The organism is Bacillus sp. FJAT-27445, assembly GCF_001510665.1.
GTDB lineage: Bacteria > Bacillota > Bacilli > Bacillales > Cytobacillaceae > Bacillus_D.
Map to the genome: position 1 here is coordinate 392,658 of NZ_LMTI01000005.1, position 115,343 is coordinate 508,000.

Here is a 115,343-nt window from a genome sequence, read left to right on the forward strand (position 1 = left end):
GGAGCTTGAAAAATTGGCGCGGGAATTGGCGGCGGGGAAAGATGATCAGCCCGGATACGATCGGCGTGGCTCTCTCGACCGGATTGACTCCAACGGGAACATTATTAAAGGTGAACAGCGGGTGATTCTTGAAGAGGCCGAACTGGTGGAGAAAGTGCTGGCGGTTTCTAAAGAAGGCGGGGATGTTGTATTGCCTGTTTACACAACGGAAAGCATGTATGCGGCCGAGGATGCAGCAAATTTAGCTGAAGAACTGGTTGCTTCGTATACAACCAAGTTTGACAGCTCGGTTGCCGGCAGAGCGAAAAATATTGAGCTGTCCGCGCAAGCAATCAACAATGTAATTGTCGGGGAAGGGGATATCTTTTCTTTTAACACGATGGTTGGCCCAAGCGACGGGGCGCATGGCTATCAGCCTGCAAAGGAAATCGTAAACAAAAAACTGGTCATGGGAATCGGCGGAGGCATTTGCCAAACATCCTCCACCCTCTTTAACGCAGTCGACCAGCTGGGAGTCGAGTACGTGGAAAAGCATAATCACTCCTTAAGCGTCGGGTATGTCCCGGCGGGGAGGGATGCGACTGTTTCTTACGGAGGCCCTGATTTCCGGTTTAAAAACACAAGCGGCGCCCCGTTCGTTATCAAGGCCATTTTCGGCAAGGGCACTTTGACTGTGGAAGTCAGGACTACAAATAAGTTTAAGAATACTATTAAAAAACGTATCTAGTCCCTTGCTATATCCGCTATCCATTTTGGGAAAGTGGATATTTTTTTGCGTGGAAAAAGCCTGAATATAAATTATCGCTATTATACAACCCTAACTGAAATGTTAAAATGAGGAAAAGGGTGTTTGTGGCTTGTATTCTATTATTAATCAATATACTAGGTGAGGGAGGGTGTCTAATGAGAGTTTTATTGGAATTAATACGAATCATTTTGATATTTGGACTTTTAGGAGGTATTTTCTCTTCCGTTCTAAACTATTTCTACAAATCATTAGGTGTAACCCAATATGAATGGTTTGGTTCCTTGGCTATTTTGTTATTGTTGTTTGTTGCTTATAGGAATAAATGGCAATTTAAAGGTTGGTATAAGGGGAAAGGGAGAGAAATGCTGCCTCGAAAAACCACTCATTTTCTAATATCTTTCTCTGTCTTGTTATTAATTTTCCCACCAATTGTTGTCTACTTTTTACGGTAAATTACGATATGTTAAGGGAAACCTACTAAGTAGATCCCCCTAAATTTTTACGGAAATATAACATTTTCAACAGAGCGCAAATTTTAAGATGCCCTTAGGTTACCTGCACGTATTCACACGATCCAAATCGTATAGATCATTAATGCCGAACTGGTCAAATCTCTCGGTAAGCTCGTCAATGCCATGGTCCATCTTAAATTGCATCTCCTCAAGATAGATAGGGAACACATTGTAAATATTGATTAGTTTGTCTTCCCTTACTTTTAGCCGGAAAAATTCACTATCCACAATCGTTGGCGGAATCAGCAGGGAGGCACAGAGCTTCGTACCATCGATAAATGGCTCAATCGGGTTTCCGTTTTGCAATGTGTGGCCGTAAGCAAGCCATGTCTTATACTCATGAGGGAAGCGGGCCAGGAACTTCATATTCCCGATCGGCCAGTAATTCCGTTCATCCTTGAATCCCTCTTCGGATACATCGAACTCCTCTGGCAAAAAGCAAGCGAGTTCTGCGTATTTCCAGGCTTCCGCGCCATCCGGCACAGTCATCGCTAGGTCGCTCATTCCATGTGTGATCATCGTATGGTAGGGCCGCTCTTTTGTAGGAGCTACATGGTAAACATCCACATGGACGATATTCGAGATTACTTCATGAAACACCATATTGATTTTCCCTATGTGTTTTTCAATATGCTCCTCAAATTTCTCCTTCGCTTCCGCATCAAAATCCCTTACTCCCTCGAACTTTGTTGCCACCGAATCGTACTTGTACACTGGCGCCCCGGATTTCGAAACCTTCTGCTTCTTCTTAAAAAACCACACACTTATTGCCCCCTTAACATTATTTGTATATAGATATTTCTCCGGCGCTTTTCTGAAATCCTGCAAACCTGCAGGGGAGAAAAGGCGTTTATTTTTGTAAAACTACATGATTTAAATAAACTAATAAAATTTTCATATAATTCTTGCTTTTTGAAAATTCTTTTAATATAATTCACTTTAATTCCTGAAAACGTAACTTAAAAACAGATACACTACTCAATATGATATTTCGCTTAAAATAAAATACTGAATTAGGAATTAAAATAGGAAAAAAGTATCGAATGCGAAATGGGGACTGGGTATGAAGTATGAAGTTGATGAACTGGATAGAGGCATAATCAAACATTTGGCAAGAGATGGGCGAATGTCATTTACAGAAATAGCGGCAGCATTACATGTGACCGAAAAGACAGTTCGCCTGCGTTACAAAAACCTGCTTGATAACGGGATTATGGGAGTATTCGGGGTCGTCAACCCTGTTGCCATCGGAGTAAAGGCAGGGGCGATTATCCAATTGAAAGTACTGCCTCAAAGAGTGAAGGAAGCAATAGAAGAACTCAAAAAGTTCCGGGAAATCCGCTACATAACCATGACTTCGGGCCCGTATTCAATTTTGGTACAAATTGCAGTCCCAACCCAGGATGACATTACGGGAACCCTTTTAAAAATTAATGAACTGACTTGCATCACTGAAATGAATTCAATCATTCAGCTCGAAGTGTTCAAGAATTCGTACGAATACTATTAAGGAGGCGGGGGACGTTGATTGAACTGTTAAAAACACTGACAAGCTTATCCGGGCCCTGCGGTTATGAGCATTCAGTATCCTACTTCCTAAAAGAATACCTGCAGGACAGGACAGACGAGGTTCAAATAGATCCAATCGGCAACGTAATTGCCAGGAAAAAAGGTACAGGGCCTGGCCCCACTGTGATTCTGACTGCCCACATTGACGAAATCGGCTTTATCGTCAAAAAAATCGAACAGAACGGATTATTACGGTTCGAGAAGCTTGGCGGGAATGATGACCGGATACTATTGGCCCAGCCTGTAAAGGTGATGGGGGACGAGGGATTGTTATCCGGCATCATCGGGACCATGTCCGCTCACTACGTGAAGTTTGATGATGCATCAACAGTGAGAAGGCACAGCCAGCTATACATAGATATTGGTGCTTCTTCAAAAGAGGAAGCAGAGCAAATGGGCGTGGAAATCGGAACGCCGATTACCTGGGGAACAGAGCTCGTCGTTTTCGGGCCGGAACATTCCCCGAAGGTTCGGGCCAAATCGCTTGACGACCGGGCGGGCTGCGCAGTCCTCCTCCAGGCGCTGGAAGAAGTACAAGATGAGGCGTTTGCCGGGGAGCTCATATTCCTTTTTGCCGTCCAGGAAGAAGTGGGCTTAAGAGGAGCAAAAACAGCTTCGGAACATCTTCGCGCCGATGCAGCGATCGCCGTTGATACAACGGCTGTCAGTGATACTCCGGAAGAAACAATGGACCAGAGCCTCGGACTCGGACGGGGAACCGGAATCAAAGTGATGGATTTCAGCCTCATCGTCCATAAGACGATGAAAGATTCGCTTGTAAAACTGGCAAAAGAGCAGAACATCCCATATCAGCTTGAAGTATTCCCAGGAATCGGCACAGATGGCGGAGCCGTCAACTATGCGAACAAGGGAATTCCTACCGGCGTACTCTCTATCCCATCAAGATACGCCCACTCACCGGTAGAAGTCATTGACCTAAAAGACCTCGAAGCCACAAAGGATTTGCTCAAAGCATTTATCCTAAGCCTAAAAGAAAATCAGAAATTTGAATTTTAATAAGTAAAGAGAGCAGCCAAAGGCCCTCTCACTACATAATAATTTTAAAATATTCGAATTACGGGGGAGAAAAAATGAAAATCTTTATTTCGGCAGACATGGAAGGCATTTCTGGAGTCGCAACAAATCAGCAACTAAAAACACCATCGGAATACCAGCGTTTCCGCAAATTGATGACAGCGGATGTAAATGCCGCAATTGAAGGGGCATTTAACGGTGGAGCGACCGAGGTCGTTGTCGCGGATGGACACGGAAACATGTCGAACATCATCATCGAAGAGCTCGACCCACGAGCCCGCCTCGTTTCCGGAAACAACAGGGTAATGTGCCAGCTGGAGGGGCTTGATGAATCATTCGATGGAATCATGTTTGTCGGTCATCATGGCCGTGAAGGCGGCTCCGATGTAGCCGTAATTAGCCATACGCTGGCCGGGATTTGCGTCGAAGAAATGAAAATAAACGGCAAAGTTGTCGGCGAAACAGAAATGAATTCCTTTGTAGCCGGTTCACTGGGTGTCCCGCCGTTGTTCATCAGCGGTGATGACGCTTATGTGAAGGAAGTGCAGGAAACCCTGCCGGAAGTAGAAGGAGCCGTAACGAAAAGGGCTGTGGACCGATTCGCTGCAGAGCTACTCCATCCTGAAGTGGCACGCAAGGAAATCCGTGAGAAAGCCGAAGTGGCTGTTAAAAAAGCGAAGCAGGCAAATCCTCTTACGCTTGGCGAAGGCCCAGTCACATTCGACTTGAAATTCAAAGGATCTCAGCAGGCCAAAATGACAACGACCCTGCCAACCGTCGAACTGACGGGACCAAAGAGCATCCGGTTTACATGCGATGACATGGTCACTGCCTACAAGCATATGTGGGGCTGCGTCATCATCGCGATGACAGCAACAAATGGCGTACTTGGATCGGTGAATGCTTAAGTAGTTTAATAGAGAAACGCTTTAATTTAAAAAAGCAAATCTTCTTTTTTGGAAGAATCGCCATCAATTGATAGAGAATCGTCCGCAATAACCAATACATGTAGCGAGGTGAATGGAGATGTACATTGTGAAAAGGCTGTTAACGATGCTTTTGACAATTTGGGTCATTATCACGTTAACCTTTGTCATCATGAAATTTATACCTGGAGATCCATTCGCATCGGATGCAGATGTCCTGCCAGAGGAAGTTTTGCAAAACATTCGGGCGAAATACAATCTGGACGAGCCTCTTCCGGTCCAGTACGCTCTTTATTTGAAAAACCTTGCGATGTTGGACCTCGGCCCATCAATTAAATCGCAGACCCGCTCGGTGAACAGCATTATCGCGGACGGTCTCCCTGCTTCGGCAACTCTGGGGATACAGGCGCTTGCCATCGCTTTGTTCTTTGGCCTGCTGCTTGGAATCATCGCGGCGCTCAACCATAATAAGCCAATCGACTTCCTGGCGATGATGATCGCGATCCTCGGAATTTCGGTGCCAAGCTTCATTTTGGCTCCGCTTTTAATCAAATATTTCGCAGTTGAATGGCGGATGCTCCCGGTTGCCTCGTGGGGAAGCTTCCAGCACAGCATCCTGCCATCAATCGCACTCGCGGCTTCTCCAACGGCGGTAATCGCGCGTTTTATGCGTTCGAGCATGATTGACGTCATGAACCAAAATTACATCAAGACAGCCAATGCAAAAGGCCTTTCCACCCCTCGGCTAGTGGTCAAGCATGGAATCAGAAACGCGATCCTGCCGGTCATTACCTTTATTGGCCCGTTGGCTGTAGCCCTGATTACAGGGACATTCGTCATCGAAAAGATTTTCGCGATTCCCGGCCTTGGAAAGTATTTCGTAGACAGCATTTTCAACCGGGATTATCCCGTCATCCTCGGGACGACAATCTTTTTCAGCACCATTCTTGTGGTCATTCTGTTCCTGATCGATATTTCCTACAGGCTGATTGACCCAAGGATCAAACTGACGAGCGGAGGGAAGTAACATGGAGGCAAAAAAACTAGAAAGCTCACTATTTGTTGCTGTCCCCGCCGAAAAACGAATTGTCGACCCGATCCAGCGGCCGTCCCTCAGTGTTTGGAAAGAAACGCTAATGAATATTATGAAAAACAAATTGGCCGTCCTCGGCATGTCCATTCTCGTCGTGATCCTGTTTTTTGCTATTTTTGGCCCGAAAATGGTCCCATACAGCGCTTCCGGCCAGGACTTGACGAATGGGAACATGGCACCGGGCAAGCACTGGTTTGGAACCGATGACCTTGGCCGGGATATGTGGGCGCGCACGTGGTACGGGGCAAGGGTCTCACTGACGATTGGATTCGTAGCAGCCCTAATTGACTTGGTTCTAGGAGTAACGATTGGCGGAATCGCCGGATATATGGCGGGAAGAAGCAAGAAGGGTGACCGGGTAGATAACATCATTATGAGGGTTATTGAAATTCTTTACGGAATACCTTACCTTTTGATCGTTATTTTGTTGATGGTCATTATGGAGCCTGGAGTAATATCCATTATTATCGCTCTAACTGTTACTGGCTGGGTCAGCATGGCGAGGATTACTAGGGGACAAATCCTTCAATTGAAATCACAGGAATATGTGATGGCAGCGGAAAAGCTTGGAACGTCCCATGCGAAAATCATCCTGAGGCACCTTTTGCCAAACGCGCTTGGCATTATCATTGTCAACCTGACATTTACTATCCCGCAGGCCATTTTCGCCGAATCCTTCCTAAGCTTCCTTGGACTTGGTGTACAGGCTCCGTTCGCAAGCTGGGGGACGATGGCAAATGACGCGCTCGGGGTCATTTTGAGCGGGCAATGGTGGAGGCTATTCTTCCCTGGGTTCTTGATTTCCCTGACAATGTTTGCATTTAATGCATTCGGGGACGGACTCCAGGATGCCTTGGACCCAAGAAACCGGAAATAGGAGGGAACAATTGTGAGCCACTTACTCGAAGTAAAAAACCTCGAAGTAAATTTTAAAACATACGGCGGTGAGGTAAAGGCAGTCCGCAATGTTTCCTTCCATGTGAATAAGGGCGAAATCGTCGCCATTGTGGGAGAAAGCGGAAGCGGAAAGAGCGTTACTGTCCAGACGGTAATGGGCCTCATCCCGACACCGCCTGCGATCATAAAAAATGGACAAGTCCTTTATAGAGGAAAGGATCTTCTGAAACTATCCAACCGTGAGATGCAAAAAGTGAAAGGTTCAAAGATTAGTATGATCTTTCAGGACCCGATGACATCACTTAATCCAACAATGAGGATTGGCAAGCAAATTGAAGAAGGGTTGATTGTCCATCAAAAGCTTGGGAATAGAGATGCAAAAAAGCGGGCAATTGATATGATCCGCCTCGTCGGCATTCCTAACCCGGAAGAGCGGTACAACCAATATCCTCACGAATTCAGCGGCGGGATGAGGCAAAGGGCGATGATTGCAATCGCGCTTGCCTGCAACCCTGAACTTCTGATCGCTGATGAGCCGACGACGGCACTCGATGTAACCATTCAGGCACAGGTACTTGATTTAATGAGAGATTTAAAAGAAAAAACCGATACAGCAATCATCCTTATCACCCACGACCTGGGGGTTGTTGCTGAAACCGCCGAGCGGGTTATTGTGATGTATGCAGGAATGATGGTCGAGAGCGGAACCGTCCGTGAACTCTTTGAAAATCCCCGCCATCCATACACATGGGGGCTTATGGAATCCATTCCGGATCATACGAGCACTGAAAAGGAGCGTCTCATTCCGATTGAAGGAACACCGCCGGATCTTTTTTCGCCGCCGGCGGGATGCCCTTTTGCTCCAAGGTGCAAATACGCGATGGAAGTATGCCTTTCTGAAATGCCCCCTGCTTTTGAAACAGAGACAGGGCATTATGCTAAGTGCTGGCTAAACGACCCAAGGGCCCCGAAGGCTGAAGACCTTGTGGCTGCAGGGAGGGAAAAATGATGGCCGAAATTCTCGAAGAAACAGCACGTAAACAGGCTGCTTCATCCGATATACTGCTAAAGGTAGAAAACCTGAAGAAATATTTTACGATCAGAAAGAATCAGTCCGTTAAGTCGGTCGATGATATTTCGATTGAAATCAAACGCGGGGAGACCTTTGGACTGGTCGGTGAATCGGGCAGCGGCAAGTCGACTCTCGGCAAAACCATTGTCGGCCTGCAGGATCCCACTGCCGGCAGAATGTTTTACAACGGTGTGGACCTGAGTACGCTCGGAGGGAAGGAAAAAGCAATTGCCAACCGGGAAATGCAGATTATTTTCCAGGATCCGCATGCTTCCTTGAATCCAAGAATGCGCGTCGGCGACATCATCGCTGAAGGCATTGATGCCCACGGCCTCGCAAAAGGGAAGGAAAGGCAGGAGCGCGTTTACGATTTGCTAGAACGCGTTGGCCTCCGCCCTGAGCATGCGCGAAGGTATCCGCATGAATTCAGCGGCGGACAGCGGCAAAGGATCGGGATTGCAAGGGCGCTTGCCGTCAATCCAAAGTTCATCGTTGCGGACGAACCAATTTCAGCGCTCGATGTTTCCATCCAGGCACAGGTCATCAATCTGATGGAGGACCTGAGGGAACAGGAAGGATTAACTTACTTGTTCATCGCGCATGACCTCGGGATGGTCAAGCACATCAGCGACCGGATTGGAGTGATGTATTTAGGGAAAATGATGGAGCTCGCGAGCAGCAACGATTTATTCGCCGAGCCACTCCATCCTTATACAAATGCATTAATGTCCGCGATTCCTGTCGCGAAACCAGGCGCCGCGAAAAGGGAAAGGATTGTGCTGCAGGGGGATCCCCCGAGCCCGGTCAACCCGCCAAGCGGCTGCCGATTCCGTACGAGATGCCCGCATGCCATGTCCATTTGCGCCGAAGTGATTCCCGATTTCAGGGAAGTTCAGCCGGAGCATTGGGTGGCCTGCCATCTATATAACGAAAGATAAACATCAAAGGAGGAAGGGAAAATGAAAAAATGGGTTTGGATGTTAGCTGCCCTTATGGTACTCAGCTCTGTTTTAACTGGCTGTTACGGCGGCGGAAAACAAAGTTCATCATCGGCTTCCGGGTCGAAGGATAGCACGAAAGGAATTAAGCAGGAACTTGTTTTGAATGCAATTAACGAGCCGCCTGCTCTGGATCCGGCAATGGCTACGGATACAACCTCCGGATGGATTTTGGATCACACATTTGAAGGCTTGTACACAAAAAACAAGGACGGCAAGCCGGTCCTTGGTACAGCGAAAGACGTCAAAGTATCCGATGACGGCAAAACGTATACGTTCACCATCCGTGATGATGCGAAATGGTCGGACGGTTCTCCCGTAACCGCGCATGATTTTGAGTACAGCTGGAAGCGTACAATGAATCCGGAAACAGGGGCTCAATTCGCATTCTATATGTACTACATCAAAGGCGCTGAAGAGTTCAACAAAGGGAAAGGCACAATTGATGATGTCGGTTTAAAAGCAACCGATGACCATACCCTCGTCGTCGAACTTAACAATCCGCTTGGCTACTTCGAGGAACTTTTGACCATGTGGACATTTTACCCGGTCAAAAAGGACCTTGTCGAACAGAACAAGGACTGGGCAGGCGAAGCTGAAGGCTATGTCAGTAATGGCCCTTTCAATATGACTCAATGGAAGCATGACAGCCAGGTTGTCGCTGAAAAGAACGATCACTATTATGGAAGCAAAAACATCAACCTGAAAAAGGTTACCTGGAAAGTCGTGAACGACGCAACAACCTATTACCAAATGTACAAAACAGGGGAGCTTGACCTGATTCAAACTATTCCGACAGACGTTGTAGAACAAGAAAAGAGCAACAAAGAGTTTCAAAATGTTCCTTACTTTGGAACATATATGTACATGTTCAACGTTAGCAAAGAACCGTTCACCAATGCGAAAGTACGCCGTGCATTCGCAATGGCAATCAACCGGGAACCTTTGACGAAGAATGTTACCAAAGCAGGGGAAACCCCGGCATATGCATTCGTTCCATCAGGAGTGGAAACATCCAAAGGCGATTTCCGTGAAGTTGGCGGCGAATACTTTAAAGAAAATAGTGAAGAAGCTAAGAAACTTTTACAAGAGGGGATGGCGGAAGAAGGCTGGAAGACACTGCCTCCAGTTACCGTAATCTACAACACTTCCGAGAACAATAAGAAAGTATCCGAAGCGGTCCAGGAAATGTTGAAGAAAAACCTTGGAATTGACGTCAAGCTGGCCAACCAGGAATGGAAGACCTATCTTGATACAACTCTTCAGGGCAACTTCCAGATGGCTCGCATGGGATGGATTGGCACACTGCTGGATCCGGTTGTCATCCTGGATTATTACCTCGGCGATAGCCCGAACAACCGTTCACGCTGGGTAAACGAGGAATACGACAGACTGATGGCGCAGGCAAAGGCTGAACAAGATCCGGACAAGCATTTTGAACTCCTTCATCAGGCAGAGGATATCTTGATGGAAGAACTGCCATTTGTACCTGTTTACCATTACACCAACACCTATCTGACTTCACCGAACTTCAAGGATATTGTGTATCCTTTCAACCGCCTTCCAAACGTGAAGTGGGCGAAAAAGGTTTCTGAATAAACGGGTGGCCGTTTTGTAAAAAATGCAGGAAAAAGCGCTCTAGTCGCTTTTTCCTGCATGTTGGTTAAGGGAGGGAATATGTTGGCCAGGAAAAGTACCGTTTTTCTTCTATTAATTATGGCATGGTTAATTGCAAAACCAATCCTGTCTTTGTCATGGTTGGAGATCATCAATCGGTCGTTTTTGGCCGGCATCATTTTCCTTTTGGCGAGTGCTATATTTTTGATTTTAAAAACTGGATTCCTTGGCCTGTTTTTGGATGGCTTCCATAAGCTAGGCTCATTCATCACCCCAAAGTCCAGGGCAATGGAACGGGAAGACGAAAGGGCCAGGGAGGACGAAAGCCTCGCTGAATTTAAAGGAAGCCTACTTAGTAAGCTCTCCACCTATACGTCATTAATCGGATTAAGCTCCATAAGCGCATCATTGCTTGGATTGCTAATCTACTATTAAAAACCGGCCCAACCAGGTGCGAACCTGTGGTGGCCGGTTTTTTTGTTAAGGAAACTATGAAATCCTTGATCTAAAGGCAGTTTGTGGCGGCCAAGGGCAAAAATCGGGGTTAGAAGTTGCGCTAAAACCATTTAGGTGACACCAAAGGGCAAGTATTCGGTTTACCAGTAATGTAAAATCCGTTTGAGTGACATCAAAGGGTCAAAACCTGGTTTAGTTGTCACTCAATCCCTGTTCAAGTTTCAAACCGTACACCCCTTTTTTTGGAAAAATAGTAACCGGGCGGGTGTATCGGGTAAACTTTATTGGATATCCCCAACATTTTCAATTTTTTCGCCCACTTTTTCGAAGATATCACCCACATTTCCAATTATATCGCCCACTTTTTCAGTTATATCGAAAGCTGTCACCTTTTAGACACAATTACACTCAAGCTCGGATGCGTGAAAGCAAATCGCCAATATAACGCAAATCCCATTGTGGCCAAACTTTTTAATTCCGGCGAAAAATGGTATAACCAAATATATAGTCGGATTAAAGGAGATAACAGAAATGCTGAAGACGAACATGGAAAAACTTTTGAAGAAAAACGAGCCCTTATTTGCCGAAGAGATAAAGTACGCCGAAAAACATGGCTTGATCGAAGAAGGAACAGTAAGCGAAAGAAACCCTGTCGAGCGATTTAAAGATGCATACATCGAACTGAGTGACAAGGAAACGGAGCAAATGGTTTCAAAAGGCGGACAGGAATTATTGCAGCAGCCTATTTCCTTTTTAAAAAAGAACCTAAACCAGTTCATTTATGTGGAGTCGCAATGGTTTGAGCTGGTCGATGTGGACGCAGTGGTCTTCGAAGTGGATGATGTTTTCCGGAATTACCAGGCCCTACTCGGATTAAAACTCCAGAAGAAATACGGGGAAGCCCTAAACCAGCTTTTACAGGGAAAATTCGAATTTGCAAAGAATGACTACAGCCTTATGTTTGACGGAGGCGAAGGAATCTGGAATTTCAATTTTTCACTTGAATCCTTAAAGGAATTCAATGAAGAACGCTCAATCGACGAGACGTTGAACTTTGTTTACAGATTTTTATTTAGCCTGCTCGAAAGTGTGGAACGCTAATCTTTGGATCTAAGCAATGTATTTCTCAATAGAAATTGCATTGCTTTTTTTATGGAAAAAACGGGTTGACATGGTAAAGATTTTCAATTATTATCAATAGTGATAATAATATCATGAGTATTTATTTTTTTACACTAATGTTATCAATTTTGATAATGAACATCAGAGGAGTGTTATTCAGAATGGAATTTGACCGTACTAAACTAATTCTGCACCCAGTTCGGATGAAGATTCTCCAGTCCTTGGTGAATGGCCGGCATCGAACAGCATTTGAGCTCCTTGACCATATCAAGGATGTGCCCCAGGCAACCTTGTATCGCCATTTGAACAAACTGCTGGAAGCGGGATTTATTGAGGTGGTTCAGGAAAACCAAATCAGGGGCACAGTTGAAAAAGTATATGCCTTAAAACAAACAGCTCAGACACGGTTAGACACTATAAGCAAAGAGCAGCATTTCGAGTTATTTTTCACCTTTTTGGCGCAATTGATGGGAACGTATGAACAATATCTATCGACTGATTACGATTTGCTAAGGGACGGAGTTTCCTACCGCGTGGCCAGAATGCATCTGACCGATAATGAATTCATGGATCTAGCCCAAAATATGGGTCGCCTGATAGGTGAGGCAATGAAGAATGAGCCATCCGATGAACGGAAGCCGCGAAATCTTGCAACGATTGTCATTCCGGAAAAAAAATAAACGAAGAGAGTTAATGGAGGGGATTGGGATGGAAAAAGAAGTTATGTTTGGGGAGAAAAATCGGATTTACGGAACATTGGCAATGCCGGCGGGTGAAGGGGTACACCCTGCCATTCTAATAATTGCCGGGTCTGGGCCGCTTGACCGGGATGGAAATGTTGGAAAAGGCAAACTCACGACAAACCTTTATAAGGACCTGGCCGACTTCTTCACTGGACTTGGGTTTGTTACGCTTCGCTATGATAAGTGGGGAACAGGCGAGCGGGAAGGCAACTGGATGGCTGCAGGAATGTGGGATCTCGTGGAAGATGCCCGTACTGCGGTAGAATTCCTTCAAGCCCACCCGAATGTGGATAATGAAAGGATCATCATAGCCGGTCATAGTGAAGGAACGATCATTGCCACTGCTTTGGGTGAATCCATGCCACTGGGTGGAGTTATCTTCCTTTCAGGCGGAGTCGACAACATGTCTGAAGCACTAGAGAAGCAGAGGGCACTTGGGAATAAAGAATTGTTCGCAAAACCTGTTATTGGGAAGCTCCTTAAGCTGTTGAAAGTAGAAAAAAAAGGTGAAAAGCAGGCAGTCAAGGTGATGGAGAAATTCAAACAGTCCAAGGAAGATATCATTAGAATTCAACTCTTCTTTAAACAGCCGGCAAAATGGTTCAGGGAACATGATGCATTTAATACGCGTGAAGCCTTGAAATCGATGAACTGTCCCGTCATCGCCATAATCGGTGATAAGGACGCTCTGGCGGACAAAGAAGTGCTTTCAGAACTTCCATCCCTCGTCCAGGGGAAAGCCGAGGTAGCCATTATAAAGGACATGGAACACGGCATGCGCATACAGACTGAGGAACTCAGCATTTTAAAAGCAGGCAAGAGGTTCAAAGAAATCTTAAAACGCCCGCTTCATCCAGAGGCATTGGCAAAACTCGAATCATGGCTGGATGAAAATTACCTGGGCATCAACCATAAAGAGGATGTAGGCTGAGCCAATTTTAAGGATAAGGTATGAGATTGAGCATCACTGCGGGAGATTTTATTCTCCCGCTTTTTTTGCGTTGAAGAACATGAAACGAATGAATCAAAGCTACAAGAACCTATTTTTCAAGAAAGACGAAACTATATGTAAATTGGAGTTGACTTAATGTATAGTTTAGTTTACATTAAGTATATAAAACTATACTTCAAGTAAAATAAATTAGACAAGAGGTGAATACATGACGTATCAAGAAAAGAAAAGCATCGTGTCCATGATTAGCACATTCCTCATTTTTACCGCTTATTGCCTGTACATGTACCCAAGGCATCCGGGAGGGGGTCTTGAATCGGCGGAAACCTTTCACTACTGGGGCTCCTTCGTCCTCATCCTGACTTTGTTTTCAATAGTCGCACATATTATGATTAGCATTATTTTTAATATCATCTTTAGAATAACGACCAAAGAAAAGGAACCGAACTTCGAGGACGAACTGGATAAATTTATTGGTTTGAAGGCGTTTCGGAATTCATTTTTCGTGTTTGTCCTCGGTTTTCTTTTCGCAATGGGTTCACTGGTCTTTTTTCAGCCGTCTCAGGCGATGTTCATGATCCTGATTGCTTCAGGATTCCTTGCCGATATCACAAGCACCATGACAAAACTTCATCACTACCGGAAAGGAGTGTAACCGTGGGTAAAAATCTTGTCGGCAATCATATCCGCAAATTACGATTCAACCATGATGAAATGACTCAGCTGCAACTGGCTGACAAGGTGGGTGTTACAAGACAGACGATCGTGGCACTCGAAAAAGGAAACTACTCCCCATCCTTGGAACTCGCTTTCCGCATTGCCCATGCCTTTAACTTGCCGCTGGAAGAAGTGTTTTTTTATGGGGATGAACCAAAGGGGTAAGACTATTTGAATCTGTTGAAAGAAGGGGAGAAAATGAGTTCAAACAAAAATGCGGCAAAAATTGTGGGAGTACTGTTTATCCTCGCAGCGGTTACTGCGGTAATAGGCCTTAAACTTTATGATCCTATACTAATTGGGCCCGATTACCTGACAAAGGGTTCCGAACATGCCAACCAGGTGGTACTTGGTGCGGTAATGGAGTTAATGCTTGTCGTATCCGCAATTGGTACTGCTACGGTGATGTTTCCGATTTTAAGAAAGTATAACGAGACAATCGCGCTCTGGCATGTTTGCTTCAGGTTCCTTGAAGCGATTGTCATTACGGTTGGCGTAATCAGTGTTCTTTCCCTGTTGACCTTAAGCAGGGAATTCGTAGCAGCAGGAGCCTCCGTCGATCCCACTTCATTTCAAGCTTCAGGTACTGTGTTAAAAGCAATACACGATTGGACGTTTATGCTTGGTCCCCTTTTCATGCTCGGCATCAATACGGTGATGTACAGTTATATTTTTTACAAAAACAGGCTCGTTCCAAGGTTTATCTCAACCCTGGGTCTGACCGGGGGAGTATCAGTCTTCATTTGTGCCCTGTTGGTCATGTTTGGCGTCATTGAACAAATTTCTGTTTGGGGCGGTATTTTGGCAGTGCCCGTAGCAGCGAATGAAATGATCCTGGCAGTCTGGCTTTTAGCAAAAGGATTCAATCAACCTGCACTCGCTTCACTTTCAGAGCGGAAAAGCGAACAGTGCCTGTCACTCCCCGAATTTTCTTGATACACAGAATATTTCACGAATATACCGCTACACCGAAAGCCACTTGCTGTTGAGCAGGTGGCTTTTTTAGGGAGAAAACTACAGCGTTCAATATGTATCTAAAGTGAAAAAATCCGCTTTTCCTCGAGAGGAAAGCGGATTTTTATGGTTTCGAATGGATTGTACGACTGGATTCTTTATTCTATGGAAATAGCAGATTCGCTGATGTCTTTAAATTAGGCTCTTACATCAGTAACAACGGCCTAAAAGGAATCATACTTTGTTGAGGAGAGTATACGAATTATCTGATGGATTTATATGCCCAAACTGATTATTAATTCATTCAGCTCTCACGACAGGTGTCGGCTTAACCTGATAAATAAATACAAAGGAGAGGGAAAAATGCATAATTTTCAAAATCCATTGCAAGGCTTGGAAATGGCCCCGTACCAAGCTGGTGAGTTAACTTACCTGAATCCTTATAGTGAGGATGTTCGTTTTGGCCGTTGCGGAGGTTTTGGCCGTTGCGGTGGCTTTGGCCGTTGTGGAGGTTTTGGCCGTTGCGGAGGCTTTGGCCGTTGTGGAGGTTTTGGTGGTTGTTTTGGTGGTGGTTTCGGTTGCGGTAGTTGTTTCGGTTTTAGTTGCGGTGGTTGTTTCGGTTTTAGTTGTTTCGGCGTTGGCTTTTGGATTTAAAAAAATTAGTATTTTACCAAAAAAGTGTCCCTGCGAGCTTATGGCAGGGACGCTGCTTTTTTGGGTATTCATATAGGACAAATAAAACTACATAGAATAATAGTGCAGAGTTGCGATGATTAGAACTAAGGAGGAGCGGAATGACAAAACTTAACTCGTCAACAAGGCTGAAGGTGAAAAAAGATACATTTTATCTGCCTGATCCAGAAGGTGGTGTGTATTTTAGAAATAACGAGAGCTCATTCCGAATGAAAGGCAGTACGATTTATCAGTGGATTGAAACACTGATGCCGATGTTCAACGGGGAGCAAACATTGGGAGAATTAACAGAGGGACTAACGGCCCAGTATCAGACCAGAGTATATGAGATTGGAGAAACGTTGTACAAGAATGGTTTTGTCCGGGATATAAGTCAAGATCGGCCACATGAATTAAATTGTACGGTTCTTGAAAAATATTCTTCGCAAATTGAATTTATCGAGAATTTTGTAGATTCAGGAGCATACCAATTTCAGGAATTCCGTCAGGCAAAAGTTCTGGCAGTCGGAGCTGGTCCCATTCTAGTGTCATTGGTGGGTGCCTTAATTGAATCCGGCCTCCCTAAATTCGATTTTCTGGTAACAGAATCGATGCCTACAAACCGGCTGCGGATTTCTGAGCTAGTGCAGAATGCCCGTGAAGTCGACTCTGAGGTGGGGGTTAAGGAGGTCCCATTTGAAAAAGGGGAACACAACAGTTTTTGGAATCAAGCTGTTAGAGACTATGATTGGGTTCTATATGTCTCGCAGGATGGGAATGTAAATGAGCTAAGAAGCCTTAATGATGTTTGCAAGGAGGAAAGAAAGGTATTCCTGCCTGCCATATGTTTAGAGCAGGTGGGACTATCTGGTCCAATCGTTCATCCAGAGTCAGATGGATGCTGGGAGTCTGCATGGCGCCGCCTTCATCACTCTGCTGTTGGAGTAGATCAGCAACCTAACAACTTCTCTTCAACAGCTGGATCCATTTTGGCAAATGTACTTGTCTTTGAATTTTTCAAGAAGGCTGCAGGCATTGCAAGTTCGACTCAAAGCAATCAAATTTACATGCTAAATCTTGAAACATTGGAAGGTAACTGGTTATCATTCATTGCACACCCGCTGGTTACATCTACAAATATAACTCCAAGTCTGTTAGAGGACCTTGATTTAAAGATTGAACATGAATCCAACAGAAATTCTCCACCTAGTAAACTACTGAATTATTTTAGTCTGCTAACTTCTGAAGAGATAGGAATTTTCCATACATGGGAAGAACGAAATTTGACACAGCTTCCTCTGGCACAGTGTTATGTTCAGGCAGTTAATCCAGTTTCCGAGGGGCCATCAGAACTTCTTCCCGAAGTAATTTGTACTGGTTTTACACATGAGGAAGCAAAACGGCATGCCGGTCTGACTGGTATTGAAATGTATGTTTCACAATTGATCGATAACTCGAGCATTCCAGAGGGTCTTATGGGTATAGGTGCAGGAGAAACAATCGAAGAGGCCGTTTGTCGAGGGCTGCAAAGCTATATGGATGAAGAATTAAAAGAAAGGAAGGGAGACCAACAGGGCACGATTTTGGAGTTGCAGCAAGGACTAATAGAAGATCAGAAATGCAGATTTTATTTAAATGCACTGACCACCTTAAATGGTACATCAATCATCGAGTTGAAAGAGGACATTCTGGGCTTCCCTGTCATACGGGTAAGGTCGAATGGCCAATGGTTCACTAAGGCAGGTTTAAATTTAACGTTTGCATTACGAAATGCATTACAACTAGCACTTTTAGATACTCAAAACCAGTCACATTCAGCAGTTGAAAGGCAGAAAAAAGAGCCAGCCGCTTTTCTGGAAAAAAAGAAATCCAGACTCCACATTCCTTCCTGCGATGAAATGACTCAATTAGAGCTATTACAATCTGCCATTCAGGTCTTAAAAGAAAACAGAAAATGTATATTTGTTTATGATCTTTCGTTCGAACCGTTTTTAAAAGAGGAACTGGCAGGGGTATTTGGTGTACAGGTTCGAGAGGAGGAACCTTAATGGCAGCCCAAATTATAATGGATGGAGAGGGTTTATTAGCGGATTTTGTCTATAACCAATTATCCGGAAGCTTTCCTCTAAAGCGCCAAAGTATAGTAGAGGACATTCCGGCTGACACAGAATTAGCTCTAGTGCTCCACGATTCCTGGCATCCATTGGTTCATCAAAAAGCGGAGGAAAGATTTAGGGAAGCAGGTATCCCATGGCTTCGTGGTTTCGTTTCGTTTGGGGAAGGAATCATTGGTCCATTCGTACGCCCAGATACACCGGGATGTTCCTGCTGTGCTGATATCCGGCTTATAATTGCGGGGCTAGATCAACAAGAGATGGTGGCGTTTCAAAGGAAAATGGCAGCAGGAGAACGTCCGCCGCGAGATGCCTGGGCATCGCATACCGGATTATCTCTAATGGCAGATTTGATAAGTAATGAAGTGCGGAAGATTCTTCAAGATGAATCCAGTACTTTAGGAGAAAAAGTGTTTATCACAAACCTAAAAGCGCTATCAACTTCAAGTCATTTTTTCTTACCAGACCCATCGTGCCCGGTATGCGGTTCATTACCAATTGATACATCAGAATTAGCTCAAATTCGGTTACAATCTAGTCCTAAAATAAACGGTGTTGGTTATCGCAGCCGTTCGATGGATGAATTGAAAACTGTGCTAGTCAGAGATTACCTCGATTCCCGTACCGGGATTATGAATGGAAAAATGCAAGATTTTAGGCTGCCGTTTGCTGATGTTTTAGTGGTCATGCCTTTGTTTGGAGGAAACGAGGGAGTAGCAGGGCGGACTAATTCTTATGAAATAAGTGAGCTGACTGCCATTTTGGAAGGCTTGGAACGATATTGCGGAATCGAGCCTCGAGGAAAAAGGACAGTCGTTCGTGATAGTTATCACCATTTAAAAAATAACGCATTAAATCCCACAAGTGTTGGTGTTCATGAATCCGAACAATATGAAAAGCCTCATTTTCCTTTTAAAAAGTTTAATCCAGATTCCCCAATGGATTGGGTCTGGGGTTACTCAATTTTACAAGAGCGCCCCATTCTGATTCCAGAGTTACTCGCCTATTATAGTTTAAGCTGTGGGAAGGGCTTTGTATATGAAACATCAAACGGATGTGCAATAGGGGGGAGTTTAGAGGAAGCCATTTTTCATGCGATCATGGAGGTAGTTGAGAGAGATTCATTTTTATTAACGTGGTATGCCAAGCTCCCCCTTCCTCGGCTTGATTTTCGTTCTGCAAACGATACGGAATTACAGCTGATGGTGGACCGTATTCATGAAGTGGCCGGCCATGACCTTTATTTTTACAATTCAACGATGGAACATGGAATTCCAAGCGTTTGGGCAGTGGCAAAAAACAGAAGCTCCAAGGGTGTAAACATGATTTGTGCAGCAGGTGCAAACCCTGATCCTTTAAGGGCTGTAAAAAGCGCGATTTTCGAGCTTGCAGGAATGATGTTTAGGGATGATGAAAAGTTGGAGACAAACAGAGAGAAATATGTAAGGATGCTAAAAGATCCGTTCGCAGTCCGGACCATGGAGGACCATGGTATGTTATACGGGTTGAAAGAGGCAGAGGAACGGCTGAATTTTTTATTAGATGATCATGGCCCTTTACGTACGTTTGCTGAGGAATTTAAGAAGCCGCCGGTAAATAGCGATTTAAAGGATGATCTTCAGGATATCCTTCGTAAATTCCGGCGCTTGAATCTTGATGTGATTGTGGTTGACCAAACTACCCCTATCATTAAAAGGAATGGATTGTTCTGTGTAAAAGTAATTATTCCCGGCATGCTGCCAATGACATTCGGGCATCACCTTACCCGCGTGAAAGGTCTTGAAAGGGTACTCACGGTACCCATGCAGCTGGGATTTGAGAAGAAACCATTAACGTATGAACAGCTTAATCCATTTCCCCATCCATTCCCATAGTGGAAGAGCAGGAGGACAAAAGATTTGGAACTAGACACATTTATCCACCAACTGCATTTTGAAACGGAAAAAATCTTTCCGCCAGATTGGAAGGTTGAATGGGAAGACGCGCCACTTCCCTTTAAATTATATCGTGGCTTACCAGAGATTCCTTTAACCGGTGAAGTGCCCTTAACTCTAAGGAAGAGAGAAGATAATCTAAACCCTAGTCTGGAAGAGCTTGGCCATTTCTTATGGTATGTATACGGCCTAACTCAATTCTCTCAATCTCCTTTAATTGATGAATCCAATGGAAAGAATGCGAGTTTTATACATTCGTTACGTAGGTTTGTTCCCTCAGGAGGGGGATTGTATCCTAACGAATTATATGTGTATGTAAAGCTGGATGACGCTCCAACAGGAATCTACCATTACGATGTGGCGCATCATCATCTTATATTGTTGCGGGAAGGAAATTACGATGACTATTTATCCAGAAGTCTTGGGAATAGTTTTCCTATTTCGGATTGTTTTTGCACCGTTTTTGTCTCAACGGTTTTTTGGAAAAATTTTTATAAATACAATAATTTCTCATACAGGCTCCAAGGGTTAGATGCAGGAGTGTTAATTGGGCAATCCTTAGAAGTAGCCAATAAGATAGGGTTCTCAACACGGGTATGTTATCAATTTCTTGACCGGTCTATTAATCATTTGCTTGGATTATCCGAACAGGAGGAAAGTGTATATGCGGTCATCCCATTAAGCACGAAACCATCAGTCCCTTTTGCTGACAACGAAAATAGCAAAGAAGTGGTTTCAGCATCTGAATTGTCCCGGGAAGTTCCAGCGTTGTATCATGTTTCCTATAATCGTTCAAAGAGAGTCATTGATTATCCGATACTGAGAAAGATTAATGAAGAATCGATGTTTGAAACAACGCAGTCCTTTGTAAAATTAAAGAAAAATAATGCTGAGGCTTCCTTAGGTACGGATTCGGTCTTGTTGCCATTTACCGAGTGTTTTTCGTACGATATCGCATCTGTCTGCAGGGAGCGGTATTCTCCTGGTATTGATTTTACGTTAGGAAAAGTGAGCCAAACACATTTATCTACTTTATTAAAAGAAACATTTTCTTTCCCTTATCAAAATGATCTTGACCATACACAGGGACAAATTGAGACTCGTGTTTCTTTATATGGCGGTTTTTATAATGTAGAGGGAATTCCCGATGGTGCCTATTCTTATGACAATGGCACTCATGCACTTCGGAGAATAACCAAGGGGGATAACCGGGAGTTTTTACAATCCGGATTAACCATGCCCAATGTTAATTTGTATCAAGTTCCACTCTGTATGAATGTAGTTGGAGACAAGGATCATCTCAAAGAGTTATTGGGGTATAGAGGATACCGTATTCAACAGATGGAAGCGGGCATTCTCGTGCAACGGCTGCACTTGGTCTCGGGTGCTTTAGGAATGGGGGCGCATGCATTATTGGGGTTTGATGTGAACCATAGTGATGCGCTTTTCAGGACTGATTCGAAAGGGAAAACCAGTTTAATCCAAATTCCCATCGGATCATACCGTCCACGCGCCTGGTTAAGAGGGAGTTTGCATAGCTAAAAAGCGAACAGTGCCTGTCACTCCCCGAAATTTCTTGTTACACAAAATGTTTCACGGATATACCGCAACACCGAAAAGCCACTTGCTAGCGAACAGTGCCTGTCACTCCCCGAATTTTCTTGTTACACGAAATGTTTCACGGATAGACCGCAACATCTAAAAACCACTTGCTGATGATAAGCAGGTGGTTTTTACGTTGCAATGATAACTGAACTTTCGTAAAACGAAATTTTTCTATTCAGAACATTCACATTAAATGGTATAGTTCTTTTAGAAGGAGTGATTGGGTTGGAATTCAACGATGTTATACACGGACATAGATCGATACGGGAATATGAAGACCGGGAAGTAAGCCAGGAGCTGCTCGAGCAAATATTGGATGCGGGCATTCGAGCCTCTTCAAGCGGTAATATGCAATCTTATTCGATTGTCGTCACAAAGGACAAAGAACTGAAGCAAAAGCTATACACAGCACATATGGAGCAATCGATGGTCGTTGATGCGCCTGTACTGTTAACTTTTTGCGCCGATTTTAATAGGATGAGAAAATGGCTTGAGCTCAATGATGCTCCTGTCCATTTCGACAACTTCATGAGCTTCATGATTGGTGCGATTGATGCAACGCTGGCCGCGCAAAATTGTGCTTTGGCAGCGGAGAATGCAGGGCTGGGCATTTGCTATATGGGGTCCACGCTTGCAAATTGCGACCAAATTGGCGAACTGCTGAATCTGCCGCCGAATGTGGTACCGGTTGTGGGTTATTCATTAGGGTATCCCGCAGAAAACCCTGCACCAAGAGACCGATTGCCAAGGCATGGACTTGTTCACTATGAAACGTATCGTGATTATTCAGATGAAGAAATCCTTGAAATCTACAAAGATAGAAATGAAAAAGGCTGGAAACGCTACATGGACATCCCTAGGCTTAAAGAAATGACAGAACGAATGGGATTGAAAAATCTTGCTCAGGTCTATACGATAGCCAAGTATACGAAAGAATCCCACATCGATTTTTCAAAAACCGTGCTGAACTACCTGGAGAAGCAGAACTTTATGGAGAACGAGTAAGGGTTTTATCCCCCAAATGGTGAAAGATCAGCTGGAGCTGGAAAAGCTGAAACACGAAAACTATCTAATCGAAACGGAAAAAATGAGGCTTGAGCTCGAAAAAACGCTGTTGGCAACTCCTAAAGATGAGACAAAACTCATATAATGGACGTGGGTTTTCAGTCTCGATATATTTGCTTTTTTTAGCGCAAAAAAGCTCAGTGATTCTTCAAATCACTGAGCTTGGATTTTCCTTTACTACTGTAGGTGTCAACGTATCTGTTGTTAAGTAGGCTTATACTTCGTCTTGATATATTTCTAATTAGGGATATCCTCTTCGCCGTTTTTAAATTTCACAATAAAGGACAGGATTGATTTATTATGTCTAAAAGGCGTACCGAGATCTCAGACGGCACATTTTCCGATAACCTTGCCGCAGCTACAATGGGAGCCCACTGTAATACCTCATCTTTTGCTAACCCGCTTTTCTCACAATAAAGATGCAAGTACATTTCCGCTAATTCAGTTGAAACCTGGGAATAGAGAAGATATGTACGATATACATCGGCGCGTAAATCCCCTGCACTGGCATCCACCCAATCTATGATTGTCACGTTAGTATCTGTCATGATCAAGTTGAACGGATGATAATCTCCATGACATAGCCTACTTTTAAAGGTAATTTTATTCAATTTTTGTAATAAAGCAGACTTATGCTTGTTGCTTAAATTATTTGTAGAGTTTATCTGACGACTTAACTTTTCTTTCATAGATTCAATCGAATCGGCCTCAACCTCAACCTTATGAATTTGTTGGTGTATTTGAACCATAATGTTCATGTGATATTCTGCTTGTTCCATGTTTTCAGAAAGAATCTCACCTATTGATTGGCCCTTTATGAGCTCCATAATAATAACTTGTTTACCATTTATTTTCGTAACATCGATTATTTTTGGTACAGGAAGTCCACACGAATAAGCATATTTTTGTTTCGCAGATTCATTAAAAGCTTCCGTTTCAGGCAAGTAGTCATTAAATACTTTGTAAATCTTGTCTTTATGGAGATAGATTTTTGCTGTATTTCCTATTGCTATCGGAGCACCTAAATTCATAAGTATCTCTCCTTAATTTTTCTGAACTACAACTGCACTTTTATTATTCGACTTCCTATCTTTGCAATCTTTGTTGAACCTAACTCCTGTTATCAAAAGACCCAGATTCCTTCACACTGCTATATTCAGGCGAGGCCCTTAATTTTTCGAAGAATTGGTTTTTCGCTTCCCTGTAAAGTTCCATATCCTTTCCTTCAAAGTTCTTTTTCAATTCATCATATTCTTGTCTATACTGATCATTCATTAGCAAAACATCTCGAAATTTCCAAAAGAAATCGAATTCTGAATTAATAACTGTTAGTTGTACTCCCAAAGGAGGAGTTACCGTATCGTCTTTGAAAGCTCTAAACGTTTCCGTTTTTGTGCTGCCCTCATTTAGCTCATATAGCTTTGAAAGTTTTTGAACTGCTTGAGTAAATTGGCCCGGTTTAACTCGAACTTGTATATCCAAGTCTCCCTTTGTAATACTGTTGGGAATCGCTGAACTGCCCACATGCTGTATGTCTGCTTCTGGAAGCATCATTCCGATTACCGCTTTGTGAAATGTAAAAGCTTTTTCTGCCGTTTCATTAAAATCATCAATCTTAGTAAAATTGACCCTCTCCATGTCAATCACCCCCGATTTATTATACGGTCCAATTCAACCAGACACATTTCTCCCTGAAAACCCTGCCTTAATTTTAACATAAATACCCAATTGCCCTGCTTTATAAATCTGTCTTTTTTTAAAAGAAGCAGTCTTATAGAAAAAGTATCAAAAGCTAAGAGACACAGTGGGGAATCCACTAGGTGTCTCTTTTGTTTGATAAAAATGATATATCAACTGGCCGGTAAACATGATATTATCAGAATATTATGTACTATATAAAAAAGGGGAGTTTGACATGAGCGTGATTACGCGTAAGGATGTGCCGGTGGAGGAAACTTGGGATTTGACGCCTATTTTTGCTTCTGATGAAGAGTGGGAAAAAGCCTACATTCAGGTTGATCAGGATTTGGATGGGATGCTTGAAGGTAACATTATCATGGATAGTGCAAAAAGCACCCTGGATTTACTTCGAAAATACGACAGCCTAATGGAAAGGTTCAGCAGAGTATCCAGCTACGCTTTTTACAAATACTCCGAAGATGGAACTGACTCCGACAATCAGCACAGGCTCGGGCGTTCGCAGAATCTGGCCAAAAAATCCTACAATCTTAGTACGGTTATCGTGAACCAGTTTCTTCAATCGGCGAAAGATGTACTGCCAACGTACATGGAAGAGGAGAGTGGCCTACAAACCTATCACCGATTCCTGGAGAAAATCGATAACCTTCGGGAGCACTCATTAAAGCCGGATATGGAGGATTTGCTGTCTTCTTTGGGCCAAACATTAAACGCATCCAATTCCATCTACTTAACGGTTACCGCCTCCGATCTCACATTTGAGTCTGTTAAAGATAAGGATGGAAAAGAGGTGCCGGTTTCCCTTTTCATGTATATGACCCAAGTTGAAACGTCACCGGATACAGTGCTGCGAAGAAATGCATATCAGTCACTCTCAGATGGTTTGAAAAAATACCAGCATGGCCTGGCCCAAACGTTAACGAGTCAAATACATAAAAATGTTTCGATTGCAAAACTGCGCCAGTATCCAACGACGATGGATTATTTGCTGCAATATGATTCACCGGCAGACAACAACTTTTATGCAGGGGATGGCATTCCACGCCAATACTTTGAAGATGTACTCGATACGTTTCAGCAGGATCTTGCCCCCCATATGCAAAGATATGCGCGTCTAAGAAAACGTCAGCTTGGCTTGGATAGGCTGCTTTTCTCGGATGTAAAAGCACCGCTGGACCCTGATTTTGATCCGCCCATCAGTTATGAGGAAGCAGGGGAAATCATTGTTGAAGCAGTAGGAGTGCTGGGTTCTGAATATCAGGACCTGATGCGAAAGGTGTTTACGGAGCGATGGGTATACAGGGGCGATAATGTCGGGCGGAGAATGATTGCCTTTGGCGGCGGTGTCCACGGCGTCCATGGCTATTCATTTTACCCATGGGGCGGCAACCTATTTGATGTGATTCTCCTTGGACACGAGCTAGGCCACGCCATCCATCTCACGCTTGCTGCCCAAAATCAAAAATTCATCAACAACGGCCAATCGCTGTTATTCGTCGAGGCACCCTCGACATTGGTTGAACATCTAATTGTCCAATACCTGCGTGAAAATAGGGACGACCCGAGGCTGCACCGCTGGCTGAATATGTACTCGATGATGAGCTACCATCATAATTGCGTCACTCATATTCTGGAGGCTGAATTACTGAGAAGGCTGTACAAGATGGCCGACCAAAAGACTCCCCTGACGACATCCGTGATCAGCAACACGAAAGGGGCTGTTTTATCAGAGTTCTGGGGAGACACAGTCGAAATCGATGAAGGCGCGAAACTAACATGGATGCGCCAGCCGCATTATTACATGGGCCTTTATCCGTTTACTTATTCAATCGGCACATCCGCATCCACTGTAGTTGCGAAACGGATCCAAGCGGAAGGATTATCTGTAGGTGAACAATGGACAGATGTCCTGAAGCGGGGAGGAACGATGAGCGGCTTCGACTTATACAAAATGGCCGGACTCGATATGTCCACAACAGACGTCATCAAACAGGCAATCGCTCATGTGGGGAACATTGTTGATGAGTTGGAAAAAAGTTTTTAATTGCAGGGGGAGCCAAAAGATAAAGGATTAGCAAAAATCTAGAGGTTCCGACTGGTATATCTTTTGATGCGAAGACCCTGAATCTCGCTGTTAAAACCCTGACGCACGGCAAAACAACACTCCACTGAACAAAAACTTTGCCTTTGGCTCCCTATATTGTATAGTAATGGAGAAAATGTGGGATTGGAGTGGAGTAATTGATTTCAAACTCTGAATTACAAAATTTAGATCTGATTGACCTATTAAGTGAGCGTCATAGCTTGGTCCGTAAAATCTCAGAGAATGCCTGGAACAAACAAAGTGATATCTATATTTCAAATTCTGAATGGTATATAATGGCGCGGATTTATAAAAAACAGCCCAACATTTCGTATATTACTAAAAATGTTGAAATTTCCCGACAGGCCATCCATAAATTTATCATAAAGCTGTCTGATAAAGGATTAGTCGAAATCAGCAATGCAGAAAACAACAAGAAAGAAAAATGTATTAAGCTAACAGCTTTAGGAGAAGAGTGCTACGAAAAAAACGAAGCCCTCAAAGCTCGCCTGGAAAGTAAAATCGCAGAAAAAATTGGTGCTGAGCAAGTTGATCTTCTTAAAAACATTTTAAAGTTGGATTGGGATATTCATGAATAAAAGTTAACCTCCTTAATGTCATTTAAGTTGACAGTGAGGAGGTTTTTCTTTATATTTAAATAGTCAACCTTATTGACAATTTATCTGTCTTTATTCTTATAAAGTTGGAAAAGTGAAGGGGATTAGATTTAAATGGCACTGGTAGAAGAACAAGAGCAAGCATATGATGCCAGCCAGATACAGGTTTTGGAAGGGCTTGAAGCTGTTCGTAAGCGGCCGGGCATGTATATTTTTAAAAACGCATACGAAAAAATAAATATGATATAAAATGGCCGGACTCGATATGTCCACAACAGACGTCATTAAACAGGCTATCGCTCAAATAGGGGATATTGTTGATGAGTTGGAAAAGGGTTTTTAAGACAATTTTTTTAAAAAAAGAGAAGTGGCAGCGCCGAAAATGATTCCCTACATTTCCAAATTTAGCTATACGTTGAAACAGTTATTCAAACAATTTTTGAATGCAAAAACGTACTTAGCACACTAACTAGCAGTCCAATTCGCAACTGAATTGGACTGCTTTTTTTGTTGATGCAGCAGGGCTTTTAATCGGATGAATGATGATTAGCACCATAGGGTGGTTTGATTCAATTGCTATATTCCCAACAGATGAATTCCTAAATATGTCTAAAGTGGTATATTAATTTTTTCGCTGTTTCTCGTTTATCTTCGCTACATAAAGGTAAAAAGCACTATAAGCCTAAAGATAACATCTGCCCCGGCAGCCTAAACTGGAAGGAAAGGAGACTTGGGATGAGCGTTCAAAAGAGTACGGATAGTTCAAGCCTGGCAGAAGTAATAGACAGGATTCTCGACAAAGGGATAGTGATCGATGCTTTCGCAAGAGTCTCACTTTTAGGGATTGAAATTTTGACGGTTGAAGCCAGGATTGTGATAGCCAGTGTCGATACATGGCTGCGCTATGCCGAAGCTGTTGGACTTCTTAAGGAAGAAGGCGCTAGGAGAAGTTTTACAAGTGACGATAAAGAGGGAATCCCTCAGTTTAGTTTATAAAGTAATCAGAAAGGGGGTAATTATTTATGCCGGAAATGGAAAATAACCTGCATTTGCAGGAAACGGATCAACAAGAAGAAAAAATGGAAAATGGAAATTTTTCAATTAATCTTGCAATAGTTGGCGGAATTGTGGGCGCAGGGATAGGGTTGCTTTCAACCCAGGAAACTAGTTAAAAAGTCTTTGAAAATTTCGCACAGTCAGAGTTTGTAAAGAATACAAGCCATGAACTGAAGAAAGCCGCTCAAGAAATTATCACTGCCCAGGCCCAAAAAAGCATCAGTCAATTTGCATCCAATTATCTCGAAAACACTGATGCGGCTTCAGCGGCAGCAGATGCAAGGGGCACTTCCAAGTTTGAAGAAATAAAGGAAGAAAATAAAAATCTGAATGACCGCCTTGACCGTATCGAAGAAATGCTCTCAAAACTGGCTGAGTCGAGAAGCGATAACGGTTAACAAAACAAAGGGGGAAATGTGGTGGGAGAACGACTGAAAAAAGCAGCAGGAAAAGTTGCGAAAGAAATCATCGAACATACCCCCAAGCCAATAAAGAAAAAAGTAAAAAAAGAAATTGTTGAAAAAGCCAAAGAAAATGCTGTTGAAAGTTTCCAGGAAAAAGCTGGAAATTTCACAGAAAAATTAGAAGAAAAACGGGAACATTTTGCTGAAAATCTTCACGATAAGGCCGAAGAAGCAAAAGAGAAAACCCAGGATGCCCTCCTTACTGCCAGGGAAAAAGTAGGCAGGGCAAAAGAGGCAGGGAAAGAACTCCAGGAAAACCTGTCATCTTCCCAAAAAAAGAAAGAACGCAAAGTCAAAGGAATCAGCAATATAAAAAGTGCCAGCAGCATTAAGGGGACTAACGATATTAAGGGAGCTGCCAATATCAAGTCATCAAATGACATTAAAACAATGGGCTCCTGATTTAACATCCAGAAAGGAGAATCAAGAATGGCTGTTCAAAAAAGTACAGATAGTTCTAGTCTTGCAGAAGTTATCGATAGGATTCTGGATAAAGGGATTGTTATAGATGCATTTGTTAGGGTATCCGTTGTAGGGATTGAAATACTGACGGTTGAAGCGAGGGTAGTTATTGCAAGTGTGGATACGTGGCTCCGCTATGCAGAAGCGGTAGGGCTGCTTAGAGATGAAGTTGAAGAGAAGGGGCTTCCTTCCCGGGAAAATGAAAGAAGCAACGCCAGGTTTAGTATTTAGGATGATGGGTAGTGTCAGGATATGTACAACACATATCCTGGCGCTTATTTAAAAGGTGGAGGCCGGTAATGGAAATTAAAAAGATTATAGGGAATGTGACAGAATTTTTTAATGAGTTTGTTGCACCCGTCCATAAGATTACTTCAATAGAAGAAGCTGAAAACGGCTGGAAGCTCACTGTTGAAGTAATAGAAGAAAAAGAATACATGAAAAAGTATGCAAAGGATGAAATGATAGGCGTTTATGAAGTCAGCCTGAATCATGAGAAAGAAATTTCTTCCTATAAACGGCAGGAGCTGCGTTTCAGAAGCTCCATTAACCAAGAATAGTAGGGTGTGGTAAAAGAGTGACAGTCTTGAAGCAGAGCAATAAACAGCATAAGTCACCAATTACGATGGACAATAGCACCCAGGATTTATTGCTTCGGTCTCAACGATATTTGGCTGCCGGTTATCCTGTGCATTTCACAGGTCCCTCCGGAGTAGGGAAAACGTCGCTTGCACTTGCTCTTGCTAAAAAGCGGAAGAGGCCGATCATGCTGATTCATGGAAACCATGAATTAAATAATAATGACCTTATTGGTGACTTTACTGGCTATACAAGCAAAAAGGTTGTGGATAACTATATAAGATCCGTTTATAAAAAAGATGAAAGCCTGACGGAAGTATGGAAAGATGGGCGTTTATTAGAGGCTGTTAAAAATGGGTATACCCTCATTTATGACGAATTTACCCGTTCCAAACCCACAACAAACAATATTTTCCTATCATTGCTTGAAGAGGGAATTCTCCCGCTTTTTGGAACAAAAATGACTGAGCCATTTATCCGCGTGCACCCGGAATTCAGAGTGATATTTACCAGTAATCCTTCCGAGTATGCAGGGGTTTATAAAACTCAGGACGCCCTGCTAGATCGGCTCATCACCATTTTCATTGACCACAAGGAAAGTGAGCAGGAAGCCAAAATCGTTTCGGAGAAAACCGGCATAAATCTCGAGGAAGCCAGATTCATTACTTCCCTCATTGGGGAACTGCGTAAAAGCTGTAAAGAAGAAGACGGACCAAGCTTGAGAGCTTCTTTAATGATTGCCAGTCTGGCAGAGAACGAAAAAACGTCTATAAAAGGGAAAGATCCAGATTTTCAACAGCTTTGCATTGATATATTAGGCCATCAAACCAGCAAGTGCTTTAAAGAAGAGGCTCAGCCTAATAAAAAAGCAGAAGAGCTGATTATTACATTATGCGAGAGCATCAAGATAAATGAGGAGTAAAGGGGAGAGTTTAGAATGAAGCAGGGAGAGCAAATGGGTATTTATATCTTTTGTGGAATTCAGACGGATTCAAATGAGACATTTGGTGAAATCGAGTTTGACGGAGAGAAGCGGGAACTTTTTGTTATCCGGTATAAAGATTCCGGAATGGTCGCAGCGGAAGCCCCTATAAAAATTTATCAGCCAAACAAGGATAACCTTATGATGCACCAAAAGGCTGTATCCCTTGTAATGAACCAAAATGATACCGTCATTCCCGTTAGTTTCGGGAATGTCTTCCATACAAAGGGAGATGTTGAAGTACTCCTGGAAAATCTATATCCGCAGTTTCAGGAGCTTTTTCCTGCAATTAAAGGAAAAATCGAACTGGGGTTAAAAGTCATCGGAAAACAGCAGTGGCTTGAATCAAAGATTAAGGAAAACTCAAAAGCAGGCGCTCTGGCGAACTCTGTCCAGGGGAAATCTGAAGCGGCCAGTTACTATGAACGGATCCAACTGGGCGGAATGGCGCAAAATCTTATTAAATCTCTTCAAAAGGAGATTGAGATGGAAGTTTTTCAGCCGTTAACCGAACTGGCAGAAGCCTCTAAAACAAATAATCCTATAAGCGAAAAAATGCTGCTGAATGCGTCATTTTTAATAGACCGGGATAAAGAGCAGATATTCGATGAACAGGTGAATGCTGTTAATGAAAAATGGAAGGATAAGGTCGAGTTTAACTACAGCGGTCCCTGGCCGGCATATAATTTTGTCAATATCAGACTAACGGTTGAAAATGCCTGATGCTGCACAAATTGGTTTCCGCTCCTATCAACCTCGTTATTAAAATTGCTGAAAAGGTGAAAGAGGAGGCGGATAAAGAACTTTACGACCTTCCAACCATTCAGCAAAAACTCATCCAGCTTCAAATGATGTATGAATTGGATGAAATCCCGGAGGAAGCCTATAAATCAAAAGAACAAGAATTGATGGCCAGGTATGAAATAGCAAAACAGAAAGAAATGGAACAATGGCAGGAAATGACAAAAAAGAAGTGAGGAAGGCAGGAGTTATGGGCGAACTGATTTATTTATATGGGTTGGTCCCAACAAAAGAAGTGAAAGAAAGTGCGCTTCCGAATGATAAGGGATTTGACGGCCGCAGGGAAATCTATCCGCTTTCCATTGGAAATATCACAGCGGTAGTCAGCAAGCTTGATTCAGAGGAATATAGCGAAGAAACCATTAGTGACAGGATCAATAACGATATGGAGTGGCTTCAGGAAAAAGCATTCCACCATCATGAAACGGTTTTAAATCTATCAAAAATGTTCACTATTATTCCATTAAAATTTTGCGTGTTATACAAAAGTGAGGCCAGCCTTGGACAGGCCGTACAGTCCAAGGTAGCGAAAATAGAACAAACCTTTTCTTTGCTCGCAGATAATGAAGAATGGAATGTAAAGATTTACTGTAATGACCAGTTGTTAAAACAACGGGTAAGCGAAACCAATCCTGCGATTGAAGAAAAAAGAGCGGAAATCAGCCAGTTATCCAAGGGAAAGCAATTCTTTGAAAAGAAAAAACTTGAAACATTAATCGAAAAAGAACTTGAGGAAGAAAAAAACCGGATTAGTGAAAAAGTCCATCTGCATTTTAAAGAAATCGCCCTTGAAGGAAATGTCAAAAAAACCTGGGGCAAAGATGTAACAGGAAGAAAAGACAATATGGCCTGGAATGGTGTGTACCTTGTTCCCAAATCAAAGGTAGAGCCTTTTTTGGAACAAATCCAGCAAAATGAAAAGGAACTGAAAGAAACAGGATGGCACTTTGAGGTGACAGGTCCCTGGCCAGCCTACCATTTTTCGAGCTTTTCATAAATAAGGATTGATAGATATGTCACTTAGAGAATCAATAGAAAATAAGGAAATCGCCCTGATTGATATTTTGGATGTGATTCTGGATAAAGGAGTGGCCCTCAGAGCGGATTTGGTCATTTCCATTGCAGGGGTTGATCTGGTTTATCTCGATCTCCGGGTCTTGATCGCTTCGGTTGAATCACTAGTTCAGGCACAGCAGAAAGGAAAAACGATATCTTCGGATCAATTCGATATGCAAAGGGAGGAGCTGCTGCATGCAACCGGCCAGCCAAACAAATGGAAAGATTAACCTGGATCCTGATAATGCAGAACATGGATTGGCACAGCTTGTATTGACTGTGATTGAGCTTTTAAGGCAAATTGTCGAAAGGCACGCAATAAGGCGTGTTGAAGGTGGAACCCTTACAGATGAGCAAATCGAAAATTTGGGTGAAGCGCTGATGAACCTGGAAGAAAAAATGGAAGAGTTAAAAGAAATATTCGGCTTGGATGATGAAGACTTAAATATCGATCTAGGTCCTTTAGGAAGCTTACTCTGACAAGCCTAAGGAGGACAAATTTATGGCAGTTGAGCACCATATGCAATCCAGTACGATTGTAGATGTCCTTGAGAAAATACTGGACAAAGGTGTCGTGATAGCGGGCGATATTTCAATCGGGATCGCTGACGTAGAGCTTTTGACCATTAAAATCAGGCTGATTGTGGCCTCCGTTGATAAAGCAAAAGAAATTGGGATGGACTGGTGGGAAAATGACCCTTACCTTTCTTCCAAAGCAAATGATAACAGGACGAAAGCATTGGAAGAAGAGAACAAGCGACTTCAGGAACGGCTGGAAGCACTTGAAGGAAATCTGTCCACAAACCGTTTAAACGCACCCAACTAACTATAACTTAGGAGGTTATAAAAATGGAAAGCACAAACAATGCTGTGAATCAACCTCAAGACACTCAAACTGGAAGCAATACCAAAACTGAAACAATCAAACGCTCCATAGCTGGAGGGATTATCGGAGCCACAATCGGCTATCTTGCAACTCCGGAAAATGGCAAGAAAGTAATGGAAGTTGTAAATGCAGATAGCCTTAAAACCAAGGGCTCTGATTTAGGCGGTACAGTTAAGGAAAAATCAAAGAAAGCCTTATCAAGTGTTAAAACAACCGCAGGCAAGGTTTTTGGCAAAAAAGAATCCTCTCGATCCAATAGCAGTTCAACTGTTCAAGCAAACGACGGTAAAGGCGGAATATCGGAAACTGAGAAATTAAATCAACGTTTGGACAAATTGGAGGAGATGTTAAATAATTTCATTCACTCCAAAGACAGCAAGAATGACCGGAAAAAGGACAGCAGTTCTGAATACAATGCCGGATAAATTTCATAGAAAATGAAAATTAGTCCAATATAAATCTATTTATTGGAGGGTATAAAATGAAAGAAGAAAAAAACAATCAAGACCTAACAACTGAGAATCTAAAAGATGATACCCAAGAAAGTGGCAAAGTGGGAACTGAAGATAAAACGAAAGAAAACAAAACGAATGAAAACCAAACAAATGAGAGCCAGTCAAATGAGCAATCTGCCGAATCAAAAAGATTGATGAGCAGTTCGTTAACCCGGTCATTGGCCGGGGGTGCAATTGGTGCTGCCATTGGATATATCGCTACACCAGAGAACAGCAAGAAAGTTAAGGACAGCATCACTGAAAATGTCTCGGAATTAGGGAGTGCAGCCAAGGATAGTTCCAAGAAAGCACTGGATACCGTAAAGAAATCTGCCTCCAAGTTAATGAATAAAAACGAGGGAAACTCCGAAAATGGTTCTTTGAGTGATCGTCTTGAGAAAATGGAAGAAATGTTCGGAAAATTATTTAAGGGCAAAAACAGTGATTCGCAAGAAGAAGGGACCAATCAAAACAGCTCCGAGTCAGGTAAGTTGGCTGGAGAAAATGGTAATTCATCGAAAGATTCCGGCTTAACCGGTTCAGATAGCCAAAGCGATACCTTTGGGCAGGATGAAAACAGCTTTACTGAGACAAGACTGATCGGACCGGGTAGTAATGAGAGTTCTTCAGTCGATGACGAGAAAGAGCCGGTCGATCGACAGCCTGAAAACAACTCAGAAACAGAAACAGAAAGAAATGAAAGCGACGATTTAAAAGCACAAAATCAAAAGATAAAAGAACGCCTGGATAAAATAGAGAGTTTGTTACTTAATCTTCTAGAGGAAGAGAATATCGGATCGAAAAGCGAACAAGAAACCTCTGATCAAGATTCGGATATAGCCAGCGGTGATGAACAAGACGATTCAGAAGACAGATCAGAAGATTCCTTAACAGCCGCTTCTTCCCAGGGAGATCAGGAAGACGGATCAGCCAGCACTGAGGAAAGCAATTCAACCACAGGGAATCTAGACGAAGAAACAGCTGATTCATCAGAGGACGAGGAAGAAGACGAAGAAACAGAAGATACTCCTGAGGACGAGGAAGAAGACGAAGAAACAGAAGATACCCCTGAGGATGGGGAAAAAGACGAAGAAACAGAAGATACTCCAGAGGACGAGGAAGAAGACGAAGAAACAGAAGATACTCTTGAGAACGAGGAAGAAGACGAAGAAACAGAAGATACTCATGAGGACGAGGAGGAAGACGAAGAGACAGAAGATAATCCGGAGGACGAGGAGGAAGACGAAGAAACAGAAGATAATCCGGAGGACGAGGAGGAAGACGAAGAATCAGAGGATACCTCTGAGGACGAGAAAGAAGAACAACAAGAACCAAAAGAGCAAAATGGAAAATCAAGCAGCAATAGTAAAGGTGCTACAACCAAAAACACAGGCAGCAAAAAGGGCAGGCCGGCAAAAAACTCAAGTAAAAAAAATACTCCCAAAGAAAAATACACTGTGCTTCAAGAGGAAGAGGATACTTATCTATTAAATGGGCTAAAGAGGGATGAGTAAGATGAGTAATCAATCCGAACCGCGGAAAGATAATGTTCTTGAGGTATTTGTACAAGCCGCCAATAAACACAATTACAATCTGGATATTACGTTGAACGTAAAGGGAGCAGTCATTACAGGCACTTTGGTTTCGGCCAAGGAATATTTCGAGTCACTGAGCCAGGCGTTTGAGGATGGTGGAGATATAGCAGAAAAATTGAGTGACATGCTGATAAATGCTGGAGAAGCCGCTGATTCTGATGCCAACAATACAGCTAATTTTATTCATTTAACAAACACAAGAGTTTATTGTGGGGACAGCAAATCTACCCCTTCAAAAGGTGAGTTTCTTTGGAGAGGCAAATTGAGTGAGATAGATGGGTTTTTCCTTGGCAGAGTAGTAGATGGTAATTCTAAGAGCAATTAGATTCAATTCTGCCGGGAGGGTATCAGCCCATTCCCTGTTGGCCGAGCCACTAAACAAAAGGCAGGTAATACTGAACAGGCCAAGGCAGTTTACATTTTTAAGGGGGTTGTCCCAAAGGTCGTTGACCATTAGGGACAACCTTTGTTTTTGTTTCTCCAAATTTGGTTTTGGGTTGTTATCTGTTATTTCCTCCTGAGCGCGACCACGTTGTTTTCAAGGAGGCATAGCTGCCGATGGCAGGTAGCCGTAAAACCAGGAATTAAATCCAATTAACTGTGTGGGGCAGCCCTTTCTAGTGATGCTTGGATCAATCCGAATAATTGAGAAGGGTGCACCTCAATCCATCTTATAGCTGCCGGAATCGATTCAATAAGCCGCTTAATCAAAAAACAATTTCTCCCTAAGGATATCCAGAGCCCGTTCGATTTCCTCCAGGTCTTCATTCGAAGCATGCACGATCCGATCTTCAAATCGTGCTTCAATCATCGCAAAAGCATCGCTCATCATGGCTTCTCCGTCTTTAGAGAGGCGGATGAATTGTTTTCTCCGATCTTCACTATCATGAATCTTTTCAATTAAGTTTTTTTCGCTTAATTTTTTCAGCTCCCGGCTGGTGTTCGGCATGGACATGTTCTGGCAGTCATTGATTTCACTTGGGGTAACCGGTTGGCTGACGGCGATATATTCGAGAATGTTATATTGAACTTGCGAAATCGAATCGGGTTTCGCATTTTTTGTTAGTTCATACGTAACCCGATGAACGGAACTTGTAAAGGATACAACCTTTTGGAAAAGAACCCTTTTGTCCACTGTCCTCACCTCTCATAAAAGATAACAAATTTGTTATCCGAAAACAATTATCAATTGATAATTAAATCCTGAGGTGCTATAATTTAGTTATCTAATGATAATTAAAGGGGTGCTGTCTTTTGAACATGCTAATCATTTTTACTTACCCCAATCATAACAGTTTGAATTATGCCTTTTTGGAAAAAGTCCTTAAAGGCAGCGAGGAAAATGCAAACATCAAGGAAATTCAAGTCCTCGATTTATACGAGGAGGGCTTCAACCCGCTACTCGTTTTCAATGAGCAAAAGCGTAGACGTGATATGCACAAGGATCCTGGAATAGAAAAATACAGGAAGCAGCTGACATGGGCAGACAAAATTGTCTTCATCTATCCGATTTGGTGGGGAAGGCCGCCCGCCATGCTTCTTGGCTACATCGACCAATTATTCGCGTCAAATTTCGCATATAAAGATAATAAGGGCTATTTTCCGGAAGGGTTGCTGAAGGGAAAGTCAGTCGTGTGCGTGTCGACCATGAAGGGGCCGACCCTCTATCCATTCCTCTGGCTCAATAACGCGCATAAGATTCTCATGAAACGGGCCCTGTTCAATTTCGTCGGGATCAAGAAGGTGAAGTTTTTTGAATTCGGGAACATGGAAAACCTTAACGGGAACCAGGCGAAGAAAATGGAGAAGGTCTACAAGTATTTTAAAAAAGTAGCCAACTAATAGAACCATTTGAAATCACGGTTTTATAATGAGGAGATGATTGGGGGAAATTGATTTCCTCCCAATCCTAAATTGAGATGAAGGGCGTATCATTATAAAAAAATGAGGGAGTCAAATTGGCATGCTGTTACCATAGAGTACTTCATAGATAACTACAGGATATATATTACAAGACCCGGTTGATAGTTAGCCGGGTGTATTTTTTGTATCAAACTCATTTTTGCCATGGGGTCCTGGCCCAGTTAAACATGAGAATCTGTGAAAAGGCTGGGATGGATATTAGTTATACTTGGTCAAAGGTCTGGCAGCGCTGTATAGAAACGGCATGGACTTAAAGGTTAAGGATTTCTGGTGCGCACCTCGGCAGTGTGAAGTTAATCCCTAGGAAATCAGGACGTTTCGACTAAGCTGGTGGCCAGGTTGATTGCCTACCCTAATTTATTGTAAATAACAATTATTCCAATATAGTTAAAATATACCAGTGTTTTATTTTATTTGAGACTTTAATTATGAATAGACAAAAAAGAAATGGCTAAAACTTTAATAAGAATAGGTTAACGATGCTTCTCAATGAAGGATCGTTTTTCCTTTATGAATGCCTTTTAATAAGATTTTTCACAAAATTTCAGCTTTTTACTAATCCGGAATTGAAATTGTATAATAATTTGAATCGGGGTAAAAATAGTTTAATTACCAATATATAAGCATTAATTACGTTCAAAAAAGTGTTAACAAATGTGCAAAACCCGTGCTATAATTATTTCGAAATAATAATTGAAATGAAAGCGTTAACCGATGGCCATTGAAATGAACGGTTAACTGCTTGCAAAGATGGGAGTTCAAAATCATGTCAATCATTATAGGAATTTTGGGGATACTTGCACTCATTGGTACTGCCTGGCTTATGTCAAACGACAAGAAAAATATTAATTTCCGTGCAGTAGGGATCATGCTGGCTGTTCAGCTGTTTATAGCCTGGTTCATGCTCAATACTTCTATAGGAAAGAAAGTCCTGCAAGCAATCGTTAATGTCTTTAATAAAGTTCTTTCATTCGGTAACGAAGGGATAGCTTTCGTATTCGGTGACCTCGCAGGGAAAAACTATTTCTTTGTTAACGTATTAATGATGATTGTTTTCGTCTCAGCATTGCTTTCAATTTTGACGTATACAAGAATTTTGCCGCTGGCCATTAAATACATCGGCGGTGCAGTTGCTAAAATAACCGGACTTCCGAAAATTGAGTCGTTTGTAGCGGTAAACTCAATGGTTTTCGGTGATACAACTGCAATCCTGTCTGTAAAATCGCAAATTCACAAACTTTCGCCAAACCGTCTCTTTATCGTTGTCACATCATCTCTGGTTGCTGTATCCTGCTCGATATTAGGCGCTTACATGCAGATGATTCCTGCAGAGTTTGTTCTGGTCGCGTTACCGATTAACATCTTCTCCGGTTTGATTCTTTCTTCAATGGTTAGCCCAGTGCCGAAAGAAGAAGACGATGATATTGATATTAAAGAAATGATTCCCGAAAAATCACTGTTCGAAGCAATCGGGAACGGTACATTAATCGGAGGAAAAACAGCATTAATTGTCGGCGCGATGCTCATCACGTATATTGGCTTGCTGGCGATGGTCAACTTTGTATTAGAAAACTTAGTGGGCATGACATTCCAGGAAATTGTAGGTTATATCTTTGCCCCAGTCGCATTCATTATGGGGATTCCAGCGTCTGAGATTGTCAGGTCAGGCTCCGTAATGGGAACAAAGGTAGCTGCCAATGAATTCGTGGCCATGCTTGATTTTATGAAAATCATTCCTGAAATGAGCCCGAAAACTGTCGGGATTGTCTCAGCATTCCTTGTTTCCTTCGCCAACTTCTCTTCCATCGGAATTGTCCTCGGAACTGTACAAGCTATCAATGGCGAACAGGCAAGCAGATTGGCTAAGGTTGGTTTAAAGGTATTGTTAGTCGCTACCATGGGGTCAGTCCTAACTGGTACGATTGTTGGATTGTTCCTGTAATATGAAAAAGTTCAGCCCTCTTCGGCAAGTTAATGCTGAAGGGGGTTTTTATTGTCCTTAAAAAAATCGGACTGTATGGAGAACGTAGAAGTTCGTTTGAACTATGAAGAAGAAATACCATGGACCTCAATATTATTGTGCTGATGTCATCCGCAGCTTGCCCATTTAGACTTTTTTTGAGTTATAGACAGCGTCATCTGCTCAATATACTGCTCTAGAGTGTTTTTATCTTTTTAGCAATGATGTCTGTTGCTTTTTTCGGATTTAAACGATATAAGAAGTCCATTATTTTGGCATCGTTCCCGGCTAATACCCGGTATTTTTTATTTTCCATCCCTTTAATAATGATGGCGGCTGCTGCATTCGCACTGAGCAACTTATAGGAATGGCTCTGAACTCCGTCTGCATTAATTCCGGAATTTCGGACGAGGTTCGTATCGACTCCACCAGGAAAGACGACCGTTACACCAACATTGGTGTCTCTAAGCTCTAAATGAAGGCCTTCAGTTAACATTTTGACAGCAGCTTTTGAAGCTGTATAAATCGATTGAAGCGGCACGGGAAGAAATCCGCCCATGCTTGATACATTTGTAATGTAGGCTTCTGGCCGTTCTAAAAGGTATGGCAAAAACGATTTGCACATATAAAGCGTCCCATAAAAGTTGACATCTATGACCTTTTGAATTTGTTCATAATTTAAATCATTCACGCTGCGGAAGTGCTGAAGAATTCCCGCATTATTAATGATCCCATCTATGCACCCATGTATGGCGATGATTTCTTCCGGCAATTTTTCCACATCATCTCTGTTTGCTATATTAGCCATGTGTATCGAAATCTTATCCCCATAGACTGTTGCTAACGACTTTGTTTCCTCTAGCCCGGATTTATGGATGATGGCTGCGACTCTAGCTCCTTTTTCTAGAAGTTGGCGAACAAGCTCTCTCCCAATCCCGCCACCAGCACCTGTTACAACAATAACTTTATTGAGTACTTTCATACTATTCCTCCGAATAACTGTCATGAAAAATTCAACCTTTTAAATATTCATATGTTAGTTAAGTGGATGAAATTCTTTTTAGATTTCTGGGTAGGGTGAGTGCCGATAATTTGTATTCCATCATATAAAAAAGACCGCTTCGCGATATACGAAACGGTCTATTTCTATTTCTTATTACTCAATTAAGAAGAAAGCATACCCAATAGAACTACAATCACAGTTAATATTATTGCAATCAGGCTATACAAGAGAACAGCCAAAGAAAAGTTCTTTCTAGGGCTATCTGGTCCAAATCCCCAAACCAATAATAAAATAAAATTCACAATAGGAATCCCGAGTAAAAAAATAGTCCAAAACCACTTTCCCACAGACAAATGCTTATTTACCAATGTATGTTTCTCCTCTTCTATTAAATCTGTTGTGTTAACTTCATATACCTGTTCATTTGCAGGAACTTTTTGTTTGTATTGGCTGTATAGATAAAAGAACCCGGCCACAACAATGAGAAAGGATACATGGTTTGTCCATCCAAACACACCAATGAGTTTTTGAATCATAAGAGTTAATGCTATGGAAGGGCTGCCCATAACCAAGAAAGACTTGATATCCCCGGAGAGGGACTGTAATAAAGAAAAAATTGCTCCAATTACGAAAACCAATATGAAAGAATTACAAATGTCTTTCTTAGTTTTAACGAGTGTTTTTTTCTTATAAAGAATAGCTAGTCCAGAAATGAAAAAAACGAGCCCGAAATAAACCTTCCATCCCCCGCTAGTAAAAGATAATGCGGTACTGAACAAATCGGCTCTGGTAAAAGGATACTCAGGAGCTATTCTGGAAAACAACGCATACAAAATACTTGGCAACCATGATGCCGTTAAAACGATGCCAAGCACGAAAACGGCTAAACCAATTTTTTCAATAGCGTTTAACGATTTAAAAAATTCTTTCAACTTTCACACTTCCTAATATAAAATTCTAACTTTTTAATCATACGAAAGGGCTTAAAAACGGTCAAACTATAAATAATGGAAAAAACTATTGGAGTATATTAATGATCACGCCTTTTTAGCGTTTCATTACTTCTTCCCCTAGTATTCGAATTCCTTTTCAGTCTTCATATCTTCTACTGTAGGGTATAATAAATCTAGTTTTAACTGAAAAGGAGTCATAATGATGGATTTACAATTGCACGGAAAAAATGTACTCATCACTGGCGGCTCGAAGGGTATTGGAAAAGCCATTGCAAGGGCGTTTGTGGCGGAGGGAGCGAATGTTGGAATTTCGGCCAGGGGGATGGAAGCGCTGGAAGAGGCAAGGGAAGAACTTGAAGGAAATGCTGCCATTTTTAAAGCAGATATTACCAATCCAGAGGAACGAGAGAACCTGATCCATTCTTTTGTTGAAAAATACGGAACAATCGATGTCTTAGTCAATAATGCAGGCGGAAGCAATGGCGGGTTAGCGACAGAAACAGACATGGGTTTATACTACGAGGCAATGGAGTTGAATTACTTTTCAACTGTCCATTTAAGTAAATTAGCTGTAGAGCATATGAAAAAGCAACAATCAGGTTCGATCATTAATATTACGTCTATTTTCGGCAGGGAAAGCGGAGGGAAGGTTACCTATAACAATGCAAAATCTGCCTTGATCAGTTTTACCAAGTCACTGGCTGACGAAGTGATTTCAAATAAAATAAGGGTTAATAGCATCGCGCCAGGCAGCATATTGCACGAGACAGGTAATTGGAAAAAACGCCTTGAGGCTGACCCGGAAGGCATAAAAGAATTCGTAAAAAAGGAAATACCAGCCGGCCGCTTCGGCACCCCAGAAGAAATTGCAAATGTTGCAGTATTTCTCGCCTCGGAAAAAGCATCCTGGATTGTAGGTGCCAGCATAAATGTAGACGGCGGACAATCTAGAATGAATTTTTAGGATTATGCAGGAAATAGAAATAAATCTTTTTTCCCAATCACACGTCAATCTATAAACTTATAATCTTCTCAAAAAGAGACCCACTCGTAATCGAAAATCCAGCTAATGAAAAATACGAAGCCATTAAACACAAAACCCCGCTCAAAAGGAGCAGGGTTTTGACATTTTTTATTAGATTTATTATTGAAGGTAAAAGATAACCTGGCCACCCATCATATCTTCGTATCGAAGTTGAGCTTTTTCACCAGTTTTTACAAACGCCAAATTCTAACCTTTATTTTCTCGAGTCATAGTCAGTGTTTCCGACTCAAAATACCGATGCAGTTAGCTAAAGAATAGATTATTTTTACAATCTTTTAACGTTTTAAACACCAAAATCTGGTTGTTCTTTGTTAACATAGTGTTTATGGTGTTTAATTTGTAGAAAGAGGGAGAGTAATGGCAGGAAAAGCATTGGAAGTTCAATCCTTAACGAAAAAAATTAAGAACAAAGTAATTGTCAACGATGTCAGCTTCTCGGTTGAAAAAGGAGAAATCTTTGGGCTGCTTGGTCCAAACGGAGCAGGGAAAACGACTATTATCCGTATGATTGTTAGCCTGATAGGGCGTACGCAAGGAAATGTCATTGTAAATGGTTTTAATTTGGACACTCATTTTAAAGAATCAATGAGTGAAATTGGCGCAATTGTTGAAAATCCGGAATTCTATAAATACCTTAGCGGATATAAAAATCTAAAACACTATGCAAATATGGCGAAGGCCAAAGTTACCGAAGAGCGGATTCAAGAAGTCACAAAGCTTGCCGGCATTGAACACGCCATCCACCAAAAGGTTAAGACTTATTCACTTGGGATGAGGCAAAGATTGGGCGTCGCACAAGCATTGTTACATAATCCATCTTTACTAATCCTTGATGAACCAACGAATGGACTCGATCCCCAGGGAATCCGAGAGTTCCGGGAATATTTGCAGTCCATTGCAAAAGAAGGCATTTCCGTTCTCGTATCCTCTCATTTATTGTCCGAGATGCAGCTGATGTGTGATCGATTTGCCATTATTGAACAGGGGAAATTGATTCATATTTCGTCAATTAATCAACTTCATGATGACGGCAAGGACGTACAAACTGTTCTATTCGTGGTTAATAACCTGGAAGCAGCCATGCAGATATTAAGGGAAAACGATTTAGGAAATGAAATGAAAATAGTAGGGGAAGACCAGTTTTCTATAAACCTAGATAAAGAAGCGACAGCCGAAGCGAATAAGTTATTAGTCACAAATGATATTAGCGTATATGCCATTAACCAAGTCACGGCTTCGCTAGAAGATCGATTCCTCGAATTAACTGCAAAGGGAACAGGAGGTAAAGAATAGTGTCCTTGTTAATTAAGAATGAGATAGGGAAGATTTTTGGAAAGAAATCCAGTTGGATTTATATGATTATTATCTTAATTGCTGTCGTCCTTGGAGGCATCCTTCAGAAAAATTTCACTGAGGAACCTAGTGAGAATTGGCGTGAGGAAACACAAGTCCGCGTGAACCAATTGGAGAAGGATTTAAAAACGGCACCTGAAGAAGAAAAAGAATGGATGATCGCGGATTTACAGCAACAACAAAAGTATCTGGATGAAAATATTAATCCCAATGAAATGAGCAATTGGCATTTTATGAATCAGACTGTGTATGGTGTTACTACGCTTGTTACACTTTTTGCTGTAATCGTCAGCAGTGCCATTGTATCCTCCGAGTTTTCCGATGGGACGATTAAACAGCTGCTAATCAGGCCTCATCAAAGATGGGCAATCCTTTTGTCAAAGTATCTCTCAGCGATCATTTATTCATTAATGCTGGTTGTCGTTCTTATTGTCTCAGGTTATATTGCAGGCTCGCTCATCTTTGGAAACGGTGGTTTCAATGCCGAATTTTTTGAATATTCCCTTGAAGGAGGGCGAAAACTCGCTGAAATTGGACCACAGTTTTTCTTGAAGGTCCTGTATTACCTGCCAAGCCTTTTGATTCTTATTACAATATCCTTCATGCTGTCTACATTGTTTAAAAGCCAGGCTTTGGCGGTTGGAATCGGGATATTTGTTTTGTTCCTGTCTTCAACTCTTGGCGGCTTGATTGTCATGTTGGCAGAAAAATATACCTGGGCGAAGTTCCTGATCTTCCCCCACATGGATTTGACTGTGTACGCACTTCAAGACAAAATACTTGAGGATGTCACACTGCCAATTTCATTGCTAACATTATCAGTCTACTATGTTATTTTCATGTTGCTCACGTTCACCATTTTCCAAAAACGGGATGTTAGTATTTAATCTTTCCTGCAAAGTAACACCTGGTATTCATAAGATAATTGTGCTGAGTGGCAATCTTGAAAGAGGAGCATTCCGTGTGAATGCTCCTCTTTTACTCTAATTTGCTGACAAAGTCGAGATTTACAATAGACCTAGCCGCCAACATCTCTTCGTATCGGAGTTGAGTTTTTTTTACGAGTTTTTACAGAGCCAGGAATGTAACCTTGGTTTCGGATTCCCCAAAAGCATGGTTCCGACGAATAACTCGCAAAAAAGAGAAGCCGTTTCATTTCCAGGTTCAGCTGAAAATTGTTTCTGAATCTTCAATGATTGTCAGGATTACTTTATACGCTTCATTTGATTTCGTACTGTCAGAGTCCTTGTATTCATCATAGGTGATTAAAGCCTTCCACAGAGCCCATCCTCTTGCTCGATTCCATGTTTCTTCATCCATCTTTACTACATTCTTGAAAACTCTTCTGCTCTCAAAATCAAAGAAGGTCCAAGCCATAGCTGCATCACAAGAAGGATCTCCTACTCCCAGTATTCCGAAGTCAATTACGGCACTAAGCTTCCCGTTCTGTACTAAAATATTTCCTGGCGCAATATCTCCGTGAAGCCATACAGGCTTTCGTTCCCATTTGGAATCTAAAGCCAGTTCCCAGAGTCTTATCAAATATATTTCATCAAAAACATCACGATTACTCCTGATTGCATTTCTCGTTTCATTGTCATACACGGATAGATGTGCGCCTCTGTAATAATTATGAACTCCAGCCAACGGGCCGTCACTCGCGTCAATGGATTGCAACTCAAGTAAAAACCCGCCTAAATCGGCTGCAAATTGATTTAAATCTATTACGTTTTCTCTAGTGACCGTCTCTCCATCAAGCCACTTGTAAATTGACCAAGGGAATGGATAGTCCTCATTCGGTGTTCCTTTCGCAACTGGTATCGGAATAGGCAATGAAAGCTTTTTTGCTAAAACCGGCAACCACTTTTGTTCCTTTTCTACTTGCGGTACATACCCCGGGGCACTCGGCAACCGCACACTCATGTCATTCCCCAAGTGGAAAGTACGATTATCATTACCACTCACTTTAACCGATTTAATATCTAAATGAGCCCACTGGGGGAATTGCTCTTCTATTAGTTTAGCTACTAATGCGGAATCAATTTTTATCTTAACTCATTCCTTTCCCGGTATATTTCCAATTTAATTATAAGCTTTTCGGTCAATGATGTGCATGCTCTTAGCAGTGAACTTAGGTATCGAAAAACTACAATTCTCCTTCAATTTTTTCCTGAATATGGTACATTTAACTATATACTCAGCGAACAGGGTTGGTGAGGATGGCCAGCTGCTAAAGGAATAATGAGTCGGTTAGCTAGAAATTACTACCCCGAATAGGGTGCCAAAATGAACATTATTACCAAAGACCAACTTGAACTTTTGTTCCAAACCTTCCATTCTAGGCTGGATTTATCAAATATAATAACTTTCGATGATGAAGACCTAACGAAGGTACTGCATTATTTTTTGATCTTAAAGGAATTTAGCAAAGAAATAGCAGCCGGTTCTCCTTTTACAATCGAACAAGTCCTTTACAGCCAGTATTATTGGTTTGTTTATTTTAAAAATCAATACTTCTCCAAGTATGGATACGATGCCGGCATGGACCAACAGGCTTTCCAGCTAATTGAACAGTTAACATACGAACTTGATGAAGTTAATTGGGACTTCCTTGAACAAATCACCAATGATTTGAAGACCGATTATGAATGTTGAAAGTTTACCAGAAGGATGAAAACCATACGAATAAGGAGGATATCATGGAGCAAGAAGGGTACGTTTCATTATGGGTAGGGGAGTTTAGCTCTTCTGAAAATTTCAGCGAATATCTCTCTATTGAGTATGATGAAGATGGAGAAGCCATTCCTTCCAATTTCGAAAGGGGTTTTTCTATTGAGTATTATGACCTCGATTTCCAGGAGGTTATATTCTATCAACAACCACTTTCAAATCTAAACCAAATTTTAGAAGGGGCATCTTATGATGAAGTCATTATACCGAAATTCAAAGGTATGTTAGCAAACAATGCGCATGAAAAAGTAAACGCCGTTGTATTGCTATATAACTTTCAGTACAATTCCTGTGTAAAAATGGACAAGAGTGGATTGAACACGCTGCACTATATAGGGGCAGTGCAATATAAATAGCGCCAATCAAATTGGATTGGCGCTATCTTTTTTATCAACATAGATTAGTAGAACTCCATATGCCCCTTACTCAGCCGGTAATACGCCAGCCGGTCCTCAAGCGTCCCCGTATGGATCTCAAAACTTATGCCCCTCACTGGAGAATTAACTTGGAGCTTTCAGTGGGGGCAAGCATTGAAGTGCTGCATATTTTAACCGCTACTGGATTAGTAAGGAGGTGGAATACAATGAGATAGTAAAATTATAACGTAAGCCATTGCAACCTCCATACCCCTGTGACCCCAACCAATAATGGTAAAGTTATAACAACTGAATCATTAGCAGCATCTCCTAATTGCCATTGTGACCGGTTCTCCCATATATGACTGCTATTGTCATTTTTCATTTCTCCTTTTTCTTTAAATCAAGTTTTTCCTTATTCCACACAAAAAACGGAATTTCTAATTGGCGGGGTTTCTCCAAACGACCCCTCTTCGCTCATATTCCATGCGATGTTCAACTGCAGCTGCAATCTCAGCTCCCGAAAACCTCTCAATAATCCATAATCCTAGGTCAATTCCTGAAGTAACTCCCCTAGCTGTGATTACACTACCTTCATCAACAATTCGATATCCCAAGTAATCAGCTCCATATCTAGGAAGTTCATCTTTCGCCAGATAATGCATAGCAACTTTCTTGTCTTTTAAAATACCTGAAGCAGCCATTAACATGCCGCCTGTACAAACTCCGCACACAATCGTACCTTCGCCATGCATAGCCGAGATGATCTGTGTTAACTCCCCCTTCTCCGCCTCATGTCTGGCCCCATGTTGGGCTTTATGGTTCCAGCCACCGCCAGGGATGATTAACAAATCTGGTCTGTTGTCTAAACGTAAAAAATCATGGACCCTCACTTGAACGCCAAAGGATGCGACGACTTCTTTTCGAGACCGGCTTGCGACTAATTCAATCTCGAATGGAGCTCCTGCCTCGATGCCCCGCTTTAAAACTTCAAAAGGTGCCAAAGCGACAAGTTCCCCAAATCCTTCAAATAATACAATTTGTATCTTCACCCTTATTCTCTCCTTTTATGTATAAACATACTTACATTCGGCAAATTACAAATAAAACAGGAGGGGAATTCCTCTCCTGTTTAATGTCTATTTGGAAAGCATTTTATCTAAGTATTGCTTAGTAGCCTCGACGTTACCAGCGACCGCTTCTTCTCTAATCTCATCTTTCCTCATTTTTTCCAATGTTTTTTTCAAGATGTCTTGTTCTTCAGATTGTGGTATTACCACAACGCCATTTGCATCACCAACTATAATATCTCCTGGATTTACAGCTGTTCCACCACAAGAAATCGGAACATTGATTTCACCTATTCCAGTTTTTCCGCTAGCAGCTACAGAAGTCCCTTTGGCGAAAACAGGGAAATTTAGTTTCTTAATGTCAACAATATCACGAATCACACCGTCAACAACTATTCCACCAACTCCAAGTGTTTGAGCCATCCCTACAATAAAGTCCCCAGCTATGGCTCGATATTGATCCCCTTTAGCATCAATTACAATAATATCTTCGGGATTTGCTTCACGGATTGCTTTTAGAAGCACTAAGTTATCACCAACAGGAATCTTCACAGTTAAAGCTCTTCCAGCAAGTCTGTATTCTTCTTTTAGAGGCTTAATAGTTGGATGCATATTATTTAAACCATCCACAACATCTGAAATACAGGTAGTGGGTATGTTCATAAATTGCTCAACAATAGGTTCCATAGAAATCTCCTTTTCAAATTGAGTATTTACTAAAATTATACAGTTGCTTGAATTCATTTAGAAATATAATAAAGTTATTGTTTTCTATAAGACAAGGTTATCAATCCGGTGACCAACCATCGGTTTACTGGTTAGCCAGGAATTTTTGTCGTAAAAGATGGCTGAAGCATTGGAGCTTACCAGGAATACGGTATACAACATCAAGCCGGATAATTATGCAGGCGTGGATTTGCTCGGGGAAATTATCAATGGTTTCAAATTTTTTTGTAATTGAACATTGTGGGAACTTTAGTGTTGTATCGATTTTGAATATGAATATACTGGAATCACTTATTATAGAATCAATTACAAACAAAGAAGTCACTGGTTTTATATCTACTCTTGTGGGAAAAGAAGAGAAAATCTATTCCTTATTCGTAAACTGGAGAATTAACTTGTAGCTTTCAGTGGGGGCAAGCATTGAAGTGCTGCATGTGCTTGTGGCTAAATTTTACTCGCTACTGGATTAGTAAGCTGGTGGAAGACAATCAGCAAGTAAAAGATGAAACTATTTTAAATGAGTTGAAAACTGCAAAGTGACAATAGAATTGTTTCATTAAAGGCCATTTAATCAATAGCGTGAGATAGTAGATTCATGCAAGAGGGAGAGGAGAACTAAAAAATGAAACGTTACCTCTTTTTAACCATTTTACTTTTTTTATCAGCTTGCTCTGGTAAAGAAGCATCCTTGACTGTAAATCAAAACGAGAATGATGCTACAGAAATAATAGAAGCAGGTGACAAAGCCTCATCTGAAAGTGAACTAGAAAGTCATAATGAAAGTTTTGAAGAGAATATTGAAGAAAATGTTCGAGAGGGTGCCATGGAAAAGGAAGGTAAGGAGGAAAGTGTTACTCTTGTTCCTTATGAGGGGGGAGTCGAACACATCTTTTTCCATCCCCTTATGGCGTACCCGGAACTGTCTTTTTCAGGTCCACAAGCTCAAGGGTACAATGATTGGTTCATCACCGTCGACGAGTTTAATAGAACTTTGGAAGAATTGCATAAACATGATTTCATCCTTGTTCACTTGGAAGATGTTTATGAAAAGGTTGATGGAAAGATCAAGGAAAAAACACTTAAACTTCCTGAAGGGAAAAAACCAGTAGTCATTTCTATTGATGATGTGAACTACTACAAGTACATGAGAGAAGAAGGAAACATTCATCAACTAATTTTAGATAATGAGGGTCATGTAGCCACCTATTCGATTAATCCGGAAGGGAAAGAAGTGATTTCTTACGAAAATGAAATCATTCCTATCTTAGATACTTTTGTCGAAGAAAATCCTGATTTTTCCTATGAAGGAGCAAAGGGAGTCATTGCTTTGACTGGATACGAAGGGGTTCTTGGGTATCGGACTAACAATCTTGATTCCCCTCATTATGAGAAAGAGAAGGAGAAAGCCATCGCTGTTGTAAATCGCCTCAAAGAAACCGGCTGGACGTTCGGAAATCACTCTTACGCTCATATTGATATCGGGAAGGCGACATTAGAACGCATTAAACGTGACACGAAACGCTGGAAAGAAGAAGTGGAGATTATTACTGGACCAACCCCCTTGTACTTTTATCCGTTTGGTTCCCGTGTAAACCATGGTGGGGAAAAATTTCAATATCTCGCCGAAGAAGGGTATGAGGTGATCGCTGCCGTTGGACCCACAACATATACAGAAGTCATAAATAATGTATATACTCAAGATCGTCGTCGTATCGATGGTATGGCATTTATTGAGCAACCTCATCTATTAACAGATTTACTAGACGCTGATTATGTTTTAGATAGAGAGAGTCGACCTGAAAGGTATTTTAAGAAAGAGAAATAAAATCCGTTATATGGATATTCAAGGTAGAGCGTCTGTATCTGTAAGTAGGTACGTTAATGATTTGTACTTTCGGGACCGATTTCGGTACAAAAATAACATGAGTTTTCGAGATTAACATTTATTGCGCTGGACGATGTTATAGTTTAGCGCTTTTTTATAGTTGGTAATAATCCTAGGAGGTAAATCTATTCTAGCTTACCTTTCTTGTCTGGAATGCTTAAAGTATTCTACATAGCAAGTTGTGTGATCCTCCGAAAAAGAATAGTAAACTATATACTTATCTACTACGATTTTATAAGTTCCTTCCCAACCTGGCTGATTGGCTGGAATACTTGTACCAAGAAGGGAAATCTTCCTTTCGATTATTTTCACTATTTCCTTTTTATATTCCTTGGTTTCGTACAAGGTAAAGTGCTTGCTCCGTATTTGAGAAAATCCTTCCAAGGCCTGTTTCGTCCATTTTATTTTCATGTTATTAATCCCCTTGCTCAATCATCTCCAAAACCTCTTCAGTTGAGTAAACTTTCCCATTCGAAATGTCATCTTTTGCCTGAATTAACTTCTTTTTTAACTCGGGATCATTTTCAAAATCTTCTTTAACTGAAGTCCCTGGTTCTTCAAGTTGGGATAAAAAATACTTTTTTCCATCGACTTCAAAAACTGTTTCTCCTTCACGGACTATTTCTTTTATGATATCCGCCGCATGCCCATATAGCCTTTTCATTTGAACTCCTCCTATTCACTTATTTCCTTTATTATACTTTATTATTTTGAATTATAGACACCGTTACCTACTAGTACTGATATAGTAAATAAAAAGAAGATGAACACTACATTTTGTAGAGATTCATCTTCTTTTTCGTTTGAAGGGGCATTTATCAATAACCCCTTGAACTGTTCATTTTTGTGTGCAACAACTTAAATCTTAATATCAATCTTTGCATTTTTCTTTAACTCTTCAACCTGCTGAGCGAGTTTTTCTTGCTGTTTTTGCTGTTTAAGAGATTGTTCGATTTGCGGTTTTACTTCTTCAAACTTTGGAACTTTTTGTCCAGTACTCTTTCCTTGTTCCGCAAATTGATCATACGTTTGTTGAATTTCTTCATCGGTTATTTTACCAGCCGGCACTTCTTTCTCAAAGTACTGTTTAAGTTTAATATCGTCAGCTATTTGGGTTTCAAGTGTTTTCATATCCATGCCGGATTTTTTAAGAGCGGCTTCGAATTCTTTTTCTGTTTTAAACTGTTTTTTTAGTTCGTCCAGCTGCTTTTTAATATCTGCCTCTGAAACTTTATAGTTTTTTTTATTTACGTCTTGAAGAAGAAGAGTTTGTCCGATTAAGCTGTCAATTGTTTGGTTTTTCACTTGCTCTGCAGCTTCTTTAGAAGTCGGATCTTGTCCCATTTGCTGCATTTGTCCTTGTATAGATGCTAAAGTGCTATTATAGTCGCTACCTAAAATTTCTTTATCATTCACTATGGCAACAGTTTTCTTTTCATCTATTTGCTGTGCCTTTAATTTCTTTTGCATTTCTTCCATTTTCTTTTGCTGTTCTTTCTTATAATCGCTTTGTGCAGTTTTTGCTTTATCATCATTTTTAGCATCTTTACTTTCTTCATTTCCTCCGCATGCCGCTAAAACAACGGCCAAAAGACCGGTAATTAATATAAACATCATTTTTTTCATAACAAATCTCCTTACTTTAGCTAGAAGTATAATTTTCCCCTCAAAAAAATCACCTAGTGGGCATTATAAAGAAAATCTTACGAAAAAGAAACAGTATGCGCTCATTTTTAATATTTATAACACGATTGAAACATTTTGTATGAAAATGGATGCCAGTCAAAAGAAAATTCAAAAACGATTAGCAAAAAGGTTCTTAAACCCCAAAACACTTTTAGAAATTTCCCAACATCCTAATTCCATTTTATGTGAAAATTTGACCGTATTTATATGCATGAGGTGGTATAATAATGGACAATAGGATAGGTCTGTCCAAGGGTGGCCCGGTTACTCCTAGTTGAAAGGGGTGATGCCGGTGACAGTATACGAATCGCTGACGCTAATGATTACATTCGCGGGATTCGTTGTCACAATACTGGCTTTTACACAAAACAAATAATCCACCATAGAGTGGTTGCTCAGGTGGATTAACTGCCCCGATGCCGGCCCCTTGCGAGAACCGCCTATTGGAGACCGGACATGGTACCAGCATGTTCGGTCTTTTCTAGTATATACGTCTAACCAGGAACAATTATACCATATTTTATACAAATTCAAACTTCTATAAAGTGTTCCATGTTACTTATGTAATTATCCTATTTTTTAAAAATAAAACCTTAATGAGCGATAATTCGTCAAACTGTTTTTTCACCAATTAGAATTATTAAACAAAAATAAAAACACAAGGCTGCTTTCATGGCCTTGTGTTTCCTATTTAATAAAACTCCATATGCCCCTTATCATGTTGATAATACTCCAGCCGATCCTCCAGCGTCCCCGTGTGGAATTCAAACTTATGCCCATCCGGATCCACAAAATACACCGACCGCTTATCCCGTTCTTCCCGCTCCCGGTCAGGAAGGATTTCCACACCCAGCCGTTTCAGCCGTTCAACCATTCCGTCAAAATCCGCCTCATCCACTGAAAACGCCACATGTGTATACGACACCCGAATCTCATTCCGCGGAACATCCTTCTCCACATTCAGCGCGAGCCACATCCCCGCCAGGTCGAAATACGCCGTACTCCGCCCCTTCACAAGCAGCTTCGCCCCCAGCGCATCCCGATAGAAAGCCACCGACCGCTCCAAATCGCTCACCGAAAACAAAAAATGATTCAACCCCTTAACAGCCAAACCCCTCAACCCCCAAGCCCTTTTATGTAAAAAGCCAGCTCTTCGGCTGGCGCCCACGCCAATTACTTTGCACCCATCAATTTGGAAAGCTACGCCACCAGTTGGTATCTACGCCCAAAGCCAGCACTCACCAATTAGACGAAAAACGCGTACAGTCCGTTTCCTTTTATAAGAAATGAACAGTTACTTAGGAAAATAGCTGAAGTATATCTAACTCAATTTAATCCAATTAAGGTATTTTTAATTAAAGACATTTTAATTGAAAGTATTTTGGAATAGCGATAAAATAAACTTGTACGTTAGTAAAACAACACAAGGGGGATACATCATGACGAGATTACAAGATAAAGTAGCAGTTGTAACAGGAGGCGCTTCAGGAATTGGTTATGCCATCGTAGAGAAATTTGTTAAGGAAGGCGCAAAAGTCGTTGTCGGAGATATTACAGACAACATTTTTGAGCTGGAAAATACATTTGGTGAAAGTGTAAAAGCTGTAAAAGTAGATGTCTCAAAGGAAGCAGATGTTAAAAATCTAATTGAAACAGCTGTAAATACTTTCGGAAAACTTGATATTTTATGTAACAATGCAGGGATTATTGGGGCCTATGCAAACATAGAGGAATATACGGAAGAACAATGGAATCGAGTGTTAGGCATTAACATAAATGGTCCATTTTTCGGTATTAAACATGCCGTTCCTTATATGAAACAAAACGGTGGTGGATCCATTATCAATACCGTTTCTATTTCATCTCGACATGCCACACCAGGTTCACCAGCCTACGTTACCTCAAAAGGAGCAGTACTAATGCTAACTCGCCAAGCTGGACATGATTACGCCCGTGATAACATTCGGGTAAATGGTATTTCACCAGGCGTAGTGAATACTGGTATTTTAAAAGACGTGGACGATGACATGTTAAAAGTATATTCAGAAGCAATCCCAATGGGTAGAATAGGTGAACCGTCAGAACTTGCGAATGTTGTTTGCTTCTTAGCATCCGATGAAGCATCTTATGTTACTGGCCAGACTTACATTGTTGATGGTGGTAAAGATACCATTTAAGCCTTAAAAAAATTTTTATCTTTACCTATCAGAATATAATAAAAACTCCTTTGCGAATACATTAATTGGCTCTCCCAGTTTTCATGTTGGGAGAGCCATTTCATTTCTTAAGTGGTCAACCAGGAAATAGAAAACAAATCTTTTTTCCAAATCACCCGTTAATCCAAACTAATATATTCTTAATTGAAGAGAATAATATGCAAATCAGTTGCGCTTGCCTAATAAGGTAAGCGCCTTTTTAATTGATGTTCGTTACCTTTCATTAAAAGAGTATACGATTTCTCAAGAATAATGGTTATAGTGTACTCTTTCGACTAAGTCTGGCTGCCAGTTGGGCTTTTTCTTTTGCAAAAATGAACCGATTGTTAAGTTTTAGAATAATTTCCATTTGCTAGTGCAAAAGTCATAGGTATTCAGTATAATTTTCCTATATTGCAAGGAAAAAGAATTGAGGGATGTTTATGACATGGTTCACAAAATGGGCGTTGCGGAATAGGGCTGCGGTTGTTTTTTCCGTGATTGTCTCGATGGTTTTCGGTATTTTCAGCTATACCACCATTCCAATGGAGCTCATGCCGTCAGCCGATCAGCCTTATATTACCATATCGACGGTAGGCAATGGCTTGGATGCGGTCACGATGGATGAACAAGTAACGCAGCCTATTGAAAAAGCACTAACAGGCATCAAAGGGAAACGCAATGTAATCGCTGAAACCGGTAATAACTTCACCCAGATGACCATAACGTTTGAATCAGACACTGATTTAAAAGAAGCGAAGCAACAAATCCAAGAAAACATCTCGATGGTCAACCTGCCAAATGGAGTCATGAAACCATATGTGGTGCTGCTTAATACATCACAAATCCCCATTATTCAACTTGGTCTTACCTTTGATAAAGAAATCGAAAACAAAGAAATAAGTCTCGTAGAAACCGAGATTCTTCCCCTGTTCAAGAACATCAAGGGCGTAGGGAATGTCATGACGTACGGAAAAAAGAACCAGCAGGTCATGATTAAGGTCGATCCGGCAAAACTTGCCGCTGCCCAAATCTCTCTCGAAAAGATGTACACCCTCCTCCAAGGGAAAAATGCGACTGTCGCTATAGGCGAACAAACCTTGGATGACCAGGCGACGAGCATTATTGTAACTGGAAAAATTGACAGCATTGCAGACGTGGAGAATCTTCAATTGAACGCGGCCACGAAATTGAAAGATGTAGCTGAAGTAACAATGGAGAAGGATACGAAGAGTATTACGCATATGAATGGAAAGAATTACATACATCTCATTATCCAGAAAGATTCCACGGGTAATGCAGTCACGGTAGGCAAGCAAGTAGAAGAAGTTGCTAAGAAAATCAATAATGACTATAAAGGAATTCTCAACGCAACAATCTTCATTAATTTAGCAAACACGGTACTGGATTCAATCAACGCCATGACAAGGGAAGTACTGACTGGCGCCTTATTTGCGACCTTGATTATCTGGCTGTTCTTGAAAAGTTTCCGGATGACTCTAATTACCATTATCAGCATCCCGCTTTCGCTGTGCATCACTATGATTTTGCTATCCTTCTTTGGGGTTACGTTGAACATCCTAACTTTAGGCGGTATCGCGGTATCGGTTGGGCGGCTTGTCGATGACAGCATCGTGGTAGTTGAAAACATTTACCGGAGAAAAAGGGAGAAAGTTCTCACCCCTGCCTTTATTATCGACTCAGTAAAAGAAGTTTCAGCTGCGGTTACATCATCGACTCTCACCACGGTAGCAGTGTTCCTGCCAATGATGCTTGCTTCCGGCAGTTTAAGAGATATAATCGCACCGTTTGCAATTACCATTACCTGTTCACTCCTTGCATCCTTGCTCGTATCTCTGACTGTCGTGCCGATGCTCAGCCAGCGAATGATGAGAAAAGTAAAGATAAAAGAGCACAAAAATGGATCGTTTTATCCTAAAGTACTACGCTGGTCACTAAACCATAAATGGCTTCCAATTTTACTATCCGTTGCAGTAATCATCAGTTCCATCGGATTGTTTGCGGCGATGCCAAAAGGCTCCGTCGACCAAAAGGATAGCGCCTATCTTTCCATTTGGCTTCGCTATCAAAATGGAACCGAATTCAAGGAAATCGAAAACGGGATAAAGAGAATGGAAGACCTTCTTTCTGAAAAGAAGGACGTTGGAAACCACCTTGTCCTGGCCGGGACGAATGCCGATGCAGCCCAGTTTGGCGAGCTTCAGGATCCAAACCAGGCGCAGTTCATGGTGTTCCTGAAAGAAGGCACGGATTCTGCTAAATTGGTTCAGCAGCTGAGGAATGAAAAAGATCAATTCCCAGGAGCGGAGTTAACTGCCAATACAGCAGGACTTATGGGTGAGAATAAAACGACCGTATCCGTGGATGTCATCGGAAACAATGAGGATGACATTAAACGGGCGGCGGATGAAGTCAAGAAAACATTTGAAGGCATTGCTGGTGTCAAAAAAGTAGAAACGAATGAAGAAGATCAAAAGCCGACCGTGACAGTAACGGTAAACCCAACCATCGCGAATGCCCAGCAAATTTCCCAATCCATCCGAGGCATGATTGAGCCTGCAGTAATCGGCAGTGTTGAAATCGATGGCCGAAGCACAATGGTACAGCTTGGCGCACTGCAGGAAATAAAAACTTCAAATGATTTAAAGGATCTTCAATTGATGACCCAAGAAGGACCGACTACCTTGGGAACCATTGCAACCATTGAGGAGTCCAACAAACCGGGCACCATTTACTCAAAAGACGGGCATCATTACCTTCAAGTCAATGCTGTTGTCGACCCGAAGAAAATGGTCGATGTCGCCGGGGAAATCAATAAACAATTGGCAGCCTGGAAACAAGACAACAAATTCGGGAATGGAACGAGCGCTGAAATCACAGGTGCAGCCATGCAGTCATCCGATGATTTAGTGGAACTTGGGAAACTTGCTTTATTCTCGATCGGAATAGTGTTTATCATCCTTCTCGTCACATTAAAATCATTCCGAGCGAGCATTGCGATTTTATTATCTTTGCCACTTGCGGCAATTGGATCACTCTTAGGGCTAGTCGTATCAAAATCAAGCATTGATATTTCATCCGGAATCGGCATGCTCATGCTTGTCGGAATCGTCGTCACGAATGCGATTGTGCTTGTTGACCGGATCCGCCATAACGAAGAGACCATGTCCATCAGGGAAGCCATCATGGAAGCAGGAACCGTACGACTGCGGCCAATCTTGATGACTGCGCTTGCCACCGTATTTGCCATGGTTCCGCTCCTATTCGCGCACCAATCCGCGATGAGCATGAATCTTGTTTCAAAGGGGCTAGCTGTCGTCGTTATTTTCGGACTGCTCGTGTCTACTTTCCTGACACTGATCGTAATCCCGACATTCTATGAACTGTTCCATTTCAAAAAAGCAAAAAAACAAAGACAACTTTCCAATCCTGTTTCCGTTGAATTAAACGTCTAAAACAGCAACTTACTATAATATAGAAAATGTGTGAAGCAGCCTATGGACCTAGGCTGCTTCTTTTGTGTTCATTGCACGCCCAGTTAACAACCAGCTGTAGGGGGCAACGCAATAGTGCCACCCTTCGTTATTCTTGTCACTTTAGGTGAGGTTAGCTTTCTTCTGGTGGCCCGTTATAAGGAGCTGCTCTTTTGATATTCCGAGACTGCCAAAGCATGGACAGTTGTCGTCCCAATCGTCAACTATTCAAGCTCTCAGAAAACCCCGCCTCATAAATGGAAATACCAGTAAACAACTACAGGAATTTGGTATAATAAGTAAAGGACTCCTTGTACGGATTAAACATAGTGAGAGGGAAAGGGATAATTAAATGGAACTATTAATTAAGGGAATTGTAACCAATCTGGGATTACCAGGAGTAATTATCTCCATAATTTTTATTGGTATAAAAATGAAACCTGTGACTCTTATTTCTTCAAGTCAAATAGAAATGAAATTATCTACGAAAGATAAAAGATTTTATATTAGAGCAATAAGAATTTTTTCAGAGATTGTCTTTTATACATTATTTATGTTATTTATTTCTCTTCAATTTTATTCAATGAATATTACTTATTACCCGCTTTTAACATATATCCTGATAGGCATAAATACAGTAATATTTTTATGTATGATTGCTTTTGACTTAAAAGGGATAACCTTATTTGATTTAGTTATGAAGTTTAGTGTTAAATGGAAAATTGGTTTTTTTCTTATATTTTTTATTCATTTCCTTAACTATTTCTTCATCAGTTCTTATTACTTTGGTACTCAATTTTTTTCAGATATATATAAAGAAACGATGGCAATTGAAGAAAAAATAGCTGCTATTTTGGTTTTGATTATTTTGTACTTTGTTACAAACGTCATATTTTATTTTTCTATTATAAAATACTCCTATGGATTTTTAGGGTTTAAAAATAATGGGTTTAATAACGTAACTATTTCAATCGAAAATGAGACTTGGTATATATTTCACCCAATAGAAAACGAATTGTTCTTATTAGGAGATAATAGTGTTTTAAATGACTGCACTAAATTTAAATTTATTGAGAAAACAGAATTGTTAAAGAAACAGATAGTACTTAAAAATGAATGAACTAATTTAATGTTATGTTTAAAATATCAGGGCTAAAGCCTTGATATTTTTCTCTATAAAACTCCATACTAATCCATAATACATACAATTCACTAGATTACTAGTATCTGTACTCAAGCATCCGAATATTATTCTTCACACCGGGTGATTTTAGCTCAAAAACAATAAAAAAACTCCTGCCACTGAAAGTAAAAAACATTAGTAGATATTTCAAAACCTCAAACGGTGAAATGTTTTCCACTTTCAGTGGCAGGGACATCCCAAACAGAGAAATGGGGTGGATTTTAATCAAATTGATAATGAATTGAAGAATTTTGTAACTTCGGGTTAAGAGTACTTGATGTGATTCCAATAGTATAAAATTCAGGATATTGCGTCCCCCGAAAAAAACTGTTGATAGATTTTTTTGGTGAATATTTTATTGTAGGATCATTTAATAAATCTCGATATACCCCTTATCCTGTTATAATACCCTAGCCAATCCTCAAACATCTTGGCAGAATCTCCATACCCAGCCGCTTCAGCCGCTCTACCATCCAATCAAACTCCTCCTCGTCCACCAAAAACGTTACATGCATATACGGATCCCGAATCTCATTCCGCGGAACATCCTTCTCCACATACAGAGCTAAGCCACAAACACACTAGGTTGAAATACGATGTGCTCCGCACCTTACCAGTAGCATCGCCCCCAGAGAATTCCTGTAGAAAGCCGGCCCGCTCCAAATCACTCACCGAAAACAAAAAATGATTCAACCTCTTAACAGCCAAACCCCTCCACCCCCTCTTAGGAAAAAAGCCAGCTATGCACCGACTGAAAGCAAATGAAAAGAGTCTGCACGAAAACGCTAGATTTCTTAACAGAATTCACAAAGTTTTCTTGAACTAATACGATTTTTTTGATTAAAAAAGGAAATTAACAACTTTTGTAGAAATCATGATAAAAATAATAAGTTAAAGGGTGTCGGTAAGAGTGTATCAAAAAATTCTTGAAGAAATTGCTCAGGAATATTATCAGCAAAATTTTCCCAATGCTGGCCAGCGGTTTGTTGCTTGGTACTTAAGGAATGTACATTTACGTGATCGATTAGAAACAAAAGATGATATAACAGATGGCACTGATGATAAGCAAATTGATGCGGTAATCATTGATGACGAAAAATCAACGGTATTTATTGTACAAGGAAAATTTTTAGGTGGAAATTCAGTAGATGCTGAACCATTAAGAGAGGTTTTGTCGTCTTGGTTACAACTTAGAAATCTAGTGAGATTACAAGAAGTGGCTAATCAACGCTTAAAAAGAAAGTTATCAGAAGTTGCCTTAGCTTTAGAAGATGGCTACGAGGTCGCATTTGAACTAGTTGTAACTGGTGAATTAACTCAATCAGCTAAAAATGATCTTGCAATATTTCAGGAGCAATTAGCTCAAATTTCCGAAAATGAAGATATTAGTTTTACAATAACTTTAGTTGATAGCGATGAACTAAGAAGAAGGTATGATTTAGCATTAGAAATAGAAAATCCCGTTATAAATCATGTCATGGATATAACGAATACAAATCATATGGAAGTAACAATTGCAGGTACACAAGTAGTTATTGCAACGGTACCACTTAAAGAATGTATTAAAATTCCTGGAATTAAGGACGGTACCCTTTTTCAAAAAAACGTGAGACAGAGCTTAGGTTTAAGCAATCGTGTGAATAAGGGAATAAGGAATACAATATATAGCGATAAACATAGAGATTTTTTCTTTTTTCACAATGGTATTACAGCTATATGTAATAAGCTAGAGGTAGAAGAAGGGAAACTAAAATTAAAAGGATTGAGTGTCGTAAATGGTTGTCAATCTCTAAATACGATCTTAAGTTGTAGTGAACAAGTGAAGAAAATAGAAGACACCTCAGTTTTATTTAGGTTTTATGAAATACCTCAACGAGACAGAGCAGATAGAATTAGTGTTAATACAAATTCTCAAAGCTCAGTAAAACCAAGAGACCTTAGAAGCAATGACAAGAGGGTGCTTAACCTAAAAAAGATGTTCGAACAAATGTATACGAATGGTTATTTTATTACTAAACGTGGAGAGGTAGCACCAGCTGATAAGGATAAGAAATTTATTATAGACCTTTCCGATCTTGGAAAGTATTTAATAGCTTGGCATTCTCAACGTCCAAATATCTCATATAGTGAAACTAAAATCTTTGATAAATATTTTGAACAATTATTTAAACGTGATTATAAACCCGAAAATGCTCAAGCATTAAATGAGTGGATGTCCAGTATATTAAAGGTTTGGAATAACAATAATCCATTGGGTTTAAATGAAACATTATTAGCTATGAAAGCCTATGCTCCATATCATCATCTATATGCAATTTCAATGTGTTTTTCTATTATGAATAGTCAACCCGACCGTGTTCCAAATCCTTCAACAAGTCTCCAAAATGCAAAAGAAAAAAATATGATAGAAGAAATTATTCGAATTAGTGGTGTTAGTTTAAATATGGCTCTAGAAGCTGCTGCTAATGAGCCACAACCACAAAACAGGGTATTTAGCCCACAAAACTGGATTAAAACAAAAGCATGCTTAGCGGGTATAAGTACCGCAATAAGACACTACTTTAATATGCTTCCGATGATGCCGGGGGGTACTGAGATAAAAAATAAGTTAAATGATACTCTAGAATTAGATGCTGAGAATTTTGAATATAGATGGGCAGCTGATTAACAAATTTTACTTACTTGAGTAACGAATTGCACATAATGGCAATAAAAGTTACGGAAAATATTTGATAGGAATGTGGTTTACCGATATTCCAGGAATATGGGGAGAGTATTTGTTAATTGGATGAACCTTATGGGTAGCATCTGAAATGTGATTAAAAGTAAATCATGTTTCAAGGGTGTACGGATTGTAAGGATTTTGTTGAAGTTTAATGTGTGGAACCGCAAGAATTTGTTATTAACTTGCGGTTCTAAGGTTTTTATATGATCGATTTTAAGATAACTTCTCTATTTCAACTTATTTAATAATACTCTTTATGTCCCTTATCCTCCCGGTAATACGCGAGCCAATCATTCAGCGACCCGGTATGGAACTTAAAAACAATGCCTATTCGGATCCACAAAATACAGGAACCGCTCATCCCGCTCTCGGCCTGGAAGGGTCTCCACCCAGCCTCAGTCCTCAACATCTCCTTCAAACTCCGCCTCATCGACCGAAAACGCCACATGCGTATTCGAATCCCGAATATCATTTCGTGGAACATCCTTCTGCACTCTCACATTCCACCCGAGCCACATACCCGCCAGGTCGAAATACGCCGTATCCTCTTTACCAGCATCCTGGCCCGATTACATCCCGACAAAATGCAACCGATCGCTCAAATCACTCACCGAAAAAAGAAAATGATTCAACCTTTTATCACAAAACTTCTTAACCCCCTCTTAAACCAATGATTCATCTGAAAACCAGCAATCAACATCAGCAGACAAAAAGTAGACGAAAAATGTCATATTAATTACGGTAAATGTCGACCGAAAAAACTTTCTAGATAGGATGCTTCGTTCTACAATAAGAACTACTTGCTAATAAATTATACTAATACCAAATAACATACTTGTGAATTTATAGAGAATAACCTATTTACGTAAAGGAGGAGGAATTTTCGTGATTAAAAATAAAAAATTTTCAGGCTCTTGTATCGACATGTTTACTGGAGTTGCTGGTATTTTATTAGGTCTATCAAAAAAAGAATTAAATATTGAGTTCTCATTGAGTAATCAGGAAAGAAGACAACTTGAATGTGATACCCTACAGTATTATAAAAGAGAAATTGTCTTATTAATTCCACCAAGGGGAACCGAACAGACTACTATAATATTAAAAAAAATGAAGGGAAGGCACATAAATAAAAAAAATTTATTAATGAGCCAAACTGTAAATAAAATAATCGAGAATGAGGTTTTTCCAATCTTGTTTCAAGGAAAGGAGTATAAATATATAGATACAAGTATCAAGGGCGATTCAAATTGTTTCGAGGAGACATTGGATGGCCATCTTTCGGTGGATTATATCATTGAAGAAAAAGATACTAGAGATGAATTTAATGGTTTTGATAAAAAACTTGTCCAAGTTCGTGGTTTGAGGAAAAGTGGTTCAGTGACTATATCCATTGAATATCCTAACAAACAGCCATGTGAATTCTATAATTTATCCCATTTATCATGGTTTATATGGGCGTTTTACAACGAAGAAAAGAATATTTTAACAGACTGGGTTGCTATAGAAAATCCGAGTAAAATTCGAGAACTAATAAGATGTAAAAAAATAAAAGCAGAAAAGAAAGTAAATTATAAGACTAAACAAAAATATTATGAAATTACCCTTGAAGAGTTGGAAAGGAATAATTTGATTACTTATAGAAAAAATTGGTTTTTTAATAATAAACCTTCATGTATAGCTTAAATATACAATGTAATTTTAATTATATTAAAATTAGTAAAGGTCTATTAATAAGGGGCAAGTTGAAGTTAAATTGAGTACAGTCATTTTTATATTAGATTTACACAGTATCAAATATATCTATTTTTCTAAGGGGAGAATCTATGGAAAGTCTGTACGGAATTAAAGTAGTATGGGCAAATTGGCAGCGTTTTGATGAAAACTATTGGAAAAAAAGGATTCATTTTAGTAGAGAAGACAGGGGAAAATATACCTTTGTAGTTGATAAATCAAAGTTACTGTTATATATAGGCAGTCCTGAAAAAGTTATTGTTGGGTATTATATTACCGAAGGGGACTGGTTTTATGACGCTACAAATCCAGACCATCCTTATGCTATTCCTGTTAATTTTACTGAAGGCAAGAATCCAATAAATTTAGAGTTATTAAACCAAGACTTCTTTAAGAACTTCCCCGAACAAGGGCGTGGATATTATCCTTTAAAAAAAGAAACTTACAATAACTTGGAAAAAATTCTAATGGGATAACTCCATCAACTTTAATAATTTTGAAGCAAGGCCAATATGGAATATGGCCTTGCTTTTACAGTATGAAACTCAAACTTTTGTTCAACCGGGAATCATAAAATACACCAATGTGGATTTAGTTAATCTCGATCCATCCTTGGAAGTATCTTTTCATTCTGCGACAGCCACATTCCTTCCAGGTCGAAATACTATATACTCCGCCCCTTCACCAGCAGTCTAGCCCCCAGCGCATCTCGATAGAAAGCTACCGATCGCTCCAAATCACTAACCGAAAACAAAAAATGATTCAATCCCTTAATTGCCAAACACATCAACCCCCTCTTATGGAAAAAGCCAGCCGGTTGCCCGGCTGGCGCCATTGTCAGCAGCCATCAATTCCGCAAGCTTCGCCCGCAGCTGGCGGCTCCTTACCGAGCTCGCGTTCAATATACCGCTCCAGCATCTCCTTCGTATTCAGCCCTTGAACCCGCTGGTCCCCGATAAAAAACGTTGGAACTGCGGTAATCCTGGCTTCGTCATACGCATTGCGGAGAGCTTCCTTATGTGCCTGTTCGTATTTCCTCGTTTCAAACGCCTTCCGAAAAGCTGCCCCATCAAGTCCAACTTTTCCTGCTATCTCTGTCAGCACATCAATATCGCCAATATCGCGGCCATCTACAAAGAAAGCAGCCAGCACTGCCTCGGTATACTCGTTTCCTTTCCCATATTCCTTAGCATACAGTGTTCCTTCATGGGCTAGATGTGTATGCGGCTGAGGATTCACATCCGGTAAAACTATCTTTACATTAAAACGCTCAGCCATCGGCCAAACTGAACTTTGCCAGGCATTTTGAATATAATCACCCTTAGGGGACAGCGTCTCATGGGGAAACGGCCGCAACTCAAACGGCATCCATTCCAACTCAACATCCTTGCCCTTAATTGCTTCCTTAAGCGGAGCCTCCGCTATATAGCAGAACGGTCAAACAAAATCTGAATACACACGAATTTTTAACGTCATTTGAATCCCTCCCAAATAGTAAGGTGTTCAATAGTAGTGTAAGCGGAGGGGGAGATGGTATCCAAATTATCTGCTTTAAAGAGGGAAGCTTACTTTGTGGTATGAATTTTATAAAAGGTATTGACCCTAACTTTGTTTCCTGGTATAGTAATTATTGTCCTCACCAAAGAGGAAAACAATAACGATCCGATAGTTCAGCGGGAGAATACTACCTTGACAGGGTAGGGGTCGGGGGTTCGAATCCCTCTCGGATCATACCAAACCTAACATCAGTCGGTGTTAGGTTTTTTTGAGCATATCTGTCTTTTTAATGCATTTAAGCGAACGCATGTTTTGTGATGGATATATACCTTATAAAGGAGGACTACGGCTATGAAGAGAGTATGGGCATACTACCGTGTCTCTACAAAAAGTCAGGTTCTTCATCATGATGTAACTTTATAAAGAAAAGCATGTTCAAATTTTGTTTCAAATAAGCCAGAATGGAACATGTGCCGTGAAATTGAAGACTTGGCAATTTCTGGTTTGGATTGTAGAAGGGGAATACAAAGAATCAGGTGGGGAGCCAAATCTGGAAGGTTCGATGTCCCTCTTGTTTTCATGTTGGACCGCTTAGGTAGAAATCCTACAATACCATCACAGAGAAACAAATAATAGATTTGGACAAAGCCATTGCAAATTACTATTTCCATTGCTCAGCTGACACCAAGGAATTACAAAAGCTTTAAACCTACTAAATGAACTTGAAGACCGATATTTGGAATTACTAGAGCGGAATAAGGCGATCAATAGAGCTAAAAACGCACTCGCTAGTTTTTCGGAATCGGACATTGCAAAAACTCTTCAAGCCATTTTTCGAAAAGTGATATTGACCAGGTCTGGCATTGATTACAAACTAAATAGCTATGTTGAATTTCAAGAAAGTATTTTATTACACAAGTAGGAAATTAAATATGAGGGTAAAAAAGGATAGGTAGAGCATATTTAAAGTGCTTTATCTATCCTTTTAATATTTTCTTCAATTAGGCACAACAGAAGAAGAATTCATCTTTTTAAACTAGTCTTTAGTCCGTTATGGAATTAATGAATAGAATCGTCAAATTTGACATATGACACTGTGTCGCTTATTCTGAAACCATAAGTGACACGGTGTCATAACGAGTTAGGAAATTATTATATGTAGGCAGGAAGTCTGGAGAACTTATGGGTAAATTACAATCACAAGGGTATTTATAGAGTACCCGATTCAAAAAAGAGCACTAGAAGGACCTTAATTTGAAGTAAATGTTGGATGTTGAGTCATATAAAAGGAGAGAAAAATGGTAGCCCAGACACTAGACAATTTAAAGCAAATGAAACCTTTAAAAACAGAACTGATGCGATTCATGATGTCCTATAAATTTGCATTGGATGAGATGAATACGAAAATCAATATATTAAAACAGGAATTTAAATATATCCATGATTATAATCCTATTGAGCACGTGACACATCGTGTAAAGTCACCAGAGAGCATTTTAAAAAAGATTCAAAGAAAGGGATATGACCTTTCATTAGCTTCGATTAAGGAAGGTATTACCGATATTGCGGGGATACGGATTATTTGCTCATTTACTTCTGACATTTACGAAATAAGTAACATGTTGCAAAGGCAAAAAGATATTAAAGTTATTAAATGTAAGGATTATATTAAAAACCCAAAACCAAATGGTTATCAGAGTCTCCATATGATCTTACAAATTCCAATATTTATGTCCGATAGAGAAGACCATGTCTATGTGGAAATTCAAATCCGTACGATTGCAATGGATTTTTGGGCAAGCTTGGAACACAAAATTTATTATAAATATAATAAGGAAATCCCTCAAAAGATAAAGGATGAACTAAAAGAAGCGGCGATTTCTGCAACACAATTGGATAAGAAGATGGAGAAAATTCATAAAGAAGTCAATGAAATTAAGGAACTAGATAATGATGAAGAGAATCTGCAGGAATTATTAATCAACAATGAAAGGTTTCATGTTCCAGATGATTTTTTAATACCAATTAAAAGAGCTTATTATGATTCATAGCAAAGAGGAGAGATATTTTGATACAATTCATGAATGATATGCCAAATTCTGTGAAAAGAGAGATTGAGAAACTAGAGGAAATCCTATCACCTTTTTTAAAAAAAGCTTCTAAATACGCTTTATTTTCATTTCCGTTAATTACATTATCGATCTTTAATCTGTTCATATTATTATTTGTTAATCCAAATCAGCAATACGCAGCAACCCCCATTGTCGTCTTTGCTGTTATCGGTGCAATCGGTATGGCGTTTTCCAAAGAGGCCAAAATACAGCGCATAGAGATCCAGAACATTAGTGCCGACTACATGTTTGAAAGAATTAAAAAAAGTGAGCTAGTGTCAGAACATCTAAAAAAAGAATATAGCTCCCTTATAAAGGACCAGCCTTCACTGGCCATGCAGCATTTCATCGCATTTTTAAAAAAAGAACACCAGCAGCGCAATACATTATTTAATAACACACCATAAATACGATTATATAAATAGGCGGTGATGGAAGTTTGCCGAAAATTACTTTTTTTAATTTGCCCGAGGATAAAAGACAAACATTAATTCAAGCCGTTAGACAGGAGTTTTCAAGGGTACCATTATATCAAGCCTCTATTACGAATATCATTACAGCTGCCAACATCCCGCGAGGCAGCTTTTATCAATACTTCGAGGATAAAGAGGATGCTTTTTTCTTTCTATTAAATGAACATGTAAAAGAAGATAAGAACAATTTTATATCACTATTAAGACAAAATGATGGCGATTTATTTGATACAATGTGTGAATTTTTTCGCTTAATCCTCACTAAGGAGGATACACACCAATTTTTGAAAAACATTTTCTTGAATATGACACATAAAATCGAAAGTGCCTATGCTAGAATCTTTATCGACATTGAAGAAGATGGGAGTTTTAAGGAAGCAGTTAGTTCATTGATCGATCAATCTGCCTTAAACATTTCAAATGAGAGCGAATTACTTTATGTCATGAAAATCATTATAGCAGTAACGCTTCGTAATTTAATTGAGAAATTTGCACGGGATTTACCTTATGATGAAGCGATGAATAATTATTTATTGGAAATCGATTTATTGAAAAGGGGGCTGAAACATTAACCGTACAAAAATCACATCGATACAATCTACATGAACATGATGTAATTAGAAAGGAATTGTTTATGGAAGTTAGCGATTTAACTACACTCATTTTAGCCTTCATCATGGTAACCAATATTTTGTTTGCAGGGATTGTTGTATTTATTGAACGGAGGGATATTGGCTCAACATGGGCTTGGTTGATGGTCCTGCATTTTATTCCGGTCATTGGTTTTATTGCATACCTATTCCTGGGCAGACAATTAAAACAAAAAAATTTTTATCGATTGTCTGCGGAAGAAAGAGGTTATCTTCAATCAGAGGTGGTTGAACAACTTAATGAATTAAAAAAGAGTGAGTGGTATCGTAACGATACACTAAAGAAATACGCCGATTTACTTAAGATGAATTTAAAGTCTTCGAACGCATTAATCACGCTGAAGAATGATTTGGCCATATTTAGTGATGGCCATGATAAATTCCGGTCCTTATTTGAAGACATCCGAAATGCGAAAAAAGAGGTTCATCTCCAATATTATATTATCCAACCAGATTCCCTTGGAAAAAAACTGCGGGATGAACTTACGAAAAAAGCAAAAGAAGGAGTAAAAGTTCGTATTCTCTATGATGAAATTGGTTCCAAAAAGATTTCTCGTTCCTTCTTTAAGGAGCTGATTTCATACGGCGGGGAAGTCGAGGTGTTTTTCCCTTCTATTTTAAAATTGATTAATTTCCGTATTAATAATCGAAATCACCGAAAACTTTGTATCATTGATGGCAGAATCGCGTATATTGGTGGTTTTAATGTAGGAAATGAGTACCTTGGATTAAATAAAAAGTTTGGATATTGGCGTGACACACATTTAAGAATTGTAGGTGATGCGGTAAACGATATTCAAGGAAGATTTATTTTAGATTGGAATTATTCCGCGGAACATAAGCTGGATCTTGGGCGACTTTTCATACAAACAGAAAAACCTGACACGAATGTACCAATGCAAATCATTGCTAGTGGACCGAACTCAGAAACGGAACACATCAAAAACATGTTCATAAAGCTTATCATGTCCGCTAAACGCAGTGTCTACATACAAACACCGTATTTTGTTCCTGATACAAGTTTTATGGATGCTTGTAAAATGGCTTTACTGTCTGGCGTTGATGTAAGAATTATGTTTCCAAATAATCCGGATCACCCCTTTGTTAAATGGGCTTCCGGAGTCCATGCAGGAGAACTAATAAAATATGGAGCAAAAATACTTCTGTATGAAAATGGATTCATGCATGCAAAAACGATTGTAGTTGATCAGGAAGTTGCTTCTGTCGGAACGGCCAATATCGACAGGCGAAGCTTTTATTTAAATTTTGAAGTAAATACCATCGTGTATGATAAAAAAATAGCGGAACAACTTACTCAACTATTCCTTCAGGATAGCCGAAAAAGTAAAGAACTAACACTGGACATCTATCAAAGGCGTTCCATTCGTATTAAAATTAAAGAAGCAGTATCTCGGCTTTTGTCCCCCATCTTGTAATCTAAGCCATTTTCTTCACTTAGATAAAACCCTTTTTTATAATCGCCCAATTTCATGCAAACATGCCGAAACATATTCCAATTCAATAAACTAACCATCAAAAATTACAAATTTTAAGAAGAAAGAAAGACACCAGTAAATTCAGAATGGAATTTGTACTGGTGCCTTTTTCATTATTATTTATCTGAAAGTTCTCTTATGTAACCCATTTATGGTTGGTTACGGGTTCACTGCCGTCAGTTGGTGTGAAATTAACCATATAGACAGTCGTTTGTTGGGCAGAATCGATTGTGGCAGTCCCCCCTTTCATATGGTCAGCTTCTGGGACTACTTCGTCTCCTACTTTATATGGTGTATCTCCTGCATCTTTTATTTCCTCATGTATGACCCATTTATGATCTGTTACTCTTTCCCCGCCAGTAGTCGGTGTATAAGATACTGTGTAGACTGTGGTATCGAATGCACCTGCGATGGTTGCCTCAGCATCTTTCATCCCTTCCATATGTGCATCCGTAATAATTGCTTTGCTTCCGGATTCGAACTTGGGGTTCTCTGCCAAAATCGGAAAGTTTAATAAATTCTAAGTGTGGTAAACATTTTAGTGGAAGTCATTTAGCCGCAAAGTACAGTCAATTGGACAATCATTGACCAGTTATTACGAAAAAGGGAGGATGATTTCAATGAAAGCTAATAAATTTTCCACTAGTATCATTACAGTGGCAATGACCATGGGTTTATCTGTTTATACTGTAAATGCTGAAACGGTTCCAGGCCCGCCTGATAGTAAGGCAGAACGACCGAATTTTGAACAAATGAAAATGAGTCATTCTAAATCAAGAGTTGTTCCTGAAGATTTAAAAGTTGCAGAAAATCCAACCTACCCAGTGAAAAGCAAAGCGCTCATTCTTACTGACCATATGGATGGAATGTACGGAGCGGTAGCAAAAATTGAAGGTGCATATACGACAACGGTTTATTCCGTTACGTATTATCCTACAACTGGGGGAGAGCCTGTCGAGGACCATAAATGGGTAATTCACGAAGAGATTGAGAACGCGGGAGAAGAACCATATAAACCCGGTGATGTAGTTGTATTGGATGCAGACCACCATGAAGGTATGGATGGAGCAACCGCTATTATTGAGTCAGCCGAGGAAACGACCGTATATATGGTTAGTTACAATGATACAGAAACAAAAAAAAGAGTAAAAAACCATAAATGGGTGATAGAAAGTGAACTAGCTCCGTATAAATAATCGGGTTTGGTAATGCTTAATCCCTCGCTTAATAGCTTATTTTAAATTTAACGGGGATTTTTAATTTTTATTTCCACTATTACAACCTGACTTGTTGTATGCAAGAATAAAACTAAAAAGAATGCGGAAAATATGTTGTTTCCGCATTCTTTTTACATTTCAACTTATTCAGGTTTGTTTCCTGCATCAGGATCTGGTGTGATGTAAGTGAGATAAAGTCAGCTAGTTGAAGTGAAATATTCTTGAAATCCACTTATACACTTCAATTAATCAATTTTTAATCGTTAAATATAGTACTTAATTCGTAGATTACCAATCAGACGCAATTAGATGTGACCCATTAGGATTGAATTTAAATTAAAAAATTATATAAAGGCACCATATTTATTCAACAAGAATTGTTCCTTTCATCCCCTTTTCATTATGCCCCGGAATGGAGCAGTAAAAATAGTGGATTCCTGTTTTTGTTGGAGTAATAGTTAGTTCGTCTTGAGAATGCGGGGTCGCATGAAGATGGAGTCTGCCACCATGTGATAAATGCTCCCCATTTTCCTCTACCAGGGGTAGATCTTCAATAATAATGTCATGGTCGACGTTGTCGTGATTAATGAACGTAATGATGTTTGCTTTGTTCTTGGTAAGCTTGATTTGTTTTGGGGAGTAGGTATACTTGGACGGTTTAACTATAATTGTAACCCTATTTGCTTTGGCGGAGGGTTCTCTTCAGGAACAAATGAGCTAGAAGGGAATGAGTTGTTTGATTTCGAAAAAGCCAGGTCAGTATTCAATTTTTTAAAATCATTTTTTGGATCAACTGTTTTAGGTAGGATAAAAAAAAGTAGCAAGGAACTGACTGATAGAGTCAGTGAAATTTTCAATAGTACAATGGCATCATCATTCGGTACCATCTCACCAAGCATTGCTCCCATCATGCCGCCCATCAGACCTGCCATTACACCTTCAATTATTGGAAGCAGGCCGAATGCAATACCTGCCGAAGCACCTGCTGTAATTCCGGCAACAACCGATAGAATAGTAGAGGCAAATAAATTACCTTTTAAAAAGAAACCAAAAAATATACCTGCTGCAATACCTGTATTCATGCCAATCGCCATAGAAAGGGCCATCGCGGCCATATGGGTCAGCCTTTTCCGGTACAAAAAGGACAACGTGATAGATGCTAAAGTGGTGGCGATAAGAGTTCCTAATACAAAATAATTAAAGACTGCCATAATAATCCCTCCTATTCCACACATTTTATGTCAATAAGAGACAGGCCATGCCAAAAAATCATAATTTAAAAATTCAAAAGATTTTGTATTTACAAAATACTTAAGGAGTATTAATATTAGACTAATTACCTCGATATACGGTAGAGGGGTAATGTACATTAAAGGAGGTAAATGTAAATGGCCAAAGGACAAAAAGTATTATTTTTGGGAGTTTACGGAATGGAAGTTGTGGAGTGCGGGGGCGCGCTTGCAAAAAATGTCCTCAGCGGCGGAGAATCTTTTGCATCAATCATGCTTTGCAGGGAGACAAGCCAGCCTCAGGTAAGAAAGGCTGCAGAAGTATTGGGAGTGAAAGATGTGGCGTTTCTTAACTTCGATTCTGGAGCTGTCGACTTTGGTGTTGAATCCAAAAAGAAATTGGTTCAAGTCATCAGGGAAGTGAAGCCCAATATTATCATCACCCAGGACCCAGAACATTCATTCCATGATCTTGACCCGGACCGAAGGCCTGCTATGACCCTCCTATTGGAATCCATAGCCCTTGCCAGCAGGGATTTTGCCCTGGAAGATATGCCTGGCCTCGAGCCGCATCCAATTCCGACCATCTATTACATGACTCCTCATCATCCCAACACAGTTGTTGATATTACAGAAGTGTGGGATCAGAAAGAGCGGGCAATGGACATGTTGGAGAGCCAGATGGAGTTTAGCGGCCAGCATTTTGAAGAAATGCTTGATCCAAAAGCTGTTGAGATTATCTCTCCTGGATTTTCCGAATTATCCACCCATATGGAAAAGGGCCGTGCTATCCATAAAGCATTGGATAAAGCCGTCCACGTTTATCACGGGCTCGCAACTCATGGCCATTTTCCACTTGCAGAAGCCTATAGAAGAGAAGGAAACTTTCATTTGGCTGAACTAATCATCTAACTTTAATAATGAATAGGGGGATAACATGAAAAACATTTTTGTTAGATTCCTGGCCATCGTTGTTGTATTTTCGGCAAGCCTCTTTCCTGTGAGTGCGGCTGAACCTGTAAAATCATTGAAAGTTGGTATCACAAAAGATGAAAACGGGCTTAATCCTTACACGTATGTAACTGGCTATCCGGGATTGGATTTAGTGACCCTACTCTATGACAGTCTGTTCCACCTTGATGCGGAAAATAAGCCCATTCCGTGGCTAGTTGAAAAGCAATCAGTAAGTGACGATGGTTTGACCTATGAATTTACACTCCATAAAGATGTAAAGTGGCATGATGGAGAGCCACTAACTGCCAATGATGTAAAATTTACAATCGAATATTTCGGGAAATATCCAAAATCGAGATTTACGAATCCATTAAAGTCAATTGCCTCGGTCAATGTAAAAGATGACACTAATTTCTCCTTAGTCCTATCAAAAGCGGATCCTAACTTCATGATTCAGCCTTTAGCAGATCTTCCAATTTTGCCGGAACATATTTGGTCCAAAATCGATAAGCCAGATGACGAAACAAACGCTTTAGGAAGCGGCCCATACATCTTAGAAGAACATAAATCAGGCCAATATTACAAAATGAAAGCCAATAAGGACTATTTTAAGGGTACCCCTCCAATTGAGGAAATTATTTTCCCGATCATTGAAGATACAACCGCCATGCTGAATGCCCTGCAGTCTGGTGAAATCAATGCTATCTCTTCAAGCATTTCTCCTGAATTGGTAAATCAGTTTGAATCCAATGCAAAGCTTAAAGTTGCAAGGGGGCCTGGATACAGCACGACTCTGTTCCAAATCAATGCTGAAAAGTACCCGATGACGGAAAAGGCATTCCGGAAGGCTATAGATTTTTCGATTGACAAAAAAAGCTTGGTTGATACGGTGCTTCTCGGATTTGGGGAAGTTGGCAGCCCCGGGTTCATTCATCCTTCGTCCGCATCTAATAATGGTGATTTGAAGCCCGTTTATGACACGGAGAAAGCGAAACAGATTTTGGAGGAAGCAGGTTTCAAAGATACGGATGGGGATGGATTTAGGGAAGACCAGCAAGGGAAGAAAATCGATTTAACAACCCTAGTCTATTCCAATAGCCCAATTCGCATCCGGACTGCAGAGCTGGTATCTGAGGCCCTTAATAAAGTAGGAATTAAAAATACGGTTAAAGCTATGGACGCCACGACTGTCGATTCACTTATGTGGCCTGATTTCGATGTAAGCAAAGGACGCGACTTCGACTTGGGCCTGTGGAGCTGGTCCAACACAATGCAACTATTCCCTGACCGGATGGTTGAATTGTTCCACTCTGATCCAGGGGTCGGTTCGGTAAATATCGGTGGCTACAAAAATCCTGAATTCGACGATATGGCTGAAAAATTAAAAAATACGTATAACGAGGCAGAGCGGAGTGCAATTATCAAAGAAATGCAGTCGTTCATCGCTGAAGATGCTCCGTTTGTCACGCTGTACTACCAAGAAATCGTCAATGCCTATAATCCTAAAGTTTATGACGGTTTTGTGTTCCAGGTAGGTAAGGGAATCATAAACAAGCTGTCCTTTGTAGGCGGCCAAAAACCGGAAGCGGCAACAGGTTCCAGTGGAAATGGCTCTGATGCTAAATCAGCTACGGATGGAACGGATACAGAAAAGAATAATACCGGTTTGTATATTTTCCTTGGAGTGGGTGTGCTTTTAATAATCGGTTTAATACTTTTTAGGAGAAAAAGAAAATCGAACCCTACTGATGATTTTGATTTTTAAACTTGGAATTTCCCGTAAAAGGCTCTTCTTTTACGGGAAACTTTTTATAAGTTCGAGGAAACGGGTGTTTAGCTAAACAGCCACACTAATAGGAGACATTACTTATCATGATGGCACTACCATGCTTTGGAGGAGGAAAAACAGTGGGGAAGTTTATAACAGGGAAAGTCCTTCAATATACAATAGTCATTTTGTTGATGCTTACATTGAATTTTCTTTTGCCAAGGCTGATGCCGGGAAATCCGCTTGTCTATCTGGCCGGGGAAGATGTTGGCTTTATGTCAAGTGCCGAGAAAGAAGCTATCCTTGAAAAACATGGATTAAACGATTCTATTGGGGAGCAATACATTACTTACATTAAAAATATTTTCACAGGTGATTTTGGTTTTTCATACCAACAAAAACGCCCAATCTCCGATCTTCTGATGGAACGGCTGCCATGGACTCTGCTCTTGACAGGACTGGGCTTGGTATTTTCCACCATCATCGGTGTCCTATTCGGGACGATATCCGCGTGGCGCAGGGGAACAAAAACCGATGCCAATCTTTTAACAATGTTTATGTTTTTAAGCGCTATGCCATCCTTCTGGACCGGAATGATTCTGGTTTCGATTTTTGCAGCACAGCTTGGCTGGTTCCCGGTATTCGGGGCGGAAAACGCCTGGTCCAATCTCACTGGGATGGAAAGGCTGGTTGATATCGTAAAACATCTAGTACTTCCCTTGACGACCCTTGTTTTGATTTCCGTCACTAGCACCTACATGACGATGAGGTATTCGATGCTCAATGTTCTTGGAGAGGATTATATAATGATGGCGAAAGCTAAGGGAGTTAAGGAAAAAGTCATTAAATATAAGCATGCGATGCGAAACGCGCTACTCCCGGTTGCAACAGTTTTTATGTTAAGCCTGGGTTTTACACTTGGCGGGGCAACGGTCATTGAAACCGTGTTCGCTTATCCCGGAGTTGGCCGGCTTATGTTCGAATCGGTATTAAGCCGGGATTATCCGCTTATCCAGGCAACATTTCTCATTATTACCTTCAGCGTGGTCATTGCCAATTTATTGGCCGATTTGATTTATCCATTGCTGGATCCGAATGTGGGGAGAAATAATGGGTAATCTTAGATTGAAGCAATATTGGCGTGCCCTAACTTCCAACTCGTTGGGGTTGGTTGGGCTAGCCCTTTTAGCCATGTTTCTTGTCATCGCTATATTTGCTCCGGTCATTTCTCCGTATGATCCCGTTGATCGGGCGGGAGCCCCGTTCGAAAAACCGAGCAGCGATCATTTATTGGGGACAAATGATGTAGGGCAGGACATATTAAGCGAGTTGCTTTACGGAACAAGAGTTTCGTTATTGATTGGGATTATTGCAGCCTTTTTCTCAATCGTTCTTGGCTGTATTATCGGGGTCATCGCAGGCTATTTTGGCGGAAAGACGGATGCTTTATTGATGAGGTTGGTCGATTTGGTACTTGTCATCCCGTTCCTCCCATTAATGATCCTTTTAGCAGCCTTCATAGGGCCGAGCTTTTGGAATATCATTCTCGTCATTAGCCTGACTTCCTGGGCATCCCCTGCAAGGGTCATCCGGTCTCAGGTGCTGACTTTAAAAACAAAGGGATATGTGGAAGCAGCGAGGTCGATTGGAACTGATATAAAGGTTATTCTTACAAGGCATATCCTGCCAGGCGTGATCCCAATTGCCCTTTCCCAATTTGTTATGGCGGCAAGCAATGCGATTTTGATTGAAGCATCATTGAGCTTCCTTGGGTTAGGCGACCCGTTTACAAAAAGCTGGGGAACGGTTTTATACTATGCCCAGGCAAGAGGTGCATTCCTCAATGATTCGTGGATCTGGTGGATTCTTCCTCCTGGCCTCTTGATTACAACATTGGTTATTGGCTTTGCCTTTACAGGCTATTCACTCGAAGAGACGTTGAATCCTCGACTGAGAAAGGGGCGTTAATAATGGCTGCTGTATTGACTGTAAAAAATTTATCCACTTTTTTTAAAACCGAAAAAGGGATTTCCAGGGCCGTAGAGAATGTTTCTTTTTCTGTTGAGGAAGGAGAAATGCTTGGTCTGATTGGTGAGTCTGGCTGTGGAAAGACGACGGTTGCCCAAACGATTTTAAGATTAATAGAGTTTCCTGGGAAGGTTGTCTCTGGCAGTGCTTTATTCCAAGGAACGGATTTATTGAAAGCGACAGAAGCGCAACTAACTTCCATGCGATGGCGCGATATATCCGTAATTCCGCAAAGCGCGATGAACGCGCTTAACCCGGTTTATACGATCGGTGATCAAATCATGGAGGCGATTAAGCTTCATGAGAAAGTGGATAAAAGGGAGGCAATAGACAGAACGAAACGGCTGCTTGAAATTGTAGGAATTGATGGCAGCCGCTGGACGAGTTACCCCCATGAATTCAGTGGCGGGATGAAGCAGCGTGTCGCCATTGCGATGGCGCTAGCATGTAACCCAAAGATGGTTATTTCCGATGAGTCAACAACCGGGCTGGATGTGCTGACCCAGGCGCAGGTTATTGCCCTAATCAAAAACTTGCAGAAAAAAATGAACCTTTCCGTTATTTTGATTTCACATGATCTTCCTATGGTAACGGCCATTTGCGAAAAAATTGCGATTATGTATGCAGGACATATTGTTGAATGGGCTACAACCGAAGATATAGTGAAGGATACAAGGCATCCGTATTCCAAAGCATTGCTCGAGGCAACTCCGGATTTATCGAATCCAGACCGTAAAGTAACGTCAATCCCGGGAAGTGTGCCCAATCTCGTAAACATGAAAAGTTGTTGCCGTTTCCATACCCGTTGTCCATACGCTTTTGAACGCTGCAGGAAGGAAACTCCTGAATTCAAAGAAGTGAAACCTGGCCATTACACAGCATGCTTTCTTGAGGAGGAGAAAAATGGGTAACTCAACTTTGCTGAAAGTAACAAACCTAAAGAAAACATTCGTGAAAAAAACGGGAAACTTTTTTAACAGGAAGCTAACTAATGTCTATGCAGTCAATGATGTCAATTTAGAAATAAATAAAGGCGAAATCATTGGCATCATCGGGGAAAGTGGATGTGGAAAAACCACAATGGCCCGGATGGTTATGAGACTTATGAAGGAAACAAATGGAGAGGTCTGGTTTGACGGAGTCGACCTTTGTAAACTCACTGATGCCGAAATGAAAAAGGTACGAAAAAAAATGCAGTTAATTTTTCAAGACCCATATGATACGTTGAATCCCGGAATGACAATACTGGATATCTTAATGGAACCCCTTAACGCCCATGAAAAACAGCTTTCACCTAAAGAAAAATTGGAAAGGGTAAAAGAGGCACTTGAGTCCATCGAGCTTAGGCCTGCTGAAGATTATATGTACCGTTATCCCCACCAATTAAGCGGAGGACAAAGGCAGCGGATTGCAATTGCAAGAGCGGTTATTCTGAGGCCGTTGTTCATAGCAGCTGATGAGCCGACTTCAATGCTCGACGTTTCCGTTCGGGCGGGCATATTGAATCTTCTCCTTGACCTAAAAGAAAAAATGGGCCTTACGATGATGCTGATCACGCATGACCTATCAACAGCGAGCTATATGTGCGATCGGATTGCGGTCATGTACCAGGGCAGAATTGTCGAGGTCGGAACCACAAAGAAGATTATTCAATCGCCCACCCACCCTTATACAAAAGCTCTCGTTTCAGTGGTTAAGGATCTCAATTACTTTATCCAGAACCGTGATCAGCTAATTTACGATGGTGAAGTCGATGCCACCCAGGATGGCGTAGGCTGCCCTTTTGTAAAAAGGTGCCCGATGCAGGAAAGCGTCTGCCACACGAAAACCCCCAATATTGAAACCCTTGGTGATAGCCATGCAGTGGCATGCCATTGCCATTCGAATAGAATGGAAAAAACATCATGAGAGGGAGAAGCTTATGGAATCTCAAAAAAAGATTAAAATTGCTGTGAACGGCGGGATTGGCTTTGGCGCAAAGCTGACAGCAAAACAGCTCCTTGTCCTGGCCAAATACCTGCAGGAGGATGAGGAACTGGAACTGACAACTTTTCAACAGCTTTATATTGATATTCCCGAGGCTGAGAAAGACCGAATTGTTCAGGAATTTGAAGAAGCGGGGTTAAGCTATTTTCCGGTCGGATCCTATGTGAAAAGCCTAAGAACCTGTAATTTTTGCAAGGGGGCAGAAGAAGAAGGTATGCCTGTTGCAATCGAGCTCAACAAGCGGATTGCCGGTACTCCGGTGCCATTCACGCTAAAACCGGCATATACCGGTTGTCCAGTCGGTTGCGGAGAACCTTTGGTGAATGATATTGGCGTGATGAAGGTGAATCATCATTATAATCTCTACGTAGGCGGAAAATCAAAAGGAGCTGACGCAGAAGCTGGCAGCTTATTTAAAGATAATTTAACTCCGGATGAGCTTTATACAGTAGTGGATGGCATTCTCCAGGTCTACAGCACTATGGGGAAAAAGAGAGAGCCTTTTCATAAGTTCCTTAAGCGGATTGGCGGAAAAGATGAACTATACAGATTGACTCAGGAAAGGATTTCCTAATACAGGAGGAAACGGGGGGAATCTGGCATTGAAAAAAGATAACGGAAAAACAGTAGGTGCGGAGGATTTGGGTTTAGGAGCGTCTTTGATGGTTTCGGAGCAGGGAGTAAATTCTTCAAGTTTGGCAACTGCTGAGCTTGTCCCGGTTTTGAAAACAGATGGTAAGTCTTCAGCTTTGGAATTGTCTTCGGAGTTATTTTTGGAACAGGACGATTGCTGTTCTGATAGCAAACGGAGGAGCAACCATTCTCAAAAGGTAAAGAAAAACCTTGAATCCAGGTTGAATCGAATTGAAGGGCAAATCCGAGGCGTGAAAAAAATGATTGCAAATGACACTTACTGTGATGATGTTATTGCCCAAATTTCTGCGATACAATCGGCAATGAATAGTGTTGCAAGCATTCTTTTGGAAGGCCACTTAAAACACTGTGTGGTAGAGCGCATCCATGAAGGGGATTCAGACGTCATTGATGAAGTATTGGTTACAATTCAAAAATTGATGAAGAAGTAGCAAGAGCTTGGCTAGCGGAGGGATCGCTATGGAGGAATTGGAAGAAAGGAAAACGAGTAAAAAGAAGCTTAGGGTTATCCTTGCTTTAGCGCTTCCCGCAATGATCGAGAATATTTTGCAGACAGTGGTCGGATTTGTCGATACCCTGTTTGTCGCAAAAATAGGCTTAACTGAAATAACTGCTGTAGGCGTAGCAAATGCCATACTTGCTGTTTATATTGCAATCTTTATGGCGATAGGAGTTGGAACATCTTCCCTTATTTCGAGAAGTATCGGAGCAGGTGAAATGGGAAGAGCAAAATCAATTGCCCGGCAAGCAACAATTATTTCTATTGTTGCTGGAATCTTATTTGCAATGATTACCTTGTTATTTAGTGACCCGCTTCTTAGAATGATGGGTGCCACTGAGGAAGTGCTAACAGACGGAAGGCATTACATGCAGATTGTCGGACTTTCTTCTGTCTTTATTGCACTTATGGTTACTTATGGCAGCATCCTCAGAGCCGCTGGTGATACGAAGACGCCAATGAAGGTAGGCTTCTGGATCAATGTTGTCCATATAGCGCTAGATTACGTCCTTATTTTCGGATTGATTGGGCTTCCGGGCTTCGGGGTAGTAGGTGCAGCTTTGGCCACGGTTATTGTCAGGATCCTCGGAACTTTCGCTTTGTATTATTATATAAAAAAATCGTCGGTCTCCTTTATGCTGTCCGGAGGAGGATCGAAAGAAGACACGGCTTCAATTCTATCCTTATCCACACCGGCAGCAATTGAACGATTAATTATGCGCCTTGGCCAGGTACTTTACTTCGGTCTGATTGTAAAAATCGGTTCTGATACGTATGCAGCCCATACGATTGCAGGAAATATTGAAATGTTCTCCTATATGCCCGGCTATGGCCTGGCGGTCGCCGCAACAACCCTGGTTGGTCAGCATATCGGTGCAAAACGGTTCGGAGATGCGTATCAGTACGGCATTCTGACAACAGGTGTTGCTGTAGTGTTCATGTCACTGATTGGAGTATTGTTTTACTTCCTGGCACCGTGGTTCGCTACTTGGTTCACAACGGACCAGAATGCAATTGATATGGTCGTAACTGCTTTGCGTATCGATGCTTTTGCTCAACCGGCATTGGCGGTTGGGCTCGTTTTGGCTGGCGCCTTACAGGGGGCCGGCGACACCAAAAGTCCAATGTACAGCACAGCTATCGGAATGTGGGGCATCCGAGTAATTGGAGTATACCTTCTCGGAATTCAATTCGGCATGGGCATAGCAGGTATCTGGATTTCCATCGTTATCGACTTATACGTAAGGGGAGCCTTTCTTTTTTATAAATTTAGAAAGACAGTAGGAAAATCGTACCTGACCAAATCTTCAATAATTCCTTAAGTAGTGTTTTAAAAATCTAAAAGATAGGAAGAAAAAAGCAATTTTGAGCAATTTACAGAAATAAGGTAGGCATGCATTAGTCAGTTTTTTAGTAAGATGTCCGCTAGTAAAAGAGTCAATCAGACACACCATATTTTTTACAAAAAGAAAAATCCCCTATTAGGAAAGCAATAAAGCCGGCTCTATTGACCAGAAATCTGGCAGAGAGCCGGCTTTCCTATTAGGACTATATGATCAGGAGCCCTTTTGTTAGGGGCTCCTTTTTTTAGGATGACTGCTTAATCAATAAGCCCCATATAATCATAGCATTAGCTCAACTTCACAGTAGAATCTATTATGTAATTAACATTCTCCTAAAAATATTTATAACTAAAAAATGTCAAATAAACATCTCTTTTTACCTAGATAAAAATACCTAATTTATGTATAATAATGCTAAAAATATCAAGATTACTATGAAGAAAAGACTATTTTTAGTGTTTTTGGTTAGTTATCGGGAGAAGGAGAAGGAAATGCGGCATCTGAGAATTTACTTTAAGGGTTTTATTACTATGTTAATTCTGTTCATCATTTGGCTGCCAAATACATCGGCAACTGGTCAGGGTATGATTGACGATAATAAAAATGGCATTGATGATAATTGGGAAAGGGAGTATGGCCTGAGTTCAGGAATAGAATTTGAGGATTTTGATAATGATGGGCTGTACAATCTTGCAGAAGTAAAATTGGGGCTTAATCCGCAAGCGGCAGATAATGATAAAGACAAAGTTATACTTGTGTCGGATGTGATTGACAAAAGCCTGGCTAACAGTGATTTTGATATGACGGATCTATTACAAAAGGCAATTAATCTAGGAGCCGGCAAAACTGTTGTTTTGCCGTTTGATTGTTCATATAAAGTCAGTGGATTAAAGATTCCCGACAACACTATTCTTATTGGGTACGGGTCAAAGATTTACAATGATAATACACACCATACCCTGTTGACTATTGGCAGTGGAGTAAAGCTATATGGTATTGAGCTTCAAGGGGCGGGCAATAAGATGGCAGATAGTAAAGGAATCGGGATAAGGATTAAGGGAGCAGGTGCTGCTGGCTATGCCAAAAATATTGTCGTAGAGGATGTAAAGATTCGCAATATAGGCTTTTATGGTATACTTGCTGAATTTGCTGATAATGTAAAGATTTCAAATACGATTATTCATGATATCGGTTTTGCAGGTATTGGGGGCCTTTCTGTCAGAAATATGCATATTGATAGGAGCCACATAAAGGGAATTTCACCAGGAAGCGTAGGGAATGCCTATGGCGTCTTCTTCTCGCGAAAGGGTGCTGAGAGCAGCTTGGAAGCACATCCGAGAAGTGCGGATAGTTCTGTGACTGACAGTATAATAGAAGACATTCCGTTATGGGAGGCTTTAGATACTCATGGCGGGGAGAATATTACATTTAACTACAATACAATACGAAATACCAAGGTTGGAATCGCATGTGTTAATGCAACAGGAAATGATGGAATGGATTTATATGGCTCCCAGAAATGTACGGCCAAGGGCAACCGAATAGAAGGAATCGGTAAGGGATATGGGATTGTAGTGGCTGGAGCTTCATCTGATAACAGCAGGGACTGCACTATAGAAGGTAATCAATTAACTGATGCCGGACAGCAGGGAAATAGCATCTCGGGTGCTATTCAGGCGTCATTTACTAAAGACTTAGTGATAAAAGATAATACTCTGGTCAATTCATATGCAAATGGCATCCACTTATATACTTACAATCAGCAGTTTTCAGTTTCTGGGAACAAAGTAGAGGATGTCCAGGATAAAGTGTATGTGGCGCCAGCTGCCATCGCCTTTCGTTCGGGTAATAGTTCCGGTACTATTGCAGGAAATAACCTCATAAGAAAAAATGAAAAATTAAATACTTATGTCTCAATGAGAGGAATCAATATTTCCACACCAGCCGGAATGGAACTGTTGATTGGCCAAAATACTAACAACTGTGTTCTTCCCGTAGCAGGAGGAGCAGGTAAACATGTAATATACATATATTAAATTAAAAGCTGCCGACATAGAAAATCCGGATTTTTGTCGCTGATGAAATTATTATTTTTCTTCTATAGCGGCTGAAAAATTATTGGAGGAAGGGAATTAATCAGCAATTTATAGGCAGGTGGAAAAAACGAACGTATAGTAATCACATGACAATATGGAGGTATCTGTATTTATTCAGGGAGATAATAAAGGGGCATCTGTTTTAAAGCACATTTACGTTCAATTAGATATTTCAAAAAATCACATGTTGAGAATGAACCTGACCTAAACCATACCTACATTAATTCAATCATTCGGCACTTGGTGGGGTTAATTCAGATAAAACTGCAAATAAAAACAGACTACAAAATGTAGCCTGTTTTACAGTAAAGAATAGATATTGGAGTTTTTGTTCGAAAATCAAGATATTATTAAAGAAGTCTCTTTCAATGTATTGTAAACTTCTTCTGCTATAGCCTTACCTAGTAAGGGAGGAACTGCATTTCCTATTTGTTTAACAATTTGGGTTCTACTACCATGAAATTTAAAACTATCATCAAAACTTTGAATCCTTGCACCTTCTCTTGGTGTAAGTGCCCTATTCTGAGTAGGGTGTATACATTTGTTTGAAGCAGGGTGAACAAAGTTAACAGTTATAGTGTTTGATGGTTCATCTGCCTCAAGTCTTGAATAAGATGTGCTAAAACCACTAGAAATTAAATGTTTAGGAATGCAATCAATATTTGAACCTGAATAGCTAATAATTTCTAACATTTTAGGTGAATGGTTAGTGGATGAATGTAAATCTAGATTTACAACTTCTAACCTTCTGTTATATTGGTAATCGTTTAAAGGTTCAATTGTATACTCGGTAGCAGTTTCCCCACTTTCAATTGGAGGTAAATCACTAATTGCATCCGAAACAGTTAAAGCAGGTAAGAGAGTGTCCATATTAAATAGATCTGATTCAGCAGATAGGATTTTACTTTTATCCTTGTAACCTATGGTTTTACCTTCGAAATAATGTGTAGGTTTAGGAAAGTTAATAGTTAATCCTTTCTGTGCCCCTATCATTATGAGTCGTTCTCTCTTTTGAGGAACTCCAAAATTAGCTGCATTTACAATTTTCCAATCTACATCGTACCCAATATCTATAAAGCATTGCTCCATTAATTTTATGGTTTTACCTTGTTTATGAGTGGTTAATCCTACCACATTTTCTAAAACAAACACTTTAGGTTGAAAGTAATTAACAAAAAGTGCGTATTGTTCAAATAAACTATTTCTTGGGTCATCATCATTACCACTTCTAAACGGTCTAATTGATGAGAAACCCTGACATGGAGGGCCACCAATTATAATATCTACTTTTTTGTTTTCCTGTGTTAGTAGTTGTTCTACTTCTGATGGTTTGATAGTTCTAATATCTTGATTAATAACAATTGCATTAGGATGATTTAACTTAGCTGTTTTTGATGGAGCTTCCAGAATATCTATTGCACAAACTGTCTCAAATTCTTGGCTGAATTTTGTGAAACCGTATGAAAAACCACCAGTTCCACAAAATAAATCCATTATTCCAATTTTACCATTCATTTATTTATCACCTCTATAACGTAGACTATAGTCTCGTTTCTATGTTGTGTCAAGTATGCTAATTTTAGGGTATGGAAAAAAGAAGTCTTGCACAAATAATAGCAGAGTTAAGAAAAGAACAAGGTTTGTCTTTGGAAGATATCGCCAAAAGAACAGGGTTGCATAGAACTACAGTTGGCTTAATTGAGAGGGGTGAAAGAGAACCAACTGTCGAAACTGCTTCGAAAATAGCGGAAGCAATGGATATGACATTAGCTGAATTACTGTTACTTCAAGATGCACCCGATATTAACAAAGTAATAACAACTCGGAAGGTCAAGGAAGATTGTGTTAGGAATGTTAACTCTCTTCAAGCTGTGGGCTTAACCTCGGAAACTTTATTAAATGCTATTGAACATTGCTATAATACACTAGATATTATTGATGAACAATTGTTAAAGAATGGGGCACAGAAATTATCTGGTTTAGTTGAATTAGCTAATCTTTCTTCTATAGTAGGTAATATCTTAGGTGCAGGGATAGCTAACTATTCCAATAATGTCTATATAAGGAATAAACCACACACATATCCTGATTTAATAAGAGAGAATGGGTTGGGTGAGGGAGTAGAAATAAAAATAGCATTGGAAAAGAATATGCCAAAGGGTCACCTTCCTAAACCAGGGAATTACTTAACCTTTAGATATGTTCTTACTGACTCCGATGGTAATTACAATAAAACTCAAAGAGGTGATACTGTCTCAATTTGGGAAGTTAGATGTGGTTACTTAAAAGAAGAGGATTTCTCTATTAGTAATACTGAGGGAGACTCGGGAAAAACTGCACCAATAAGAACAGGTTCTTTAAAAGAAATGAGCCTAGTATATTTTGAGCCAAACTTAGTTCCATATCAACATACTGATAAAAAATCTTATCCAGGATTTAATTAACATCAACTAACAAGTATAATTATATCAAACAGACTACCTTTAACATAGGGTAGTTTTTTAATTTCTTTCTAATTTATATTTCAGAACTAATGCTACTCCTGTATGCATTATCAACTCATCACCTGTTGAGTGCAGAAACTAGAAAGTTACAGGATATATTAGGAGTCAGCAATTTCGACAAAGAATTGACAACATACTTAACATTTAAAAATTTTCACCCATTTCACAAAAATTGCACATGTTGTTATTTTTGAATAGCCCAGATTTTCTTATAGGATCCGAAATGTTTATTTAACAGCATTTTATTAACTGTATTTATTTGAAATTACCCCTATTTTCTTGTCCCTTCCAATTGAAAGTGTAGGGGAGTTGAATCTCTCTCAAATCATACAAAACCTAACATGATCTTTGTATAGGATGTCAAATTATTGTAAGGTTTTAACACTAAGAAATTTGTTTTTAAAAAATGTCTATATTTTTTATTCTAATAAATATCTTGGCGTATATACCTACTATAAAACATAGGTTCGTATAATCGCATTAAAAAGATATTTAAGCACGAAAAATTACTCCAACAACCATTAAAAGTAAATGCAGTACTGCTGTAAGTATCTGATTTACCTTGTTGTTGAGAGCAAAAACCAGGGTAACACTACTACCTCCAATAATTGCCCCCCAAACCGAGATAATTAAGCGAATTTTTAATATTGCCTCAGAACAACGATATGGCTGCAGCAGGATTGCACAGGAGCTTAATGAGATAGGAACTTCAACAAGAAGCAAGAAACCATGTTTATAATACAATTTCCAAGCTACTCAGGAACCAAATCTATATTGGCCAGCCAGCGTTCAACAAATAAGGACTTCACGGTAAGTAGATAAACATATCTGAGTGGAGGCTCCAGCCCAAAAATGAAAACTTGGCGATAATTAATGACGATCAATTCTATGAGGTTCAGGAACTAATGGATGGCCGCTGTCCTACCGAAGGAAATCTTGATTTGTCAGTAAAAAGGGATTTTCCTTTGGATGGTCTAGTTTCCTGCGGATATTGCGGACGGAAGCTAAACCTGAAATGAACAGGAACCGCCCAAAATCAAAGAATGGAGTAAAAAAGGAAACAAAAATTTATCGCCGTTATGTATGTGATCATGCTAAGAATAAATTGGAATATCACGGACAGAGGGATTTGGGAGCAGATAAACACGAAAATTTAATAATAAACCTATTAACAAAAACTATTGCAGGCTATGGAATTGTTTTTCAAGAAGACTTACTCTTTAAGGACATTAACATGACAGAGAAACAAATCGCGGAGCTGGACAAAACCATTTCGAATTATTATCTTAGTTGCTCCGCTGATAATAAAGAACTGCAAAAGCATTTAATCCGGGTAAATGAACTTGAAGATCGATATATTGAATTACTAGAACGGAATAAGATAATCAATAGGGCTAAAAACGGACTGGTTAATTTTCCTGAATCGGACATTGCAATAATCCTTCAAGCCATTTTTCAAAAAGTAATATTGACTAAAACTGGTATAGACTACAAACCAAACAGCTATGTAGAATTTCAGGAGAGTATCTTATTACAACAGTAGGAAATTATGTATGAGGATGAAAATAGGATAGATAGAGCATTTATAGTGCTTTATCTATCCTTTTATTTTTGGCAACCCTCTATATCTGCTGAGAAGAAGGGATAAAAGGTAGAAAACTCAGCTGCAAATAGAATTGATAATAGAAAGGACAAAGTATTAATGAGAATAAGAATATTTATTTCTATTAACTGTTTACCAATAATGCTTGTTCAGTCTATAATAGACAAATGCGAAATTTCGGTTACCGAAATTTATTAGGTCTTCAGCATGAAAAAACATAAAGAAAGGGGAGACCGACATGAATGAATCTGGCAAAAAGAAGCGACTGCAGCTCGCTTTGCTTTTAGGCTCACTTGGCATTTTGGGACCATTTACAATTGATACGTATTTGCCGGCCTTCCCTACCATAGTACAGGAATTTGATACGACTGCATCACTTGTCCAAACCAGTTTGACTTCCGCTTTATTGGGTCTTGGTTTGGGGCAATTGGTCATTGGGCCATTAAGTGACGTTAAAGGGCGGCGGAAGCCATTGATATTCTTCCTGGGCCTGTACATCCTGGCTTCCCTAGCATGCTCAATTGCACCCAATATCTATCTTCTAATTGCTGCCCGATTTGTCCAAGGGTTTGCGGCGTCCGGCGGGATTGTCATATCAAGAGCTATCGTAAGGGACCTATATAGCGGAAAGGAACTGACAAAGTTTTTTACTTTGATGGTATTGGTAGGGAACCTGGGGCCGATCATTGCACCAATTGCCGGAGGGGCCATCCTTGCTTTTCAGGATTGGCATTGGGTGTTTATTGTACTGGCATGTATTGGGGCCGTAATGACCTTGACCGTTTCATTTAAGTTAAAAGAGACTCTGCCAGCAGAAAAACGGGTCCCGAGTAATTTGCCGCAAGTACTGGGCAATTTCGGAGCATTATTTAAAAACAAACAGTTCATGGGCTATGCATTTACCCAAGGGTTCATCACTTCTGGTATTTTTGCCTATGTTTCTGGTATTCCGTTTGTTTACCAAAACATTTACGGTGTAACCCCTCAGCAGTTTAGCCTCTTATTCGGGGTAAATGGCTTGGCGCTGATTATAGGAAGCCAGTCTGTCGGCCGATTGACTGACATCATTTCGGAACGAACTTTCTTGAAAATAGGCCTGTCGTTAGCGAATGTATCAGGTTTCGGTTTACTGATTGCACTCCTATTGGAAGCCCCGCTGATCGGAGTCGCAATCCCAGTTTTCTTTTTCCTAACTTCCATTAGTATGATAGGGACATCGTCTTTCACATTGGCCATTCAGTCACAAGGGCATATGGCAGGCAGCGCTTCTGCATTATTGGGGGTATTGCCCTTTGTCATGGCCTCCCTGTCAGCCCCGCTTGTAGGAATTGGCGGAGCCTACACAGGAGTTCCGATGGCCGCCCTCATTTTCGGTGCCAGTATTTTGGCTTTCATGTGTTATTTCTTCCTGGTCAGAAAAACTAAAGTCAAGGAGCAGGTTTTAATAGTTAATCGCGACGCGTAGGCTCGGTGGGAGGCACCCTCACCCGGGGATTCTCCCGCAATGCTGTCATAGCATGACCGGCATGAACGTAACCAGAAGTTGAAATTGTACTTCTTATTGTGCTAATTACACGGCGTATAAGTGTTTCATTCTAAAGCGGATGCCTAGATTCGTTAAGAATGGGACCCTTTGTTGTGTTTATAGAAGCTTTGATGATTGATAAGAAAGTAGCTATTACAGGAAAATAAATAATTTTTAATAAAAAGTAGCCATCTTTTATTATGAGGTGTTTTTTTGTTTACTCCAATCCTAGCCACGGTTGACTGTTTGGAGAGGATAGAAGCTTTTGCTTATAATACATAAAACGTAACAAAAAATACAAAATTCAGACACTTGTAGCCCTGCTTTTTCGTTATGATGGGAACAAATGGGGGATGAATTAACAAGCTACAATTTGCCAACACCTGCATCCAAGACATACACAACGAAGCAATTGGAAAAAAGTATGTTTTGAAAAAGGAGAGGGTATTTTTGGTTTATGAAAAAGTGCAGCCTCATTGTATGGTCTGTGCCAAGCCATTCAAAAGGAATGACTTGGTATATACGGACACCATGTTTACACAAATTCAACATGCAGGATGTTTTTGTTACAAACAGGAATTTATTAAAGACAAAGGAACATATGAAGATATTGTTGGAAAATATCCTGAATATCTAGAAAAATTTATCGTTTCAGATCAACCGGTTGCCAATATATTGGTTGTTAATTCTCTTAGAAGAAATCGGTAAATTCGTTCGGATTGGTCAGGATAATCACGGGAGTATACTAATCTTAAGGTGAGCAATTTGGCAAAAATGATTAAATTCATCTATAACCCACATAATGCCTGAATCGACGGGAAGAAGATCAGACAATTGTAAAAATTCATTGAATTCTTGTCGACAAAGCAGTGAAAAGAGCCTCCGAGAAAAGGGAGGCTCTTTTCGTATTGGTGGGAAATTCGATTAAGTTAGCTTATATTGGCTCATCGTTAAATTTAAAGGTTCATATTTCCAAATAGAAGGCAATGATTTCTATTTGGAGGGGTTAACGAAATGATTGGACGGTTTTTAAAAAGGAAAAGGCGAATGAAGATGGATTTCACAGAAATAATAGAGGGTTCAAATTCAATTACTTCGGCTGCACAGATTTGCAATTTTCCTAAACATTAAGGATGCTCATACTGGGGAGGGGGGCCTGGATAAAGCTGTTTTTGAAATGATTGGATTCTCACTGGAACCAATCTGGGTAAATTTACTAATCCAGTATTTCTTTAAATTAGCAATAATTACTATTATACTTGGTTTGAAAGTAAAAGTTTGTAAGGGAGACGGAAAGTAACAATGAGGAAAATACCTATTTTATTATCACTTATCTTGCTGTTAGGGATATTCTTACCAAATTTGAATGCTACTGCAACAGAAGGTAGTATTTGTGACCAATATAAGGGTGTTACAAAAATTTGGTGGGATGGAATTGAATTAAAATCTGGTCAAATTGGGCGGTTAACAATATTAAAAGATACTCCATTATTTAAATTGGATGGAGATAAAAAAATATTCTCCAGGACTTTAAAAAAAGGGGAATTCTATCGAATATACGCCTTTAAACCTGGAATGTTGAGTGTTGGTGGAGGGTATTTCGTAGACCGTGATTCACGAGTCTCCTATCAAACTCCGAGCAAGACCAAACTACAAGCAGTACAGTGTATAAATGGTGGAATTCCAGCTCCTTCCGTCAAGGCTCATTTTATTAATGTAGGGCAAGGTGACAGTATCTTGATTACATTAACTAATGGCAAAAATATATTAGTTGATGGCGGGAAGAGGGAATATGGGGATGAATTAGTTAGTTATCTCAACAAAGTTGGAGTTAAAACAGTAGATTTACTAGTAGCAACTCATCCAGATGCTGACCACATTGGCGGCTTGATAAGTGTACTCAAATCATTTCCTGTTAAGCAGGTACTCGATAGCGGGAAAGAACATACAACGCAAACTTATTTAGAGTATTTGAGTCTTATTGATTCTAGGAATATTCCCTTTTCAGTGGCTAAGGTTGGACAAGTACTAAATCTCGATAGCAACGTAAAAATTACTGTATTAAATAGTGGTGAAGGTCTAGGAGATAATAACGAAGCTTCTGTCGCCTTAAAAACGACATACGGAAACATGGATATATTATTGACCGGAGATGCAGAGGCCAATCAAGAAAAAGTAATGATGGAAAAGTTTAATGTCGAAGCAGAAATTTTTAAAGCAGCACATCATGGCTCAAATACAGGAAACAGCTTGGAGTTCATAAAAAAGGTAAACCCTAAGGCAACTGTGTTAAGTTACGGGAAGGATAATAGTTATGGGCATCCACATAAAGAAGTGGTGGATCGGTTAACCCAGTTAGGTTCAAAGCTTTATTCAACTGCGGATAGTGGTACTATCGTATTTACATTGACCAAAACTGCATACTCCGTTTCAGCAAATCCTTGGTTAAATACTCCTGCACCCGCACCTAAAACAAGTGAAATTAATATTTTGAGTGTCGATAAAGCTGCTGAGGTTGTTAAGATTAAGAATAGTGGTACTACTGATGCGAACTTAACAGGGTGGAAGTTGGTAAGTGTTGAGGGAAATCAAACGTTTACTTTTCCTTCAGGGTATATGTTAAAGGCAGGTTCAACTGTATCAGTCACTTCCGGGCCTAATGCTGTAAGCAACCCACCGACTCAATTAAAATGGACTACCGGGAATATGTGGAACAATACTAGTAGTGACCCGGCACAACTTTATAATGTTGAGGGTGTGATTATAAGTGAAGTCAAATAAATTCACTGTAGACCGTTTTGAGGGTGATAAGATCGTTTTGTTGAAGAGGGACGATGAAAAAATCGAAATGGTACTATCAAAATCCAAGTTGCCTGGTTCGGTAGTTGAAGGTGATATATTACTTATTACTTTTAAAGAGGATGGAACAGTTTCAAACGTGGAACATTTAAAGGATGAGACAGAGAAGGCTAGAAATCGAGCCATAGAATTATTAAACAAGTTGAAGAATAAGTAAGGACAGACCGCCCCTGAACTGTAACCCATTAAGTGGCAGTTAAAAAAATACCTCAAAACTTTTATGTAGCTAACAGATGACTCCGGTATTGTGCAGGGGTCATCTTATTTTGAGTCCATTGATAACGTTCGTTATTTTTATTTTATTCCTCAAAATAATTTCCAAAGATTCCTTTAAGCTTATTGAATCATTGGAGGTTCTTCTTATTTTTATGAATATAAATGAATTTCTGCGAGGACGGGTAAAAAGTTGCTTTCCAACTTGAATGTAAATATCAACGCATTCATTGTTACGGTCGTAATAATAATCTTGTTAAGGTTAAATCTAGGAAAGATATAAATAAAAATTGGATATTTCAATTCAAAATTTTTGCGAATAAAAAAAGAAGTTTTTCAGCCTGATTTTTTACCGCCATCCATTCGGATGGTTTTTTTTATCGAAAAACAAGAACGTATGTTCCGTAATTTATTGAAGGAAGAAGGACGGAGTGATAGTATGGGGATACGTGACCGGGGATGATTAAAGAAGTGGAGAGCCGCTTCATTTTTACCCGACCAGAATTCCATGCTGAGAAAGGTATGGGAAGAGGACAGAAAAGTAGCAAAACCGATACTTGATCAACAACAATGGGACGAGATTGAGCAGACCATCCTTTTGGTTATGGAATTTGCCATTCCGGTCAGGGTAAAAATATGGAACGAAGGATATTTTCTTGAACCCAGTGGAATGATTCATCATATGGATGAGCTAATAAAGATTCTTTTTCTAGAAACAAAAGGTGGGAAAATGATAAATTTTAGTTTTTCATATATTAGAGAAGCTTTTGCTGATAATACATAAAACGTAACAAAAAATACAAAACTCGACCATTTTGCAACCCTGCTTTTTCATTTTGATGGGAACAATGGAAGTTGAGATATATAAGCTGCAATTTGCTAGTACCTGCATCCAAGACATACACAATGAAGCGAAGGAAGAAAAAATTATGTTTATAAAAAGTAGAGGGTATATTTGGTTAATGAAAAAGTGCAGCCTCATTGTATGGTCTGTGCCAAGCCTTTCAAAAGGAATGATTTGGTATACAAGGACATCATATTTACGCAAATTCAACATGCGAAATGTTTTTGTTACAAACCGGAATTTATTAAAGACAATGGAACATATGAAGATATTGTTAGAAAATATCCTGATACCAAGAAAAATTTATCGTGTCAATTCAACCGGTTGCCGATATATTGGTTGTAAATTTGTTCTAATTGAATGTCAGGATAAACATGCGTTTATACTAATCTTAAGGTGAGCAAATTGGTAAAAAAGATTAGATTCATCTATCACCCACATGTTGCAGAAATCGATGAGAAGAAGGTCAGACAGGTGCAAGCTTATAATCAATGATCCTGAAAAAATGGTTTACTCGTTAATTGATGATAATAACTAAACTCTTAAAATCTACTGATATAAAGATTGCAGTACTCCGAAAAGGCCAGCTAGATTTGAAAGATAGCCTAAAAGAGAAGTATAAGGAGATGAGAGTTCAACTTTATATTAGTGGTTATAAGAGGACAGATGGTGTACTTGTTCCCCAGATGAATTTGTTCCATCATATAGACAATTTTTGTCTTGGTATAAATCAAATTACATATTTAATGATCGTTTAATAAACAGCATAGGGAAAGGCCGGAATTCCCAGAGCACCTGCTGGTGGAAGTGCCGGAATCCTCGAGGCTCCTGAAGGCTACGGAGGAAAAATATCAGAAACGACAGAACCTCCAGGCTCCAGTTGTCACCTTCCGTTCCGTCTGGAAGGAGGGGCACGGCAATGTTTGATTCCTTTGTTGAAATGGAAAATACCCCGTTTAGCCGAGTCGTCAGTAAAAGTCTAGATCTAAAATTAACATTGTAATCTTTCCAGATATTGCGTCTAAGTATTCTTATAAGGAAGAGGCTTGAAAAGTTTGTCCCCAGATATTATGACAAAATATTCTAGTTTTTACTATTACTCTCTCGTAACAGATACAAATTGGGTTATAATCTATTATAATGAGAGAATGGTAAAACCATGCAATTGAGAATTGCTAGAGAGCGCTAAAGAGTTACCTCTGAAATGTTGTTGCCTTAGAATCTGAATGAATTCACTAATTTTATTATAAGAAAGGGGTTCTCGCGTGAAGACTAAATCCCTGCCGCCTTATGCACCAACATTGATAGAGTCTACCCGCGCCATCGGCTATACATTGGAAGCAGCAATAGCTGATATCATTGACAACAGCATATCGGCATCAGCTTCATGCACTGATATTTTCTTCTTTCCCATTGGAGACTCCTACATAGCAATTCTTGATGATGGTTTTGGAATGAATGGCGACGAACTTGAAACTGCTATGCGTTACGGTAGCCAAAATCCTAATGAAAAACGAGCAACAACTGACTTGGGACGTTTTGGATTAGGACTTAAAACAGCATCGCTTTCCCAATGCCGAACATTAACAGTAGTTAGCAAGCAAAACAACCACATAGAAGCCCGTTGCTGGGACATTGACCACATAATCGAAGCTCATGATTGGTCATTGTTGATTATTGAGTCTGAGGAGGAGCTTAATGCTATTCCTAAAATTGAGGAATTACGAAAACTGAAATCTGGTACTCTTGTGGTTTGGCAAAATCTCGATAGGCTTAAGGTTGGGGAACTTGACTTTAGTCGTTCCATGGGGAAAAAGATGGATAATGTTCGCTCTCATCTTTCTTTGGTCTTTCACCGGTATATCAGCGGTGAATCGGGGCTCAAGAAAATGCAAATTAGGATGAACAACGTATCTGTTGAACCAGCCGATCCATTTCTAGCAAAACGCAATACACAGGTAATGTCTGATGAGATTATAAATATTGAGGGAACAAAGGTCGTTATTCGTCCCTATATTCTTCCCCATATTTCAAATTTAACCATTGATGAAATTGCTGCGCTAGGAGGTAAGGAAGGGCTGCGTAAAAGTCAAGGTTTCTATATTTATAGAAATAAACGTCTACTGGTTTGGGGTACCTGGTTCCGAATGATGAGGCAAGCAGAGCTTTCAAAGCTGGCTCGTGTTCAGGTTGATATACCAAATGAACTGGACACCCTGTGGACACTTGATATAAAGAAATCTACTGCATTACCGCCAGAAGAAGTACGAAACAACCTAAATTCCGTAATTGAGAGACTTGCTGAGAAAAGTAAGAGAACTTGGGTATATCGTGGGAAGAAGGAAACTCATGACTCAATTGTTCATGTATGGCAAAGGTTTAAAGGGAAACAAGGTGGCTCGTATTATACCATAAACAGAGATCATCCACTAGTTGAAGTGTTCGATAATTCTCCACAACAAGTCAAACAAAATTTAGAAAATCTGCTGAAAGCAATTGAAACAGGACTTCCGCTTAGCTCGCTTTACTTGGACTTGAATTCTGAAAAACCGGTTGAAAATGATACCGAAACCACAATGCAAACTGTTGATGTACTATTGCAAGGTTTGCTTGCGCAAATTCCTACCAGTGCGGGTAAAGCGGAATTACTAGATAGGCTTTCCGTTTCCGAACCGTTCGTTAATTACCCGCAACTTATTGACAGATACAAGATAGGAGAAGCTGCTCATGGCTGGAACTAACTCCGAATTATTGGAAGGAATTATTTCTACAACCATAAATACGAAATACCCGGACGTTCCACCTACCGATTCGGTATTTGATACTGAAGTGAACGCTCTGAGGCAGTCGCTGGCTCTCTTGTATCCAGTAAGTGATGAAGAATTTGCGGAAATCAAACGAAAACTAAAAGCCAATATTGTCGTGCAAATGGACTTGGGTGTTCTCATCAAAGATAAACAACAACATTTACCGTGGCTATCCGCACGGCGGTCGTCGTTAGACTTTTTCTTTTGGAATAGATATAAAAAGTATCTTGAAGAAGTAAAACACTGGAATCCCCGCGTAACAGGTAATCTTGGACGTGTTTCAGATGAAATTGTGGATTATCTTGGAGACCCGAAAAGCGATTCTCCGTTTCAGCGTCGCGGTCTAGTGTTGGGTGATGTTCAATCGGGAAAAACTGCAAACTATACTGCTATTTGCAACAAAGCTGCAGATACAGGCTATCGTGTCATAATTATTCTTGCTGGAATGATGGAAAACCTGCGGCAACAAACCCAAGAACGTCTTGATACCGAGTTTTCGGGAAGAATGAGCCAATACCTGCTTGATCCCAAACAGGAGATTGAAAATGTGCCTGTTGGCGTGGGCAAGTATGGCCAAGAAAAACAAATTGCGACATTCACATCGGTTACAAAAGATTTTGACAAGAATATCCTCCGTGCGTTAAAGCTATCGCTACATAACGTGAACACAACCGTTCTTTTCGTTATCAAGAAAAACAAGAGCATTCTCAACAATCTTATTAAATGGCTGAAGAGCAATAACCTTGATGCAAGGGGAGCAATCAACCTACCAATGTTGTTAATTGACGATGAAGCGGATAATGCTTCCGTTAATACAAAGAAGGAAGACGAAGACCCGACGGCAATAAACGATGCGATTCGCCGCTTGTTGAAGTTGTTCAGGCAAGCATCATACCTTGGAATTACAGCTACACCATATGCAAACATTTTTATCAACCCTGAAACAACCGATGAAATGCGGGATGACGATTTGTTTCCAAGGGATTTTATTTATTCACTTTCTCCACCGACCAACTATATTGGAGCAGAGAGTATATTTGGAGAAGAGGCTCGATTTGGGCACTCTCTTGAGGGACTATATCCGCAAGAGATTGATGCTTTTTTCCCGTTTACTCATCGGAAAGAGCTTGTTGTTAACGAATTGCCGCCAAGTATGAAAGAAGCTATGGCTTATTTCTTGATTGCTAACGGCATTCGTGATATTCGTGGCGATAACAAGAGTCATCGTTCTATGATGATTCATGTCAGTAGGTTCACCGATGTTCAAAATCAAATCAGTGGTTTAGCACACAAGTGGGTTGAAGATATGCGCTCAGACCTTCAAAATTATGCTTGCTTGCCCGAAAACAAAAGCGATGAAATCCCGAATATTGCATTTTTAAAAGCAGTATGGAAGAAACATAAGTTGTCGGAAAAAGCAGGTTCAAAAGGCAGTCCAATGCCCTGGCACAGGTTCTTGTCTGCATATCTTTTCACTGCGGTTTCTCCAATTGTCGTTCGTTCAGTAAACCAAAAAAGCAGTTCAACTGGACTGGATTATTATAGCCATAAGGAAAAGGGACTTCGTGTTATAGCTGTTGGTGGCAATAGCCTTTCAAGAGGACTTACCCTTGAAGGATTATGCGTCAGTTATTTCTATCGCAGATCACTGATGTATGATACGCTTCTTCAAATGGGACGCTGGTTTGGTTATCGTCCTGGATATGAGGATCTTTTTAAGATATGGATTAGTGTGGAAGCTATTGACTGGTATGGATATATAACCGCAGCGGCCGAGGAATTGAAACGTGAAATTGTAAAAATGAAGGATGCCAGTCTTACACCTTTGCAATTTGGACTAAAGGTCCGTCAAGACCCTGCGTCGCTTATTGTGACTGCAAGGAATAAGATGCGGTCGGCAACATTTGTCAAACGTCCAATAACCGTTTCAGGGCAGCTGCTTGAGACTCCTCGGCTACGTGCAGATGCCGCTTCTTTGCAATTGAACAAAGAAGTATTTGAAGACTTTGTTAGGCGTTTACCCGATATTGGGCGGAGAGTTGAAAAAGAAGGTGCTAAGTATTTTTGGGAAGGAGTCAGCAAGGATGAGGTTGAACAACTTCTTCGCGATTTTAGAACCCATGTTTGGCAACTGAACTTTCAAGGTGTAGCTCTCGCGGATTTCATAAGAGACAGTTCTGATGTAGATGATTGGGATGTGTTTATTGCAGAAGGTTCTGGAGATGAATATGATGCTCTGGTCTGCGGCGAAGAAATATTAAGGATAAGACCTGAAAAACGTGCTGTAAAAGCAACGAGTGATCAAATTAGTATCAGTGGTACAAAAGTGCGAGTGGGTGCAGGTGGCGCTGCGAAAATTGGTTTGTCGAAAGCTCAAAGAAAAGAAGCTGAAAAAAGGTTTCGTGAAGAAAATCCAGATGCACCACATATCCCTGACAAGGCGTACTTAAAAACCAACCGTCCACCGATTTTGATTCTTCATGTTGTTGCTGTTGACAAAGTTGGCACCAATAAAAAGGGTATTCTGCGGAGTCAGATTGATGCTGGAGTTCAGGTACCTGATTATCTGTTTGCCTTAGGTATTGGTATCCCGGACAACGGTGATGAGAAAATTGCGTACTACATGGTGAACATGGTTGAGCTTAAGAATTACTATGATGTCGAGGAGGACGAAGACGAATGAAAATAACGCCTGAAATCCTCGAAAAGCAATGGAAGAGCATAAAATATACGGATGGCGGCTTTTTGCAGATTGATACGCAACACCCATTAGAGTGGCATATTGGATATCAGTCTATTAGCCAGCGGACGTTCCTACTTGTCAGTGACACAGAAATCGGCACGATTGAATCCTCAAAATCGATGAAAGTAAGCCGTCGTATGCGCGAAACGGATAATCGCTGGACGCTTTCTTTTGAGTTGCTTCGCAATGAGCAACAGGGTGTATTCGCCATTCTTTGTTGCGATGTAATGGAGCATTCTCGCCTAGCGGCTAATGAGGAAGAGGCCTTGAAACTGGTTATTATGCGCTATAAGCAGTGGAGCAAGTTGCTGGAAACACAGCGGAGCGGTCTTATGGATGAGTATAGGCGCAAAGGGTTACTCGGCGAGCTTCTGTTCTTGGAGCAACGCTTAGCTGCTTATGCAGCATTAGCTACGGTGCAGGGGTGGTCTGGCGCAGATGGCGGTGACCAAGACTTTGTGTATCCAGACGGTTGGTTTGAAATCAAGAGTATAGGAGTATCAGCAGTTAGTGTCACAATATCGTCTATGGATCAGCTTGATTGTGTCGATGATGGTGAATTAGTCATCAAACGAATTGACAAGGTTGCTCCAGACAAGCCAGGTGCAGTTTCACTTAATGATGTGGTTCGCCGAATTAGCACGAATCTCATGAATAGTGTGGAAGCACTCGACTTGTTCCGCGCAAAACTCAATGCGTATGGCTATATAGATTTGCGGGAATATTCGGAACAAAAATATTTCTGCTCAGGAAGACAGCGTTATCGTGTAGATGAATTTTTCCCGAAACTTACTAAGGCAAACGTTCCGACACAAGTGTCATCGCTACATTATGAAATAAACTTGCCTTCTTTAGTGGACTGGCAGAAGGAGTAAACGAATGGATGCGCAAGAATTCAGAAAAGATTTTCTTGAAGACATTAAAGCTGATGCTTTAGCGACCGGTGAAGGTTCTTGCGCTTCTTTCGTCACTACGTTTGCTAGGCACCTGCAGGAAGCTGAATATCTCTTGGACTTCACCTCATCATACTTCGAAGGAACAGGAAAGCAAAACCGAAAGCTTCGTGTCGATGGATACGCGTACGATGAGTTCGACAAGACCATGAGCCTAATTATTGCCGATTATGATGTATCGGACGATGAGCGTACTCTTACCAAAACGCAAGCGGTACAATTGCAGAACAGACTGATTTATTTCATTGAAAATGCACTTAACACCCAACTTCACCAAAATGTGGAAATGAGTCGCTCGTGTGCAGACTTGGTTGACATATTACGCGAAAAACGGAAGGAAATTCGTAAGTACCAACTATTGATTTTCACGACTGCCAACATCAGTGCGACAATTAAAATCCTTGAATCAGCTGATATTGATGGTGTCCCGTCAGAGTGCCAAATTTGGAATATTGAACGTCTATTCCAGCTGTGTGGTTCTGATACAGGACGACATATCATTGAAATAAACTTCAAAGAGCATTCTGAAAACGGTATTCCTTGTTTGGAAGCCAGTGGTGTTTCTACCAATGATTTCACAAGCTATCTCTGCATAATTCCGGGTACTATGCTTGCCGACATCTATGATAAATACGGTAGCTCGTTGTTGGAAGGCAATGTCCGCTCATTCCTTTCCACTAAAGTAGCAGTAAACAAGAAAATACGCACTACCATTTTGCAACAGCCGGAACGGTTCTTTGCATATAATAACGGTATATCAGCGACAGCAATGGATGTGCAGTTTGAGTGTACTGACCAAGGTTTGTTTCTTGTGTCTGCAAAGGATTTCCAAATTATTAACGGTGGACAAACAACAGCTTCACTTTCAAGTGCGAGATATAACTATAAGGACAAAGCTAATCTCAGTGTAATTTTTGTTCAAATGAAGCTGACCGTAATTGAGCGGACGTTCGAAGATGATGATGCGACCACGCTGGTACAGAATATATCTCGTTCTTCAAATAGCCAAAACAAGGTTAGTGATGCAGACTTCTTTTCTACACACCCATTCCATGTTCAAATGGAGCGTTGTTCTCATCGGTTGGGCGCAAGGGGTACTGGTGGTTTGCAATTTGAAACTAAATGGTTCTATGAGAGGGCGCGGGGGCAATATCTCCAAAAACAAATGCGTATGACTCCAAGCGAAAAGAAGAAGTTTTTGTTACAAAACCCAAAAAACCAGCTTATTACCAAAACTGATCTTGCAAAAGTGCGTAACACATGGGATGGATTGCCGTATATCGTCAGTAAGGGCGCACAGACCAATTTTACTGAGTTCGCGCAAAAGATTAGTGATGCTTGGGACAAAGATGAGGGTTTGCTTTTCGGAGATAAATACTTTCAAGAGTCCGTAGCTTTGTGCCTAATATTTAGATACACAGAAACTATGATACCCCGTCAGTCATGGTATCAACAGGGCTACCGAGCCAATATTGTGACGTACACTATAGCGTTTCTTCATAAACTTATAAAAGTGCAGTTCCCAAAGAAAGACTTGGATTTAATAGGAATCTGGACTCGGCAAACCATTCCTGTTGCGGTGCAAAATGTACTTATAGAATTATCTGAATGCGTATATGACAAATTGACAGACCCGAAGCGAATCGTGGAAAACGTCACCCAATGGTGTAAGCGCGAGGGTTGTTGGATCAGTGTCCAGAGTATAGAATTCGAGTTACCCAACGAAATTGAGGATTGTTTGATTAGCCAAGATGAGATGAGGACCGTTGTTAGAGATGCAAAAGTAAATCGGCGCATAGAAATAGATGCTGACATAATGACAAGAGTTGTGGAAATCCGTTCTGACCAATGGCGACAAGCGATGGATTTTGCATTACGCAAACGAATGGTTACACCCGAAGAACATACAGCATTACGAATTGCTTGTCAATTGCCGATGAAACTACCAACGCCATCACAAAGCAAAAAACTTATTGCGTTGCTGGAAAGATTACATGAGGAGGGATTCAAACTATGAGTGAACAGATAAGTTCTAAATACAGCGTAGTTGACTTGTTTGCTGGTGCAGGCGGGCTTAGTTTTGGATTCCTTCAAACGGGGCGTTTCACTGTGAAAGCTGCATTTGAAATGAATTCAAATGCACAGCAAACCTATCTTCGTAATCATAGAATTGAAAAAAGCAATATGTACAACGATGTCGAGGATGCTTTATCAGAAGAAACAAAGAAAAAGCTGGGACAGGTAGATATTGTAATCGGCGGTCCGCCGTGCCAAGGTTTTTCTAATGCCAATCGTCAAAAGAATCACGCTATAAGTCTGAACAACTCTCTCGTGAAAAAGTTTGTAAAGGCTGTTCTTCATTTGAACCCTAAGGCATTTTTGATGGAGAATGTAAGTATGCTTCAATCAGAAGTTCATCGTTTCTATGTAGCTGAGGATGATAGGGAAACCATTGAACAATACAATATTTCTACCACCGATTCGCAAATTCTTCTACTTGAAGAAGAATTTGTATTTGATGATGTAATCGGCATTGTTTCAGATTCAGATTTAATCACTCATTATCTATGGGAAAACGATGATTATCTCACTCTGAATGTAGTTTTCAAAAATTGCGGTAATACGGAAAAGCTTAAGGCCGCCTTAGCAAAGCATCAACGCAAATTAATTAAACTCGCTGAGGCGTTGATAGCTTATGAAGGAAATAACTATATCATTCAACAAGGACGAATTGCTGGAAAGGCTCTATTGAAATATTTTAAAGAAAACACAGTGGATGGACTTTGCGAAGCAATAAAACCTTCTATCTTGCTCCAACGTATGCTTTCAAAAGCAATGGAAATTAAGGACAATAACATAGTAGTTGAAAGGTTTTCTGTTGCAGATGGTTTAGTTGCTCATGTAAAATCAATGTCCGTATTGGATTACATAACATCAATATTGGAAGCAGATTGCAACGGATACACCATTAATAGAGGCGTTTTGTCGGCAGCAACCTTCGGAGTGCCGCAAAAAAGAATGCGCTACGTTATTATGGGAATAAAGAAAGTTATCACAGACAGTATTGAATTGCCCGTAGGAACTATCAAGGACGAGTACTTTAAAACAGTCCGTGATGCTATTTGGGATTTGGAAGAAGTTGAAACAACGATTGACATTGCGGTGGGAAATGCTGGAGTTCCCGTTGGAGAAGCGCCTGATGGGACTTCTGTGTTGGGGTTATCTTTGCGCGATTCAACCACTTTATATAACCATGTATGCACAGCAACGACCGAGCGTGCGCTTGAGAGATTTCAGGCAATTAAGCAAGGGCAAAACTTCCATAGCTTGAAGCCAGAACTTAAAACGACCTACTCGAATTCTGAAAGAACACAGAATACAATTTATCTGCGTCTAAACTATGATGAGCCCTCAGGTACTGTTGTTAATGTAAGGAAGTCAATGTGGATTCACCCAACTCATGATCGTGCTCTTAGCATTCGCGAAGCAGCGCGTTTACAGACTTTCCCTGACAGTTTTGTTTTCTACGGCACAAAGGATTCCCAATATCAGCAAGTAGGAAATGCGGTGCCGCCAATTCTGGCAAAGGCAATTGCAGAGCATTTGTGTTGCTATCTTGATTCAGGAATTATGAAAACTACTCCAGAAGAAAAAAGAGGTGTTGAAGTTGGATTGATATGATTCCTTCAACTTCAACAAATATTGGGGACCTGATGACTATCGGTCAAGGGTTATTTTTGAACGAGGCTCGAATATGCAGTGTGTTTATTGCGGTAAAACAGCTAGTACAAGAGAGCATTGTCCTTCGAGAGCTTTTCTAAGTAAGCCATATCCATCTAAATTACCAACAGTTCCTGCTTGTGAAGGATGCAATAACGGATTTTCTTCTGACGAATTGTATACAAAAGCATTTATCGTGGCGTATAAGCAATATTGCTTGTATAAATCAAACCCGAACCTATCTGAAAGAAGAGAAGTTAAAGATGCGCAACAGAAGTTTGAAGAATGCGTCAATTCTGGTGAAATTCATTTTGATGATAGAATTGCCAGAATTCTAATCAAGCTCGCAATATGTCACATGGCATATGAGCTTACTACTGGTTTCCCTACTGACTCGTGGGAAGGTATATTTGAATCCGTATCCTATACATTTCGACCAAACATGCAAGCTGATGAAGTTGATTTTTGGGATGACTTTATTCCTATGAATGATAAAATTTTACCTATTATAGGTTCTCGAGCATTTAATCAAATCTATGTCCTCGAACCAAGAATGCTTACAGCAGATAGTTCAGAAGAATATACTGCACCTTTTGCTGTAATGAACTGGATTGATGTTCAAGATAATAACTACCGGTATGTTTGCTGGCTTGACAAGAAAAATATACATGTAAAGCTCGTCATTGATGAATTCGTGTATGCTCATGTTGTTTTTGATGGGGCATATGGAACAACAATCTAGAGAAACACTGAACGAGCTAATGAGCTATGCTCCAGAAATAAGCCAATTCCATTAAATGCGATGGTTGAGTAACAGCATTAGGAATTCGCATTTAAGCCCTTCCATATGTGATTCAAGTTCGTACCTACTGTAATTAAGTTGGTATCTGAACGGGGAATAATCGTAAGGCAAATATATATCGGAAGCAATCCAAAGAATCGGGAGACGTACCGCTGGTATTTTTTCTCGGTTCTTTTTTTATTTGTTCATAATCTAATCAACCGTTTGATTAAATTACGGCTTAGAGATAGCTTATGTTAAAAATTCTTATTGGTAAAGCATTTAATTGAACAAATTTGCGACTCACCTCACACCCACACGCATGAGATTAAACAGATATATACCAAACGAAAAGAAACGATTGAACGTGTCTTTGCAAGTGCGAAAGAAAGCATAGTTGGACAAGTACTAAATCTCGATAGCGATGTGAAAATTATTGTATTAAATAGTGGTGAAGGTCTAGGAGATAATAATGAAGCTTCTGTCGCCTTGAAAACAACATACTTGTGGATGACCGTCATTTTTTTGCATATAAAATTGTTATCTACATAAATACACCCGTTCTGTAATGTTCTAACTTTTTACTTAAGCTTATGGCGTTTAATCATTTTTACCAATTTTCTTCAATACGATAATGGTTTTTTAGTGTGAATAGTTCATATTCTTTAATATTGTAACCTGGGTTATATTACCTCTTTGTGACACGTAAAATTTTTTTATCCTATTCAAACCATTTTAGCGCAAGTGATTCCCCTAAATGTAACCTTGTATAAGAAAGAGCAGTAAGTATTATAGAAACCATTTCCAATCCATCGAAACTGTAATTCGTAAGAATCGTGCTAATTCTTCTTTTTCTAAAAAATTTATCTCATCCTATTATTTATCTATTTCTTCTACTTTTGTATGATCTTCGGCAATTGTACGTTTTCCTTAGGGTTATATATTATGAACCCATTTTCACCGCGTGATTAAAAATCAGCCGTCCATATGAATGAATACCACTTAAATAATTGTGCTATATTTTTTTTGATGGCTCAATTATTCGCTTCTGATACAGTTGTTTAGTAATTTTCTTTTAGGAAAGAGCTCCCCATATGTTTAAAAAGTGTTTCATTTCTTTATTACGGGCTCTTACACTACTAATTTTTGCACTTTGAGTATAAGTATGTAGCCACTCTTGAGTAAACGTTTCAATTGACATTTTTGTTTCTTTTAAAAACTCCCATTTTTCCACTTCTGCTTCTACTTTACTTGCAGCCGAAACAGCTTCTTTTTTTGTAGAGAACCCCGACTATGTTATCTGCTTTTGTTTATTTGTTAACGAATATATTCGGAGAGAACCTGTATAACTCCATTAACCACTTCTTCGTTGTCGAATATATAGCCATGGTTAATTTTCACCTCTATTTTTCCTTTCCTTCTTTAAACGGTTGTTATATGCCATTTCACAACTAGACCTTTTTCTGAGAGGCAGGGGAGGACAAAACCTTTGCCTCTCATGAGTAACTTCAAAAATATGTCCGCAATTTTCACATTCACGAACTTTTACTTCGTTTGATAAAGCTCTAGCTATTTGAAAATATGCATAGGCAAAAAGGTTAGAAAACCAAACCCCCGGAACAAATGAACCATCTTGATATGCAACTCGCAAACTTACGTTAAAAGCATCTGTTCTCCTAAGCCTCATTGCCAAATGATTTTTAGCTAAGTTGATTACAGTTTGATCATTATTTAAGTCTTCAATTAGACATAAATCTGTTTTACCAAGAAGTGATTTTACTCCCGACACATCACTCGTTTGTATATTCTTAAACCATTCAAAATCTTGTTTGTAAATCGCGATTTGTTTATTAAGTAAAGATATGGAACTGAAAGGGAAAAATAGACAATCACTTTCAAGATATAAATCAATGCCTGTATCATCCATTATGCCAGAAGGAATGCCAAAATGTTTTGAAAACCCAATAATTGATTTAATATCGAAAACCTCTAATTTTGCCAACTCTGTATATAAAGAATTGGCATCTTTGAGTTTATAAGTCTTTGCTGGATTTGTTATAGCTTCTGGGGTAACTGCCAACACTAAATGTTCATTAAAAAGGCTTTTTAATTTCATTTCATAAGAGGAATCATTTTGAAATCGATTATCTATTTCTAATTCAGTATTTTTTTTCAATATTATTAGCAGTTCACTTAATGGGATTTTCTTGTAATCACTCCACCTTTTCAAGCTAGCTTTTGATGAACGAAACAACAGATCCGAATGGAAATTTTTATTTCCAATAAATTGTCCCTTTAAGTGATTCTTCCAAAAATTAATACTTTGCCGTCTATCTGAAGGAAGGCATTGAGGACCAAACGAATTAAATGGATAATCTTCTAAAACTTTTACGCTTTTTAAAATTTGATAGCTGTCAAAAACAAGTACATCCTGATCACTTTGAACATCATTTAAAAAAATTTTTTTCATGTCGTGGCACCTTTTTCTTTCAAAGTAATTTAATAACTTGAGTCTTGCAAAAAAGCTGTCGTAAAAATTGTCACTTTTTAGCTTGTTTTGTTATGTCCCTAAAAATTAGAATGACATCCTATTTTTCATGGAATTAGAAGGTTACCATACACTACCAAATGCTAAAAAGGAGATGTCTAAGGTCATGGTATCATTCTATTCAGCTATCGTTAAGTTCGGTGTTTCCCTGGGTCTCTACCTTCAAAAGCGAGTTCCATCTCTTGGTTACCATTATGCATGGAATCATCTTGGCGGAAGGCAGAAAGACGTTTACACAGATCAGGGACCTTACAGGAAAGGACCACGACCTGAATTCCATTACCCGTTTCCTGAAGGAATCGCACTGGTGTGCAAACAAGGTTCAAAGAAAAAGGATGGACCAATGATGACAACCATTCGCCGAGCCCGAAAAAGGGCTGGTGACATTAGGCCGATCATCTTTCTCATCCTTGATGACACTGGATGCTGGAAGGATATTTCGACCAGGAAAATGGAAGGCCTTGACTTCCACTTTTCCAACACAGAAGGAAAGAGTGTATGGTCTCATTGCCTTGTCACCACATATATTGTTTCCGAGGGCTATTCGGTAGCGTTGGGACTTCCGTCCATACTTCAAGAAGGAACATTGTGAAAGACAAGGTATCCCTTTCAAGAGTAAGAATAACTTGGTTAGGGAAATGATTGAGTCTTTTCCTGCCATAGGTGAGGAACAGGTACATATTCTGATGGACAGCTGGTACACAAGCAAAAACTGGTTGATACCTGGGGTAATGATCAAATCCCATCATTTCCTTGAAGTAGCGGTATGCCGTCTCGATTTCCTAGCGGATATTATAGTATTCCAGGATGGTCACGACATCCAGGCTGATATCCGTTGAGATGAAGCAAAACGGTGTTTTATCATGTGAAAACTACTTTTCCTAGGACAACAGGACCCTGGCATTTTCGATATCGGAAACCGGTCCTTCATGGGGATAAACCCGAAACTTTCCTTTGTCTTTCATGGTCACGGAATGATAATCGGAGTTTTCGATGTGCAGGCTCGCTAATTCGGACATGGAAACCCTGAGGCCCGCAGGGCAAATCATCCTGTTCAATTTGACAGCTCTGATCACATGAAAACCTTTGGCAAGAGCTACATTCCTTCAAGGCCATCCTACGGTACTGGACCTTCCAGTACCTGACGTTGAATTTTTTTGAAATTCAAAGGGTGGAATGATCAAAGGAATCGTCCATCACTTTCTGAGAGGCAGTCAGAAAAATAAGAACCGGCATGTATGGCCAACTGGTCGTATATGTTTACCAGGAAGGCTGGGCTAACCCCCCATAGGATAAGGTGTTGAAAACCCTTAAATTGATCACATAAAAAACAGCATGATTTTCGATTGCGCTACCCGTATGCCCTTTTTTAGGGTTTCTAACAATAAACGCAGGAGTCAAGTTAATAATAAAATACCTGACAATCTACAATTTTGGATATATTTCAAGTCATTTGTACTGTTATTCAAAAAAATACAACATAAAAAACACTTAATATTTTGTTTTATGTGTTGATTTAATGATAAATTTATAATACAATTTATAACAGAGAAATACAAATACGACGTGAAAGGCAACATATTTAATGATTTTATGTGTTTTTTGGGGAGGAATCGTAATCCGGCTCTTGAAGCAGCAAAGGGGACTACCTCTTATTGGTTATTGCAGAGTGACTAGGTCTCCAAGAAAATACAGTTGGAAATTGGTTGAAAGAAGGAAATGACAGAGGTACGTCAAGAAAAAGTAATGCGGGTTGGCATAAGAGAATTAGCAAGTGCAAGCGTAGCAAATGGTAAGGGAGTGGGGTTAGGACAAAAATAGTTGGGGAATTGGGACGTGAATTTTTGTGCTATTGTTGTAAGTTTGGAAGTGCAAAAACACCAGCCATCAGTAAAGCACTTTTGTAAGCCGATTTAAAAGCTGCAGGATTACATTATTACAGAATACGAGTCGAAAAATTTCAATATGATTTAGAAAAAGTAAATTAAGACATTGAATATGAAAAATGGAAGCAAACCCGAGAGATAAAGAAGGAACATAAACTACAGGGATTCTACGATTGAGGCTCTACATAAATTTCTTTCTGTTAACAAACAAGGAGTACTGAAGCTTTATAATGAGTTATGAGGTTTTTTTGAGGGATTAACATGAATTAGGGGTCAGTAAGCCACTTTTATTAAATGGGGACAAGAATTTGAAATGGAAATTAGCAACCGTAGGGTGTTAGAATTAAGAGTTTCTACAAAATAAAATTTCGATTCAAAGACAAGGCGGATCGAATTATATGGAAAATATTTAGGTCGCTTAAATGCTGAATTATTAAAACAGGATTTATCCGAAATTTCAAGAGTAAAATTGTGTGACATGAGTATGAATACAATTTCAGGTTTAAAGATAGAGGAAAAAGTAGTCATCTTAGAAAAAAAAGAAACGTTAGAGGATACATTAGCGGGTTTTAACTCATATGAGGAATGGAACGCTAAAAAACTATCACAAGTATGTCTGAATATAAGACTGACCGCTTCGCTAAAATGTTACCGGTATTTTCCAAAAAAAGTTGTATAGATGGTAATGTAGGAGTTTTAAGTGTAATATTATTTAATTTAGTAGGCTGTATTTCTCTATTAAAGAGCTAACGCACATAAATATTAATTGATGATATACTGTAAAGTGTACCCAATCTCTAAATTGAGAATTGTTATACTCAGCTGATTGCCAAAAAGCTGTTACTATCCCATTTAAGCTAATTCAGTTGCGGGAACTGATGTTCTATCTTATGCTAACAATATAATCTTGTTTAATACTAAATTTATAAGGAGGTCAATTTACGTGACGAAACGTAAATATACTTCTATTGACCTTTTTTCAGGAGCGGGTGGCTTATCTTTAGGATTTACAGATACAAATCGATTTAAGTCCATACTCGCTGTGGAATTTGATAAATCGGCAGCTGCCACTTATGCACGTAATTTTAATCATGAGCTATTCGATCCTAAAGGTAATTCACATATTAATATAAAGAAAAAAGGAATAGTTGTTAATGGGGATATACGCGATTTAAAAAATATTGAATTTGAATCCGATATTATTATAGGTGGACCACCATGTCAGGGCTTTTCTCCTTTAGGTAAAATCTCTCCTAAAGACGAGCACTTAAAAATGAATCAACTTTGGCAAGAATACATGCGTTTAGTAAGCCAAGTTAAACCATTGGTTTTTGTGATTGAAAATGTGCCAGAACTGTTAAGGTCCAAAGAGTTCTTAGCAATAGAACTAATTGCCAAGCGATTAGGGTATAATTTAACAAGTGGAGAGTTAAAAGCAGTCGAGTTTGGTGTTCCTCAAAAACGTGTTCGTGCTTTTATAATGGGAATATTAGGAGCTGAACCCAAATTACCAGTATCTAAAAATATTAGGACTAGTATTAGAGACGCAATTGGTGACTTACCGTTATATCCCCAAACTACTAAGCTGTCTGATCCACCGGAAGTTGGATCAGACGAGATACAAAACTTGCACTTTGGTAGGAACCCAACAGATGTATCCTTAAAACGTTATAAACTTATACCTCCTGGAGGCAATAGATTTGATTTAATGAGGGAGGCACCGGAATTAACTCCTAGATGTTGGTTAGAAAAACCATCAGGAAGTACGGATGTGTTTGGAAGATTAGAGTGGGATAAACCGTCTTATACAATTAGAACCGAGTTTTTTAAGCCTGAAAAAGGATGTTACTTACATCCCGAGGCCGATAGACCTATTACTCACAGAGAAGCAGCAAGGTTGCAAACTTTTCCAGATAATTTTACTTTTATAGGTTCAAAAACTGAAATTGCTAAGCAAATAGGGAATGCTGTTCCACCATTATTGGCTAGGGAGTTAGCGATTGCTATATCCCACTCTTTAGATAAATTGCCTGTAGCCGAATTAAGAAAAAACAGGAACCCACTTTCATCAGAAACGTTCAACTTATTGCTTTCTGATGTAATTAAAGAAATTTATGAAAATAACCAAAATACTAATCAGTTAGAATTGGAGATGAAAGTCATTCTATAAGGAACAGACCGCACAAGAAATTGTGCGGTTTTTTGCACCTTCAAAATGAGCATACTTGTTTACATCAGTAGTCAACCATTTAATCCCATGCTAAACTTAAGAAAAATAATGGAGGTATTTGTTTACTATGGGATCAAATCCGGTTGATGCTGAGTTAAATAAGGTAGCTGACTATTTAACTGGGATAAAAAACTTAGAAGCAAAAGTTGGTTTAACAATAAGAAAATCAATTGATGAAGTAATATCAGGTAGATATACAGGCAGGTTTTCTATAGACCAGATAGATAAGACGGAAAAAACGTATATAGGAACGAAAGTCCAGCATACTCTTCAGCATAATTTAAACCTTACATATGGAAATAGAATGGATGCTTTAATTGCTGGCATTGAGGTGGATATTAAATTTACAATTGGCAGTAATTGGACGATACCCAGTGAGGCAATGGGCCATCTATGTCTACTTATATCAGCACTAGATAATAAGTCATTATTCCAAGTGGGATTGATAAGGATTACACCCGACGTGTTAAATGGAGGGGAAAATAGAGATAGGAAAAAAACAATCAATAAAATAGGTAGAGAAAACATTATATGGTTAATAAAGGACGGTGAACTTCCTTCAAATGTGTTATTGAGAATTGATCCACAAATTATTGAACGAGTATACATAAAGAAATCCGGGCAGGAAAGAATAAATGAATTATTTAGAAGTTGTTTAGGAATTGTATTTAACAGTGCATCAATTGAATCAGTCGCTAGACAAGTCGACTCCTCTAAACGAGTTCGCGACGCACGAAAGAAATTAAAAGAGGAAGGTATAGTTATTTGTTCAGGATATGACAATGAGTACTTAGTCAAAAAAGGATATAGACCTATAAGAAAAGAAGAGTTTATAGCTATTAAGGCATAAAAAATTTAATTTAGTAAGCGCTTACGTGTATTAGTGGTAGAATTTTATAAAAACGTTATTCAGGAGGGTTTTCAATGAGTTCTTTAAATATCTTAAGGGATGAAAGAGTTGACTGTTACTCAGTACTCACCAATATGAAAATAAATGATTATTTGCAGTTGGTAGAAATTGCATATAGAAATAAAGGCGGAATTGAAGGTCAAAGACAAGCATTAAAAACTAAAACCGCAATAAGGATTAGAGAGAGGATGAGAGAAGATATAATTCGAGGTACAATTCTGCCGCCCATTGTAATTGGAATAGTGTTGGATAGCGAGACTTATGAGAAAATAGCATCTTTGCCGACTGATAGTAGCGAAATCCTTGAAGTAATAAACATCGTTTCGAAAGAAAGTCTTTCAATTATTGATGGTATGCAAAGAACAACAGCGATAGGTGACGCTATAAAAATTAACGAAGATATAGGTGAGAAAGAATTAAGAGTTGAATACTGGTTATCTTGCAATACAAATAGCTTATTGTATCGTATGTTAATTCTAAACTCGGGGCAGGTTCCTTGGAATTTAAGAAGGCAAATTGAAATACTTTACAACTCGTTAATAAATGAAATCAGACGAAAAGTACCTAGTGTTTTATTAATTGATATTGATGAAAATGGAAATAGGTCAACTCCAGGAAGCTACCAAGCAGATAAGATTATAGAACTCTTTCTTGTTTTTGGTGCAAGAAAATACAAGATAGACACAAAAGAAGCATTAGCAGATGAATTTACCAAGTTAGATTTTATTGAAGCGACTGCTGACCGAGAGTTTAGTGATATATTTTTTGAACTGTTACAAAGAATGAGCTTATTTGATGCGTATATTTTTGATTACAAACCTGAGATAGCTCAAGCTATTGATGGGGAAGGTTCTAAAGTTAAATTTAATAAAGGTAAGGACCTATTTGGAAGTCAAACGGCTAGAGTTGGCTTTATAGCTGCTTTTGCTATTGAGATATTTGGATTACCTGGAGACGAAAGAAGTATAGAGGAACAACATAAGAAATGTAGCAAAGTATTGGAACAGATGGATCAATTTTTGGAGAAAGTTAAGGATTATGATGAACAAAGTCTTGAAGAATTTCTTGATTACATGACACTAAATGAAAAAATGAACAAGGTAGTTTCGAAGGTGGGAGACTTTGAAAGAGAATTCTTTACAAACGCATTTAGAACATTAATTAAAGAGGAATTTAGATTTACTAAGCTTACTCCTTGTTGGAGGTCTTAATAAGTGTCTAGATTTAGAAGAAGAGATGAAATGAATAGATTTATTTTTACTCGACTATTGAATTTTGTAAGAGACATTGGAAGGCCAATACCTACAGGGGAAAGATGGGTATCTCTATCTGAACAGGATAAAGAGGATTGTAAAAACATTGAGGTTGAAGAGGTTTTGAATATTGCTCCTGGGGTTGTGTCTTCCTTTTTCAAATTAAATGAAAGAAAATATTTTATCATTACTGGCTATGATGAACTTAATGTAAATTATGATGATTGCCGCCTAAGAGAAATTGAAATTTCAGCCGGAATTTTTTTGAGAATTGTATGTGAATTGGGAATCCCACTTAAAAGGCAAAGGTCAAAATCAGAAATATATAACGGGATACTTTTTCAACAAGAGGAGGGGGGCTATTCCGGGCATGAATACACTGATCTAATTCCTTACTTTCAAAATATACTTCTTTATGAATTTATCCCGGATAGTGTTTTTATAGATTATAGATTAGGGAATATTGTTGGGTATCTTCTGGCAAATAATAAAAATTTACTACCATTACATTTTTCTAATGAGATTCTGGAACAATACACTAATTTATTTGTGCAAAATCTACGCTCTATTAACTATAATATGTTAACTAAAAGTTTAATATCAGTTCATTGGAGAGATGTTTTTATTGAAATTTACAGGTGTATTGAAGCCATATTCCATTCATTTTCCTTTAGAGAACTTCATAAAAGTTTTATGAGTTCGCTTTCCATTGATGACTTTGCAATATTACTAGAAAAAAAGTTGAAAATGAGACCTACTGAAGAAGAATCCCTTATCACAATATTCGATGGTATAGACGCAAATACAATTAGCAAGATTATGTCTATTAAACCCATTAGTTTTAGAGATTCTAGGGAAGCAACTTGGTTCTATAACATCAGAAATAATATAGTCCATAGTCGGCCTATACATGAAGAAGTTAACTTTGAAGAAGATGTTTGGGGAGTTTTAATTTTAGCGAGTCTGCAAATATTAGAGCAAAGCCACAAAGCTTGTAATATAGTTTCAGATTAGGCTACCTGACAAATAAAAAACTTAATTAACGGATTTATACTCATGAATGTCCGGTCAACGAACAAATAAACCGTTAGTCTTTAGATTAACGGCCCATAAAAGTGCTCATAATTTTTTTCATACGTATTTTAATTATAGTAAATTTTTACAAATAAAAAATCCACAAACTTAGCTGGATTGTGTGTTTTTTGTTTGATTTCTAGTTTAATAAAGCCATCGAGCAGGTCTTACAAGGTGATTCTATAATTAGACTCAGAGCTAATGAACGATATTACATGGATTTACCTAATTGCAGAGGATTTATGGGTTATGAATGAGAAATCCGGATCTGGGAGTGGCGCGAGGGGTCGATGAAAGTAGAGGCTTGGCCATTGACTACGCCTACCAAAAGCACCCTTTTAAACTGAAGTGACCTCATAAAGTTAGACACAGGTATTTTATAGACAGCTAACTGAGAATGTTATTGGAATACCGTGTCTAACATATCCTAGGAAATCTCGATTAAAGTTGAAAGAGTAAAAATGATTTTAGGAGACCTTATTCAAGGGGTGCTCTAAGGGGCTGTCCAAAATTCAATATTGCCAATGGGACAGCCCCAATTTATTATAGTTTATCCAAAGCTAATTTGACTCGTCGAGGTGGCTTTTCCTTATTCGCTTCGGACGGTGCCTTTTTCCTGCTACCAATGAGACACAATAACAAAATCACAATCATCGTAGACGCTGAATAACTAAACGTTATCCCGTACCCGACATTTTTTGCAGAGTACCCGAGACCCACTGATCAAATGGCCAAACCAAAATCAATAAAAATAAGAAGCATTAAATTGGCTGTTGCCTTTTTCTCAGGTGGAACAAGAGTCAATGCCCAAGCCTGGATAGTTGGTTGGACGATCCCATAAGAGAATCCAAATAATATTCCTGAAACCCAAACCATCACCATGTCAGAAGAAAAACCCAATAAGGCCAAACCTGCAACACCTGCGATACCTACTATAATCATAAAGCACGAGGGATTAACCTTCATTTGTTTATCAGGAAATACAAAGTCATTGACGGTAAAAACGAACCTTTTATTTATATCGGAAAAGGTAATACAATCAGCTTTTAATGCAACAAGCCAATCACCGTACAAATGGAATTGGAACACGAGCTGCCATACATTCTATATATTGAATTCACGAAAAAAGTATAGTCTTCAACCGACTATACTTTTTTATTAATCAACATTTTAACAGCCGGTATATCCGCTGGTGCCCACATGAGCGAGTTAAGATTTTCTCTTTTCAGCCAAATTAACTTTGAATGCTCTGTAGGTGTTGGTGTCCCGCCAGTAATTCTGCATTTAATGGCAATCA

At 39.9% G+C, this 115,343-nt stretch carries 111 protein-coding genes, 1 tRNA gene and 4 pseudogenes (2 of these 116 cut by a window edge); 93 read left to right on the top strand and 23 right to left on the bottom strand.

The genetic code is table 11. The annotated features are described in order from the left end of the window. Both AR337_RS16630 and AR337_RS16635 read left to right on the top strand, forming a co-directional pair. Positions 1 to 727: the 3' portion of a VanW family protein gene (locus tag AR337_RS16630; protein WP_059173132.1), read on the top strand. Its footprint begins 281 nt before the window's first position; only the last 727 of its 1,008 coding nucleotides appear in the window; the start codon falls outside the window, past its left edge; its stop codon occupies positions 725 to 727. A gap of 176 nt (positions 728 to 903) precedes the next feature. Continuing rightward, positions 904 to 1,200, top strand: coding sequence for a hypothetical protein (locus AR337_RS16635; RefSeq protein WP_059173133.1), 297 nt, complete (start codon positions 904 to 906; stop codon positions 1,198 to 1,200). 99 nt (positions 1,201 to 1,299) lie between these two features. Here the strand turns inward: AR337_RS16635 and AR337_RS16640 are convergent, their stop codons facing one another. Continuing rightward, the gene (locus AR337_RS16640) at positions 1,300 to 2,022 is read right to left on the bottom strand and encodes a suppressor of fused domain protein (protein WP_082687025.1); all 723 of its coding nucleotides are present in this window, start codon (positions 2,020 to 2,022) and stop codon (positions 1,300 to 1,302) included. A gap of 301 nt (positions 2,023 to 2,323) precedes the next feature. On the opposite strand from AR337_RS16640, the gene AR337_RS16645 reads away from it, so the two are divergent. The 21 genes from AR337_RS16645 to AR337_RS23955 all read left to right on the top strand — a co-directional run bounded on the left by AR337_RS16645 (position 2,324) and on the right by AR337_RS23955 (position 22,886). Continuing rightward, positions 2,324 to 2,770: an Lrp/AsnC family transcriptional regulator gene (locus tag AR337_RS16645; protein ID WP_059173134.1), complete on the top strand. Its 447-nt coding sequence runs from the start codon at positions 2,324 to 2,326 to the stop codon at positions 2,768 to 2,770. A gap of 14 nt (positions 2,771 to 2,784) precedes the next feature. After that, positions 2,785 to 3,846 carry a M42 family metallopeptidase gene (locus tag AR337_RS16650; RefSeq protein ID WP_059173135.1) on the top strand — a complete coding sequence of 354 codons (1,062 nt, stop codon included), beginning with the start codon at positions 2,785 to 2,787 and terminating at the stop codon, positions 3,844 to 3,846. A gap of 74 nt (positions 3,847 to 3,920) precedes the next feature. Then, entirely contained in the window at positions 3,921 to 4,772 is an 852-nt protein-coding gene (locus AR337_RS16655; RefSeq protein ID WP_059173136.1) for a M55 family metallopeptidase, read from the top strand. A gap of 118 nt (positions 4,773 to 4,890) precedes the next feature. Then, positions 4,891 to 5,817 carry an ABC transporter permease gene (locus tag AR337_RS16660; protein WP_059173137.1) on the top strand — a complete coding sequence of 309 codons (927 nt, stop codon included), beginning with the start codon at positions 4,891 to 4,893 and terminating at the stop codon, positions 5,815 to 5,817. Between the two features lies 1 nt (position 5,818). Continuing rightward, the gene (locus tag AR337_RS16665) at positions 5,819 to 6,760 is read left to right on the top strand and encodes an ABC transporter permease (RefSeq protein WP_059173138.1); all 942 of its coding nucleotides are present in this window, start codon (positions 5,819 to 5,821) and stop codon (positions 6,758 to 6,760) included. Between the two features lie 12 nt (positions 6,761 to 6,772). Further along, complete coding sequence (locus AR337_RS16670; RefSeq protein WP_059173139.1) at positions 6,773 to 7,789, top strand: ABC transporter ATP-binding protein; 1,017 nt, start codon at positions 6,773 to 6,775, stop codon at positions 7,787 to 7,789. Beyond that, on the top strand, positions 7,789 to 8,790 hold the full coding sequence (locus AR337_RS16675; RefSeq protein WP_059173140.1) for an ABC transporter ATP-binding protein: 1,002 nt from the start codon (positions 7,789 to 7,791) through the stop codon (positions 8,788 to 8,790). Before AR337_RS16670 ends, AR337_RS16675 begins: the two co-directional genes overlap by 1 nt. Before the next feature lie 21 nt (positions 8,791 to 8,811). Then, a complete protein-coding gene (locus tag AR337_RS16680; RefSeq protein WP_059173141.1) occupies positions 8,812 to 10,449 on the top strand; it encodes a peptide ABC transporter substrate-binding protein in 1,638 nt (545 codons plus the stop codon). 81 nt (positions 10,450 to 10,530) lie between these two features. Continuing rightward, positions 10,531 to 10,902: a DUF3899 domain-containing protein gene (locus AR337_RS16685; protein WP_059173142.1), complete on the top strand. Its 372-nt coding sequence runs from the start codon at positions 10,531 to 10,533 to the stop codon at positions 10,900 to 10,902. A 552-nt stretch (positions 10,903 to 11,454) separates the two neighbouring features. Further along, positions 11,455 to 12,024, top strand: coding sequence for a hypothetical protein (locus tag AR337_RS16690; RefSeq protein ID WP_059173143.1), 570 nt, complete (start codon positions 11,455 to 11,457; stop codon positions 12,022 to 12,024). A gap of 182 nt (positions 12,025 to 12,206) precedes the next feature. Continuing rightward, a complete protein-coding gene (locus AR337_RS16695) occupies positions 12,207 to 12,725 on the top strand; it encodes a helix-turn-helix domain-containing protein (RefSeq protein ID WP_059173144.1) in 519 nt (172 codons plus the stop codon). A 28-nt stretch (positions 12,726 to 12,753) separates the two neighbouring features. Beyond that, the gene (locus tag AR337_RS16700) at positions 12,754 to 13,719 is read left to right on the top strand and encodes an alpha/beta hydrolase (protein WP_059173145.1); all 966 of its coding nucleotides are present in this window, start codon (positions 12,754 to 12,756) and stop codon (positions 13,717 to 13,719) included. A gap of 229 nt (positions 13,720 to 13,948) precedes the next feature. Then, positions 13,949 to 14,395: a hypothetical protein gene (locus AR337_RS16705; protein ID WP_059173146.1), complete on the top strand. Its 447-nt coding sequence runs from the start codon at positions 13,949 to 13,951 to the stop codon at positions 14,393 to 14,395. Between the two features lie 2 nt (positions 14,396 to 14,397). Next, on the top strand, positions 14,398 to 14,622 hold the full coding sequence (locus AR337_RS16710; protein WP_059173147.1) for a helix-turn-helix transcriptional regulator: 225 nt from the start codon (positions 14,398 to 14,400) through the stop codon (positions 14,620 to 14,622). Between the two features lie 33 nt (positions 14,623 to 14,655). Continuing rightward, entirely contained in the window at positions 14,656 to 15,393 is a 738-nt protein-coding gene (locus AR337_RS16715; protein ID WP_059173306.1) for a DUF4386 domain-containing protein, read from the top strand. Between the two features lie 417 nt (positions 15,394 to 15,810). Continuing rightward, on the top strand, positions 15,811 to 16,065 hold the full coding sequence (locus tag AR337_RS16720; RefSeq protein WP_367576264.1) for a hypothetical protein: 255 nt from the start codon (positions 15,811 to 15,813) through the stop codon (positions 16,063 to 16,065). A 140-nt stretch (positions 16,066 to 16,205) separates the two neighbouring features. Then, on the top strand, positions 16,206 to 18,131 hold the full coding sequence (locus tag AR337_RS16725) for a putative thiazole-containing bacteriocin maturation protein (protein ID WP_059173149.1): 1,926 nt from the start codon (positions 16,206 to 16,208) through the stop codon (positions 18,129 to 18,131). Further along, positions 18,131 to 20,071, top strand: coding sequence for a TOMM precursor leader peptide-binding protein (locus tag AR337_RS16730; protein WP_059173150.1), 1,941 nt, complete (start codon positions 18,131 to 18,133; stop codon positions 20,069 to 20,071). Before AR337_RS16725 ends, AR337_RS16730 begins: the two co-directional genes overlap by 1 nt. 24 nt (positions 20,072 to 20,095) lie before the next feature. Next, on the top strand, positions 20,096 to 21,673 hold the full coding sequence (locus AR337_RS16735; protein WP_059173151.1) for a SagB family peptide dehydrogenase: 1,578 nt from the start codon (positions 20,096 to 20,098) through the stop codon (positions 21,671 to 21,673). Positions 21,674 to 21,952: 279 nt separating this feature from the next. Then, on the top strand, positions 21,953 to 22,741 hold the full coding sequence (locus AR337_RS16740; RefSeq protein ID WP_253701841.1) for a nitroreductase family protein: 789 nt from the start codon (positions 21,953 to 21,955) through the stop codon (positions 22,739 to 22,741). Between the two features lie 16 nt (positions 22,742 to 22,757). Next, positions 22,758 to 22,886 carry a hypothetical protein gene (locus AR337_RS23955; protein ID WP_301335728.1) on the top strand — a complete coding sequence of 43 codons (129 nt, stop codon included), beginning with the start codon at positions 22,758 to 22,760 and terminating at the stop codon, positions 22,884 to 22,886. 187 nt (positions 22,887 to 23,073) lie between these two features. On the opposite strand, the gene AR337_RS16745 is transcribed toward AR337_RS23955, so the two are convergent. Both AR337_RS16745 and AR337_RS16750 read right to left on the bottom strand, forming a co-directional pair. Further along, complete coding sequence (locus AR337_RS16745) at positions 23,074 to 23,832, bottom strand: phosphotransferase family protein (RefSeq protein ID WP_059173153.1); 759 nt, start codon at positions 23,830 to 23,832, stop codon at positions 23,074 to 23,076. 79 nt (positions 23,833 to 23,911) lie between these two features. Then, positions 23,912 to 24,439 (bottom strand): GrpB family protein, encoded by a 528-nt coding sequence (locus AR337_RS16750; RefSeq protein WP_059173154.1) that lies wholly within the window; start codon positions 24,437 to 24,439, stop codon positions 23,912 to 23,914. Between the two features lie 277 nt (positions 24,440 to 24,716). On the opposite strand from AR337_RS16750, the gene AR337_RS16755 reads away from it, so the two are divergent. The 18 genes from AR337_RS16755 (at position 24,717) to gvpU (ending at position 35,899) form a co-directional block, all read left to right on the top strand. Next, entirely contained in the window at positions 24,717 to 26,543 is a 1,827-nt protein-coding gene (locus AR337_RS16755; RefSeq protein ID WP_059173155.1) for a M3 family metallopeptidase, read from the top strand. A gap of 197 nt (positions 26,544 to 26,740) precedes the next feature. Then, positions 26,741 to 27,181, top strand: a complete 441-nt coding sequence (locus AR337_RS16760) for a MarR family winged helix-turn-helix transcriptional regulator (RefSeq protein WP_059173156.1) — start codon at positions 26,741 to 26,743, stop codon at positions 27,179 to 27,181. A 132-nt stretch (positions 27,182 to 27,313) separates the two neighbouring features. Beyond that, complete coding sequence (locus AR337_RS23960; RefSeq protein ID WP_301335729.1) at positions 27,314 to 27,448, top strand: hypothetical protein; 135 nt, start codon at positions 27,314 to 27,316, stop codon at positions 27,446 to 27,448. A 486-nt stretch (positions 27,449 to 27,934) separates the two neighbouring features. Then, positions 27,935 to 28,195 (top strand): gas vesicle structural protein GvpA, encoded by a 261-nt coding sequence (gene gvpA / locus AR337_RS16765; protein ID WP_059173157.1) that lies wholly within the window; start codon positions 27,935 to 27,937, stop codon positions 28,193 to 28,195. A gap of 26 nt (positions 28,196 to 28,221) precedes the next feature. Further along, positions 28,222 to 28,371 (top strand): hypothetical protein, encoded by a 150-nt coding sequence (locus AR337_RS23815; protein WP_253701845.1) that lies wholly within the window; start codon positions 28,222 to 28,224, stop codon positions 28,369 to 28,371. Between the two features lie 303 nt (positions 28,372 to 28,674). After that, positions 28,675 to 29,121, top strand: a complete 447-nt coding sequence (gene gvpQ, locus AR337_RS16770) for a gas vesicle protein GvpQ (RefSeq protein ID WP_059173158.1) — start codon at positions 28,675 to 28,677, stop codon at positions 29,119 to 29,121. 27 nt (positions 29,122 to 29,148) lie between these two features. After that, positions 29,149 to 29,412 (top strand): gas vesicle protein GvpJ, encoded by a 264-nt coding sequence (gvpJ, locus tag AR337_RS16775; protein ID WP_059173159.1) that lies wholly within the window; start codon positions 29,149 to 29,151, stop codon positions 29,410 to 29,412. Positions 29,413 to 29,480: 68 nt separating this feature from the next. Next, positions 29,481 to 29,741, top strand: a complete 261-nt coding sequence (gene gvpO, locus AR337_RS16780) for a gas vesicle protein GvpO (protein ID WP_059173160.1) — start codon at positions 29,481 to 29,483, stop codon at positions 29,739 to 29,741. A gap of 17 nt (positions 29,742 to 29,758) precedes the next feature. Beyond that, positions 29,759 to 30,682: a gas vesicle protein GvpN gene (gvpN, locus tag AR337_RS16785; RefSeq protein ID WP_253701849.1), complete on the top strand. Its 924-nt coding sequence runs from the start codon at positions 29,759 to 29,761 to the stop codon at positions 30,680 to 30,682. 15 nt (positions 30,683 to 30,697) lie between these two features. Next, complete coding sequence (locus AR337_RS16790) at positions 30,698 to 31,465, top strand: GvpL/GvpF family gas vesicle protein (RefSeq protein WP_059173161.1); 768 nt, start codon at positions 30,698 to 30,700, stop codon at positions 31,463 to 31,465. Beyond that, positions 31,465 to 31,719 carry a gas vesicle protein GvpG gene (locus AR337_RS16795; protein WP_059173162.1) on the top strand — a complete coding sequence of 85 codons (255 nt, stop codon included), beginning with the start codon at positions 31,465 to 31,467 and terminating at the stop codon, positions 31,717 to 31,719. Before AR337_RS16790 ends, AR337_RS16795 begins: the two co-directional genes overlap by 1 nt. A gap of 14 nt (positions 31,720 to 31,733) precedes the next feature. Next, on the top strand, positions 31,734 to 32,540 hold the full coding sequence (locus AR337_RS16800; protein WP_059173308.1) for a GvpL/GvpF family gas vesicle protein: 807 nt from the start codon (positions 31,734 to 31,736) through the stop codon (positions 32,538 to 32,540). Between the two features lie 16 nt (positions 32,541 to 32,556). Then, positions 32,557 to 32,829, top strand: a complete 273-nt coding sequence (locus AR337_RS16805; protein WP_059173163.1) for a gas vesicle protein — start codon at positions 32,557 to 32,559, stop codon at positions 32,827 to 32,829. Beyond that, on the top strand, positions 32,795 to 33,079 hold the full coding sequence (locus AR337_RS16810; RefSeq protein ID WP_059173164.1) for a gas vesicle protein K: 285 nt from the start codon (positions 32,795 to 32,797) through the stop codon (positions 33,077 to 33,079). The genes AR337_RS16805 and AR337_RS16810 overlap by 35 nt, the downstream gene beginning before the upstream one ends. 22 nt (positions 33,080 to 33,101) lie before the next feature. Further along, positions 33,102 to 33,425 (top strand): gas vesicle protein, encoded by a 324-nt coding sequence (gvpJ, locus tag AR337_RS16815; protein WP_059173165.1) that lies wholly within the window; start codon positions 33,102 to 33,104, stop codon positions 33,423 to 33,425. 23 nt (positions 33,426 to 33,448) lie between these two features. Then, on the top strand, positions 33,449 to 33,910 hold the full coding sequence (gvpT, locus tag AR337_RS16820; RefSeq protein ID WP_059173166.1) for a YtxH domain-containing protein: 462 nt from the start codon (positions 33,449 to 33,451) through the stop codon (positions 33,908 to 33,910). A 56-nt stretch (positions 33,911 to 33,966) separates the two neighbouring features. Further along, positions 33,967 to 35,493, top strand: a complete 1,527-nt coding sequence (locus AR337_RS23290) for a YtxH domain-containing protein (RefSeq protein WP_059173167.1) — start codon at positions 33,967 to 33,969, stop codon at positions 35,491 to 35,493. Position 35,494: 1 nt separating this feature from the next. Beyond that, positions 35,495 to 35,899: a gas vesicle accessory protein GvpU gene (gvpU, locus tag AR337_RS16830; RefSeq protein ID WP_059173168.1), complete on the top strand. Its 405-nt coding sequence runs from the start codon at positions 35,495 to 35,497 to the stop codon at positions 35,897 to 35,899. Between the two features lie 378 nt (positions 35,900 to 36,277). Here the strand turns inward: gvpU and AR337_RS16835 are convergent, their stop codons facing one another. Then, positions 36,278 to 36,709 (bottom strand): MarR family winged helix-turn-helix transcriptional regulator, encoded by a 432-nt coding sequence (locus AR337_RS16835; RefSeq protein ID WP_059173169.1) that lies wholly within the window; start codon positions 36,707 to 36,709, stop codon positions 36,278 to 36,280. Positions 36,710 to 36,828: 119 nt separating this feature from the next. Between AR337_RS16835 and AR337_RS16840 the strand changes: the two genes are divergently transcribed. Both AR337_RS16840 and AR337_RS16845 read left to right on the top strand, forming a co-directional pair. Continuing rightward, entirely contained in the window at positions 36,829 to 37,416 is a 588-nt protein-coding gene (locus tag AR337_RS16840; protein ID WP_156424435.1) for an NAD(P)H-dependent oxidoreductase, read from the top strand. 847 nt (positions 37,417 to 38,263) lie between these two features. Continuing rightward, positions 38,264 to 39,439 carry a NupC/NupG family nucleoside CNT transporter gene (locus AR337_RS16845; RefSeq protein ID WP_059173170.1) on the top strand — a complete coding sequence of 392 codons (1,176 nt, stop codon included), beginning with the start codon at positions 38,264 to 38,266 and terminating at the stop codon, positions 39,437 to 39,439. Positions 39,440 to 39,653: 214 nt separating this feature from the next. Here the strand turns inward: AR337_RS16845 and AR337_RS16850 are convergent, their stop codons facing one another. Both AR337_RS16850 and AR337_RS16855 read right to left on the bottom strand, forming a co-directional pair. Then, entirely contained in the window at positions 39,654 to 40,439 is a 786-nt protein-coding gene (locus tag AR337_RS16850) for an SDR family oxidoreductase (RefSeq protein WP_059173171.1), read from the bottom strand. Between the two features lie 182 nt (positions 40,440 to 40,621). Beyond that, positions 40,622 to 41,392: a hypothetical protein gene (locus tag AR337_RS16855; RefSeq protein WP_059173172.1), complete on the bottom strand. Its 771-nt coding sequence runs from the start codon at positions 41,390 to 41,392 to the stop codon at positions 40,622 to 40,624. 223 nt (positions 41,393 to 41,615) lie between these two features. Here AR337_RS16855 and AR337_RS16860 point away from each other — a divergent pair, with 223 nt between their 5' ends. The 3 genes from AR337_RS16860 (at position 41,616) to AR337_RS16870 (ending at position 44,698) form a co-directional block, all read left to right on the top strand. Continuing rightward, positions 41,616 to 42,377, top strand: a complete 762-nt coding sequence (locus AR337_RS16860; protein ID WP_059173173.1) for an SDR family NAD(P)-dependent oxidoreductase — start codon at positions 41,616 to 41,618, stop codon at positions 42,375 to 42,377. Positions 42,378 to 42,815: 438 nt separating this feature from the next. Beyond that, positions 42,816 to 43,751 carry an ABC transporter ATP-binding protein gene (locus AR337_RS16865; RefSeq protein ID WP_059173174.1) on the top strand — a complete coding sequence of 312 codons (936 nt, stop codon included), beginning with the start codon at positions 42,816 to 42,818 and terminating at the stop codon, positions 43,749 to 43,751. Next, positions 43,751 to 44,698, top strand: a complete 948-nt coding sequence (locus AR337_RS16870) for an ABC transporter permease (RefSeq protein WP_059173175.1) — start codon at positions 43,751 to 43,753, stop codon at positions 44,696 to 44,698. Before AR337_RS16865 ends, AR337_RS16870 begins: the two co-directional genes overlap by 1 nt. Positions 44,699 to 44,975: 277 nt before the next feature. Here AR337_RS16870 and AR337_RS16875 read toward each other — a convergent pair whose 3' ends face one another. After that, on the bottom strand, positions 44,976 to 45,860 hold the full coding sequence (locus tag AR337_RS16875) for an aminoglycoside phosphotransferase family protein (RefSeq protein WP_059173176.1): 885 nt from the start codon (positions 45,858 to 45,860) through the stop codon (positions 44,976 to 44,978). Positions 45,861 to 46,097: 237 nt separating this feature from the next. On the opposite strand from AR337_RS16875, the gene AR337_RS16880 reads away from it, so the two are divergent. Both AR337_RS16880 and AR337_RS16885 read left to right on the top strand, forming a co-directional pair. Beyond that, positions 46,098 to 46,466: a hypothetical protein gene (locus AR337_RS16880; RefSeq protein WP_059173177.1), complete on the top strand. Its 369-nt coding sequence runs from the start codon at positions 46,098 to 46,100 to the stop codon at positions 46,464 to 46,466. Positions 46,467 to 46,510: 44 nt separating this feature from the next. Beyond that, positions 46,511 to 46,897 (top strand): immunity 22 family protein, encoded by a 387-nt coding sequence (locus AR337_RS16885; protein WP_082687045.1) that lies wholly within the window; start codon positions 46,511 to 46,513, stop codon positions 46,895 to 46,897. Between the two features lie 440 nt (positions 46,898 to 47,337). Here the strand turns inward: AR337_RS16885 and AR337_RS16890 are convergent, their stop codons facing one another. Together AR337_RS16890 and AR337_RS16895 are read right to left on the bottom strand one after the other, a co-directional pair. Continuing rightward, positions 47,338 to 47,949, bottom strand: coding sequence for a DJ-1/PfpI family protein (locus AR337_RS16890; protein WP_059173178.1), 612 nt, complete (start codon positions 47,947 to 47,949; stop codon positions 47,338 to 47,340). Between the two features lie 87 nt (positions 47,950 to 48,036). Further along, positions 48,037 to 48,654, bottom strand: a complete 618-nt coding sequence (locus AR337_RS16895; RefSeq protein WP_059173179.1) for an RraA family protein — start codon at positions 48,652 to 48,654, stop codon at positions 48,037 to 48,039. A 661-nt stretch (positions 48,655 to 49,315) separates the two neighbouring features. Here AR337_RS16895 and AR337_RS16900 point away from each other — a divergent pair. Beyond that, positions 49,316 to 50,518: a polysaccharide deacetylase family protein gene (locus AR337_RS16900; protein WP_059173180.1), complete on the top strand. Its 1,203-nt coding sequence runs from the start codon at positions 49,316 to 49,318 to the stop codon at positions 50,516 to 50,518. Between the two features lie 195 nt (positions 50,519 to 50,713). On the opposite strand, the gene AR337_RS16905 is transcribed toward AR337_RS16900, so the two are convergent. From AR337_RS16905 to AR337_RS16915, 3 genes are all read right to left on the bottom strand, one after another. Next, entirely contained in the window at positions 50,714 to 50,989 is a 276-nt protein-coding gene (locus AR337_RS16905) for a type II toxin-antitoxin system RelE/ParE family toxin (RefSeq protein WP_059173181.1), read from the bottom strand. Between the two features lie 4 nt (positions 50,990 to 50,993). Further along, positions 50,994 to 51,242 (bottom strand): hypothetical protein, encoded by a 249-nt coding sequence (locus AR337_RS16910; protein WP_059173182.1) that lies wholly within the window; start codon positions 51,240 to 51,242, stop codon positions 50,994 to 50,996. Between the two features lie 194 nt (positions 51,243 to 51,436). Beyond that, positions 51,437 to 52,204 carry a SurA N-terminal domain-containing protein gene (locus tag AR337_RS16915; RefSeq protein WP_059173183.1) on the bottom strand — a complete coding sequence of 256 codons (768 nt, stop codon included), beginning with the start codon at positions 52,202 to 52,204 and terminating at the stop codon, positions 51,437 to 51,439. A 346-nt stretch (positions 52,205 to 52,550) separates the two neighbouring features. Here AR337_RS16915 and AR337_RS24075 point away from each other — a divergent pair, with 346 nt between their 5' ends. Next, positions 52,551 to 52,640, top strand: coding sequence for a putative holin-like toxin (locus AR337_RS24075; RefSeq protein WP_367576261.1), 90 nt, complete (start codon positions 52,551 to 52,553; stop codon positions 52,638 to 52,640). A 315-nt stretch (positions 52,641 to 52,955) separates the two neighbouring features. Here AR337_RS24075 and fosB read toward each other — a convergent pair whose 3' ends face one another. Beyond that, a complete protein-coding gene (fosB, locus tag AR337_RS16920) occupies positions 52,956 to 53,375 on the bottom strand; it encodes a metallothiol transferase FosB (RefSeq protein WP_059173184.1) in 420 nt (139 codons plus the stop codon). Positions 53,376 to 53,703: 328 nt separating this feature from the next. Between fosB and AR337_RS16925 the strand changes: the two genes are divergently transcribed. The 6 genes from AR337_RS16925 (at position 53,704) to AR337_RS16950 (ending at position 64,068) form a co-directional block, all read left to right on the top strand. Then, positions 53,704 to 54,441: an SDR family NAD(P)-dependent oxidoreductase gene (locus AR337_RS16925; protein WP_059173185.1), complete on the top strand. Its 738-nt coding sequence runs from the start codon at positions 53,704 to 53,706 to the stop codon at positions 54,439 to 54,441. A 461-nt stretch (positions 54,442 to 54,902) separates the two neighbouring features. Continuing rightward, positions 54,903 to 57,935 carry an efflux RND transporter permease subunit gene (locus tag AR337_RS16930; RefSeq protein ID WP_059173186.1) on the top strand — a complete coding sequence of 1,011 codons (3,033 nt, stop codon included), beginning with the start codon at positions 54,903 to 54,905 and terminating at the stop codon, positions 57,933 to 57,935. A gap of 370 nt (positions 57,936 to 58,305) precedes the next feature. Continuing rightward, on the top strand, positions 58,306 to 59,073 hold the full coding sequence (locus AR337_RS16935; protein ID WP_059173187.1) for a hypothetical protein: 768 nt from the start codon (positions 58,306 to 58,308) through the stop codon (positions 59,071 to 59,073). Between the two features lie 973 nt (positions 59,074 to 60,046). Beyond that, positions 60,047 to 61,804 (top strand): AIPR family protein, encoded by a 1,758-nt coding sequence (locus AR337_RS16940; RefSeq protein WP_059173188.1) that lies wholly within the window; start codon positions 60,047 to 60,049, stop codon positions 61,802 to 61,804. Positions 61,805 to 62,746: 942 nt separating this feature from the next. Further along, positions 62,747 to 63,544: a hypothetical protein gene (locus AR337_RS16945; RefSeq protein WP_059173189.1), complete on the top strand. Its 798-nt coding sequence runs from the start codon at positions 62,747 to 62,749 to the stop codon at positions 63,542 to 63,544. A gap of 140 nt (positions 63,545 to 63,684) precedes the next feature. Beyond that, positions 63,685 to 64,068 carry a hypothetical protein gene (locus tag AR337_RS16950; protein ID WP_059173190.1) on the top strand — a complete coding sequence of 128 codons (384 nt, stop codon included), beginning with the start codon at positions 63,685 to 63,687 and terminating at the stop codon, positions 64,066 to 64,068. A gap of 188 nt (positions 64,069 to 64,256) precedes the next feature. Here AR337_RS16950 and AR337_RS22835 read toward each other — a convergent pair whose 3' ends face one another. Both AR337_RS22835 and AR337_RS16955 read right to left on the bottom strand, forming a co-directional pair. Beyond that, positions 64,257 to 64,427: a VOC family protein gene (locus AR337_RS22835; RefSeq protein ID WP_367576262.1), complete on the bottom strand. Its 171-nt coding sequence runs from the start codon at positions 64,425 to 64,427 to the stop codon at positions 64,257 to 64,259. Positions 64,428 to 64,429: 2 nt separating this feature from the next. Next, entirely contained in the window at positions 64,430 to 65,068 is a 639-nt protein-coding gene (locus tag AR337_RS16955; protein WP_082687031.1) for a DsbA family protein, read from the bottom strand. A gap of 183 nt (positions 65,069 to 65,251) precedes the next feature. Here AR337_RS16955 and AR337_RS16960 point away from each other — a divergent pair. The 6 genes and pseudogenes from AR337_RS16960 to cls all read left to right on the top strand — a co-directional run bounded on the left by AR337_RS16960 (position 65,252) and on the right by cls (position 69,759). After that, positions 65,252 to 65,323: transfer RNA gene (locus AR337_RS16960), tRNA-Val, on the top strand. A gap of 204 nt (positions 65,324 to 65,527) precedes the next feature. Continuing rightward, positions 65,528 to 65,722: pseudogene (locus AR337_RS24080) on the top strand (recombinase family protein); the annotation flags it as partial. A gap of 665 nt (positions 65,723 to 66,387) precedes the next feature. Next, entirely contained in the window at positions 66,388 to 67,140 is a 753-nt protein-coding gene (locus AR337_RS16975) for a GTP pyrophosphokinase family protein (RefSeq protein WP_059173193.1), read from the top strand. Positions 67,141 to 67,157: 17 nt separating this feature from the next. Further along, positions 67,158 to 67,607 carry a DUF5392 family protein gene (locus AR337_RS16980; protein WP_059173194.1) on the top strand — a complete coding sequence of 150 codons (450 nt, stop codon included), beginning with the start codon at positions 67,158 to 67,160 and terminating at the stop codon, positions 67,605 to 67,607. Between the two features lie 32 nt (positions 67,608 to 67,639). Further along, a complete protein-coding gene (locus tag AR337_RS16985) occupies positions 67,640 to 68,245 on the top strand; it encodes a TetR/AcrR family transcriptional regulator (protein ID WP_059173195.1) in 606 nt (201 codons plus the stop codon). A 62-nt stretch (positions 68,246 to 68,307) separates the two neighbouring features. Continuing rightward, on the top strand, positions 68,308 to 69,759 hold the full coding sequence (gene cls / locus AR337_RS16990; RefSeq protein WP_059173196.1) for a cardiolipin synthase: 1,452 nt from the start codon (positions 68,308 to 68,310) through the stop codon (positions 69,757 to 69,759). A gap of 196 nt (positions 69,760 to 69,955) precedes the next feature. Here the strand turns inward: cls and AR337_RS16995 are convergent. Then, positions 69,956 to 70,315: pseudogene (locus AR337_RS16995) on the bottom strand (YdhK family protein); the annotation flags it as partial. 124 nt (positions 70,316 to 70,439) lie between these two features. Between AR337_RS16995 and AR337_RS17000 the strand changes: the two are divergent. Further along, positions 70,440 to 71,015: a YdhK family protein gene (locus AR337_RS17000; RefSeq protein WP_253701856.1), complete on the top strand. Its 576-nt coding sequence runs from the start codon at positions 70,440 to 70,442 to the stop codon at positions 71,013 to 71,015. Between the two features lie 384 nt (positions 71,016 to 71,399). On the opposite strand, the gene AR337_RS24085 is transcribed toward AR337_RS17000, so the two are convergent. Beyond that, positions 71,400 to 71,705, bottom strand: a complete 306-nt coding sequence (locus AR337_RS24085) for a cupredoxin domain-containing protein (RefSeq protein ID WP_082687047.1) — start codon at positions 71,703 to 71,705, stop codon at positions 71,400 to 71,402. Then, a complete protein-coding gene (locus AR337_RS17005) occupies positions 71,699 to 72,247 on the bottom strand; it encodes a hypothetical protein (protein ID WP_059173198.1) in 549 nt (182 codons plus the stop codon). Before AR337_RS17005 ends, AR337_RS24085 begins: the two co-directional genes overlap by 7 nt. A gap of 177 nt (positions 72,248 to 72,424) precedes the next feature. On the opposite strand from AR337_RS17005, the gene AR337_RS17010 reads away from it, so the two are divergent. The 10 genes from AR337_RS17010 to AR337_RS17055 all read left to right on the top strand — a co-directional run bounded on the left by AR337_RS17010 (position 72,425) and on the right by AR337_RS17055 (position 83,533). Continuing rightward, the gene (locus tag AR337_RS17010; protein WP_059173199.1) at positions 72,425 to 73,177 is read left to right on the top strand and encodes a PIG-L deacetylase family protein; all 753 of its coding nucleotides are present in this window, start codon (positions 72,425 to 72,427) and stop codon (positions 73,175 to 73,177) included. 25 nt (positions 73,178 to 73,202) lie between these two features. Further along, on the top strand, positions 73,203 to 74,984 hold the full coding sequence (locus AR337_RS17015) for an ABC transporter substrate-binding protein (protein ID WP_059173200.1): 1,782 nt from the start codon (positions 73,203 to 73,205) through the stop codon (positions 74,982 to 74,984). Positions 74,985 to 75,127: 143 nt separating this feature from the next. Next, positions 75,128 to 76,105, top strand: a complete 978-nt coding sequence (locus AR337_RS17020; RefSeq protein ID WP_059173201.1) for an ABC transporter permease — start codon at positions 75,128 to 75,130, stop codon at positions 76,103 to 76,105. After that, entirely contained in the window at positions 76,098 to 76,955 is an 858-nt protein-coding gene (locus AR337_RS17025) for an ABC transporter permease (protein ID WP_059173202.1), read from the top strand. The genes AR337_RS17020 and AR337_RS17025 overlap by 8 nt, the downstream gene beginning before the upstream one ends. 2 nt (positions 76,956 to 76,957) lie before the next feature. Further along, on the top strand, positions 76,958 to 77,926 hold the full coding sequence (locus AR337_RS17030) for an ABC transporter ATP-binding protein (protein ID WP_059173203.1): 969 nt from the start codon (positions 76,958 to 76,960) through the stop codon (positions 77,924 to 77,926). Then, a complete protein-coding gene (locus AR337_RS17035) occupies positions 77,919 to 78,923 on the top strand; it encodes an ABC transporter ATP-binding protein (RefSeq protein WP_059173204.1) in 1,005 nt (334 codons plus the stop codon). Before AR337_RS17030 ends, AR337_RS17035 begins: the two co-directional genes overlap by 8 nt. A 13-nt stretch (positions 78,924 to 78,936) precedes the next feature. After that, positions 78,937 to 79,575, top strand: coding sequence for a nitrite reductase (locus AR337_RS17040; protein ID WP_059173205.1), 639 nt, complete (start codon positions 78,937 to 78,939; stop codon positions 79,573 to 79,575). A 175-nt stretch (positions 79,576 to 79,750) separates the two neighbouring features. After that, positions 79,751 to 80,086, top strand: coding sequence for a metal-sensitive transcriptional regulator (locus AR337_RS17045; protein ID WP_301335732.1), 336 nt, complete (start codon positions 79,751 to 79,753; stop codon positions 80,084 to 80,086). A gap of 28 nt (positions 80,087 to 80,114) precedes the next feature. Continuing rightward, the gene (locus AR337_RS17050; protein ID WP_059173206.1) at positions 80,115 to 81,476 is read left to right on the top strand and encodes an MATE family efflux transporter; all 1,362 of its coding nucleotides are present in this window, start codon (positions 80,115 to 80,117) and stop codon (positions 81,474 to 81,476) included. A 512-nt stretch (positions 81,477 to 81,988) separates the two neighbouring features. Beyond that, positions 81,989 to 83,533, top strand: a complete 1,545-nt coding sequence (locus AR337_RS17055; protein WP_059173207.1) for a right-handed parallel beta-helix repeat-containing protein — start codon at positions 81,989 to 81,991, stop codon at positions 83,531 to 83,533. A gap of 399 nt (positions 83,534 to 83,932) precedes the next feature. Here the strand turns inward: AR337_RS17055 and AR337_RS17060 are convergent, their stop codons facing one another. After that, positions 83,933 to 85,108 carry a DNA cytosine methyltransferase gene (locus AR337_RS17060; protein WP_216637389.1) on the bottom strand — a complete coding sequence of 392 codons (1,176 nt, stop codon included), beginning with the start codon at positions 85,106 to 85,108 and terminating at the stop codon, positions 83,933 to 83,935. Positions 85,109 to 85,179: 71 nt separating this feature from the next. Here AR337_RS17060 and AR337_RS17065 point away from each other — a divergent pair, with 71 nt between their 5' ends. The 6 genes from AR337_RS17065 (at position 85,180) to AR337_RS17090 (ending at position 92,241) form a co-directional block, all read left to right on the top strand. Next, positions 85,180 to 86,037: a helix-turn-helix domain-containing protein gene (locus AR337_RS17065; RefSeq protein ID WP_059173208.1), complete on the top strand. Its 858-nt coding sequence runs from the start codon at positions 85,180 to 85,182 to the stop codon at positions 86,035 to 86,037. 1,075 nt (positions 86,038 to 87,112) lie between these two features. After that, positions 87,113 to 87,640 (top strand): hypothetical protein, encoded by a 528-nt coding sequence (locus AR337_RS17070; RefSeq protein ID WP_059173209.1) that lies wholly within the window; start codon positions 87,113 to 87,115, stop codon positions 87,638 to 87,640. A gap of 298 nt (positions 87,641 to 87,938) precedes the next feature. Further along, positions 87,939 to 89,165: a multidrug effflux MFS transporter gene (locus AR337_RS17075; RefSeq protein WP_059173210.1), complete on the top strand. Its 1,227-nt coding sequence runs from the start codon at positions 87,939 to 87,941 to the stop codon at positions 89,163 to 89,165. 510 nt (positions 89,166 to 89,675) lie between these two features. Continuing rightward, positions 89,676 to 89,933: a hypothetical protein gene (locus tag AR337_RS17080; RefSeq protein ID WP_059173211.1), complete on the top strand. Its 258-nt coding sequence runs from the start codon at positions 89,676 to 89,678 to the stop codon at positions 89,931 to 89,933. Between the two features lie 594 nt (positions 89,934 to 90,527). Then, a complete protein-coding gene (locus AR337_RS17085) occupies positions 90,528 to 92,006 on the top strand; it encodes an MBL fold metallo-hydrolase (RefSeq protein WP_059173212.1) in 1,479 nt (492 codons plus the stop codon). Continuing rightward, complete coding sequence (locus AR337_RS17090) at positions 91,993 to 92,241, top strand: DUF3006 domain-containing protein (RefSeq protein WP_059173213.1); 249 nt, start codon at positions 91,993 to 91,995, stop codon at positions 92,239 to 92,241. Before AR337_RS17085 ends, AR337_RS17090 begins: the two co-directional genes overlap by 14 nt. Before the next feature lie 61 nt (positions 92,242 to 92,302). Here the strand turns inward: AR337_RS17090 and AR337_RS24090 are convergent. Further along, a pseudogene (locus AR337_RS24090) lies at positions 92,303 to 92,371 on the bottom strand (hypothetical protein); the annotation flags it as partial. A 425-nt stretch (positions 92,372 to 92,796) separates the two neighbouring features. On the opposite strand from AR337_RS24090, the pseudogene AR337_RS17095 reads away from it, so the two are divergent. From AR337_RS17095 to AR337_RS17135, 7 genes and pseudogenes are all read left to right on the top strand, one after another. Beyond that, positions 92,797 to 93,081, top strand: a pseudogene (locus tag AR337_RS17095) (YolD-like family protein); the annotation flags it as partial. A 1,325-nt stretch (positions 93,082 to 94,406) separates the two neighbouring features. Further along, a complete protein-coding gene (locus tag AR337_RS17110; RefSeq protein ID WP_059173217.1) occupies positions 94,407 to 95,882 on the top strand; it encodes an ATP-binding protein in 1,476 nt (491 codons plus the stop codon). After that, positions 95,869 to 98,631 (top strand): Z1 domain-containing protein, encoded by a 2,763-nt coding sequence (locus AR337_RS17115; protein WP_059173218.1) that lies wholly within the window; start codon positions 95,869 to 95,871, stop codon positions 98,629 to 98,631. The genes AR337_RS17110 and AR337_RS17115 overlap by 14 nt, the downstream gene beginning before the upstream one ends. Next, a complete protein-coding gene (locus AR337_RS17120; RefSeq protein WP_059173219.1) occupies positions 98,628 to 99,566 on the top strand; it encodes a PD-(D/E)XK motif protein in 939 nt (312 codons plus the stop codon). Before AR337_RS17115 ends, AR337_RS17120 begins: the two co-directional genes overlap by 4 nt. 4 nt (positions 99,567 to 99,570) lie before the next feature. Further along, positions 99,571 to 101,661 carry an AIPR family protein gene (locus tag AR337_RS17125; protein WP_059173220.1) on the top strand — a complete coding sequence of 697 codons (2,091 nt, stop codon included), beginning with the start codon at positions 99,571 to 99,573 and terminating at the stop codon, positions 101,659 to 101,661. Then, the gene (locus AR337_RS17130) at positions 101,658 to 103,325 is read left to right on the top strand and encodes a DNA cytosine methyltransferase (RefSeq protein ID WP_059173221.1); all 1,668 of its coding nucleotides are present in this window, start codon (positions 101,658 to 101,660) and stop codon (positions 103,323 to 103,325) included. Before AR337_RS17125 ends, AR337_RS17130 begins: the two co-directional genes overlap by 4 nt. Before the next feature lie 73 nt (positions 103,326 to 103,398). Further along, positions 103,399 to 104,106 (top strand): hypothetical protein, encoded by a 708-nt coding sequence (locus AR337_RS17135; RefSeq protein ID WP_059173222.1) that lies wholly within the window; start codon positions 103,399 to 103,401, stop codon positions 104,104 to 104,106. Between the two features lie 1,429 nt (positions 104,107 to 105,535). Here the strand turns inward: AR337_RS17135 and AR337_RS17140 are convergent. Continuing rightward, positions 105,536 to 106,615, bottom strand: coding sequence for a hypothetical protein (locus AR337_RS17140; RefSeq protein WP_059173223.1), 1,080 nt, complete (start codon positions 106,613 to 106,615; stop codon positions 105,536 to 105,538). Between the two features lie 184 nt (positions 106,616 to 106,799). Here AR337_RS17140 and AR337_RS17145 point away from each other — a divergent pair, with 184 nt between their 5' ends. From AR337_RS17145 to AR337_RS17175, 6 genes are all read left to right on the top strand, one after another. Further along, on the top strand, positions 106,800 to 107,285 hold the full coding sequence (locus AR337_RS17145) for a hypothetical protein (protein ID WP_059173224.1): 486 nt from the start codon (positions 106,800 to 106,802) through the stop codon (positions 107,283 to 107,285). A gap of 34 nt (positions 107,286 to 107,319) precedes the next feature. Beyond that, a complete protein-coding gene (locus AR337_RS17150) occupies positions 107,320 to 107,532 on the top strand; it encodes a hypothetical protein (RefSeq protein ID WP_059173225.1) in 213 nt (70 codons plus the stop codon). A gap of 1,990 nt (positions 107,533 to 109,522) precedes the next feature. Beyond that, the gene (locus AR337_RS17160) at positions 109,523 to 110,749 is read left to right on the top strand and encodes a DNA cytosine methyltransferase (protein WP_082687034.1); all 1,227 of its coding nucleotides are present in this window, start codon (positions 109,523 to 109,525) and stop codon (positions 110,747 to 110,749) included. Positions 110,750 to 110,876: 127 nt separating this feature from the next. Continuing rightward, positions 110,877 to 111,659 (top strand): NaeI family type II restriction endonuclease, encoded by a 783-nt coding sequence (locus AR337_RS17165; RefSeq protein ID WP_059173227.1) that lies wholly within the window; start codon positions 110,877 to 110,879, stop codon positions 111,657 to 111,659. A 74-nt stretch (positions 111,660 to 111,733) separates the two neighbouring features. Then, positions 111,734 to 112,930: a hypothetical protein gene (locus AR337_RS17170; protein ID WP_059173228.1), complete on the top strand. Its 1,197-nt coding sequence runs from the start codon at positions 111,734 to 111,736 to the stop codon at positions 112,928 to 112,930. A 3-nt stretch (positions 112,931 to 112,933) separates the two neighbouring features. Then, positions 112,934 to 113,986: a hypothetical protein gene (locus AR337_RS17175; protein WP_059173229.1), complete on the top strand. Its 1,053-nt coding sequence runs from the start codon at positions 112,934 to 112,936 to the stop codon at positions 113,984 to 113,986. Positions 113,987 to 114,769: 783 nt separating this feature from the next. On the opposite strand, the gene AR337_RS23820 is transcribed toward AR337_RS17175, so the two are convergent. Continuing rightward, entirely contained in the window at positions 114,770 to 115,012 is a 243-nt protein-coding gene (locus tag AR337_RS23820) for an MFS transporter (RefSeq protein ID WP_367576265.1), read from the bottom strand. Between AR337_RS23820 and AR337_RS23825 the strand changes: the two genes are divergently transcribed. Continuing rightward, on the top strand, positions 115,013 to 115,096 hold the full coding sequence (locus AR337_RS23825) for a hypothetical protein (RefSeq protein ID WP_253701889.1): 84 nt from the start codon (positions 115,013 to 115,015) through the stop codon (positions 115,094 to 115,096). A gap of 95 nt (positions 115,097 to 115,191) precedes the next feature. Here AR337_RS23825 and AR337_RS17185 read toward each other — a convergent pair whose 3' ends face one another. After that, a protein-coding gene (locus AR337_RS17185) for a (deoxy)nucleoside triphosphate pyrophosphohydrolase (RefSeq protein WP_059173231.1) crosses the window boundary here: on the bottom strand, positions 115,192 to 115,343 show its final stretch. Its footprint extends 217 nt past the window's final position; only the last 152 of its 369 coding nucleotides appear in the window; the start codon falls outside the window, past its right edge — the gene reads right to left on this strand; it ends in the stop codon at positions 115,192 to 115,194.

Coding starts and splice junctions, on each gene's coding strand:
- gvpT (WP_059173166.1), top strand. CDS start 33,449: ATGGAAAGCACAAACAATGCTGTGAATCAACCTCAAGACACTCAAACT.
- AR337_RS17030 (WP_059173203.1), top strand. CDS start 76,958: ATGGCTGCTGTATTGACTGTAAAAAATTTATCCACTTTTTTTAAAACC.
- AR337_RS16790 (WP_059173161.1), top strand. CDS start 30,698: ATGAAGCAGGGAGAGCAAATGGGTATTTATATCTTTTGTGGAATTCAG.
- AR337_RS16800 (WP_059173308.1), top strand. CDS start 31,734: ATGGGCGAACTGATTTATTTATATGGGTTGGTCCCAACAAAAGAAGTG.
- AR337_RS16845 (WP_059173170.1), top strand. CDS start 38,264: ATGTCAATCATTATAGGAATTTTGGGGATACTTGCACTCATTGGTACT.
- AR337_RS17075 (WP_059173210.1), top strand. CDS start 87,939: ATGAATGAATCTGGCAAAAAGAAGCGACTGCAGCTCGCTTTGCTTTTA.
- AR337_RS16805 (WP_059173163.1), top strand. CDS start 32,557: ATGTCACTTAGAGAATCAATAGAAAATAAGGAAATCGCCCTGATTGAT.
- AR337_RS17130 (WP_059173221.1), top strand. CDS start 101,658: ATGAGTGAACAGATAAGTTCTAAATACAGCGTAGTTGACTTGTTTGCT.
- AR337_RS16750 (WP_059173154.1), bottom strand. CDS start 24,439: ATGGAGAGGGTCAATTTTACTAAGATTGATGATTTTAATGAAACGGCA.
- AR337_RS16905 (WP_059173181.1), bottom strand. CDS start 50,989: ATGAAAATAAAATGGACGAAACAGGCCTTGGAAGGATTTTCTCAAATA.
- AR337_RS16925 (WP_059173185.1), top strand. CDS start 53,704: ATGACGAGATTACAAGATAAAGTAGCAGTTGTAACAGGAGGCGCTTCA.
- AR337_RS16680 (WP_059173141.1), top strand. CDS start 8,812: ATGAAAAAATGGGTTTGGATGTTAGCTGCCCTTATGGTACTCAGCTCT.
- AR337_RS16635 (WP_059173133.1), top strand. CDS start 904: ATGAGAGTTTTATTGGAATTAATACGAATCATTTTGATATTTGGACTT.
- AR337_RS16745 (WP_059173153.1), bottom strand. CDS start 23,832: ATGAATTTAGGTGCTCCGATAGCAATAGGAAATACAGCAAAAATCTAT.
- AR337_RS16690 (WP_059173143.1), top strand. CDS start 11,455: ATGCTGAAGACGAACATGGAAAAACTTTTGAAGAAAAACGAGCCCTTA.
- AR337_RS16900 (WP_059173180.1), top strand. CDS start 49,316: ATGAAACGTTACCTCTTTTTAACCATTTTACTTTTTTTATCAGCTTGC.
- AR337_RS17145 (WP_059173224.1), top strand. CDS start 106,800: ATGGTATCATTCTATTCAGCTATCGTTAAGTTCGGTGTTTCCCTGGGT.
- AR337_RS17065 (WP_059173208.1), top strand. CDS start 85,180: ATGGAAAAAAGAAGTCTTGCACAAATAATAGCAGAGTTAAGAAAAGAA.
- AR337_RS17060 (WP_216637389.1), bottom strand. CDS start 85,108: ATGAATGGTAAAATTGGAATAATGGATTTATTTTGTGGAACTGGTGGT.
- AR337_RS16725 (WP_059173149.1), top strand. CDS start 16,206: ATGACAAAACTTAACTCGTCAACAAGGCTGAAGGTGAAAAAAGATACA.
- AR337_RS16655 (WP_059173136.1), top strand. CDS start 3,921: ATGAAAATCTTTATTTCGGCAGACATGGAAGGCATTTCTGGAGTCGCA.
- AR337_RS16795 (WP_059173162.1), top strand. CDS start 31,465: ATGCTGCACAAATTGGTTTCCGCTCCTATCAACCTCGTTATTAAAATT.
- AR337_RS16895 (WP_059173179.1), bottom strand. CDS start 48,654: ATGGAACCTATTGTTGAGCAATTTATGAACATACCCACTACCTGTATT.
- AR337_RS17125 (WP_059173220.1), top strand. CDS start 99,571: ATGGATGCGCAAGAATTCAGAAAAGATTTTCTTGAAGACATTAAAGCT.
- AR337_RS16930 (WP_059173186.1), top strand. CDS start 54,903: ATGACATGGTTCACAAAATGGGCGTTGCGGAATAGGGCTGCGGTTGTT.
- AR337_RS17040 (WP_059173205.1), top strand. CDS start 78,937: ATGGAATCTCAAAAAAAGATTAAAATTGCTGTGAACGGCGGGATTGGC.
- AR337_RS17115 (WP_059173218.1), top strand. CDS start 95,869: ATGGCTGGAACTAACTCCGAATTATTGGAAGGAATTATTTCTACAACC.
- AR337_RS17120 (WP_059173219.1), top strand. CDS start 98,628: ATGAAAATAACGCCTGAAATCCTCGAAAAGCAATGGAAGAGCATAAAA.
- gvpA (WP_059173157.1), top strand. CDS start 27,935: ATGAGCGTTCAAAAGAGTACGGATAGTTCAAGCCTGGCAGAAGTAATA.
- AR337_RS16755 (WP_059173155.1), top strand. CDS start 24,717: ATGAGCGTGATTACGCGTAAGGATGTGCCGGTGGAGGAAACTTGGGAT.
- AR337_RS16885 (WP_082687045.1), top strand. CDS start 46,511: ATGGAGCAAGAAGGGTACGTTTCATTATGGGTAGGGGAGTTTAGCTCT.
- AR337_RS17010 (WP_059173199.1), top strand. CDS start 72,425: ATGGCCAAAGGACAAAAAGTATTATTTTTGGGAGTTTACGGAATGGAA.
- AR337_RS16860 (WP_059173173.1), top strand. CDS start 41,616: ATGGATTTACAATTGCACGGAAAAAATGTACTCATCACTGGCGGCTCG.
- AR337_RS16730 (WP_059173150.1), top strand. CDS start 18,131: ATGGCAGCCCAAATTATAATGGATGGAGAGGGTTTATTAGCGGATTTT.
- AR337_RS16850 (WP_059173171.1), bottom strand. CDS start 40,439: ATGAAAGTACTCAATAAAGTTATTGTTGTAACAGGTGCTGGTGGCGGG.
- AR337_RS16880 (WP_059173177.1), top strand. CDS start 46,098: ATGAACATTATTACCAAAGACCAACTTGAACTTTTGTTCCAAACCTTC.
- AR337_RS23815 (WP_253701845.1), top strand. CDS start 28,222: ATGCCGGAAATGGAAAATAACCTGCATTTGCAGGAAACGGATCAACAA.
- AR337_RS16715 (WP_059173306.1), top strand. CDS start 14,656: ATGAGTTCAAACAAAAATGCGGCAAAAATTGTGGGAGTACTGTTTATC.
- AR337_RS16910 (WP_059173182.1), bottom strand. CDS start 51,242: ATGAAAAGGCTATATGGGCATGCGGCGGATATCATAAAAGAAATAGTC.
- AR337_RS16720 (WP_367576264.1), top strand. CDS start 15,811: ATGGCCCCGTACCAAGCTGGTGAGTTAACTTACCTGAATCCTTATAGT.
- AR337_RS17055 (WP_059173207.1), top strand. CDS start 81,989: ATGCGGCATCTGAGAATTTACTTTAAGGGTTTTATTACTATGTTAATT.
- AR337_RS16675 (WP_059173140.1), top strand. CDS start 7,789: ATGGCCGAAATTCTCGAAGAAACAGCACGTAAACAGGCTGCTTCATCC.
- AR337_RS17050 (WP_059173206.1), top strand. CDS start 80,115: ATGGAGGAATTGGAAGAAAGGAAAACGAGTAAAAAGAAGCTTAGGGTT.
- AR337_RS23820 (WP_367576265.1), bottom strand. CDS start 115,012: ATGAAGGTTAATCCCTCGTGCTTTATGATTATAGTAGGTATCGCAGGT.
- AR337_RS16915 (WP_059173183.1), bottom strand. CDS start 52,204: ATGAAAAAAATGATGTTTATATTAATTACCGGTCTTTTGGCCGTTGTT.
- AR337_RS16810 (WP_059173164.1), top strand. CDS start 32,795: ATGCAACCGGCCAGCCAAACAAATGGAAAGATTAACCTGGATCCTGAT.
- gvpJ (WP_059173165.1), top strand. CDS start 33,102: ATGGCAGTTGAGCACCATATGCAATCCAGTACGATTGTAGATGTCCTT.
- AR337_RS16665 (WP_059173138.1), top strand. CDS start 5,819: ATGGAGGCAAAAAAACTAGAAAGCTCACTATTTGTTGCTGTCCCCGCC.
- AR337_RS22835 (WP_367576262.1), bottom strand. CDS start 64,427: ATGGCGCCAGCCGGGCAACCGGCTGGCTTTTTCCATAAGAGGGGGTTG.
- AR337_RS16660 (WP_059173137.1), top strand. CDS start 4,891: ATGTACATTGTGAAAAGGCTGTTAACGATGCTTTTGACAATTTGGGTC.
- AR337_RS24075 (WP_367576261.1), top strand. CDS start 52,551: ATGCCGGTGACAGTATACGAATCGCTGACGCTAATGATTACATTCGCG.
- gvpO (WP_059173160.1), top strand. CDS start 29,481: ATGGAAATTAAAAAGATTATAGGGAATGTGACAGAATTTTTTAATGAG.
- AR337_RS16975 (WP_059173193.1), top strand. CDS start 66,388: ATGGTAGCCCAGACACTAGACAATTTAAAGCAAATGAAACCTTTAAAA.
- AR337_RS17140 (WP_059173223.1), bottom strand. CDS start 106,615: ATGAAAAAAATTTTTTTAAATGATGTTCAAAGTGATCAGGATGTACTT.
- gvpJ (WP_059173159.1), top strand. CDS start 29,149: ATGGCTGTTCAAAAAAGTACAGATAGTTCTAGTCTTGCAGAAGTTATC.
- AR337_RS16700 (WP_059173145.1), top strand. CDS start 12,754: ATGGAAAAAGAAGTTATGTTTGGGGAGAAAAATCGGATTTACGGAACA.
- AR337_RS17015 (WP_059173200.1), top strand. CDS start 73,203: ATGAAAAACATTTTTGTTAGATTCCTGGCCATCGTTGTTGTATTTTCG.
- AR337_RS17000 (WP_253701856.1), top strand. CDS start 70,440: ATGAAAGCTAATAAATTTTCCACTAGTATCATTACAGTGGCAATGACC.
- AR337_RS16950 (WP_059173190.1), top strand. CDS start 63,685: ATGGAAAGTCTGTACGGAATTAAAGTAGTATGGGCAAATTGGCAGCGT.
- AR337_RS16695 (WP_059173144.1), top strand. CDS start 12,207: ATGGAATTTGACCGTACTAAACTAATTCTGCACCCAGTTCGGATGAAG.
- AR337_RS17170 (WP_059173228.1), top strand. CDS start 111,734: ATGAGTTCTTTAAATATCTTAAGGGATGAAAGAGTTGACTGTTACTCA.
- AR337_RS17085 (WP_059173212.1), top strand. CDS start 90,528: ATGAGGAAAATACCTATTTTATTATCACTTATCTTGCTGTTAGGGATA.
- AR337_RS23960 (WP_301335729.1), top strand. CDS start 27,314: ATGGCACTGGTAGAAGAACAAGAGCAAGCATATGATGCCAGCCAGATA.
- AR337_RS17165 (WP_059173227.1), top strand. CDS start 110,877: ATGGGATCAAATCCGGTTGATGCTGAGTTAAATAAGGTAGCTGACTAT.
- AR337_RS17005 (WP_059173198.1), bottom strand. CDS start 72,247: ATGGCAGTCTTTAATTATTTTGTATTAGGAACTCTTATCGCCACCACT.
- AR337_RS17025 (WP_059173202.1), top strand. CDS start 76,098: ATGGGTAATCTTAGATTGAAGCAATATTGGCGTGCCCTAACTTCCAAC.
- AR337_RS17070 (WP_059173209.1), top strand. CDS start 87,113: ATGAACAGGAACCGCCCAAAATCAAAGAATGGAGTAAAAAAGGAAACA.
- AR337_RS16865 (WP_059173174.1), top strand. CDS start 42,816: ATGGCAGGAAAAGCATTGGAAGTTCAATCCTTAACGAAAAAAATTAAG.
- AR337_RS16705 (WP_059173146.1), top strand. CDS start 13,949: ATGACGTATCAAGAAAAGAAAAGCATCGTGTCCATGATTAGCACATTC.
- AR337_RS17135 (WP_059173222.1), top strand. CDS start 103,399: ATGCAGTGTGTTTATTGCGGTAAAACAGCTAGTACAAGAGAGCATTGT.
- AR337_RS23955 (WP_301335728.1), top strand. CDS start 22,758: ATGGTGAAAGATCAGCTGGAGCTGGAAAAGCTGAAACACGAAAACTAT.
- AR337_RS23290 (WP_059173167.1), top strand. CDS start 33,967: ATGAAAGAAGAAAAAAACAATCAAGACCTAACAACTGAGAATCTAAAA.
- AR337_RS16935 (WP_059173187.1), top strand. CDS start 58,306: ATGGAACTATTAATTAAGGGAATTGTAACCAATCTGGGATTACCAGGA.
- cls (WP_059173196.1), top strand. CDS start 68,308: ATGGAAGTTAGCGATTTAACTACACTCATTTTAGCCTTCATCATGGTA.
- AR337_RS17035 (WP_059173204.1), top strand. CDS start 77,919: ATGGGTAACTCAACTTTGCTGAAAGTAACAAACCTAAAGAAAACATTC.
- gvpU (WP_059173168.1), top strand. CDS start 35,495: ATGAGTAATCAATCCGAACCGCGGAAAGATAATGTTCTTGAGGTATTT.
- AR337_RS16645 (WP_059173134.1), top strand. CDS start 2,324: ATGAAGTATGAAGTTGATGAACTGGATAGAGGCATAATCAAACATTTG.